This is a genomic window from Fibrobacter sp. UWB7 (genome assembly GCF_900142945.1).
GTDB lineage: Bacteria > Fibrobacterota > Fibrobacteria > Fibrobacterales > Fibrobacteraceae > Fibrobacter.
Genome location: NZ_FRCO01000002.1, coordinates 576,717 through 692,059 on the forward strand (window position 1 = coordinate 576,717; position 115,343 = coordinate 692,059).

Consider the following 115,343-nt stretch of genomic DNA (forward strand, 5'->3'; position numbering starts at 1 on the left):
CAACAGGTTCTTCGAGCAGACGGGCATCCGCATGCAGGAAGGCTACGGACAGACCGAGCTTACGCTTACCACGGGTAACTTTGGCTTTAGCGAACCGCATCCGGGTTCTATCGGCAAACCCTCTCCAGGCTACCAGATGGAAATCATCAATGCCGAAGGTAAACCCTGTGCCGCCGAAGAAGTCGGTGAGCTTATCATCAAGATTGACCAAGGCAAGCCTTTTGGCATGTTCGGCGGTTACTACCGCGATTCAGAACGCACCGAAAAAGTCTTTGAAGGCGGCGTGTATCACACTGGCGATACGGCTTACCGCGACAAGGACGGATTCTTCTGGTTTGTGGGCCGCACCGATGACTTGATCAAGAGTTCTGGCTACCGCATCAGCCCCTTCGAAGTGGAAGAAGTGCTGCACAAGCACCCTGCTGTTTTGGAAGTGGCTGTCACGGGCGTCGAAGACAAGTCTCGCGGTCAGGCGGTCAAGGCAACGGTCGTTTTGCAGAAGGGTTACGAAGCGTCCAAGGAATTGGCAAAAGAAATCCAGCTTTTTGCAAAGAACATTGCAGCAAGCTACAAGAGCCCGCGCATCATTGACTTTGTGACGGAACTGCCAAAGACAATCAGCGGAAAGATTCGCCGCGCGACCATCCGCGATAAGGATACGGCTGAGAATGTGACTGCGCCGGACGAAGCGAATGCGGAAAACGCAGCAAGCGAAACGTCAGACGAGAAATAATGAAAAACGCACCCTTCGGGGTGCGTTTTTTGCGAGATGCGTTCGTTTTAACAAGATGCGCGGACCGCTAGGGTAACGCTTAACGGGATGCGCCGCCGCTACAATTTTTTGAAAACGCGCTTCGCGGCTTCAATGGTACGGTCGATTTCTTCTTCGGTGTGAGCGGCGCTCACGAAGATGGCTTCGAACTGGCTCGGCGCAAAGTAGAATCCTTCGTCGAGCATCCCGAGGAAGTAGCGACGAAAGAGTTCCAAGTCAGACTTTTGCACATCTGCAAAGCATGTAACCGGACCTTCAGTAAAGAAGATGCAGCCCATGGAACCGACCTGGTTTGTCGCAAGCGGAATACCCGCTTCAGTTGCCGCAGTCTTAAGCCCAGCAATCAAGCGTTTCGTCATGGCTTCAGCGTGTACATAGTATTCCGGATGAGTATGCAGTTCACGCATAGTGGCAAGCCCTGCCGCCATCGCGACCGGGTTCCCCGAAAGCGTCCCCGCCTGATAAATTCCACCGAGCGGGGCAATTTGCTGCATCACGTCCAAGCGACCGCCATAAGCGCCCACCGGCATGCCACCGCCGATAATCTTACCGAACGTGGTAAGATCCGGCTTGATACCGTAAAGCCCTTGTGCGCAATGAATACCGACGCGGAAACCGGTCATAACTTCGTCTACAATGAGCAAAACTCCGTGCTTTTTCGTCTCTTCCGAAAGTGTTTGCAAGAACTTAGGCTTCGCAGGCACAACGCCCATGTTGCCCGCCACAGGTTCCACGATGACGCCCGCAATTTCGTCGCCGATTTTATCAAAAAGTTCACGCACGCCAGCCACGTCGTTGTACTGGAGCGTGAGCGTGTACTTTGCCAAATCCGCAGGCACACCCTTGCTGCTCGGCTTGCCCGTCGTGAGCATTCCCGAGCCTGCCTTGATGAGCAAGCTATCGCTATGGCCATGATAGCAGCCTTCGAATTTCACAATCTTATCGCGACCGGTAAAACCGCGAGCCGCACGAATCGCACTCATCGTCGCTTCGGTTCCGCTATTCACCATGCGAATCATCTCGACGCTTGGCACAAGGCTCATCACGAGTTTCGCAAGTTCCGATTCAAGACCGCACGGAGCACCAAAGCTGAGTCCATTCTGAGCCGTATCGGCAACAGCCTTAATCACTGCATCGTGCGCATGCCCCAAAAGCATCGGGCCCCAGCTGCCCACATAATCAATGTAATCGTTGCCATCCACATCGTAAATGTGGCTGCCCTTGGCGCGCTTGATAAACGGAGGAGTCGCCCCCACATTGCTAAACGCACGCACAGGACTGTTCACGCCGCCCGGCATGAGCGTTTTTGCTTCTGCAAACAACTTTTCGCTTAAAGAGTGATTCATATACAAGCCCTGCCTTGCAGATTATTCCTTTACGATATGCACAACGCGCTGCGGGAACGGGATAGAAATACCGACTTCGTCAAAGCGTTCCTTCACAGCCTTCATGTACTTGCAACGCATATCCCAGTAATTTGCGGTCTTGACCCAAATTCTCAAATTGACAGCCACCGAGCTATCTTCAAGCGCAGACACAAAGAATGAAGGGGCAGGACTTTTTAAAACTTCAGGATCGTTATCGACGAGCTGTTTCATTTCGTTCATCGCCTTTTCAGCAGAATCCGCATAATCAATGCCAAAAGCCAAATCAAGGCGGCGGCTCGGATTGCGGCTAAAGTTGACAATCGGAGCGCCCCACAACATGCTGTTCGGTGCAGAAACATAAAGACCATCCAACGAAATAAGAGTCGTGTTGAAAAGACCCACGCCCACAATTTTTCCCTTCAAAGAACCGCATTCGATATAATCCGAAGCGCGGAACGGATGGAGGAACAGCAATAGGATTCCCGACGCAATGTTGCCAAGCGTATCCTTCAAAGCAAGGCCAATGGCAAGAGAAGCGGCACCGATTACAGTCACGATTCCAGCGGTGTTCACACCGAGAATATGCAGAATCATGAGCAAACCGACAATGTACAGCGCATAAGAGAACAGCGAATAAAGTAGCGGTTTTACCGATTCATCAGCGCCCTTCTTAATGGCAAAACTAAGAATAAACTTGATAATCGCCAAGATAACGGCGATAACAATAAGCACTGTCGCAATTTCAACGATGTCCTGAGCAATAGCATTCGTGACACCGATATTTTTCAAGAAAGCTTCGTATTCTTTCATTTTAGCATCCTTTTTTAATTGTCATCCCGGACTCTGTTCCGGGATTGCCTTTTTACAAAATCTTATTTTACAGAATTTTATTTTCCAAAATTTCCTTGGCATGATACGTGATGATGATATCTGCACCAGCACGCTTGAACGCAATCATGTTTTCGCGGATGATCGATTTTTCATCAATCCAGCCCATTTTTGCAGCAGCCTTGACCATCGAATATTCACCACTTACGTTATACACAGCAACCGGCACATTGCTGATTTCAGCCGTCTGGCGAAGCACATCGAGAAATGCGAGGCCAGGCTTTACCATCACGATATCTGCACCTTCTTCAAGATCGAGTTCCACTTCATGGAGCGCTTCGCGACCATTGCGCACGTCCATCTGGTAACTCTTGCGGTTGCCGAAATGCGGAGCGGAATCAGCAGCATCACGGAACGGACCGTAATAAGCGCTAGCGAACTTTGCGCTATAACCCATAATCGGCGTATTTGTAAAGCCCGCATTGTCAAGAGCTTCGCGGAGAGCCGTGATGTGGCCATCCATCATGTCGCTCGGAGCCACCATGTCGGCACCAGCAGCCACCTGAGAAACAGCGGTCTTTGCCAAAAGTTCAAGCGTTGGATCGTTATCCACATCGCCATCCTTAATGATGCCGCAATGACCATGACTCATGTATTCGCAAAGGCACACGTCCGTAATCACGTACAAACTCGGGAACTTCGCCTTGATGGCACGTACTGCACGCTGCACAATGCCATCGTTATCGTATGCAGAAGTTGCCATTTCGTCCTTGTGATCCGGGATACCGAACAGCAAAATGGACTTGATGCCAAGCGCGACACAGCTTTCAAGTTCCTTCAAGATTTCATCAATCGAGAAACGGAACTGGTTCGGCATAGACGGGATTTCTTCTTTGACGCCCGTTCCTTCAACCACGAACATCGGGTAAACGAGGGCATCGGGATTTACAGCAGTTTCTGCAACCATGTTGCGGATAACTTCATTTCTACGTAAACGACGAGGACGAATAATCATAATAACTATTCCTTTTTGAAATCTTTTTCAATTTGCACAAGGTCTTCTGCCCATTCGGTCTGGATTTTCTGCTTGAGCTTTTTCGCGAGCGAAGGAGCGCGGCCCTGCGTAGAGACGGTCACGGCAATGTTTTCGCCAAAATCCATGCGGGCAGGCACAATGAAATCGCCGTCGAGGTAATCGCAAGCGTTATTCACGAGAATGCGACGAGCGCGTGCATCGTTAGAAACTTGGGCATTTACAGCAGGCTGGTCGGTACAAATGAAGACCATGAAAACGCAACGCAAGTCAAGCGGTTCGTACGGGCGCTGTTTTAATGTGATAGAAGACGGCTCGTCAGCCTTGAGCATCTCAAATTCTGGGTCGAATTGCGGTGCGACAACGGTAATATGAGCGCCAGTCGGGATTAGCGTTTTCACCTTGCGCAGAGCAATGCGACCGCCACCCACAACGAGAACGTTACGCCCTTCGAGATTCAATTCGATGGAGAAGAGGTTTGAGCTATGGGCGCGCTCTGAGTGGATCCTATCGCCACATTCGTGGCTCCAGGATGACAAAGGGGCACAAGTACACGCGTTCTGAGCCGAGCGGACACCGGCGACAACCATGCTCGAGAATTCTTTCCAATCGCCAAGGCAAGGCAAAAGCGTAATCGGGATTTGCGGGAATTCCGCCTGCAATTTTGCAACAACACGCGGCACGTCATTCTTTGTATGCTGACCATTCAACAGCAAATACGGCAAAAGCGTCACCGATTCCACATCTTCGCGCAAAAGCGTGCGGAGGTCATTTTCCAAATCCAACAAACTCGTGCTCGCCACACGCGTACCGGGCAAATCATGATGCAAGCGGTCGAGGATTTCTTCGAATCCTTTGTATGCACCCGGCAAAATGCAATGGTGAGCGATGATAAGAATAGCTTTCATTAAGCATTCTCCCCCATCGTGTAATATTCCACGATTTTTTTGACGAGCGAATCCATCGTTGTTTCGTCGGAGGTGACGGTTTCAAAGCCATGCTTTTTCGCGGAAGCTTCAGTCATGCGACCTATGCAGAATGAAAGACGAGAGGCGTTTTCGGAATGTGTGGAAACAATACTGCTAAAATTCTCGACAGCGCTAGAACTGGCGAAGACGACTGCATCAGCAGAGGCAATAGCTTCACGTTTCCAATCCGGGAGTTCAGCAATCGGCAGTGTTTCGTAAACAATCCAACGTGTTGCTTTCGGTAAGAGTTTGAGCAAAGTATCGTCAGCGAGATTTCCCTGCAAAAGAAGAATTCGGGATTCGTCGCCAACCACTTTTTGTAGCAACAGACCTAGTCCTTCACCGGTATGGTCTTCAGGAACATAATCGCAGCGGATGCCGTATTCAAGCAACTTCTTTTCGGTAATCTTTCCGACACTTGCAATTTTCTTGCCGGCAAGCACACGTACGTCATAACCCGCAGCAAACAACTGCTTAAAGAAACATTCAACACCGTTCGTGCTCGTGAAAGCAAGAATGTCAAAATTTTTGAGGTCTTCGAATTCGACAGGCTCAGCAACCTTATTTTCAGAAGAATTGGAGATGCCGGAACGGAGTCCGGCATGACAACAAGGGAAAACATCCCGTGTTTCAATCATCGGGGTTTCGATAACTTCGGCACCGAGGGCTGTCAGTCGAGCTGTAATTCCACTAGATTGTTTTGCGGCACGCGTTACAACCAAACGCTTACCCGAAAGCGGCAAATTCTTTTTCCAAGCAAGAGTTTTGCCCAGTTCAACCACGCCACCCATAATCGTAATTGCGGGTGCCGTCACATTTTCACGGACAATGGTCTCGCCCGCTGATTCAAGCGTTGCCATAACGGTACGCTGGTTCGGGGTTGTTCCTTTTTCGATAAATGCAAGCAGAGTTTTCGGGTCTTTGCCACATTCAATTAATCGATGTGCGATTAAGTCCATATTGGCAATGCCCATCAAAAAGATGAGCGTTCCCTGGCACTTCGCGAGAGTCTCGAAGTCCAGCGAAAGATTGCATTGGATTCTATCGCCTTCGGCTCCAGAATGACAGTCACCCTGGAGTGCAGCGATAGGGTCCACGACGGATTTTTCTTTTTCGTGGCCTGTGATGATATGGAAACTTGTTGCAATTCCACGATGGCTCACGGGAATGCCCGCATAGGCAGGCACAGCAATGGCAGAGGTCACGCCCGGCACAACTTCAAATTCGACGCCTGCAGCGACAAGTTCCAAAGCCTCTTCGCCACCACGACCGAACACAAACGGGTCGCCGCCCTTCAAACGTGCAACGGTCGCACCCGGCATTTCAACGGCAAATTTTACCAGGAGTTTATTAATTTCGGACTGTTTCACCTTGTGGTGCGTCGGCATTTTGCCCACATCCACCATCTTTGCTTTCGGATTACATAACGAGAGCACGCCCGGTGAAACCAAACGATCGTAAACCACAACATCGGCTTTTTCAAGAATTGACTTTCCACGCACGGTCAAAAGCCCAGGATCGCCAGGACCCGCGCCAATCAAATAAACTTTGCCAAAATGATTCGAGTTTTCCATCGAAACCAAATTTAGAAAAACTTCGCCATTAAAATTTTGCCTATATTTTTTAGCATGAATAGTTCTAGAGCAAAGCTTCGCGACGAAGTCTATACGCAGATGATGTGTGCCCAGGCACGCCTTTCCAAAGACCAAAATACCCAAATGGGTGCCGTTCTTGTAAGCGCCGACGGGCGCGTTATCAGCACGGGTTACAACGGAGCTCCCGCCGGATTTGACGACGAAACCGTTCCGTATACGCGCGAAAAGCAACTCCTCGCTTACGATTTGCTAGACGCCGACTCGGGCGAGCTTTTGAGCCACCATGAATTCGAGGCAAACAAGTATCCGTTCATGGTCCACGCCGAAATCAACGCACTCCACTACGCTCGCGGAAAGGTTCCTCCTGGTTCCAAGCTCTACGTGATTGGATTCCCGTGCGAACGTTGCTCTTTGGACATCAGCCTTTCAGGTGTTGCCGAAGTTTTCGTGACCAAGGACGATTATGATCCGAAATCTACGTTGAACAACAACCGCGACACGGCTTACTACATGTTCGCACAGGCAGGAATTATCGTAACACTTTGCGGCAAACGAATCAAGCCCGTTGTGTCGAAACCAGAAAAGAAATAACGTATAAATTGCCACGTCACTCCACGACTCGCAATGACGAAAAGATTTGACTAAACAAAATCATGTCCGCACACAAAAAATGTGCGGATATTTTTTTGCGATACAAGATGGCGATTTCCGAACGGAGTCGGGAATGACAATGTAATTTATAGTTGCTTTTGAATTTCGCGGGCGAGTTCGACGCCCAAATTCTTAGATTGCTGGACAGAGTCCGCAGATTTCAAATCAACGTTTCCGGCGACTTCTGCACGGAGCAGTTTTTCTGATTTTTCGTCCCAGTAAATGCCGCGGATTTTCAAAGTCTGCGCAGTTCTATTAGCATTCTCTTCGAGTGCGCCACAAGCGCCGCGATTTTCAGCACTATTTTCGCAAACAAATTCCGCGAAACTCGCCACCGGGAATTGGCAACCGGCATTGAGCGCCTTTAAATACGCCATTTCAGCAGAAGCGATGCAGAATGTCGCAACATCGTTCACGCGAGCAAGGATCTGCGCAAGGTCGTTACAAATCGCCCTCGATCCTTCGACTTCGCACACAGTGCTTCGCTCAGGATGACGAGTGTCAGAATCGGCAAGAGTTTCAATCGCAAGGATTCCCTGACCACTGGCGGGGAGCATCTGTTCAGTGCTAAAGTATTCCGTTACCTGATCGGCAAGGCCCATACGCTTAAGGCCCGCCGCTGCAAGCACAACACCATCAAGTTCCGCAAGTTTGCCAATGCGAGTCTGGATGTTTCCGCGAATCGGCACATATTCCAAATCCGGGCGGAGCGCCTTCAGCTGCACCACACGGCGAATGCTTCCCGTACCCACACGAGCACCCGCAGGCAAATCCATAAAACGGATTCCAGCAGCTCCACCACGCGAAAGGAACGCATCTCGCGGATCTTCGCGTTTCAAGACTGCAGCAAGTTTGAACTGCGGCAGCACTTCGGCAGGCATATCCTTCAAGCTGTGAATCGCAATATCGGCACGATCTTCGAGGAGTGCAATTTCCAGTTCCTTGATGAACACTCCCTTGCCGCCAAAGCTTGCCAGCGACTTATCCAAACGACGATCGCCTTCGGTTGTCATGGAGACCAGTTCATAAGTCAGAGAATCGCGGGCATTATTAGAATCGGCGGCATTCCCAATAACAGAATTAGCAGCGACAATAGCATCCGCCGCCATCGTCGTCTGGGCCAAAGCTAATGCACTCTTGCGCGTTGCGATACGTAATTTCAATTCACTCACAGCAAATCCCTCTAATTTCTAGGAGATTTCGAATCTAAGCACTTGAGGAACACCTGCACATCTTCAGGCGAATTTTCAGCCTTGACTTTATACAAAAAGTCATTTGCCATTTTCTTCGCAAAGCGTTCGTACATCATCTGGATGCGATGGCGGTCATCTTCCGAAAGTTCCGGCATGGAGCGCAACAACTTTTCAGATTCTTCATTCGCCGTCGTAAGCATTTTCTCGGCATGCAAATGAATTTGCTTGGAGACCTCATCCATACGGTTCCAATGCAAGAATTCATCAAGGCCTTCTTTCAAAATTTTCTGAGCGGCATCAAGTTCAATCATGCGCAACCGACGATTTTCAGAAACAATCTTTTCAAGGTCATCAACGCAAACGTATTCAACGCCCGAAAGTTCACCAATAGAAGCTTCTGCATTGCGCGGGCTACCAAGATCGATAATCAAGCGCTTTGAAGGGTCTGTCACAGCAGACGAACCTTCACAGGATCCTTCGACTTCGCACACCGTGCTTCGCTCAGGATGACACAATGCAATTGTCTTTTCAAACTCATTCTTCGTGACAATCGGTTCCTGACAAGCGCTGCAGAGAATCACGACATCGCACTTGCCAAGGACTTCGTAGCGGTCTTCGAATTTCACAGGCGTAAGCACATCTGCAAATTTTTCGGCATTTGCAAAAGTCTTGCTACTTGCAAAAATCTTGGTCGTATTCTCTTGTACATACTTGAGCATCAGCGAGCCCATCTCACCAAGCCCCACGATGTACACGGTACGATTTTCAAGATCGTCAAAAGTCTTCTGCACTTGCTTCATCGCCAAGAACGGAATATTGCAACTGAGCTTGCTCAAGTTCGTCTCAGTCTTGATACGCTTTGTCGTATGGATCGCGCTCTGGAAAAGCTTGTTCAGCGTATTGCCCGTCGCATTCAGCTGGTGCGCCGTTTCGTACGCACGGCCAATTTGGTGCAAAATTTGATCCTCGCCCATAGCGACAGAATCAAGCCCGGCACACACATTCATCACATGGTGCGCAACATCGTCACCCGACTTAAAATAAAAAAACTTCGCAAAATCATCGTAGTCTTGACGGGCAAGTCCACACACATAACGAACGAGTTCACCATCAGTGATTTCACGGTCACTCGCCACATAGACTTCCGTGCGATTGCACGTTGCCAGAATCAAAAGTTCATCAAACGGAGAATGTGTTAACGCCTCAGTCTTTACATCCATCGGGATATAAAACTTTTCGCGAATTGCGATTTCAGCCACCTTGTGGCTCATGCCTGCCATGTAAATTTTGCGCATAGCCCAAAGATAGAAAAATTACACTCCACCAAATGCAATCTAGGGTATTTCGCCATGACACAAGCATTTTCTTAATCGAAAAATACTTTTTCTTTCAAAAAATTATTATATATAAATTATAGAAACCGAATTAATTGGCTAAGTTATTCAAGGGCATGACAAAAAGATTTTTACTCTGCGCTGTTATTTCTCTATTTTTTGCGGTCCATGCAAACGCTTGGGACATGGGAACGTATGTAGAAAACGCACAAGCTGGCGAAGGAATTATCGACACCAACACCATTTGGAAAAAAGACCAAAAGCAAAAAATCATAGTCGATACAAGCATGGCGAAGGCAAACGGATCCAATCAAAACAAAAAGAGTCAAATCAAACATCATAGTATTGGCTTTGAGTATGACTTTTTAACACTATTTGATTTTGGTGCCGGATTAAGCCACTTATTTGATGATAAATGTGAAAAACTTTTTTCTTGCTCTTATGGAGCTGTATCCATCGATTACGGATACGCATTTGACTACATCGAAACAGGTATTATCCTAAATTTGTTTATATATGATCCTCCTATAACCACGGTTATGGCAAAACTAAAAATCAATGGTAATTTAGGGGGATTCGTCAACCCATTTTTTGAACTTGATGCGGGAATTTCAATTATGTCCGATAGAGTCATTCCCATGGGACACATTTCCCTTTTAGGTTTTGAGATTGGCTACCCCGTTTCCGTTCGATTTCAAGTGCCGTTTTTACTTTGGGGCGCAAAGGGCATTACCAACATCGGTATAGGCTATCGATTCTAGCGATACTACGCAAAAAATCTGAAGCTCGTTTTCTTGAGTTCCTTGAGGGAATGGAGAACGACGTATTCCGGGTTATCAAGCAACGCCACGGATTCCTTGATGTAAGCATCTAATTCTTCAGGCATCTGAGCATGCATCATTGCATACAAGTTGTACGGGAAATTTTCAAAAGACGGACGCTCGTAACAATGCGAAATGTAGTGTTGTTTTGCAAGAGCCAAGATTTTACTGGATTCTTCGTTCCTTCGGTCCTCAGAATGACGAGAGAAGCACACCATCGCATTGCAGGGGAATCCCGCATCTTGATGGCGAAGGATCGCCCCAAAGCGGCGCATGCGTTTTATAGCAAGGTCTTCGCGAAGCTCATCGCAAGAAACACCCCAGTCCTTAAACGGAGTGAGCGTATGCGGGATATCGTCACAAGCAATGTGGATGCGGGTACGGTCAGCTTCTGTTAACGCGTTCTCAGGGGATTGCCGCACGGCGCTCGCAAAGACGATTTTAGAAGGTGCGCCAGCCCCCTTCCCCATCACCGTATTGATTTTATACTTCTTCGTGGCGGTGAGGACATGGACATCGTGCAATTCTGTTTTAGCACACACGCGGTCCACAACCGTCTGGATTGCGGATTCATTTTCGACAATGACCGTAAACCAAACATTGTATTCGTGACTGCGGATGTAATTGTGCGTAATCGCAGGTTCATCCATCACGACGGTCGCAAACGATTCCATCGAAGTCAGCGCATGCGGTTCCTCCGAAAAATCAAGCGACGAAGCAGGTACTTTCCCTGCACAAAGTCTCGAAATAAAGCCGAGTTTTTTGGAATCGTACACGCCACCAATACGGCGAATTACGCCAGAAGCGCGCATTTTCTCAACTTCATCAAAAGCATCTTGTTCTGAAACGTTCAATATTTCCGCAAGCGCCTTATACGGGCGTTCCACTAACGGAAAGCCGTCTTGAATAATCGCGAGAAGTTTTTGGCACAACATTTGCGGCACTTCGCGAAGGGCTTTACAGCCCAATTTCTTCATCGGTCAAATAGCAAGCCGGATCTTCAGCCCAAAAATCGCCAGTAACGGCTTCAGCACGCGTACGGAAATTGCCGTTGCACAAATTCAAGAACTTGCAATTCGGGCAGCGTCCCTTGAGAATCGGCTTACGATTCTTGAGACCCGCCATAATCGGGTTCGATTCATCAGTCCATATGTCGCCAAAGTTGCGTTCGCGAACGTTACCAAGCGTGATATATTGCGTAAACTGGTCCGGATGCACATTACCGATGCTATCGATATTGCCAAATGCCATACCGCTGCGATTTCCGCCATTGCGCTGAATCAAATCCAGAACAATCTTCGCGCGTTCCGGGTCTTCGCGCTTCATACGCTGGTACAGATAAACGGCATCGGCGTGGTTGTCGACCGTCAAAATTTCCTTGTTCACACCGCGCTTCTTAAAGTCCAAAGTGCGATCAATAATCAAGTCCATCACCTTGCGGCTCTCTTCGTGATTCAAGTCATTATCGACCATCGCACTTCCGCGACCGCTATAGACAAGGTGATAGAAACAAACTCTATCAATGTTTTCAGCTTCGAGCAAATCGAAAATAGCGTTCAGGTCTTGATAGTTGTACTTTGTAATCGTGAAGCGGAGTCCAACCTTCTGGCCCGTCGCCACACAATTGCGGATTCCGCGCAAAGCCATCTGGTACGCGCCCTGCTTGCCACGGAACTTGTCGTGAGTTTCTTCGCAACCATCCAAGCTTATGCCCACGTAGCCCACGCCCATCGCCTTGAGCTTCTGAGCCACATCCGGCGTGATGCAAGTGCCGTTCGTCGAAATCGTCGGACGGATGCCCTTACTTGCCGCATAGTTCGCGAGTTCAAAAAAGTCCGGGCGCAAAAGCGGTTCGCCACCGCTGAACAAAATCACCGGCACATGGAAATCTGCAAGCTGATCAATAAGCTTGATTCCCTCTTCGTGTGAAAGTTCGTTCTGGTACTTGATAGCCTCTGAACGGGCATAGCAATGCACGCACTTCAGGTTGCAAGTCTTGGTGCAGTTCCACACCACCACCGGACCACGGCCCGGGCCCACACCGTTCTTGGATTCGTGGGCACGCGGTTCATAACGAAGAGAATCCCCGAAATTCGGGGTATCCATCAAAAGCTTAGTAATACTGATCATCAGGGTCTTCCAAAAACACAAAAACAACGACTACAAAGAATGACCCAAAAATAGAAATATTCTGACAGCAATCCGCCATCCACAAGTATCCATATTTATGTTTTTTGATTCAAAAAAACATTACATGACCCAAATTTCTACCCGATAATCGGAAAGCCCTCACGGTATTCCTTGATAATGTAGGGGTGTATTTTGGCATACTCGTAAATTTTTTCACCAAGACCCGATTTTACGAGATCCACAAGATTTCTACCCGGCGTTGCTCCAATTGTTGGACACGTAGGCGTAAGCGCAATAACAAGTTCACCGTTCTTATCCATGATTCTAAGCGGCCAAATACTGCAATCGAACGGCTTATCATCGCCCTTCAAAATGCAACCTTTTTGCGGATCCAAAAACGTGCAAGGAACTTCTTCTTCGGGATCGTCTGTGCGATAGTTATTTTCAAGCACCAAGCGGCCAAAGCGCACTCCCTGCACCGTTTGAGACATGCGGAACTCGCCCACCACGCCATATTCATTTTCGTGACTTAATTTCTCTGCAATTTCATGTGGGAAAAGAGGTGTTTCCCAAAGGCTCATTCGCCTAAAGGAACAGCAAAACTTGCACGATGCACAAGATGATTTAGAAAGCACTTTGGAGAGCATGGCATTTATCCAAAATAATAAGCGGGTAATACGAAAGTTTTGCCTTGCGGAGTCCTTCGATATTGATATCTTCTTCGCGATTGATAAGTTTTACACCAGTAAGCGTTTCTGCAAACATTTTATTGATAACGGCATAGCCGCCATTATCCGCATACTCGCCAATGACTTTTTCAAAATGGATATCCCAGACTCTAGGGGCTATTTCAGAAGCTATCGTCATGCCAACAGGAGCATTATTCACATAAAGGATTGCGCCTTTCAAGCCAAGCGCATCAAAATTTTTAAGCGCTTCTTCTATTGCACAAAGCTCCGCCATACGCGATTTTTCATCCGTAGACCGTTCTGCCCAAGCAGCTTCTTCGCATTCGCATGTCGGTTCACAAGGCTCTTCGCCCGACATAGAATTTTGCAGCCACTTTTTTTCAACTTCGAGAGCGTCCACATAGTTATCAGCGGTAATTTCGCGCAGTTCATAATGTTCATACGAACGGTTGAATTTCGAAATATGGTTTCGCTTTTTGCGATACGTATTTCCAGCAAGAGTCGCAAGACTTTCCGCAGAATAAATATAATCGCTATCGCCACGGTCATTTACAAACTGGATGGACTTCTTAAAATAATCCCAAAGGATATGCGCACGAGTTTCATCAACCAAGCAGAATTCCAACGGACGGCCCGATTCTTTCGCATCTTGAACAATTGCGTCAAGCGCTTCACGCGGGTCTTCGGCACCAAGCGGAAAAGCGTAACCGCGACGACTCCCCTCGCCTTGATAATAGCGGAAAAGGAAACCATTTTGTAACGCCATCAGTGTGCCATATTTTTTGCGCCACAAGAAAAGGCTTGCAAACGCAGCATCGCTCCCGATATAACCGGATTCTGCCACCGCCCTCGCCACATTTTCTCGATCTGAAAGTTCTGGAATTCGAAATTCTAGCATACTTTCAATTTATAAAAAAATCTACTCAGCGCTCTGCTGCAAAATCTTGATTTGCTCGTCCGCCCAATCTTCAAAAGTATCGTCTGCGATATGGGCTTTCACGGACTTCATTAAGTGGATGTAGAAATGCAAATTGTGAATCGCCGCAAGCGTCCAACCAAGCGGTTCCTTTTCCTTGAAAAGATGGCGGAGGTAAGCGCGGCTATAGTTACGGCAACAATAGCAATCGCAGTTCGGATCGAGCGGCAAATCGTGCTGATGCGCAAATTTCGCACCCTTGTAACGGAGCACTCCTCGGCTCGTATAAACTAATCCGTCCTGCGCATTTTTTGCGGGCAAAATGCAATCGCACATATCCACACCGCGTTTCACAAGCTCCAGCAAATTCCACGGTGTTCCCACACCCATTACATAACGGGCGCGGTCTTCGGGCAACAAGTTTGTACAAAAGTCCGCAATTTCGTACATCGTCTCGACAGGCTCGCCTACAGAAAGCCCGCCCATTGCATAACCATCCGGCTCAATTTCCTTGAGCGCCTCGATAGACTTCTGTCGCAATTCCTTGTGCATGCCGCCTTGCACAATTCCAAAGAAAAATTGCGGATAGCCGTGAATCGGAGGATTTGCCAAAAGCCATTCCTTCGCCTCGCGCGTCCACTTGAGCGTGAGCGCAAGCGATTTTTCCGCCTCTTCGACAGTGCTCGGGTACGGAGTACATTCGTCGAACGCCATGATGATATCCGCACCGATTTCACGTTGCGCATTCATCACGCTTGCGGGTGTGAACAAATGACGAGAACCGTCCAGTAAACTCTTGAACTGGACGCCTTCTTCGGTAATCTTTCGGAACTGCTTTAAACTCCACACCTGGAAACCGCCGCTGTCCGTAAGCATCGGCTTGTTCCAGCTCATGAACTTTTGCACGCCACCCGCCTCTGCAATGAGCTTTGTGCCCGGTCGCAAATAGAGGTGGTACGTATTCGCCAAGATGATTTCTGCATCGAGTTCGCGGATGTCACGGCTCGTAAGCCCCTTGACCGTCGCGGCTGTGCCTACAGGCATAAACACGGGCGTTGTCACGTCTCCGTGCGCCGTATGGATCACGCCAAGACGTGCCTTGGACTTTGCAGATTTCTTTAACAGTTCAAAAGGATTTTCGTTCACGAAACCAAAAATAGAAATCTTCTTGCCGTTACGACTTTTCGAGTTTCGGCTTTCGGTTTCGCGGGGTCAAATGGCGTACTGCGCTTTTCCCCGTATGTGTAGGCAAAACCTTCTGGCTTGCAGAAAGGGTATGCTCAATTTTGTTTTCGCCAAGAGGACGAAACTGTCCCGTTAAGAGATTGTGGTCAATGGCCATAGGAGCTCCTAATGTTTATGATGGTGATAAAAACAATATATTAAAAAATTTTAAAATTTCAAGAACGCCCCCAATCAAGATAAAACATATACACCGGTCTTTTTGCACAAGTGCTGTTGTCAACACAAATTCGATTTAATATAATTGGATGCGGTTACACAAAATTAAAGGATACTATATGAGAAACTCGCTCAAGATCGATGGTCAGGTCAAGACTTACCTCCACGAAGATGAACTCCCGAAGGCATGGTACAACGTCCGTGCCGATATGAAGAAGAAGCCCGCTCCGCTTCTGAATCCGGGAACCGGCAAGCCGGTGACTTTCGAAGACCTGCAGCCGGTTTTCTGCGACGAACTCATCAAGCAGGAACTCGATAACGATACCGCTTACATCGAAATTCCGGAAGACATCCGCACATTCTACAAGATGTACCGTCCGTCCCCGCTCGTTCGCGCTTACTTCCTCGAACAGGCCCTCGGCACTCCGGCACACATCTATTATAAGTTCGAAGGCAACAACACTTCGGGTTCTCACAAGCTCAACTCCGCTATCGCTCAGGCCTACTACGCTAAGAAGCAGGGCCTCAAGGGCGTGACGACCGAAACGGGTGCTGGCCAGTGGGGTACCGCACTTTCGATGTCCAGCGCTTTCTTCGGACTGGACTGCCAGGTTTACATGGTGAAGGTTTCTTACGAACAGAAGCCGTTCCGCCGCGAAGTGATGCGCACCTACGGTGCATCCGTCACCCCGTCCCCGTCCATGACGACCGACATCGGCCGCAAGATCAACGCCGAATTCCCGGGCACCACGGGTAGCCTTGGTTGCGCAATCTCTGAAGCTGTTGAAGCCGCTGTGAAGCAGCCGGGTTACCGCTACGTTCTCGGTTCCGTGCTGAACCAGGTGCTCCTCCACCAGTCCGTCATCGGTCTCGAAACAAAAGCTGCTCTCGACAAGATCGGCGTGAAGGCCGACCTCATCATTGGTTGCGCTGGCGGTGGTTCTAACCTCGGTGGTCTCGTGAGCCCGTTCATCGGCGAAAAGCTCCGTGGCGAAGCCGACTACGATATTCTCGCTGTGGAACCGGCAAGCTGCCCGAGCTTCACTCGCGGTAAGTACGCTTACGACTTCTGCGACACCGGTAAGGTTTGCCCGCTCGCCAAAATGTACACCCTCGGTTCTAGCTTCATCCCGTCTGCAAACCACGCTGGTGGCCTCCGCTACCACGGCATGAGCAGTATCCTCTCTGAACTTTACGATCAGGGTCTCATGCGTGCAACGTCTGTCGAACAAACTAAGGTCTTCGAAGCCGCAAAGCTCTTCGCCCAGACCGAAGGTATCCTCCCGGCTCCGGAATCCAGCCACGCCATCCGCGCAACGATCGACGAAGCTCTCAAGTGCAAGGAATCTGGTCAGGCAAAGAACATCGTGTTCGGTCTCACCGGCACGGGTTACTTCGACATGGTTGCTTACCAGAAGTTCAACGACGGCGAAATGAGCGACTACATCCCGACGGATGAAGACATCGCCAAGAGCCTCGCCCAGCTTCCGAAGATCTAAACGAAACTTGGCAACTTGTTGCCTTAGTTGAGTTATCCCCTTTGGGGAGAAGGCTAATTCGCTTTTGTCATCCTTAAGCAAAAACGTCCAGCGCTCGCTGGACGTTTTTCATTATAACCACAACAATTTTATTGTTTCCGCCCGGTCAAGCGGTAGCGATGTTCCACACCATTTTTCTTGAATCGCACAAACAAACTATGTTCGCGAACATCATAGAACAGCCTCGGCAAATGCGATTCCACAGCACGAGCAACAGCCGAACTGTGAATAGCGTTTGTACTATCCGATGATGTAGAATCACTCCCTGTCGAATCAGAAGGCACGACTTTCGAGGAATCCGTTTTAGATGAATCTTGAGCCGGTTCCTGAGCCTTGAGCAATTCAAGCATCTTTTCCGCATAGCGTTCGCCCAAAGTTTGATAGCCATCGCGAGTGAAATGGAGCGTATAGCTCGGTTCCTTAATCGCAGGGCACCCCTGAGCCGAAATCACATAGCCATTCGGAATCAAGTCAGCCGCCTCTTTCACGGCATCGTTTCGCCAGCCCAAATCGCCCGTAGGCGCAAGTTCACCAAGCAAAATCGGAGTCTTTTCCGGGTCTAGCTCCAGTTCTTCAATGAACTGGTCATAAACCTTCTTGACGCGTTCGGGCCAGTCCTTCATCTGGTAATCCGCTTCGCCCTGATGGAAAAGGAATCCCTTGATGACGCCTTTCTGCTTTGCTATTTTTCCCATTTCAACAATGCGCTTGTGCACATCGCCACCATATTCATTCAGATACTGAATCCACCAAGTATCGTTCTTGTTTTTGGCATTCTGCACATAAGCCGCATTGCGGTCTTTATCGAACAGGTCAATGCTCTGCCCGCCAATCGCCACATTCGCGACCGCCACCGTGATGCTATCCGGGAGTTCCTTAATCATTTTGCGACCAAAGAAATCGACAATGCCGACCTTGGAACCACTATGGCCCATCGGAGGTGCCGCCGGATAAAATTCACCAACTTTCTGGTTGGAATGATTCCCTGCACGTAACACCAAGAAACGCGGATTCGTTTGACGGTCCGTATCCGTAATAGTCGCCTGCCCCGACATATTGGACTGCCCGTAAGCAAGGTAAATATGCAAGTTCGGGTCCTGAGCAAAAGACGCCGCTCCCAAAACAGCAAGCGAAAACAAAAACTTTTTAACCATTTTTACTCCATAAATATCCAACCAATATTATTATAACCAAAAAGAAACCCCATTTCGAGGTTTCTCAAATTTATTTTATTGCCAAAACGACAAGAGGCCGCACATTTTACATCAGAAATGGCGATTTCACCTTACATTCACGCGAATCAAACGATGCGAACGTTTTGCACGAACTAGATACATTCCCGCATTAAATCCTGATGCACGTAGTATCTTTTGCAAAGCTTTATTGCCTAGCGCACTCCATTCAGAGGGTGTTACTTTCGCAAAACCGAGATGTTTTCCATTCAAATCAAACACATCATAAGCTTCATTCACATCACTTAACTGGAGCGCCGCCACCCTAGAAACAATACCCGTTGTATGCCCCGGATCTGTCTGCGTGGAATCATCTGCAATTGTATACCATTTGGCATTTTCAATGCTTGCAGTCGCATCCGTCGGGGGCGTCGTGAGGTTTGCGCCAAAGTTCGCATTGTTCAGCATGTCAGTATTGACCATGCCATAGAAAATTCCCTTCGAGATTTCTTTATCGAAGTTGTTTTCGAGGTCGCCGCGAAGCTGGGCCGTGCCGGAAAGTTTCTTGCCATTTACCGCCCACATCACGCCGTAAACTTGTGCGTTATCCGTCACCGTTGAATTCACAATCAGCGAAAGCGCACCGACTTTAGCCTTGCCACTAATCATTCCGCTTACAAGCCAAGCGTCTTCTTCAAGCATAGCGTCATCGCCAATCGTGCCAGCTGTCACAAGAGCGCGCCCGCGCACCACGGCGTTACCGCTAATCGTTCCGCCATTCACGACAGCAAAATCCTCAATGCGGGCATTCCCAGAAATCGTACCGCCGTTCACGACCGCATCGGGGCCCACATAAGCGGTAGCCGCCACTTTCGCCTTGTTGCTCACAAGACCGCCGCCATTTGCATGCTTAGTATAGCCGCTTGCATTTGCGGGCTTCCAAAAGTCCTTGTTATAGCCTTCAGGCGCGCCGTTCACAACTTCAATCATGTACGGATAGCGATAAATGCTGTAATAGAACTGGTCCCAAAGAATCGTCTGCATTTCCGTCGGAGTCGCCGTCACCGCAAGCCACAAAGCCTTATCATTCGCCTTCGTTTCGATTTCAAGATTGAAGCCCGTTCCGTGTTTCATTTCGCTGTAACGTGGCGTGCCATCTGCACCTTCCGCGACCAAGCCAACCGTCCAACCCGACGCAGGATCCGGCAATTTGTCCGGTGCGTAATTGCACCATTTATAAGTTTTACCCTTGTAATAATCTGTATTGTCGCCAAAGCAAGTGTATCCATTGACCGTCGGCTTTTCCTGCACAATACCACGGAACTTAACCGTTACCTTTCCCGCCGAATTCGGATAAATGCGCACCAGGTTATAACCCCAACGCTGCGGAGCCCAGTAACTCGGCGAAATGTAACGGTCCACGCAATTCTCGGTCGCAACATTCCCATCCGAATTCTCGGAACTTTCGCATTTCATCTTGTTCAGCATGGTCACGCGGGAATGTCTGCGATACAAATCACCCCAGCCATCATGCGTTCGACGAGTCGCAAATTCGTAATCGCCCCAGGACTTTTTGTACAAAGTTTTCTTGGCAGGAGCGTATTCTACCGTTGCATTCTTCATCGCAAACTTGCCAAACTGATCATTCAGCTGTTCCAGCGACCAGCCGTAAACCATCATCATCGCACTAAACGGAGTCTGTTCCATGCGACCATTTTCACCGTCGCGAATCGATTCCATCCAAATGCGATTGACTTCGTGAGCGCCTTTATTGCCGCCACCAAATTCTTCTTTCAAATGTTCCAGGAACTGCCAATTGCAATAGCGGTCGCGCGTGGAACCGTAATACAAATACGGAAAGTTAATCAGATATTCAGAGCAATGAGCATCATTCGGATTGTACTGATGCGCCATCCAGTTCGCATGCGATTCCGCCATCCAACCCGAGTGACTGTTGTTCCCGAGCCAACCCGCCACGCCCTGCAAACCATGCGCAAACTCGTGCGATGTTCCCCAATAATCCTTGAGCGCCCCGACTCCAATCCACATGCCAGGCCCAAACTCGCCATTCAAAGCCTTCACATAATCCTGGCCACCGTACAAGGACGGCAATGTTTCAAACACATAAATATTGCTTTTGAGTTTCCTGTCCGAACTTTTCGGGAACGGCAACATCCAGCCGAGCGAATCGATGTAGAACGAATACACCTTTTCTAGCGACTGGAGCACACCCTCGGCATCAGAAGTCGAGATTGAAACATTATTCGCCGCACCATCGTCGGTCTTTGGCTTTTTGCAAACTTCAAAATGTTCCGAAGAACGGATTAGCGTAAAGCCGTTATCTTCACACTGCGGGACCCACGTCACGTCGGCAAACGACGCCACCGCCATAGCACAGACTATCTGCGTAAATTTCATACCACCACCCATAAACAACCCTAGAACATTCTAGGTATTACTAATATATATTCTCGCCCCCTCAAGCGCAAGAATCAACTAGCAAATTGTTGTCTAGGGACACCCCGTATGAGGTTACTTTCTTCCGAGATTTTTGAAATCAGGCGAAATAAACACGCAATTGGAGTCTTTTGGCGCAGAGCGATAAAGCACTAATTCAACCGTAAAAATGCCCTTGGTTGAGGCACTCACCGACCAGCGGCTACCGGCAGGACAATCCTTGACTTTCTTGTTCAGCGTTGCCGTAAACTTTCCGCCCGTCACGCGATACGTAAAGTAATCAGACACTAAAGAATCCGGCATCTGGAGCGATTTCGGCCCACCCACCTTGTTTGTCTTTGCAAAGAAAGACTTTTGCGCCTGGATATAGTACAAAGTCTGCCCGGTCAAATCTTCGGACACCGCCTGCGATCCACCGAAAACGCTCGGTGTAGAACAACCGCGCACGCCAAAGACGAGCACAAGCACAAACGCAAGCGAACAACCGATAAAAACCCAGTACTTCAGTTGAACTTTTTTCGCCGCAGCCGCAATCTTTCCGCAAAGTTCCTTAAGTTTATCAGAAACGCTAGGTCCCTCTGACGGAGTTCCCGAGAGTTTCATATCCTGCAACACAATTCCGTCTTGCCACTTGAGGAGCTTCGTTGCAACGAGCATGTGACAGAACTGCTTGGGGAAAGCAAGGCCAAACGCAGCAATGATAAAAAGAACAATGCTCAAGATGAAAAGAACGAGCAAAGCGTTATCTGCAGCCGGCAACAAATCCTTCGCCTGACGAAGAACATCCAAAAGCTTTTTGTCATCCGAGAAATTCTCGGCCGCAAAACGACCTGTGAAAGAATTCGAATAACGGTTGAGCCCCATCTGCACGCCATCTTTTGCCATAAGGCAAACCTTCGTGAGCGCGCGCTCGACTGCAAAACAGAACATTCCAAGGATTGCAATCAGCGATGCAACCAAACGCGCAGTACGTACAGGGGTCAAGCTTTTCATTTTTTCTCCTAGTCTTTAGTCATTAGTCAATGGTCATTAGTCATAATAATCGCGGCATAGCCGCCAAACTTTAATCTAATAACTACCAACTAATAACTAGTAACTGCGGCTCCGCCGCTTACTTTTTCTCCACCAGTTCCTTTGCCATCTTCTTTGCGGTCACAAAGTCAGCCTTGCCAGAACCAAGCTTCGGCATCACATCTACGTTAAACGCAGCGGACGGGAGCATGAGAGGCGGCATGCCGCTTGCACGCAATTCCGAGAGCACGTCCTTCGGATCCTTTTCGCCCTGGTACAAAAGAACAATCTTTTCACCCTTGGTCGCATCCGGGATTGCCGTAACAACGTAATCGCAACCCTGCAACACAGGCGTATCCTGAATCTTCTTTTCGACTGCGCCAAGGCTAATCATTTCACCACCGAGCTTAGCAAAGCGGCTGTAACGGTCCACAATCGTAAGGAAGCCGTCTTCATCGAGATAGCCCTTATCACCCGTGCGGTAATAGCGAATGCCATCCTTCTGGACAATCACGCTCTTCGTGCGGTCTTCGTCCTTGAGGTAGCCCTTCATCACCTGGCAACCGCCAATGAGAATCATACCCGCTTCACCAGTCGGGAGCGGTTCGTTTGTTTCAGGGTCGACAATCAAGAACTGCGTACCCGGGAGCGCAGGACCCACCGTACCCGGCTTGTTGTTCACCTGCAACGTGGTATAGTCATCGAACAACGTATTTTCAGTATTGACCGATGCCACCGGAGCCGTTTCCGTGCAGCCGTAACCTTCGTAAATTTCCTTACCGAACTTGAGGCGGAATGCCGTTGCAAGTTCCGGACGGAGAGCCTCGGCACCAGCGATAATAATACGCACAGACTTAAACATCAACGGGTGCACATAGCGGCTCACCGTAAAGGCTCGGAGGAACGTCGGTGTTGCCACCAAGAACGTCACCTGGAATTCCGCACAAACGCGAGACATCGTCTTCACGTCGGTCGGGTCAGCCACAGCTACAATCGGGCAGCCTTCCGTGAGGTTCAAAAGCGTCGTCACCGTAAGACCAAAGCTATGGAACAGCGGGAGTTCCGAGAGCATCACGTCGCCACGGCTCACGTTCAAAATGCAAGCAAGCTGCTGGATGTTGCCCATCAAGTTGCGCTGCGTAAGTTCCACACCCTTCGGCGTACCTTCAGAGCCAGAGCTAAACACAATCACAGCATTGTCGTCCATGTTGCGATGTTTCACAAACACAAGGCGAATAAGCCAGCTCGGCATGAGGATGCAAAGCACAAGGAAAGCAGCAATCTTTGCCTTCGGGATTTCCTTCATGATATCTTCGGCATAGAGCAAGCGCACCTTGTCCGATGCAATCTGCGAGTAATCGTTGCCACGGCCTTTCAGCTTTTGCACAAACTGGCGGCTCGTAATCACGGTCGAGCATTCAGCGCGATCGCAGCAGAACTTCACGTTTTCGACAGAAGACGTGTAGTTCAAGTTCACGTTCGTCTTGCCAATCACCCAGAGAGCGAGGTTCACAATCACGCCCGCAGGGCTCGGTGGGAGCATAATGCCCACGTTCTGTTCATTCTTGCCAAGCGTCTTCTTGAGGTAGCCGCGGAAAGCCATCACAGCGCCCATCAGCTTGTAACCCGAGAAGTGAGCGCCATCCGGGCTATAAATAGCAGGACCATTCTTCACGTACTTCTTGTAAGTGCGGATCCAGCTATCGGCAATCGGGTGCACAAACGAAACAGCGTAGTTCCAAGCGTCAATCGAGATGCGGCGGATAATGGCACGGATTTCATTAGGCGGCGTGTTCGCCGGGAGAGCTTCACCAAAGGCGACCGTCACAGAACGTTCAGCCGAAGCACCGAACATGTTCGAAGAGCTATAGCTATAGTTAGAGCCCCACAAGCCCTGGATGTAGAACGGAATTACCTGAGCCTTCGTGCCATCGACAGCGGAGGAATAGTCAATCGTAAACGGTTCCACGTGCGGAGACTTGGAAACTTCGCCCGACGGGAAAATCACAACAGCCTTACCTGCGAGGAGGGCTGCATGAATCTTGTCCATCGCAATCTTTGGATTGCGGTTATCAATACGGATCATGCCCAAGCGCTTGAGCACGGCGCGCAAGTACCACTTGTCGAAATGGTCCTTGTTGCTAGCAATGCAAAGCGGACGCGGAGAAGCCATCTGCACCATAGCCCAGTCAATAAAGCTGTGGTGGTTACCGACCAAAAGAATCGGACCTTCGTTCGGGATGTTCTGAACGTTCAACACGCGAATTCTATAACGGCTGAACACAAAACGTAAAAGCGTACGCAACATCGCCTGCGGCAAGTTGGAAATCGACCAGACGAACACACCCACAGAAATCACGGCAAGGCCAATGAAGTAGTTCTGCGGACGGACATCGGTGTAGCGGACCATCATCGTGAACACGAACAGGAACGCCACAAGCACCACAGCCTGGATCAAGTTTGCAAGTGCAATCACAGAACCGGAGTTGTTCGGACGCGTGTTATACTGCAAAAGCGCATTCACCGGCACCAAGATGAGACCGCCAAAGAAACCGGTCATGGAATAAAGCACAACGAGTGCAACCGGATGCACAAGGAACGGCACGAGGAACATGCAGATTGAGGCGCCAAACATGCCAAGCGGCACAAAGCCGGATTCAATAAAGTCCTTGGAGAAGTGTGCAGCCACAATCGTACCAACCATGAGGCCCACAATCGCAAACGACATGTAGTCCTGCATCATGTTCACGGTCGAAGAACCGGACACGTCCTGGTAAATCAACACGAACACCTGAGCCAAAGCCCAGAACATCGAAAGGGCGATGATAGACGCACGGAGCGTAGGCACGCGGAAACCGAGACTCAAGTGGCGCTTGACCTTGTCAACGCTCACGTTCAAGTCTTCGAACTTCACGCGTGGAATCATGAAGTTTGCAACCGTACCCAGCACGCTCACTGCCGTCAAAATCCACGGAATCACGACGGACTTTTCCGTAATGCGACGCACTGCTTCGTAAGAAACGAGCTGGTCCAAGTTGATCAGGTTCACGCCGACAATCGCAAGCCAGGATGCCGCGATAATACCGCTGATACTGAATATCTGGAGGAAAGCGTTCGCGTAGCTCAAATTGCGCACGCCAAACATTTCCTTAAGAATCGCGTACTTTGCCGCACTGTGGATGGCAAAACCGCAGCTAAGCCCAATCGAGAGCCAGAATGCGATTCGCGGGTAATCGACCGTCACCAAGACCGACTGCGCTATCACAAATAGCGTCATCATGAGTGACGACCAAGCCATCACCTTGTTCTTCGAGAACTTATTGGTGAAGAACCCCGCAAAGAACACCATCAACACGTATGGCGCGAGGAAGAAAATTTGGAGCATGAAGTTCTGCCAGATGATACCGTCTTTGGCAAAGAACGATCCCGACAGAATTTTCTGGGCGTAAATAAACACACCCGCCTGAACAAAAGCTGTTGCAAGGATAGATAAGAAGAATCTTATAGAACCTTTAACTTTCCACATTTACAAAACCCTTTTTTTGCAAAATGTCCTTTCGTTCAAAGATAGAAAAATCACTTCATGAGAGCCTCAATCTCCTCAACTGTACGCGGAATATGCTCCGAAATATTTTCAAAACCGCTTTTTGTAATAATTAAATCATCTTCGATGCGGATGCCGATACTTTCGCGGTAGCGCTTGCCGTCAATTGTCGCCGTAAAATCGCCGTAAAGTCCTGGCTCACAAGAGATTAACATTCCCGGTTTTAACACCACATCCAAGGAACGGGAACCCGGGTCGCCCTCGTGGATATGTTCCCCAATAAAGTGGCTTACCCCATGCGGCCTCTTATCGTACAGGAGCTTGAAACTCCCCTTCGCGCCCTTTACAAGGCGACGGTCAAGTTCCATCATAATGAACTCCCAGCAAATCATGCCGATTTCCTTGAGAGCAACTCCCGGACGCACCACGCGCTGGTACACCTTCGCAGACTCGAGCACAATTTCGTACAACATTTTTTGGAGCGGGTCAAACGTGCCGTTTACAGGGATTGTACGCGAGATATCGCTGTGGAGCGTCCCGAACCGCACACCAAAGTCAAAGAGCACCAGTTCGCCATCGCGCAATTGCTCGTCATTCTTCACGTAATGCAGGCAGCAGGCATTCTTGCCCCCCGCAATAATCGTTGGGAACGCAAGGTCGCCATCGCCACGGCGCTGCATCTCGTAATTGAGGAACAACGCCACATCACGCTCGGTCTTCATGTTCTTCATCTCGGGCAAAAGTGCGCGGAACGCTTCATCCGTAATCTCTTGCGCCACGCGGGCATCATCGATGCGCTCCGGTTCCAGCACCAGGCGGTCTTCAAAATGCATGTCAGCACAGCTCTTGACGTTCAACTTATAAGGGCGGAGCACCTTCTTCAAATCGTTCTTGAGCTTTTCGTTGTGGTCGCCCTTGAACTTCTCGTAATAGAATGCATAAGCGTGATCCACCGCATTTTTGCCATTCGCATATTTCTTCGCAAGCGACTCGACAAAGTCCCAAAGTTCGTCAATCGGTCGAACATCCTCGACACCCGTCAAGCGAGCAACCACATTTTCGCCATCCACAAAGCCAAGGCGCTTGCCGTTCCAGAATTCCTTGAACGGGTCCTTGCGCGGCACAAAGAGCGTCGAACGCATGGCACGCGGGTCCAGCACCAGATAGCAACCCGCCTGGTTCACGCCGGTCAAATACAGAAACGCCGGGTCCTGCACAAAGCGAGTCCAAGTTTGTACAAAGGCTTCCTCGCCCCCCGGTTCAACTATCATCCCGGCAAAAACGCAAAAAGAGTCTAGCTTTTCCATCAAAGACTTTCGTCTTTTCGCATAAATTTTCTTGGAATCGTAATTTTTGGACGATAAAAAGACCTGAGAATAGGCCTGAACGTCATTTTTACGTGCTTGCATAGTCAATTTTTACCTTTTTTAACATTTTTTCTGCCACAACTATATATATTTTAGCCATCAAAGACTAGAATGGAGCTTAATAATGTCTCTTAAAAAATGGAAATTAGTTCTCGCCTCTGTTTCTGTAGCACTTTTCACAGCTTGCGCAGGTTCTTCTAACTCTAGCAGCAGCAGCGACACAGGCTATACGGGAAGCAACGAATCCACATCTGAATCCTCTTCTTACACGGGTTACAGCGAAAACCAGGCCGAAGCCGCTAAGCCGGCTGTTCAGCCGAAGAAAGAGGCTCCTAAGGAAGTCATCAACGAAAAGACTCTGAAGAAGACTCAGGACGAAGCAGTCGCCGCTAACGAAGACAACCACAAGCTCCGCAAGGAAATCTTCGACGCAAGGACCAAGCTTGGTCTCCCGATTCAGCAACCTTCTACAGATGAAGAGTAGTATAAGGCATTACTCACTGTCTGACAACCTGAAACGCGTTATTTCAGGCGAACGTGAAACGGTTTTCCGATTACTGGAGAGCCGTTTTTGCGCTGAAATACGCACCCGTCTTCCGGGTCTGGACCTAGTTCCCCAGGAAGGAGCCGACTTGTCAGGCCTGCTGGCCGTTCTCGACCAGCTCAAAATTGCCGCACGCAACGGCGAAATTTTAGACGCATCCCAGCTCGAACGCATGCTCGGTCCTAAGGAGACTTCCGAAGCAAGCTACACCGAGCTCATCCCCGACAGCCCTGTCTTTAGGAACAGGTTCGGCATCAGCGTCTCCGCCAAGACGCCCGCACAGGCGGAACTGGTCAAGGCAGTCGAAAAAAACGACATCATTTTTGCAAAAGGCCCTGCAGGTACAGGCAAGACATTCCTTGCGGTAACGCTTGCCGTTGCAAGCCTTGAACGCGGCGAAGCCGAACGCATCTGCCTCGTGCGCCCCGCCGTCGAAGCCGGCGAATCGCTGGGGTATTTGCCCGGTGATCTCAAAGAAAAGATTGCCCCCTACCTCCGTCCGATCCACGACAGCCTCTCCGAGCTTTTGCCCGCCGAGAAGCTCAAGCGTTACGAAGAAACAGGCGCCATCGAAGTCGCTCCGCTCGCCTACATGCGCGGTCGCACGCTTAAACGCGCCTTCATCATCCTCGACGAAGCACAAAACACGACAATCGCCCAGATGAAGATGTTCCTTACCCGACTCGGTCCCCACAGCAAGGCGATTATTACCGGCGACACAAGCCAAATTGACCTCGCCAAAGGCCAAACATCCGGTCTCGAACACGCGATGAAAATTCTCCAGGGGATTCGGGGAATTGCCGAAGTCGAATTTAGCGCTACAGACGTGCTCAGGCACCACCTGGTCAAGGACATTTTGCTAGCTTACGAACAGAACGAGCAAAAAAAATAGAAGAGCATTAAATGAACAAGAAAGAGAAAAAGATTCATTTATTTATTGGCTGGGTTATTTTAATCCTTATCGCCATTCTCTTATTCCCGGACAAGAATATTGCCCTCCGCGCCGAGCGCCCGCACTTGGGCCAGCTCAGTACAAGGACAATTGTTGCCCCGTTCAAGTTCGAAGTCCCGAAGACCGAGCAGGAAATCCAGAACGAAAAGGCTCGAGCCGCAGACAAGATCAACGCCATTTTTGAATTCAACGCCGACGAAACGACTCGACAGCTGCGAGAACTACAGCAGTACCTCAAAAAGCTCGAGCAGTACGGCAAAATGCAAGCGCTCATCAGCAGTAGCAAAGATGACGGCAGCGCCTCCATGCAAGAAAAAATCAAGGAAGCGTCCAGCATCTACGACCAGTTAAAACAGCGCCTTTCCATTACCGCCATCAAGCCGCTCAGCACGAATTCTATCGCCCGCGATTCCTTGATGTCCGTATTCTACCAGATGATGCAGAAGGGCGTTTCGAACACGCTCCTCGCCAAGACGGAAACCGAGGTCAGCCTGTTCTGCAACAGCTACAACATCAAGCAAATCAAGAACATCATTTACAACAAGCCAAACATTTCGCTCATCAAGGATAACGAAGAAAGCACGCTTGAAATCAGCGAAGTCCAGCCGATGCAACGCCGCATCGAAGAAGCCTTTAGCCAACTACAGAACTCGTTCTCCGCCGAACAAGGATTACAGAGTGCCTTCTACGAAGCCCTCTACGTTTTCACAAGCCCGAACGTATTCTATCTCGAAAAAGAAACGGAAGCCCGCAAGCTCGACGCGAGCAACAAGGTCACGCTCATCAAGGGCATGGTTCCCCGCGGCATGGAAATCGTAGCCCAGGGTGCCCCCATTACTAAGGAAATTCTTGAAAAGATTGACGCTCTCCAGCAAGCACAGCAGAACGAAGAAAACTCGAAGATGCTTACCGCCCCGTACGGTAACGTGCTTGTATTCGTCATCATCATTACACTTCTCATCATGTTCTGCCTCTACACGCCTACGCGTACGATGTTCAAGACACCGCGCCAGTTGTGGAGCCTCATATTCCTTACAGTTTTGCAACTCCTTGCGTTCTGGATTATCCACAACCTCTCGGGTTCGCTCAACAGACCGGACAGCATCCTCCCTGACGCCATCGACTTCATGTGGCTGTACCCGGTTACGTTTACACCCGTGATTGCCGTTGTGCTTTACGATGCCCGCATGGGACTTGCATTTGCAACTTTCTCCGCCGGATTCTACGGCATCTTGAACGGCTATGACCTCGCCGCAACGCTCACAAGCTTGGTCGTGAACATCGCCGTGATTGCCCCGCTCTTCCGTATGCGCTACCGTGTGCAGTTCGCCTGGAGCATGATTGCAGGTGTCGTTGCAGCAGCCGCATCTGTAAGCATCATGCTTCTCCTCCGCAACCGCTTCAACTTCGCGACGTTCTACCAGACGCTCATCGCCGCAAGCGCAAACATCATCATCTTTACCGCAGTCGCCTCCGTGCTTTTGATCCACGTTGTCGAAAAGGTCTTCAGCATTACGACCGTGCTTACGCTCATGGAAATGTCGGACTTTAACCGTCCGGCTCTCAAGCGCATTTCGGAACTTGCTCCGGGCACGTTCCACCACAGCATCCAGGTTTCGAACCTCGCCGAAAGCGTTGCCGAAAGCATTGGCGCAAATTCGCTCCTCGTCCGCGTGATGGCTCTTTACCACGACCTCGGCAAGACGATGCGCCCCGAATACTTCACCGAAAACCAGAAGCAAGGCGTGAACCCGCACAACAACCTCGATCCGTACCAGTCCGTCAAGATTTTGACCGGTCACGTTTCGCAGGGCATGCTGCTCGCCAAAGAATACAAGATTCCTGAACTCGTCGCCACCGGCATTCAGGAACACCATGGCACAACGCTTATCCAGTTCTTCCACCACAAGGCAAAAGAACTCGCCAAGGAAACCGGTAAAGAAGTCAAGGAAGAAGATTTCCGCTACAAGGGACCACGTCCGCAGAGCATGGAAACCGCAATTCTCATGCTCGCCGACGTCATCGAGGCTACCAGCCGCTCCATGACAGACACCTCCTCCGAAGCACTCGTATCCATGATCCACAAGACGATTCTTGACAAGTTCATGGATGGGCAGTTCAACGAGAGCAATTTGTCTGTAAAGGAACTTTCCAAGCTCGAAGAAGCGTTCCTCCACAGTCTCGATGGCACGTACCACACCCGCGTCAAATACCCTGGACAGAGATAGACGAAAAAAATTAAAGAAAAACGCCTATATCCCTTGACACACTAATTAATTCTTTTTATATTTGGGTCGTTCGGTTGGAAGACTGAAACAAACCACTGGGGTGGTAGCTCAATTTTGGTTAGAGCACCGGCCTGTCACGCCGGAGGTTGCGAGTTCAAGCCTCGTCTATCCCGCGATAAAGCACTTCTCTTTGAGAAGTGCTTTTCGTTTTTGTACGGTTCTTCTCGCGCCGTCATCCTGACGCCGAAGGCGGAAGCCCCTCCTCCATAAAAATTTCACTTTTTTTCGCGAAAAACACCGTTTCCGGTTGACAAGACTTTTAATATTTGTATATTTGGCTCGTAACTCGAGGTTGTAGAAAATGTTGAACAAAAAGAATCTTATTCTTATCGGTATTGGCATTTTACTACTGGTTATTGGTTTCATCTGCCTCGCCACTGGTCCTGCAGATAATCCGGTTAGCCTCTCGGTTGCACCAATTATCTTGACGATTGCTTACGTTGTGATCATTCCTCTTGGAATTCTCTACAGCGGCAAGGAAAAAGACAAGTAATTATTTGGACGATTAGCTCAGCTGGTTCAGAGCGTCTGCCTTACAAGCAGAATGTCAGCGGTTCGAATCCGTTATCGTCCACTACCGAAGAATCGGAAACGATTTTGGGGTGGTAGCTCAATTTTGGTTAGAGCACCGGCCTGTCACGCCGGAGGTTGCGAGTTCAAGCCTCGTCTATCCCGCGATAAAGTCCTCTCGAAAGAGAGGACTTTTCGTTTTTATTAAGCTACACAAAGACTAAAGCCTTGCATAGCAAGGCTTCTTTCGTCTCTAGTCTGTAGCCACAAAGTGGCGTTCTTTCGTCTATATTTGGAAGCCTATCGCAGCATTCAAGTCGATGACAAGCCCCTTGTCCATCTTAAAGAAGGCGTTCTTGCGATCCGCTTCAAATTTGCTCGTCCAGACATAACCGAACCCAGCATCGGCAAACACGGCAAAACGCCCTAAGAAGCCTTCCCCATCATTCAAAACTTTCTTGATGCCGCCACTAAGCATAAAGCCCCAAAGCCATCCATTAAAATCGCCATGTTCGTCCGTATCGATTTTCAAATGGTTCAGGAGGAATCCCGCCTGGAAATAGCGCCAGCGCTTGCCACCAACGCCATACAAGCGAAAACTTTCTTGCAAGCCGATATCGTAAATCTTGTAGCCATCATCAGAACGGTCCACACGCACGTAATGCGGCATGGACACCAGAGAAATCTTCTCCTGTAGCTTCCATTCAAACGTCAAATTGAATATCGGATAGTCCGTAAAGCCATTCGGAACGTTGATGCCTCCCCAAAAGTGCGAATAAGGCACCATAAAGTTAAACGGATGGATATACAACGTAAACGTAGAGTCTCTGAGCGAATCATCAGCCGCCTGAGTCTCGGGAGATTCAGCATCAACCACTTGCAAAGCACTAGAATCAGCTTCGGCTGTAGTGACTTCGTCCTTTACGACTTCTTGTTTTGCCACAACCTTCGCATTCGATTTCGGCTGCGATTTAGCCGGTTTAGCGACACAAAATACAGACAAAGCAATCAATAAAAGGACGACTTTCTTCATGACTCAAATTTAGCTTTTTCCTCCATCATTTTTTAAGCCATCGCGAAACTTGAACGCAATTCCAGCCTATTGAATTGTGCTTAAAACCTCTAGCATACGAGGCGCCGTAATGCGATCCGCTGAACGAAATTCCTAAGGCTACGGCAAAGTCCGGGAATCGGTAAGACGAGCTTAACTCCACAAATTTCCAACGGAAACTCGCCCCCACATACAGGTAATCGAAATCGAATTCCGCAAACGCCGAAACGGCCTCGTCCGAAATCCAATGTACACCCACCGCAGGCGAAACGCCCTCATCCGTAAAGCCACTCAGCATCCCAGCCAAATAGACTTGATGCCAAATAAAGGAGCCTGCCCACTTGAATCGGTGACGCGTCCAAAGAACCTCGCCAGGATTCCATTCTATACCAAGTCCATAGCTCATCCCGAGTGCAAAATGCAGCCATGTTTTCGCATAAGATACTTCTGAATACAAATTGCGATACAGCGAATCCATCGACTCGTAAGCCACAAAAGTGCCTACGCGGTAAGCATCGTTCCCAAATTCAAGCGACAAGTTCCACGAAGTTTCTTCCACATCGTCCAACCAATAATACGAAACGCCGTACGACGGAATCGCATACCGTGCTGGAGTCGAATGGTAACCGCCAAGCCCAACAGGCGAAAGCCCTCCCGCCAAGAGCGCAGCAAACGAAGCACGCCCCTCTGCAGCCAAAGCTCGTCCCGGAACAATCAACACCCCCCAAAAACAAATCAAACCTATGCAGAGCTGAGCGCACAAACACGTACAAAATCCCTTACGGGCGAACAAGAATACCGACCACATCCTCGTACTCCCCCACAGACAAAGAAACAAAAGCGGCACCAATTCCAAGGTTTTCCTGTACCGGAACTTTCACCCATTCATTCGACATCGCCGAAACTACAGACTTCCAAACACAACGGCCCGCCGAATCCAAAAGCGAAAGCACAACATTGTGTTCAGATTCTACACGCACTCGAAGCGGAGAGCCTTTTTTTGAAACTACACGAGAAGATAGTTTGTATACAACAGGCGCTTTTGCCGCCACTAGACTCGTCGCCACTTGATTAGCTCCGCCCGTCTGAGACACATTCCGAGCATACACTTGCGAACCATGAGGCAAATACCCCGGTGTAAACTCCCGCCGCATCGAGAGCGGATTAAATCCAGACGGGCACGATACAGTTCCCTTGTTCCAATAAACGCTATCAATCACGCTATCCCGGAAACAAAGTCGGAGCATTCCTTCTGTGTTGTTTAAGAACCCCAGCGACACCTGAATCATCCGAATATCGGGAATGTTGAGTGCAGCCCGCAGAGACGCTGTATCCTTGCTTACCAGCAGCGCCTGGTACGGTCGAATCGAATCGCCCACCGTTCCCAAAGCGCCTCCGCGATCGCAAAAGCGGAACGCATCTAAGGGCAAAGAAATCTCGCTTGCATTATAGAGTTCCACCCATTCGGGCATAGGCTCTTCCGGGCAATGATGAACTTCCGTCACGCGCAACTGCGCCATCCCCGTCGACACTTTTTCCATCAATAGAGAATCCGAAGCATCTAGCGACACCGCCTTAGAAGCATCGACAAACTCCCACTTGTCCGTCAGCCCCACACGCTGAATTACCTTCCCTGGTTTAGGATGAGGAACAGTCACAGAATCCATACACGTCCCTGCCCAGACCTTCCACACGGACTCTCGTGAATTCGGCAGCGAGATTTTCCCAAGCGAACCACACGCAGTCCCCGCCTGCGACGCATGTTGAGCAGCCTCCCGAGCAGGGCATTGCGCCGAGTCATGCACGAGCACAAAGCGCTCCGCCTCCGGCCAAGCAAAAGCCATTACCGCCTTGGATTCAAATTGCACATAAAGCGATTCCGCCCGAAAATCGTCCATGCGAATTTCGACGTACTCGCCCTCCTGGTCCGAAACATCTTTCGGGTCCGGATAGAATTCAGTAAACACCGGGCATGATAATGCCCACGAAAAAAGCGCCAAGCTCACCGCCGGCACGACACCATAATTTTTCATTGCACCCTCCCCAGGGCGCGCCCACCACGCGTAAAAAAGCTAGCGGGAATTAGTCGACTTCATAGTCGTTAGGGAGAATATAAGGAAGAGGGTTTACCGGGACACCGTTTCTCCAGACCTCATAATGGAGGTGCGGACCGACAGAACGTCCTGTATTTCCCATATAACCAAGAATCTGATAACGATGTACAAACTCGCCCGGAGTCACGGCGGACATCTGCATGTGCCCATAACGGGTCTTGAGACCATTGCCATGATTCAGGACTACAAAATTCCCAAAAGAGGAACTCAGCTGGGAAATCTCAACTACGCCATCCGCCGGAGCATAAATCGGAGTCCAACGGTCGTTGGAAATATCAATGCCCTGGTGCATTTTGCCGACTTCACCCGTCACCGGATGGATACGCGGACCAAAGGCAGATGCATAGCGGCCATTCGTCGGCGATATCGACGGGATATAGCGTAAAACAGAACGGCTCTGATCAATGTACTTGGTCAGAGAATTAAAGGATTCTTCGTTGTTCTGGATCTGTCCAAAGATACGCCAGACATCTTCGTGCATCTTGGCGGTACGTTCAAACACCGGGGAACTCTTGCGCAAAAGCTGAACATTCGGCTCAATATGGCCACCTGTCGAAAGCTTGCGAGAAGCTTCATCCGGCAGCGGGAGTCCAAGCTTAGCATGGAGCATCTTTTCGGCCTTGAAAAAATCCTTGGACGTACTGGAAATGTAATCCACCGTATTCTGGATTTGCGAAAGTTCCTTGTTCAGCTTCTGGCGGCTAGAAAAAGCATGCTTCAACACACCGTCATAAACGGAGGTCGAAAGCACTTGTACAAGGAAAAGGATGAATCCGATAACAACAACAATTCGAATAAAAAGCGAACCGCGGAGAATAAAAGAAGGCACCTTCACGGTCAAAGCCCGTGACGACTTCTGAAAGTGTATGGATGCCTTCACAAAATTCATCAGACGATAATGTAAATAAATGGCACTAAAAATTCAAAGGATTTATCCGTATTTTTTTATTACAAGCCATATATAGAAAATTGTGCCATTTTTGTAATAAGCCTATAGCCATTTAGCACCATCACAAGCCATTTCTAATAAAAGTTTACATGAGACTTGTGATGCGAAACCCACTTAAATCGGGTTATCCAAATCGATGAATTTAGATGGAATGCTAAGTTCAGCCTGGATTTTAGAAGCAAGGGCACTGACCCCAAAAATCTCGGTTCTATGGTGCCCGCAAGAGACAAGGTTCACCCCGTTTTCCTGACAGAATATGGGAACTTCTTCCTTGATGCTACCCGTAATATAAGCATCGCAGTTCATTTCCATAGCTTCCCTGATGTCAGACACACTGCAACTACCACTGCAAATAGCAACACGCCTGATTTCTTCAGGACCATAGAAAAACTGGTTCTGCACGCCATGAGCAAAAGTAGTATTCAGGCAATCCAAAAACTCTTCGCGAGTCGCAGGCGTATTCCATTCAGCAATCACGCCAATAGCGCGCAAGCCCGTATGCACAAATTCATGAACCGGATTCAAACCGAGAAGCTTTGCGATGACGGCATTGTTTCCGATTTCACGATGGCCATCGAGCGGCAAATGGAACCCGAACACGGAAATTCCATTGTTCATCAACTTACGAAGGCGTTCAGCAAATTTGCCAACCGGGAGCTGGGACTCGCCCTTCCAGAAACCATTGGGATGGTGCACGATGATGCAATCCGCTTTTTCGGCAATGGCGGCATCAATCAACTGGTCACGCAGGCTCACGCCCGTCACGATTTTAGTCACCTTATCACTAGCCTCGACACAAAGGCCATTTACACAGTAATCATTAAAGGATTTCGGGTCAAGCAGGTCATCAAACCATGCGGTCATAAAAGACAGATCCATAAATTCTCCTTGTTGAACAAAACATCCTGACACCATGCCAGAATCAACTCTCCACCATCCAACTCTTATCGTTAGCTATAGATAATATAGATACATAATTTTTATTTACAACTATAAAACGCGATTTAGGGCACAAAAAAGCCTTTTGGATTATTTTTTCGTTGTCAAAATCTATGCATTTAACTAAATTTACGCATAGAAAGAAAAATGAAAGAATTATTATAGGAGCCCCAAATGGCACATTATCTTTTTACCTCTGAATCCGTTTCTAAAGGCCACCCGGACAAGGTCGCCGACCAGATCTCCGACTCCATCCTCGACGCCTGCCTCGCCCAGGACCCGAACAGCCGTGTCGCTTGCGAAACTCTCGTGAACACCGGTCTCGTCGTCATCAGCGGCGAAATTACCACCAAGGCAGTTATCGATTTCCAGGAAGTTGCTCGCAACACCATCAAGAACATCGGCTACGTGAACCCGGACCTCCAGTTCGACTACAAGGGCTGCGCCGTGCTCGTCGCTATGGACAAGCAGTCTCCCGATATCGCCCAGGGCGTTGACGCCAAGGCTGCCGTCGGTAAGAAAGACGACCAGCAGGGTGCTGGCGACCAGGGTATGATGTTCGGCTACGCCGTCAAGGAAACCAAGGAACTCATGCCGCTCCCGATCAGCCTCGCTCACAAGCTCATGGAAGAAATCCAGAACCTCCGCGAAAAGGGCAAGATTAAGTGGCTCCGTCCGGATGCTAAGTCCCAAGTCACCGTCGAATATGACGAAAACGACAAGCCGGTCCGCGTTGACACCGTCGTCATCTCTACCCAGCACGACGACAAGGTGAACGGCAAGGAACTCAAGCACTCCGTGATCGAAAAGGAAATCATCGAAAAGCTTATCAAGAAGGTTATTCCTGCCAAGCTTTTGGACAAGAAGACCCGTTACCTCGTGAACCCGACCGGCAAGTTTGTTGTCGGTGGTCCGCACGGAGACTGCGGCCTCACAGGTCGTAAGATTATCGTCGACACCTACGGTGGCATGGGCCGTCATGGTGGTGGCGCATTCAGCGGTAAGGACCCGTCCAAGGTCGACCGCAGCGCAGCATACGCCGCACGCTATGTCGCTAAGAACATTGTCGCAGCAGGCCTCGCCTACCGTTGCGAAGTGCAGCTTGCCTACGCTATCGGCTACTCCAAGCCGGTTTCCGTGCTCGTGAACACGTTTGGCACAGGCAAGATCGACGACCGCAAGATCGAAGAAATTGTCGCACAGAACTTCGACCTTTCTCCGGCAGGCATCGAAAAGATGCTCGACCTTCGCAAGCCGGGTTATGTCGCCACCGCCGCTCTCGGTCACTTCGGCCGTACCGGTGAACGATTCACTTGGGAAAAGACCGACAAGGCTGAAGATTTGAAAAAAGCAGCAGAAATTATTGCTGAATACGACGTCTAAAAAAGCCACTGCTGAACTTTAACAACGTCGACAAGACCGTTTAGTTCAAACAAATTAAATAAAAGCGATTCGCAATAAAATGCGGATCGTTTTTTATTTTTCGCGCCTTTGTCGCACAATTTCCTCTATTTCCAGGCTCCGTTTTGCTATCTTTACATCGTTCAAATTTAAACAAGGATTAACAATGAGCAAGAATTACAAGATTGCAGTGCTCCCGGGCGATGGTATCGGTCCGGAAGTGATGAAAGAAGCTGTCCGCGTGTTGGACGTCGTTTCCAAGAAGTTCGGTTTCGACGTAAACGCCGAATGGGCAAATGTCGGTGGTGCCGCATACGACGAAAGCGGTTCTCCGCTTCCGGAAAGCACCCTCAAGCTCGGTGAAGCTTCTGACTGTATTCTTTTCGGTTCCGTGGGTGGCCCGAAGTGGGAACACCTTCCGCCGAACCTCCAGCCGGAACGCGGCGCTCTCCTCCCGCTCCGCAAGCACTTCAAGCTTTTCTGCAACCTCCGCCCGGCCCGCGTTTACAAGGAACTCGCAGGCGCATGCCCGCTCCGCGCTGACATCGTGGGTGACGGTTTCAACATCCTCACGGTCCGCGAACTGACGGGTGACGTTTACTTTGGCCAGCCGAAGGGCCGCGAAGGCGTTCCGGGCTCCAAGGAAGAAATCGGTTTCGATACCATGAAGTACAGCCGCTACGAAGTTGAACGCATTGCTCGTTTCGCTTTCGACGCCGCTATGCTCCGCAACAAGAAGGTCGCTTCTATCGATAAGGCCAACGTGCTCACCACGAGCGTACTCTGGCGCGAAGTCGTGAACGAAGTCATCAAGGACTATCCGGAACTGACTCTCGAACACCTCTATGTGGATAACGCAGCCATGCAGCTCCTCAAGCGCCCGCGTGAATTCGACGTGCTCCTCTGCCCGAACCTCTTCGGCGACATCCTCACCGACGAATGCGCAATGCTCACTGGTTCCATGGGTCTCCTCCCGTCCGCTTCTATCGCCGAAGGTTCCTTCGGTCTCTACGAACCGGCCGGTGGTTCTGCTCCGGACATCGCAGGCAAGGGTATTGCCAACCCGCTCGCACAGATCCTCTCCGTGGCCCTCATGCTCCGCTACACCTTCAAGGAAGAAGAAGCTGCAAAGGCTATCGAAGCTGCTTGCGAAAAGGTCATCGCTCAGGGCTACCGCACTGGCGACATCTACCAGGAAGGCTGCACCAAGGTCGGCACGACTGGTATGGGTGATGCTATTATAGCCGCACTTGCCTAAGTGTAACTAAGAACCTACGACAGGCAAGTGCTCTCACCTCCACGACTCGTTAATACGAGTCGCTTGAGGCTCACAGATTAAAGCACTCGCTTAATTTTTGCGACACAACGCAAAAAGCGACCGGATTTCTCCGGTCGCCTTTTTTTGTATGATGGGAAATCAAACCCTTGTGAGGCTGACTACGCTTATTACTTAGCGCAACCCGTGCCGAGCGTACCTTCCAAAACAGATTCGCACTGAGCCGTCATCGCAATGGCTTCATCGCTACCTGCCGGGAATTCAAGGCATTCGCCCAAGACACCCGGGATATCGCAAGAGACCATGTCACCTGCCGGCGTTTCACCAGTTTCCTTGTTTTCCGGTTCTTCAGTCGTGTTAGATTCTGCCGGCAAAAATTCCTTGCAAGCCTTCTGTTCAATTTCAAAAAGCGTCGCCTTATCAAAGGACGTGCTAGAAGATGCAATATTGAAATAGGCATCAGCAGAACAATAGTGGATGCCGCTGAAATCGGCAAAGTTCTTGGAAACGCATTCAAGATGAGGCATCGGATAAATCGAGTAGTTCATATTGACATAACGACCATCTTCCGGATCAAGGAACACAAGCTTCTTCTTGGGAACCGTATCACCCTTCAAGTCTTCGTCCTTATAGAAGTAGCTCCATTCAGCATCATCCATGGTAAAGTCACACTTGGTCTCAGGCACAATTGTGATCTTAGCATAGCGTGCCTCGCCAATAGCGGCCTTGCAATCATTCCGCACAGCTTTGAAGGCATCTTCGCGAGTTCTATTTGCAAAGTACCCCTTTTCAGTCGTGCTAGAAACATAGATAACCGTGTTGCCATCTTCATCACAAGAACGTTCACCCACAAACGCTCCATCAGAAGACTTGTTGGATGAAGTCGGGTCAATGTTGCACATCATGCTGGTCATGCTACCTGTATAGCGAATGGAATCACGAATGACAAGGTCTTCGCCCTTGATTTCATACGTTGTCGTAATATTAGCATTATTCTTGCCATCACTCCCCTTGTACGAAATCGTCCAAACATCGTCCGTAGCCGCAAAGCCACAGGGATCAGCTTCTTTTACAGAAGAGCTAGACGGTTCTTCAGCAGCACTCGAAGAACTAGCGACATCGGAACTAGAATTCGGAGACGATTCAACAGAGCTAGAAGAGACCTGCTTATCAGGCGTATCGGAAGCCGCAATCGGAGACGAAGAATCGTCACCACACGCCATAAAGCCCATAGCCATAGAAAGAGAAAGGCCCACGCCAATCTTTTTGTAATTCATATATAACACTCCTTTTTTATTTTAATCGTAACGCCAAATATACAAAGTTTATACATAAAAAACAAACTTTTTCAAATAAAAAAAAGCGACCAGATTTCTCTAGCCGCCTTTTGGTTCTCTCTCCTATGATTTTTTATTTTCTTTGTCCTTGAAGGGCTGCTATAAACCCATTTATAAAAACAATTGCGCTATCGCCTTCTGGCTTTTGTTCTTTCCACGCATTTAGCTCATTGATAAAAAAATCTCTAATAAGATTATTCGTAGAAAGCGAGCCCGTGTAGCCAAAGGAATTTGCAATTTGCAATGGCGATAGATCGACAGACCACTCAAGAATCAAATCCTCTAACAGATTATTGACAATCAAGTGGCCCGGATTATGAGCAAATTCTCGTTTATCAAAATCGAATGTTTCGCCCGGAAGCCCAACGGCACTCATGATTTCTTTATCGGCATGTTCTTTAGCTTCAGCCAAACTATAGTCTAAGTAAACTAAACGATGCAAACGAAATGTTTCCAAAAATGTCATCACGTTTATGTCGACGGTTCTCGATTTTCTCAAATCGACAATCACTCCATACGATGCCACAAAACGGTCTTTTTTCTGATCAAACATATCAAAGGACCAGTCGCCATTCCATTGCCATGATTCACTTTCCGCATATGGAGCGAGTTCAATTTTCACATACGGGCTGTTCAGTGAGACATGGTCAAACGAAAACTCACCTGTAGAACCATCGCAGCGGCTATAGAACACCACTCCCGTTGTATCCAAGGTAACAGAATCAAGTTCAGCCATCCTTACCATGGTACCCGCTTCGGCAACACGTCGCAACGTCATCGAATTTGTAGCAGCGGATGCAGATAGATGCGAGGCATGGCCTTCGACCGTGATATTGTCAAGAGCTACGCGATTATCTTGTTCACTCAGGGCAGGATCCATCACCGAATCACCGACATCCGAGCAAGCTGTCAACGCAGCAGCCATCAACATGGCATAAGCAATTTTAGAAACCTTCATTTTCACCCCAACTCGTTTTTATGATTCAATTACAAATCATTCATTCAAAGACATGCAATAGTTATAGACGGAAACTGCAGATTTAATCATTTCTTCTTCAAGCGGTTTTTCAATCTTATCCATATATTCCCCGTATTTTTCATAAAACTCGATCGTGGTACTACGAGATCCATTGGCGCACACAAACGACAAAGGATGAGGATTGTCACAAGGTAGATGACCAAATGCATAACTCCGTCTTATCTCACGTAAACTATCCAAGCTATCAAGGGCATTATTTAAACATTCTTTCGTTAAATCAGAAAGGACATTATCATTTTCAGCATTATTTTTCCATCTCTCGAGTTGGGATCTTGCCTCAGTCGTAGCCACGTCAAGAGCTCTGTCTTCCGTAGTAAACTCGCAATCACAGTAAGATGCATCCACGTAAATCGGTTCACATGTTTCATCATAAGGATGAGCATCCGTCATTGGAATTTTAGTTATATCATACCAATCAATACTTATAATATCAAAGTCTGTATTTTCTTCATTATAGTTGAATATGATGCGAATACCCTTTAAATGAGCGAGCACCTCCTTCATTGGCACAACTTTAGACCAATCCATTTCACCAGATGTGTAAATTTCAAATCCCCCAAAAACATTACACGTCTTTTTACTTTTTGACAGAAGATTTTCAGGATTTAACGAATTTGTACGGAGCCCATGAGTAGATATTTTATTTAAATTAGTAATAGAATCACTAGGTATAAGTTCCACGGAAATATCTCCCGAATATTCCACACAAATTCCATGCATAGCGCGGGCATCGATTTCTCCGATATTTCCCAAAGAATCTTTCCCCGCAAAATAGAATTCCACAGAAGCACGTCTGTCAAACACATCTTCAGCATCGGAATCAGGTTTATCTCCATTCAGTTCATATATAACCTTACCACACAAGCTCCCCCCACATTTGTCTATAACATCGGCAAGAGACATCGAATCAAATTCGTCCGTAGCCACTCCCGGCCATTCAAATCGAACATTGCCACCATCGCCCGGCTCTACATGCCAAGTCCAAATACCTGAAGTATTTGTTCCATTATCGTAACCGGTGCGAACGCGGTATCCCGATGTGCGGTTCCACAATGTAGGCGACCATATACACCCTTTTTCCACGGCTTCTAGGGAGTCCGTCACGCCCATCACGCTGCACAGCACAGGTGATTTCGGCATTAAATTATTTTCCATATTCGGGACACTCGTCGAGCCCGAAACCGGCAATGCATTTTCGGAACATGCGACAAATAAAAGAGCACCGAGAGCAAACAAACTATAAAGCTTTTTCATACTAAGCCACCTCATCTTTATTTAATTTCCATGTTAGCGGGAACAGCTGCATATTCAAATGATAGATTTGATCGGCATCTTCTGTTTCCGATGCCATTGCGGCAATCTTTTTGCGGAACGCATCAATTTCTTGAGCAATGCGTTCGTAACATTCGCGGTTGACCGTAAGAGTCACGCTCGACACGCTACGGTCTTGCGGTTCAAAGCGTTCAATAGATTCACTGGCAAGTTGCAACATTTTGTGCTGCATCGCATGTACTGCATAGGCCAAGCCTTCCTTTGACGCAGTCACGTTCTTTTCGGTTTGACGGTACGAGCCGTCCGCACCTTTTTTAAGGAATCCCGCTTTTGTCAAGAACTCAAGCGACTTGCTGACTTCGGCTGCAGATATTTCATTGCAGCACGTTTTCGCCATCTGCCCTGGGGTGGCCCCATTCATCATCGGTGCAAGTTCGCGAACGACCTGATTTTTCCAGCCATCGAAATATTCAACAGCCTCCTTATCGACGACGCGTACTTTAAATTCAAGCGCAATCTGGCGCATTTCTTTCCAATACGGCTTTTTGGCTTCGTCATCCTTGGCATTGCAAAAATTGACAAGCGCCTTGAAGTAGTTTGCTTCAAAGCCAGCCAGCCCCATTGCCGAAATCATGCGGTTCATCGACACTCGGCTCAAATTGCTCTTGCCTTCGCTCACAAGTCGCAAGTAAGTCGGTGAAGAAAACCCCGCGAGTTTCGCGAATTCCCGCCAGGAGAAATACGAAGTCCGCTTTTGATCTTCGTAGAAATCCTTGATCAAGGGATGGTAATCTTTGTATTCTGTTATCGGTTTCATGTTACCAAATATACCCTATTTACAGGTTTCTATGACACAAAACATGCATTTTTAGTTAAAAATCAACATTAAAAATAAAGATTTTTTCTATATGACACAGTCTTGAGTTTTTTCGACACAAGAAGGCGATTCCGGAATAAATCCGGAATGACATGCTAAAGTCGGGCATAACAGCACAAAAAAAACACCCTGCCGCGGGGCAAGGTGCATTCTGAATAAATTTCAGCGAACGAATTAAGCGTTCTTCGTGAAGTCCACGTATGCCTTAAGCACGTCGAGGAAGACTTCGTCCGGAGTGTTGTCGCCAACGATGTGGCTGATGATCTTCGGATCGTACTTTTCGAGAACCTTAGCGGTGGATTCCTTATAAACATTGAGGCGGTTCTTGATGACGTTCACGTCAGCGTCGTCCTTACGGCCTTCAATCTTAGCGCGGTTGAGGAGGCGAGCAACGATGGTTTCTTCGTCCTTGATGTCGAGAACGAAGATGTGTTTCACGTCAACGATCGGCTTGATGAGATCGACCTGAGCAACCGTGCGAGGAATACCGTCGAGGAGGAGGGTATCCTTTTCCGGGTTGAGCTTGTTCGTGTTCACGAGACCTTCAACAAAGCGGCCGAAGATTTCAACGGTTGCTTCATCCGGAACGAGGAGGCCCTTGCTGGAGTAAGAAGCAAGGAGCTTGCCGGATTCGCTAGACGGAGCGATGCCACGGAAGATGTCGCCCGTGGAGAGGTGCTTGAGAGCGGTCGTAGCGGCGAGCTTTGCGCCCACAGTGCCCTTGCCAGAACCCGGTGCACCGAAGATAAGAACTGCAGAAATCTGAGACATTTATAACCTCATAGGTTGATTGTTAATTTTCGCGACAAATATAGCAAAAAAGATGACCCCGGCACACTGACCGGGGTAACAAAGCACTACGACTTAATCTTTTCGCACTTGAACGAGAGTTTACCGTCTTCGACGCCCACGTAAATCGTGGAAAAGTCCGTCATCGTCCCGAGCAAAAGCCCTTCGGCGATTTCGTCTTCCACCAGATTCTGGATGGAGCGGCGAATCGGGCGTGCACCCAGCGAAGCATCGTAATTGTGGTTTACGACAAATTCCTTTGCTTCCTGGCTCATTTCCAAGAGGATACCGCGGTCGGAAAGGTTCTTCTGCAAGAATCCCATCTGGATGTCCACGACAGAAACGAGGTCCTTCTTCGAGAGGGCTCGGAACACAATCTGTTCGTCCACGCGGTTCAAAAATTCCGGAGAAAACACGCGCTTGACTTCTTCACGAATAGCAGTTTCCATGCGTTCGTAATCGTCCGTCTCGCCCATCTTGGTAAAGCCCATGCCACTGCTATGGCGGACTTCACGGGCACCGGCGTTACTCGTCATGATGATAATCGTATTCTTGAAGTTGATCTTGCGGCCATAGCTATCCGTCAAAATGCCATCGTCCAAAATCTGGAGGAGCAAGTTGTAAATGTCCGGATGCGCCTTTTCAATTTCGTCGAGCAACACCACAGAATACGGATGTTTGCGAACCTTTTCGCTCAGCTGACCACCACCATCTTCAAAGCCCACATATCCCGGAGGAGCGCCAATCAAGCGGCTTACGCTATGCTTTTCCATGTATTCGCTCATGTCGATACGCACAAGCGAATCTTCGCTACCGAAAAGTTCCTTGCAAAGCACCTTCGCGAGTTCCGTCTTACCCACACCAGTCGGGCCCAAGAAGAGGAAGCTTCCCATCGGGCGTTTGTTGTTGCGGATGCCAGCACGGCTACGGCGGATGGACTTCACAATCGCATCGACAGCCTGATCCTGACCAATCACGCGCTGCTTGATTTCATCGCCGAGGTGGATGAGCTTTTGCGCTTCTTCGCCACCGAGTCTGCGGACCGGGATGCCCGTCATCTTGCTGATGACGTCACGGATAACGTTGTCATCGACAATCGGCGTTTCAGATTCTTCGCTCTGCAACTGCTTTTTGCGTTCAGCAATGCTGTTCTGCAATTCTTCTTCGCGAGCGCGGAGTGCTGCAGCCGAAGTGTAATCCTGGTTGGCGACAGCTTCTTCCTTTTTATGGAGGCATTCGCCAAGCTCGTCTTCCATGTTCTGCAAGTCCTGCGGGATCTTGATGGAGTTCAAGCGCACACGAGCGCCCGCTTCATCGAGCACGTCAATCGCCTTGTCCGGCAAGAAGCGTTCGCTAATATAGCGTTCACCAAGTTCAACAGCGGCACGCACGGCATCCGGAGTGTAATGAACATTATGATGTTGTTCATACTTCGGGCGGAGACCTTCGAGAATCTGGATAGAATCTTCGACCGTCGGCGGATTCACAATAATCGTCTGGAAGCGACGTTCAAGAGCCGGATCCTTCTCGATGTACTTGCGGTATTCATCAAAAGTCGTAGCGCCAATGCACTGGAGTTCGCCACGAGCAAGAGCGGGCTTAAAGATGTTCGATGCATCAAGGCTGCCTTCGGAGCCGCCAGCCCCCACAATCGTGTGGAGTTCATCAATAAAGAGTATCACGGAATTGCCCACGCGCTGGAGTTCCATGATGAGCCCCTTCACGCGTTCTTCAAACTGGCCACGGTACTTTGTACCTGCCACCATGGCGGCAACGTCAAGCGTCACAACGCGCTTGTTCGCAAGCAAATCCGGAATCTTGCGTTGCACAATCTTGAGAGCCAGGCCTTCGATAATCGCAGTCTTACCTACACCCGGTTCGCCAATGAGCGCCGGGTTGTTCTTTTTACGACGGCAAAGAATCTGGATCAAACGTTCAATTTCAGCTTCACGACCGATAATCGGATCAAGCTTGCCTGCGCGAGCCATCGCCGTGAGGTCACGGCCGAAGTGTTCGAGAATCGGAGTCTTGGAACGGGACTGCGGATTCGCCTGACGAGTTTGCGTATAACGTTCACGCGGTTCATCGTCGGACTGACCATCATCCATCGGCTGTCCATCGGCCTGACGCTTGATTTGCATCAGCATTTCCTGGTAGTTTTCAAACGTCACATTGTACGTCGAAAGTGTCGCTGCCGCCGGGGAATCGGTCTGCTGCAAAATGGCAAGCATCAAATGTTCCGGGCCAATGAACTGGACGCCCTCTTCCTTAGCAATCTTCGCGGCATTGTAAAGCACCGCCTTGCACTGCCCCGTAAATGTCAAAAGACCGCCATGAGAATCGCCACCGACCGTCATGAGGCCACCGTTCGTGCTCAGCGCACGCTGAATCGTCTCGCTGAGTTCCGTCAGGTTGACTTTCAAAGCCTTGAGCGTTTCCGAGGCAACACCAGAATCCTCGCGAACAAGACCAAACAAAAGGTGTTCTACCGTTACGCAGTCGCTCCCTAAATTGCGGGCCGCAATACGTGCCGCCTGCAGCGCTGCTTTTGCCTTAGCTGAAAAAATACCGTTAATATCTGCCATAAATTTCCTTCCACCTACTCTGCATTCTGAATAACACCATTATGCATAATCACACGGCGTTTTGCAAACTGCGCAAGCTTTTCATCGTGCGTCACAATCAAGAACGCCTGATGGAACTTTTCATTGAGTTCGCCAAAGAGTTCGTTCAACTTCGCCGAATTCGCTTCGTCCAAGTTGCCGCTCGGTTCATCCGCAAACACGAGAGACGGATTGTTCATGAGCGCACGCGCAATTGCAATTCGCTGGCGTTCGCCGCCCGAAAGTTCACGCGGCAAGTGCTTGAGGCGTTCCTTGAGGCCCACCGTTTCCAAAAGCATTTCAGCACGTTCACGGCATTCCTTTTCGGGAGTTCCGAGAATGCGGCCCGGCACACAGACGTTTTCAAGTGCCGTAAATTCCGTCAACAAATGATGGAACTGGAAAACGAACCCAACATGCTTCCGATGGTACATGTCACGTTCTTCGCTATTGAACTTGCTGAGCGGTTTCCCGTTGAACAAAATCTCGCCCGAAGTCGGCGTATCGAGCATCCCGACCAAGTTCAAAAACGTTGATTTGCCGGAGCCCGACGAACCCGTGAGCGCCACAAGCTCGCCCGCTTCCATCGAAAAATTCACGCCCTTGAGGATTTCAAGTTTTTCACCCGTCTCGGAGAAAACTCTGCGAAGGTCGACTGTTTGCAATAAACTACTCATGTCTAATCGCCCCCACAGGATCCAAACGGCTTGCTTTCCATGCCGGCAAAAGCGTCGCGGACACGCACAAAACAATACCAATCACAAAAATCAAAATCACGTCAATCGCATGCACCGAGATTGGGAAATACGGAATCACGTACACATCGCCCGGCAACTTAATGAAGTGGTAAGCCTCTTGCAGTTTGCACAAGATAAGCCCAATCGAGCCACCCACAACGGTACCGCCCACGCCAATGAAACTACCCATCAGCATGAACACGCGCATCACGCCCGCCTTGCTAAAGCCCATGCTACGCAAGATGCCGATTTCCTTTGTCTTATCAATCACCACCATGATAAGCGAGCTAATGATGTTGAATGCAGCGACCAAGATAATCAAACAAATCACCGCCGCCACAATGAACTTTTCGTAATTCATCCACTTGAGGAGCGTGATATTCTTGGACTTCCAATCCATCCCGTAGTACGGATAAGAGAGCCAAGTCGCCATGCTATCGACCGCCTCGCCCGCTTTCCAGTGATCCTTGATGCGGAACTGGATTCCGGTCACGGTGTTTCCCATGCCGAGCAACTTCTGCAAATCCGAGATGCCGACATACGCAAGGTTTCCATCATATTCATAAGTGCCCGTTTCGAAGATGCCGCTCACCACGCACATCATCATCTTCGGGCCACCAGCACTCATCGCCTCGTCCGGACTCTGGAACGTCTGCAACACGAGTTTGTCCCCAACGACAACGCGCAGGCGCGCCGCAAGCCCAGTCCCTAGAATAATTCCCGGACGGAGTTTGCCCCCCATGTCCTGCAAACTATCGACAGAGTACTCTCCCCACTTGATGTACTTGTGGATGTCGGTCACGCCCTTGGCTGTCGCCGGATCAATGCCGTAAATGACAATACCATCGTTCACCTTCTTGGAGCTGATGCCCACCTTGTAAACGATAAACGGCGACGAAGCGACTACGTCAGGCACGCGTTTTTGCACTTCCTGCGTGAGGCTATCGTACGGCCCAATCGGATTGCCATTGTACGCCATCAGTTCAAAGTGAGCGTCCTTCCCAATCATCTGGGCAGTGACCTCTTCTTCGAAACCGTTGACCGCCGCAAGCGCCACCACCAGCGCAAACACGCCAATGGAAACGCCGAGCATACTGAAAATACCAATAAGCGAAACAAAGAGACTCTTGCGTTGAGCCCCCAAGTAACGCCAAGCAATGAGGAGTTCGAGTTTGTTCATCTTAGGCGAGAAATAAACGAGATGCTACACTTCCGGCTTCATGAGCGGGAAGAGCTGCACGTCGCGGATGGTCTGCTGGTTCGTGAGGAGCATGACCATGCGGTCGATGCCAAAGCCCACGCCGCCCGTCGGCGGAAGACCGCTTTCCACAGCATGCATGAAGTTTTCGTCCATCGGGTGGGTTTCACCTTCACCACCACGGCCACGACGCACCTGGTCTTCCAAGAGTTCGCGCTGACGGATCGGGTCGTTAAGTTCGGTATAAGCGTTACCGAGTTCCCAGCCGTTGGCATACGGTTCGAACTGTTCGATGAGGCCTGCAATCGTGCGGTGCTTCTTGCAGAGCGGCGTGCTTTCGGTCGGCATATCCTTGATGATCGTCGGCTGGATGAGCTTGCCTTCCACCGTGAGGTCGAAGAGTTCCAAGATGCCACGGCCACGAGTAAATTCACCATCGAGGTGACCGCCGAGTTCTTCCATCTTAGCCTTGATTTCGTCGTCGCTCATGTCGTTGACCTTGATGCCACCGAACTTTTCAATGGCTTCGATCATGCTGTAGCGCGGCCACGGAGCCTTGAAGTCGATTTCCTTGCCCTGGTAGTTGATCTTGGTCGTACCGTTAGCGGCAATGCAAGCGCGTTCGTAAATGTTTTCGAAGTGGACCATCATGTCGTTGTAGTCGGCATAAGCTTCGTAGAATTCGAGGCCGGTGAATTCCGGGCTATGCGTACGGTCCATACCTTCGTTGCGGAAGTTCTTGCAGAACTCGAACACCTTTTCCATACCGCCGATGATGCAGCGCTTGAGGTAAAGTTCCGGAGCTACGCGCAAGTAGAGCGTCATGTCGCAAGCATTGTGGTGCGTCGTAAACGGACGAGCGTTAGCACCACCGTAAATCGGCTGGAGCGTCGGGGTTTCGACTTCGATGAATCCCTTTTCGATGAGGTATTCGCGGATAGCCTGCATGATCTTGGAACGCTTGATGAAGACTTCCTTCACGTCGTCGTTCAAAGCCATGTCGATATAGCGCTGGCGGTAGCGAGTGTCCACGTCGGCAAATTCGTTGAACACGACCTTGTTGCCGTTTTCGTCGACCTTTTCCTTAGCGACCGGGAGCGGGCGCACAGCCTTCGAAAGCATCGTGACCTTTTCAGCACGCACAGAGTATTCACCGCTCTGCGTTTCGAACATTGTACCGTTCACACCGATGAAGTCACCGAGGTCGGTCATCTTCACAATTTCGTAGTTTTCCTCACCCACTTCGTCACGGGCAACCACAACCTGCAAGCGACCATAGCGGTCCTTGAGGTGCATAAAGCACATCTTGCCCTTGCGATTGAAACGCACCACACGGCCGGCAAATGCAACCGGTTCCTTAGAAGCCATCAAAGCTTCCTTGTTATCCTTCAAAACCTTGGAATCATGGGTCCTGTTAAACTTGTGCGGATAAGCATCCACACCCATTTCCTTGAACTTGTCGAGCTTAGCCAAGCGAGCCATCACCTGGTCATTCATATCTTGCATTGCCATATTGTATTACCTCGTGAATATATCACGTCTTAAATTTGAACGGGGTAAATTTAGAAAAATAGAAGGCGGCTATTTACGCTTCTTCGTAAAATACCACGCAATCAAACCCGATATACTTAAAGTATGCGGGACACTAAGCCAAAGTTCGTTCAATGGCGCAGTACGCATCGGAATTTTCGATCCCAAATGCAGCGATAAAAGTAAGCACACGGTAATAATAATCGTAAAAACAAGCCACTCGATAAAAACCGAAGTTGACCTTTTGGACATACAAAGTAACAAAGAAGCGAAGGCAACTAAAAAAGACGATTCAAAGCCCAGCCTTACATTCCAAGCAAAGCTTGTTACAATAAAAAATAGAATACAAATTAACAGAGTTCAAAAGAACCACTTCATACTTTTCAATATACAAAAAACGACAACTTCGTTAGAAGTTGCCGTAAAAATGTCACTGGATCCTTCGACTTCGCTTACGCTTCGCTCAGGATGACACGACGCCAAATTACCCCTGAGAGGTTTCGGCGAAGCTTAGGCGTTCGTAGTTCTTGAGCGCAAGGTTCAGACGGTATTCATTCGGGAAGAGGCACACGAGATTGCGTTCCTTGTCCATCATGCAGTCGCCGGCGTATTCTTCGGCGAACTTGCCCACGTCAGCTTCGGGGCCTTTCACCCAGCGGATGCAATGAGCAGGCACGCGGTCGAGCTGCACGTCGGCGCCGTATTCACTCTGCAAACGGAACTTAAGCACGTCGAACTGGAGTTCACCCACAACGCCCACGACAGGCACAGCGGACTTGAGCGGTTCATAGAGCTGCGTTGCACCTTCTTCCGAAAGTTCGGCAAGGCCCTTCGCCATCTGCTTGGACTTGAGTGGGTTCAAGAGCGTCACGCGGGCAAAGTGTTCCGGCGCAAAGTCCGGGATGCCCGTGAAGTTCATCTTTTCGCCATCCGTGAGCGTATCGCCAATGCGGAAAAGTCCCGGGTCGTTGATACCCACGATATCGCCTGCCCAGGCGTGGTCAATGACTTCCTTGTCCTTCGCGAGGAACGCGGTCGGAGCAGCCAAGCGGATGTCACGGCCCGTACGCACGTGAAACACCTTTTCGCCACGGGTAAAGCTACCCGAGCAAATGCGGAGGAATGCCGTGCGGTCGCGGTGTTTCGGGTCCATGTTGGCCTGAATCTTGAAGACAAATGCGCTGAAAGCGTCTTCGTCCGGCTTGACCGGGCGCTTGTCGGTGTCGCGGATCATCGGCGGCGGAGCGAGTTTTGCAAAAGCGTTCAAAAGTTGGCGCACACCGAAGTTGTTCACGGCAGAACCGAAGAACACCGGGCACATTTCGCCCTTGAGGAACTTTTCGTGGTCGAACGGGTCCATACCACCCGTGACCATTTCGTATTCTTCCTTGAACTGATTCACCCAGTTTTCACCGCAGAGTTCAACGAGGCGCGGATCATCCGGTCCTTCCATCTGGATAATTTCTTGCTTGCCATCATCCGGGTTGAACGTGTGGAACGTATTTTCGGCGATGGAATAGACGCCCTTGAAAAGCTTACCGACGCCAATCGGGAGCGTAAACGGAGCGGTCTTAATCTGCAAAACGCTTTCAATCTGGTCGAGCAAGTCGAGCACATGGCGGCCATCCAAGTCCATCTTGTTGATGAACGTGATAATCGGCGTATGGCGCATGCGGCAAACATTCATCAAGCGAATCGTCTGCTTTTCAACACCGTTCACGCTATCAATAAGCACCAAAGCAGCGTCCACGGCGGTGAGCGCACGGTATGTGTCTTCGCAGAAGTCCTGATGCCCCGGGGTATCGACGAGGTTGAACATGCAACCTTCGAACGGGAAGTTCAACACGGAACTCGAAACAGAAATACCACGCTGCTGTTCAATCTTCATCCAGTCACTAACAGTATAGCTCTTGTTGGCCTTCGCGCGCACGTGACCAGCCTCGCGAATCACATTCCCGTACCACAGGAATTTTTCGGTGATGGTGGTTTTACCGGCGTCAGGGTGGCTGACGATAGCGAAAGTGCGGCGTTTTTCAATTTCTGGATTCATGGCGCCAAATATAGTAACTTTAGGGGGGTAGTTCAATGTTCAAAGCTAGTCTTTAGTCAATGGTCATTAGTCATTAGCAGAATCTTTCTAATTTTCTTATAGCATGGCAACAAAGAAATCGCAAACTAGAACCGCAAAGAATATGAGGACTCGGGTAACGCATGAGTTTCCCGCACTTTTCGACGATAACTCGGAAGTTCTTTTGCTCGGTTCCATCCCCTCGCCCAAATCGCGCGAACAGGGGTTTTATTATGGGCACCCGCAAAACCGATTCTGGAAAGTTCTTGCAAGCGTCTTGAGCGAGCCGCTCCCCGCAACCATCGATGAGAAAAAAACAATGCTTTTAAAGCACCACATCGCCCTTTGGGACGTTCTCGACAGTTGCACCATCATCGGAGCAAGTGATACAAGCATAGAAGACGTCGTCCCCAACGACATCGCCTCGCTCCTCGCGAAAACAAAAATTAAGCGTATCTTTTGCACAGGCGCCACCGCCCACAAGCTCTACGAAAAATACTGCGAAGCAGCAACCGGTATCAAGGCTGTAAAACTCCCCTCCACCTCCCCCGCCAACTGCGCCGTCAAATTCGAGAAACTCGTAGAAGCGTATAAAGCCATACAATCCGTTTAACACAAGAATGGCGACCCCCGAACAAGTCGGGGGTGACAAATGCAAAAAAAACGCCCCGCGGCTTTAACCACGAGGCGCTCTTTATTTTACAAGGAAATCCTTATTTCTTTTTCTTGTTGTTTGCGCTATTGCTGCGGATATCCTTCGGCTTAAACTGGACGCTGATTTCCACGTTCGTCACCTTGGAACCGAGTCCAGACGGGTCAAACACCTTGTACGTAAATTCGTCGATTCCAGAGAAGCCCTTGTTCGGGGTATATTCGAAGGAACCGTTCTTTTCGTTCAAGACAATTCGACCATTGCGCGGCTTCATCACGGTCTTCACAGATTCGAGCTTGTCGCCGTCCGGGTCCTTCGCAGCAGACATAAGGCCTGTAGATGCCGGAACCTTGAGCACTTCGCCTTCGCGAGTCTGGTAAGAGAGCGGCTTCGTTTCCGGAGCGTTGTTCACGGCAATCACCGTAAACGTTGCAGTCTTATGAGCCGTTGCGCCTTCCGGGTCGGTGACCGTGAACGTAATGCGTTCCGGCTTGCCCTTCCAGTGAGAGTACGGCTGAGCCACAATCACAGTCTTCTTAGACTTGTCGTAAGTCACCTGCAACTGCTTGTTACCCGTGAATTTCCACTTGAGGTCTTCAAAGTTGTGGTCCTTATCGCGAGCATACTGGTCAAGCTTAATCGTTGCAATCACGCCTTCATTCTGATTTTCCCTGATGGTAAAGTCAGGAATATCGCGCATCACCGGAGCGGCATTCACATGCTTCACGATGAACTTCACGACAGACTTGTCAGAAGCGCCAGCCGGGTCAGTAGCCGTAAAGATGATGGTTTCATCACCGAACCAGTTGTCTCTTCTCGGCTTGATTTCAGCAACACGGTTGGCGTTGATTCTCACGTCGAGGTTCTTAGCGCCAGAGACCTTCCAGCGGATTTCGTTCTTCTTGTGGTCCGGATCTGTAACGAAGTCATCCAAATTGATAGACTTGAATGCCTTGCCTTCGAGAGTCGTCTGACCCGGGATTTCCTTTACAACCGGAGCATCGTTCACGGACTTCACCGTAAAGCGAACTTCAACAGAAGCCTTTTCCTTGCTCGGGTCATACACGTTGATGGTCACCGATTCACTACCGTTCCAGTACTTGTTCGGGATTTCAACAGTGAGAATACCCTTATCACTGATGTTGTACTTCAGTTCATGCTTGCCAAAAGTCGGAGCCGGAGCTTCTTCTTCGTGCTTCTTAGCCTTCTTTTTCTTCTTATCCTTCTTGTTGTGCTTAGCCTTTGCAGGAGCTGCAGAAGCAAACGGATTTTCGCCATCGATAGACCACTTGAGTTCATCGATGCTGTTATCCGGGTCAACAACATACTGAGCCAAGTTGATAGCCGGGAAGGTCTTCTTTTCTTCGATGACCTGCGGCGGAATCGGCTTAAACTTCGGCGGATCGTTCACCGGAATGACTTCGAACGTAGCCTTGGTAGACTGCTTGTCGCCAGCCGGGTCCATTACCGTGAACACGAGCGTTTCCTTGCCGTTCCAGTTCGGGTTCGGCGTCGTGATGCTTGCACGGCCGTTCTTGATATCTACAAGGAGATCCTTGTTTCCAGAAACAGTCCACTTGAGTTCATTCGGCTTGTTATCCGGGTCATTCACGATCTTAGCAAGATCCACCGGAGCGAATCTTTCCTTTTCCTTGATCTTCTGGTCGCCAAGATGCTTGATAATCGTCGGCGGGTCGTTCACCGGAGTCACATTAAATTCAATCTGCTGAGATGCTCTTGCGCCTTCAGGGTCAGTCACATCGAGACGAATCTTTTCAGAACCGTTCCAGTACTTGTCCGGAGTCGTCACCACGAGCTGCTTCTTTGCATTGATCGTAGCCTTGAGAGCGCGTGTTGGAGCCACTTCGAACTTCAAAGAGCTTGTCGGATGATCCGGGTCAGAAACAAACTTGGTCAAATCAATCGGTTCAAAGTGTTCCTTTTCCATGATCGTCTGGGCAAGAATCGGTCTGATCACCGGAGCGTCATTCACAGATTCCACAACAAAGTTAACGGTCTTGGAATCAGTTGCACCATCCGGGTCCTTCACGGTGAACACCACGTTGCGTTCGCCATGCCAATGCGGGTCGGCAATGTTGATATGAGCGAGACCGCCCTTATAAATCACAACGCTAAATGCATCCTTGACGACTTCTTCTTCCTCGTCGTCATCATTCTTGCCCTTCTTACCCTTCTTGCTCTTCTTGGCAGGTTCGCCAACCTTCTGGACCTTGACACCCCAGGAGAGCTGCTCCATGGTGTTATCCGGGTCACGGACAAACTTGCTCAAGTCGATATCCTTGAACTGGCCCTTTTCGCGAATCTTCTGCGGCGGGATATCTCTCAAGACCGGAGGATCGTTCACGGACACAATTTCAAACGTGATGGTCTGAGAAGTCTTTGCACCATCCGGGTCGCTCACTTCGAGCATCATCATTTCAGGAGCGCACCAGAAATCCTTGTTCGGAGCAGTCACCGTAAGCACGCGGCTTGCAGAGATTTCAGCCTTGAGCTGCTTTGCGCCTGTAATTCTCCAGCGGAGTTCATTCGGCTTGTTGTCCGGGTCCTTCACGAATTCATCGAGCTTAATCTGCTTGAAGGTTTCCTTTTCCTTGATCTTCTGATCCGGAATTCTCTTCACGAATGCAGGAGGATCGTTCACGCGAGTCACTTCAAAGAGCATCTTATGGCGAGCATAAGCGCCTTCCGGGTCCGTCACGGAGAACGTGAGGTTTTCCTTGCCGCTCCACTGCTTATCCGGAACAGAGACAATCACAGTGTTGTCCTTGCGGATATCCACCTTAAGGTCACGATTGCCAGTAACTTCCCACTTCAAGGAAGATGCCGGATGGTCCGGGTCTTCGGCAAGAGATGAGAGGAGGATAGTCTTAAAGCGGCCACCTTCGAGAATAGTTTCACCCATCGGAGCGTCCTTGGCAATGACCGGAGCGTCGTTGACGGAGCGCACTTCAAAGCGAGCCGTCTTGCTTGCAGAAGCACCTTCCGGGTCAGTAGCCGTAAACGTGATATTTGCAGCACCATGCCAGTACTTGTTCGGGATAATGATATTTGCCACCTGGTCAGCGCCCACCTGAACGCGGAGCGTTTCACCAGCAGGTTCATCGTTGCCCTTCTTCTTCGAAGAGCCCTGGCTAATCGGGCTAACCTTGAAAGTCCACTTGAGTTCGCTAATCTTGTGGTCCGGATCCTTCACGAAGTCAGCAAGCTTGATCGGCTGGAACTGCTTCTTTTCGTCAATCGACTGGTCGCGGAGATCGCGCACAAATTCCGGAGCGTCGTTCACAGATTCAACCGTGAAAGTCACTTCCTTGCTATCCGAGGCGCCATCCGGGTCCGTTACCGTGAAGCGGAGCTTTTCAGAACCATTCCAGCTAGCATTCGGCGGAGTCACCGTTACCTTGTGAGTTGCATCCATAGCAACGCGGAGTTCCTTGTTGCCTTCAATCTTCCACTTGAGGCGATTCTTGGCGTGGTCAAGGTCTTCAACGTAGTTGTCAAGTTCGATCGGCTTGAAGGAGCCCTTTTCCTTGATGGTCTGGCTTGCAATTTCCTTCATAACCGGCGGGTCATTCACAGACACAACCGTAAATGTTGCAGTCGTACGAGCCTTGGCACCAGACGGATCCGTCACCGTGAACGTCACCTTTTCAGAACCGTTCCACATCTTGTTCGGAGTCTTGACCGTCACAATACCGGCCTTGGACATATCGACCTTGAGGTCCTTATTGCCCATAAAGTCAATCTTCAAGCTTTCAAAGCGGTCATCCGGGTCAGACACGAGTTCAGACACGTTGAACGGAGTGAATTCACCCTTTTCCTGAATGGTCTGGTCTGCCACCTGCTTGATTTCCGGGAGGTCATTCACAGATTCGACAGTAAAGAGAGCCGTAGAAGAAGCCTTGGCGCCTTCCGGGTCCGTTACTGTAAACGTGATTTCTTCAGCACCGTTCCAGAACTTGTTCGGAATGACAATCGTTGCAACCTTGTTTGCATCGATATTGACCTTGAGTTCAGATTCTCTCTTCTTGGAACCGGCAGCCGGCTTGCTAGAAACAGAGAACGAGAGGTCAGAAAGCTTGTTATCCAAGTCCTTCACCATATCTGCAAGCTTAATCGGCTGGAACTGACCCTTTTCACGGATCGTCTGCGGCATGACCTGCTTGACAAACATCGGAACGTCATTCACGGATTCCACTGTGAAGTTTGCCGTGCGTTCATCACAAGCGTTATCCGGGTCGCAAACCTTGAACGTCAAAGCTTCGGCACCATGCCACTGCGGAGACGGCGGCGTAATACGGACAACGCGAGCACCATCCATAGCCACCTTGAGTTCCTTATTACCCGTAATCGTCCACTTGAGGCGATTCTTGGCGTGGTCAAGGTCTTCAACAAAGTTGTCGAGTTCGATCGGCTGGAATTCGCCCTTTTCCTTAATGGTCTGTTCGCGGATATCCTTCATGACCGGAGGATCGTTAATAGCCTTGACCGTAAACTTGGCAGAGGTCGTTGCACGAGCGCCTTCCGGGTCAGTAGCCGTAAACATCAATGTTTCCGTACCGTTCCACTGGTCGTGCGGAATCTTCACAGAAACTTCATGAGATCTGTTATCGATATTGACCTTAAGATCGCGATTGCCAGTGACTTCAACTTTGAGCTTGGAGAAATCGTGGTCAGCATCGCTCAAGTAGTCATCCAAGATAAACGAAGAAAATTCGTTCTTTTCTTCAACAGACTGGTCCGGAATCTTCTTGAATACCGGAGGATCGTTCACAGAACGCACGTTAAGGGCGACATCCTGCTTTGCAGAACCACCTTCCGGGTCCATCACAGTGAACGTAGCGACCGTATTGCCAAACCAGCTCGGGTCCGGGATTTCAACAGTAGCCACATGCTGGTCATCAATCGTTACGTTGAGCGTACCCGTTTCCGGCATCGGGCCCTGGTGCTTGACTTCGACATCCCAGGAGAGTTCGGAATTCTTGTGGTCTTCATCCTTGACAAAGTCATCAAGCTTGATCTTGGTGAACTGTTGCTTTTCGTTGATGTTCTGGTTCGGAATCGGGCGAATGAACTTCGGCAAGTCATTCACGGAATTGACCGTGAACATGGCTTCGCATTCAGCAGAAGCGCCATCCGGGTCCGTGGCCTTGAACTTGATGGATTCAGAGCCATTCCACATTTTGTTCGGAATGCGGATTGTAGCCACACCGCCAGAAACAGAAACCTTCAGGTCCTTAGCACCTGCAACAGCCCACTTGAGCATTTCGATGCGGTGGTCCGGATCCTTGACATACTGCCCCAACTGAATCGGAGCAAATTCCTGCTTTTCATCAATCGTCTGGTCAGGAATATTTTGGACAAACTCCGGAGGGTCGTTAATGGAGCTTACTTTGAACAAAACGTCCTGCTTTGCAGAAGCACCGGCAGCGTCAGTCACCGTAAACGTCACGCGTTCCTGACCGTTCCAGTTTTCGTTCGGGAGCGTCACAATGGCAGAACCGTACTTGTCGACTTCAATCTTCAAGTCCTTATTACCCGTCACAGTCCAATTGAGCTTCATCGGATCGTCATCCGGGTCAGTGACATAGTCCGCAAGGGAAATCATGTCGAACTGGTTCTTTTCTTCAATGACCTGGTCAGGAATCTTCTTCGTGAACGTCGGAGGGTCGTTCACAGGCTGGACCGTAAATGCAGCGGTCTTATTATCGCTACCGTAATCCGGGTCATTTGCAATAAACTTGATTCTTGCAGCACCATACCAGTGCTTGTCAGGAACCACAATCGTTGCAACGCGACCAGCGTCAATTGTTACAGACAAATCGCCGTCGGCCTGTGCGCCACCAGCCGGAACAACTTCGGTATCCCATGTAATCAGGTCTTTCTTGTGGTCCGGGTCATTAACAAAGTCATCCAAGCGAATCTTCGTGAACTGCTGGCCTTCCGTAATCACCTGGCTTGGGATTTGAGATACGACCGGCGGATTGTTCACGGATTCGACAGAGAAGTTCACCGTTTCAGAAGAACTAGCACCTCTGGAGTCCGTTGCCGTAAAGGTCAAGTCTTCGGAGCCGTTCCAAAGCGGACTTGGAGTTGCAATTTCAACCGTATGGTCCGGAGTAATCGTCACCTTTAAGTTCTTGTTGCCGCTGACCTTCCAACGGATCTGCGAGGGCTGGTCCGTGTCGTCCGAGACAAAGTTGTCGAGTTTAATCTTCGAAAATGTACCGCCTTCCATAATGGATTCGCCAGGAATGCCGCTAACCTGGGGAGCATCATTGGCAACCGCCGGTGCGGGTTCGGGAGCGGGTTCATTTACAGGGGCTGCAGCAGGTGCCGCTTGTGGAGCAGGTGCTGGATTTTGCGCAAACGATGATGTTGCTATAACACTAGCAGAAGCTATCAAGGTCGCCATGGACCTTTTCAGTTTATTCATTTTCGATCTCCGATACCATACACGCAATCAAAATTTCACAGTGAAATTTATCACACGTCCTTAAAAACGTTTCTAAATATAATGCTTTTCCACAAAAACTTTTCATATTTCGAAAATGTTTTTCCGTAACAAAAATTGAAAGATTTGTCTATTCCGTTAAAGAATTTCACGTAAGTATTTGAGTATCAACGACTTACAGCAAAACCGCACTCCAAAAGCCTCTCTTTTGCCATTTTCAGAAAAAATCCCCTTTTTTACGAAAAAAACGGGTTATAGCCAATTTCTATTGTAAATTTTTTGTAAAACTGAAACTTTTTTGGCTTTCGCCCGCCGCCAAACGGCTCCAAAATATGACAAAATGCTCCAGAAATAACTAATTTTGAATTAAACCATTAAATCTAACCAGGAAAAACAATGAAATTCGTATTCCTCTGCGACGCCAACTATCTCAAGGGCGACATGGTAAACTTCCAGAACAACTTCCCCACCAATCACGAACTCGTGACGATGACCTCTGAAGACCTTCTCCAGAGCAAGTCCATCATCGAAGGGACCTTCGCTATCTTGGCAGAACGCACCACTTGGCAGAAGAACTTCAGCCTTTTCCGCTACTTCGGTCTCCTCCCGCTCCTTGAAGTGCTCCCGCTCGGCATCGTTAGCCGTGGCCGCCGCAACGAACCCATCAAGGGCCGCAGCCAGAACCGCAACCAGGAAATTTTCTTCAACCCGGCAGCATCCGCTGAAGAACTCTACCTCCAGGTCGACAAGTTCGTCGCCGCACCTCCTTCTGGCTACTCCTACCCGCGCGGTGCCGCCAAGTAAGGCATGCAAAGAAAGGTCCTAGAAAACCTTTACAACCAAGGCGGGTTCACGCTTTTCGCCATTTCAGACGAAGAAGCGTTGCCCACAGAAGCCTTGCAAAAATTCGCACTGGCACTTAACGCCGGTGCGCGTTTTGTTGTAATTGACTTTACCGGGAAGCGCCCCCTTGAAGGGAACGCCCCCATCCAAGCCGGAGACCTTTCAAAAAAAATCCTTACCGCCGAAGATATTAACCACATTTCGTCTTCGGACACAAATATCACTATCACGGGCACCAACGCTCTCCCCACTTCTGATAGTGAATTCCGCACGCTCTACCACAACATCAAGAGTCTCGAAAAGATAGCCCCGCAAGTCATCGGCATCATTTCGACAGAACAGGTAGAAAACGTCGGACTCCTCGTCTCTATGGCGCGCCTTTTGATGATGCATGTGACGCCAATGTCCATGAAATCGGCAGCGTCATTCATAGAAGACGTCAAAGAAGCTCAAAAAATCGAGATTTTGTGGCTTTCCAAGGAACGCCCCGCCCGCAGAGCATACCCCAAGGCAAGCAAGGCTATCCGCCGTAACGCAAAAGCCACCAAGGAAGCTTTCGCCCTCGACTTCCAGAAAAATCCGGAAGAACTCGCCAAAGTCGTCAAGAAACTCCATAAAGTTTCCATTCTCGTCAAAAATCCACTCGACGGATTCCCGAGAATCATCCGCAACCTGTTCCCGCTCTTGCTCATCGCGGTCATCATCGCCCCGTTCCTCTTTGTCACGGACATCGACAGGAGCGATTCCAACCTCCGCGACCGCATCCAGGAAAGAAACCAGCTTTCCGTAGCCCCGTCGTTCGAATACACCTTCGACGGAGTGGAAAACATACAGCGCATAGCCCGTTACGCCATCGGACGATTCGACGCCATCATCACAAACGACAAGATGATCAAGAATTACGTGGCAAAGACGCTTGAAGACAACGGATTCGGCGTGACCGCCTGGGAAAAAGGCAGCCTGAACATCCCGCCCAAGGGAACAACGCTGCGTTTCTCGCGTCCAGACGAAATCAAGCGCCCGGCATCTGCAGATACCATCGGCGCCGCCTGGAAATACTGGACATCCGTCATTTCGGATAGCATCGCCTACATTACGGAATTTTATCACGAAACCGCCACCGCAACACAGAGAAAGCACAACGGCATAGACGTCGCCAGCCGCCAGGGAGCCCGCATTTTAGCCCCGTATGGCGCCAAAGCCTGGACCAGCCGCGATGAACGTGGAGGCGTGATTATTGCACTCGTCCGTAAGCAAGACGTTATCTTGTTTATGCACTGCGACAAGCTCCTTTATTTGAACGGTCAGGAAGTCATGCCAGGCGACCCCATTGCGACCGTCGGCACCACAGGGCACACCACCGGACCGCACGCCCATATCGTTACAGGGCTTGTGAGCAAGAAGGGAAAAAAGAGAATCGGGAACGTCCGCTACGATGTAATCGACCCAATAAAGTGGTTTTACAAGTTCAAGCCGACTTCCAAATAAAAAAATTGGTGTTTTACGTCACACGGAACGTAAAAATACGCCAAAAAAGCCCTTTCGTAACAGTAAATTTACACCCATACTATCGCAAATTAATCCACAATTAAGTAACTTTGGTACACGGGATTGATGTAGCAAAAAAACAATGTCAAACAAAAGGATTAGGACATGAAAAATTCCATCATTTGGGCATCCCTCGCACTCGTCGCAGCATTCTTCTCTGCATGCTCTGGAGTCGTGACCCCAAAGGCCGAACTCGCCTCTCACAACGACTCGGTTCACAACATTCCCGCCATTGACAGCCTCATCGTCAGCATGAAGCAAGACTACATCAAGCAGTGCTATATGCCGGTTGCAAGCCACTTGCCGCCTGAAAACTCCTGCCAGTCCGACTTGTTCCAGATGGTCGAACGCCGTTACCACATGGACTTCAACCAGAACCACGTCGCAGCAGCTAGCAACGAACTCTTCTTCAAGGACGTCGTTCCGGAAATCAACAAGAAGGTCAAGAGAGAACCGGCCCTCCGCGATCCGCTGCGCCGCGCATTCTCCAACAGCAACGAAATGCTTGCCTACTACAAGGACAAGTATAAGTTCAACACCCAGATTGAACAGTTCTAATTTAAGTTTTTCTTGTTAAGACTACATTGAACACGGCTACTCCGCCGTGTTTTTTTCATGTCATCCCGGACTCCGTTCTCTTTGACAACTTGCAGCTATGCTGCTTAGTAGTCATGATCCGCGAATGGGGACGGGATCTCCAGACACAATTCTAATAGCAATCTAAATTCAATACCGACCTTTTAAGTATTTTCAAAAAATTCTATATTTACGCCGCAATAAAACAAACCTAAAAGAGACAAATCTATGGGAAAATCACTCTATCAGAAAATTTTCGAAAGCCACACGGTAGCTAAGCTCCCGAGCGGCCAGTGCCAGCTCTTTATTGGGCTCCACCTCTGCCACGAAGTCACGAGCCCGCAGGCATTTGCGCAGCTCCGCGAAGAAGGTCAGAAGGTGCTGTTCCCGGAACGCACTTTTGCAACGGTCGACCACATTATCCCGACCACTTTCCCGGAACGCAACCGCCCGCTCCAGGACGGCATTTCCGAAGAGATGTTCTCCCATATCGAAAACAACACCAAGAATAACGGCATCAAGTTCTTTGGCCCCGCTACTGCAGAACAGGGCGTTATCCACATCGTTGGCCCGGAAGAAGGCGTGACGCAGCCGGGCATGACCGTTGCTTGCGGTGACTCCCACACGGCAACGCACGGTGCTTTCGGTGCTATCGCATTCGGTATCGGCACAAGCCAGGTGGCCGACGTTCTCGCCACCCAGACGCTCGCCATGAGCCCCTTGAAGACTCGCCGCATCAAGTTCACCGGCAAGCTCAAGCCGGGTGTGACCGCCAAGGACGTTGCCCTTGCTTACATCGCTAAGCTCGGTGTGAACGGTGGCGTTGGCTATGCTTACGAATTTGCCGGTCCGGTCATCGAAGAAATGGGCATGGAAGGCCGTATGACGGTCTGCAACATGGCTATCGAAGGTGGCGCCCGCGTCGGTTACTGCAACCCCGACGAAAAGACTTTTGAATACCTCAAGGGCCGTCCGTACGCCCCGAAGGCAGACAAGTGGGACGAAGCCGTTGCTTACTGGAAGTCTGTGGCTACCGACGCCGACGCTCAGTTTGACGACGAAGTCGAAATCAACTGCGACAACCTCGAACCGATGGTCACCTGGGGTATCACTCCGGCTCAGGCCATCCCGCTCAACGGCAACATGCCGAAGATCGACGAATTCGAAGGCAGCGAAAAGAAGGTCATTTCCGAAGCTTATGAATACATGGGCTGGGAAGAAGGCAGCCAGATGATTGGCCGCCCGATCGACATCGCCTTCGTGGGTAGCTGCACCAACGGCCGCCTCTCCGACTTGCAGGCCGCCGCCGAAATCATCAAGGGCCACAAGGTCGCCCCGACCGTCAAGATGTGGGTTGTTCCGGGCTCCATGAAGATCAAGGTGGAAGCCGAACAGCTCGGTCTCGACAAGATCTTTAAGGAAGCCGGTGCCGAATGGCGCGAAGCAGGTTGCTCGCTCTGCCTCGCCATGAACCCGGATAAGCTCAAGGGTCGCCAGGTCAGCGCAAGCTCCAGCAACCGTAACTTCAAGGGTCGCCAGGGCAGCCCGACGGGCCGCACCATCCTCATGAGCCCCGCCATGGTGGCAGCAGCCGCCATCGAAGGCAAGATCACCGACGTCCGCAAGTACATCAAGTAACGCAAGGAGATTTAAAAAATGAATTCTATCGACATTGTTAAAGGTTCCGGCGTTCCTGTACGCGGCAACGACATCGACACAGACCGTATCATCCCGGCACGTTTCCTCAAGTGCGTGACTTTCGAAGGCCTCGGCGCAAACGCCTTTGCCGACGATATCGCTGGCCTCGCTGCTCAGGGCAAGGTCCACCCGTTCCGCGATCCGGCCTACAAGAACGGTTCCATCCTCGTTTCGAACCAGAACTTCGGTTGCGGTTCCAGCCGCGAACACGCTCCGCAGGCACTCAAGCGCTGGGGCATCCGCGCCATCATCGCCGAAAGCTACTCCGAAATCTTCTTCGGCAACTGCGTCGCTATTGGCGTTCCCTGCTACAAGGTAAGCCACGAAGTGGCTGACAAGATTCTCGCCTGGATCGAAGCACACCCGAGCGAAGAACTCGTCACCAGCACCGAAAGCCGCACGCTCAAGATGGGTGACGAAACCATCGAGCTCACGCTTGCTGAAGGTCCGCGCGGTCAGTTCCTCGACGGTTCTTGGCACGCACGTTCCGCCCTCATGGCCAACGCCGACAAGGTGCAGGAACTCGCCAGCAAGCTGCCGTATATGAACTTCTTAAAGTAATCACAGGATGTCATGCCCGCCTCCGAGCGGGCACCTCCCTTTCAAAAACGTCCAGGTCTATCCCTGGACGTTTTTATTTTATATATTCTAACTTGTGTGTCTAGGAGAAAATAAACTAATGAAACGGAAAGCATTAACTATCAGCGCATTGCTTCTTTGCAGTTGGGCATGCTGCGGATTTTTCTGTACAACCGAGTACGATATGTCCTGGCCATGCGGCTTAACGATTTACATGACCCCACCGAAAAATGTGGATTCCGTCCATGTATCCATATACAACGACGAAGAAGTATACTTCAAGCTCCGAGATGAGTTCATTCGTCCCAACTCCGACTCATCCAAATGGATTCGCCTAGACAAGGACCCCGCCGATTTCAAGAACATCCGCAACTGGAAATTCGGCAAGTATTTCATGGCAGAAACTGTTTTTTGCGGAAACAAGAAAACGATATTCCCCATAGTTACATTCAACGTACGGAAAGGAAGGGCATCCACCCTTATCGAAGCTGGTTACAAAGACAGCCTTCCGTCACAATCGCCAAACTATGATTTTGCCTCTATAGAAAAAGATTCTACATACTATATAACACAGCGATTCATTCCGCTTGAAAACGGTTGTGGCGTAGACTCAACTTACTACATTGAAATCGACTATACAGACTACTGTCACGAACGAAGCGACAATTATCTGTTTGAATAATGACTTTATTTGACGTTCTTATTTAAATTCAAGTAAAGCACAGGATCGGTACCGAAAACTTCAGCAAGCTTCAGAGACATCTTTTTTGACACCGGACGGATGTTCCGTTCGATTTCCGAAAGGTTTTGTACTGAAATACCAAGTTTTCCGGCAAGCACCTTCTGCGTCCATCCACGAAGACCTCGGTCTGCCTTGACCGCATCGCCAGAAGTCATAGATGCAGAGAGTTCCTTATACCAATCCGTTTCCTCGAACGGAACCGCATCATCTGCGGAATCAGCAACTTCAACCTTCAAAGCTTTCTTGAACGCAGATTCCAAGAACATTATTACAAATTTTGGGACATCACCCTCAATTCGGAACGAGGCCGCCTCAGTGTTTCGCGTACGGGGCCGATTCACGACTGCCTGCATAATATACCTCGATTGTTAAGGTTCCTTTTTCGTTTTTCCAACACGCCACCCAATGTAAAGAGAGATGGCAATGATATTTACCCTCACCAAGCTTAGAATAGTTCATAAAAGATGGTTGCACGGGCCCAGATTTCTTCAGTGCGACCATAAGCTGCGCAAGCTTCATCTGTTCCGGCAAGGGCATCTTCTTTGCGGACTTTTCTGCACTTTTCTTGAGTGTCACTATATATTCACTCATAATATAGCCTTTTTTTGGCTATAAGTCAATAAAATATCATAAACAGACATTGCATAGCCTCCATTTTCGGTCACCTTCGTAACCATTCAATTTTTCGAGGCGTTATCGCAATAATACGAAAACGCACCTCGCCTTAAATTAACGAGATGCGTTCGGGATGCAGTAATTGTACCTATCTTTCGAAATGTTGGCAAGGGGCACGAAAAAATTTTACAAACATCACATAAAGAGTCAACCTCAACCATTGCAACACCATTCCAAATGTTTTATTTTTCAAATCATCATGGATTACGCAGCAAAAATTGAAAAAGACAAAGATATGGGATACGTGGTTTCGTTCCCAGACCTACCGAACGTAAATGCATTTGGCAAAACTCGCGAAGAAGCTATTAAGCAGGCAAAAGACGCTCTCGATGGAGCTATGGAATGCGACCTTGATATGGGCTATTCGTTCGTATATCCAAAGACAATGCCTGATGCAAACAAAGACCTTGTCGCCATTCAGTTATCCCCAAGAATTGAAGTTGCGTACAAAATTTTTGAAGCCCGTCGAGGCAAAACAAAAGCAGAAGTAGCAAAAGCAGCCGGATTCACACCACAAGCGTACCAGCGTTTTGAGACACCGAAAGGCACACCTACAGTAGAAACGCTCTACAAAATCGCAGCGGCACTAGGGAAAAAATTGGAAATCAAGTTCGCATAAAACGCACAATCTTCGCTGCTTACAATCCATTAAACATTTTGTATATTACAAAATGTTTAACATACAACATTTTAACCCATGTTTACTTCACCCATCGACAACATTCTCGTAGAAAAGGCGAACCGCAAAATGTATTTGCGCAACGGTGATAACATTGCCAAAACGTACAGAATTTCATTGGGTAAGAATCCAGTCGGAGCAAAAGTCAAATCCGGCGACAACAAGACGCCCGAAGGCAATTATACCATCGAGAAACACAATCCCAAAAGCATTTTTCATTTATCGCTGAAGATTTCGTACCCGAGCGCGGAGCAGATCAAGGCAGCGAAAGAGGGCAATTACGAGCCCGGTGGTGACATCATGATCCACGGCTATCCGAACAAAATTCCTGCATTCCTCTTTAAATTTTGGCACAAGTGGAAAGACTGGACTGCCGGCTGCATCGCAGTCACGAACGACGAAATCGAAGAAATCTACGACGCCGTCAAAGACGGAACGCCTATAACAATTCTACCTTAGCAAAATATGAATTTCATTAAAAAGTCTTTAATTTTACTGGCAGCAGCAACAGCTTTTTCCTGTAGCGACAACGACGCAGACTCCAAGGCCATAGAAAAAATCCAGACATTCTACAGCAAGCATATTTTCGGAAATGAGTTCGCAAACGATTCCGTCATTGCGACGTATTGCACAAAGAATCTCGCTCAGGAGCTTTCAAAAGCGTACGATGACGAGTTCAGCGATGGTGGCGGCTACGCCGTCTGGAAATTCCGCAGCAACGCCCAAGATGGAGAGGACATTCATGAAGTCGAAAAAATCGAACCTCTCGGTAACGGCAAATACCTCGTCCATTACAACGACATGGGCAACAAAGGCACGCACACCATCACCATCGTCCAGCAAGACGGCGAGATTTTCTTTGACAAGCTAGATTAATCGTCCTTGACGCAGCGGAGCGAAAGGGCATCTCCGCGTTCCATACCGCCACAAATCAACTTACCGGCAGGATTTTCATCAGAAAATTCCACATAGCACTCACCTTGCCCGATGACTTCCGTCGAGGACCAGAAATACGCCTTCTCTTCGATAAGGCTATAAGTTCCATCCGTCTTGCGGAAGCCCGCCGATAACGGCTTGAACACGCGAACGTAATCCTGGTGGCGATTCAGGTACTTCAACAACTTTTCGTATTCATCCTTGCTGGGCACATGCCAACCGTTTTTACAAATATGGAAAATCGTTGACTTGCTGTAGAGTTTCCCGTACTTGGTGCAGTTGGAGTCTTTATCATCGTAGCAGTGGCTACCGACCATGTAGTAATTCATGTTCTGGGCGGTCCACACCATGCTATCGATTTCCACGGTCCTGTAAACTTGTCCGTCACGCAGATCACAGAATGCTTCATCGGAAACGTCCTTGCATTTCACAGAATCGCCGGCAGGTTCCTCCGAATTTGTCCCCGATCCTGAATCAGAATCTGTACAAGCGGAAAGCGCAAAGGCAAGCGCAGCAGAAGCGATAACGGAACGATAAAAATTACAGGTAAAAAAAGACATACCCATTCTCCTTCTATCAGTTAATATAATATATTCTAGCTACATAGTGTTACAAGAGATTAACAGGAAAACATGGATATCAAAGTTCTCCGAGCGACAGAAGAGTGGCAACGCGCAGGTGCGTACAGCGTGCGCATCCAAGCAATGAATCGGGCATATCACATTTCGCTCCGTGATGAATTCGACGAACACGATTGCGACGGCACAAAGTTTATCGTTTTACTGGATGATGAATACCCCGTAGCAACGTGCAGATTCTACGAGATTGATGCAGAAACGGCAACAATCGGGCGTGTAGTCGTGATGCCTGAATATCGCGGTCAAAAGCTCGGTGCCATGGCCGTCCGCGAAGCTGAAAAATGGATTGCAGAATGCGGTTACAAAAAGATTGTCATCGACAGCCGTTTGGAAGCCACCGGTTTTTACGAAAAGATTGGGTACAAACTCATCGGAGATCAACCGCACCGCTGGGGCATCTTTGATTGCACCCGCATGGAAAAAACGCTCTAGCTATCCGCGATACTTTGTATTGTATCCGTGGTTTTCGCGAGGGCGCAAATCGTTCGGGTACATGACATCAGCGTACACATCTTGCTGGAGCTTTTTCACGATGTTGTAGACTTCGATGTAATTGGAAATACTATCGATAGAAATACCCGCATTCGTAGAAGTCATTCTTCCGTTCCGCGTTACAGGATTTGCCTGGGCAGACGTCGTGATAACATCCCCCACACCAAACCACTGGTCAAAAATGCCGCGATGCAAATCCACGTGCGAAAGTTCCGCAAACGGTTTTGTATTGTAGCGCTTGCTGAAAACACCACCAGACGCATAGATAGCCTTATCCGTGATGATATAGTTTGTATTTTGGTAGCGCCTAAACGACAACAGCGCACCAGCCAAGTAAATCCAGACCGGCATCATGTGGAGCAACATGAACGGGACCAAGAAAAAGCCGATGTGTTCATCTTTGGACGAGAGCGAAGCGCCGATAACGCCAAAGTCAATGATACCCCAAATCAACGCAAACGGGAGCAACGGATTAAAAATGCTTTCGAAGATAAAGCACTTTTTGTTGGGCTTCCCTGCATAAATGATTTTTTCGTCTTTGCCAATTAAAAGTTTAAGTTCATTATCCATAAAACGCTCCAGGATGGCGGACCATAATAAATTACAATATTTATTGGAATTTCGATAAATTACGTTTGTTTTTGTTTACAGTTTTGCAAGAAAGATGATATATTATAGGTACTCTCTTTAAGGAGAACGGAGAAAATCAATTTTTTAGGGTATGGAGATTAAAATGGAAGAACAGAACATCCATTCGGCAGAAATGCAAAAGCAAATGAGAAAGGTGGGACTGAAAATTGCATTTATCATGGCGCTTTTGATGAGCTTCGGGCTTTCGCTTACCGGTCAGCTGATGGCGGAACACCCGCCCGAGATGCCGACAATCGCAATTGTCATCGGATTCTTGAAATGTTTCGCCTTGAGCTTTGTCATTAGCTTTGCGATTGGCTTTTTCGTGCCAATTCCCAAGGTGAATGCAGCCCTCGCCCGCAAGTTCCACCTGCAGCCGCGTACCCCAAAGGCACATTTCGTGGAATCGCTCGCTTCGAACTTGATTTACACGCCACTAATCACGACGGCAATGGTCTGCTTTGTGTACTTCACGATGATGCCAGAAGGTCACAAGCCGCCGTTCCTTGCGATGTTCATCTTCTCGCAAGTCGTTTGCCTTGTCGTAGCGCAAGTTCTGATTATGGTGTTCGTGCCGATTATCATGAAGCTTGTGCTGCCGAAAATGCCACCGCGACAATAACTAACAGAAATGCGTACGCCGATCCCGCCCCGGAATAAATCCAGGGTGACAAAATGGTAAAGATGACAAAGCAATAAGAGCGATTATGAAAAACGCACGGGATGACCCGTGCGATTTTTGTTGTTGAGAAATGCTTTTAGCCGAGGCGTTCGTTTACAACATCCCAGTTGACGATACTCCACAGCGACTTCAGGTAATCCGGACGACGATTACGGTAGTCTATGTAGTAGGCGTGTTCCCACACATCGAACGTGAGGAGCGGCTTGAGTCCCTTGGTGATCGGGTTCTGGGCGTTGCCCTCCTGCGTAATCACAAGCTTGCCCGTATCCAAAGCCGAAAGCCAGACCCAACCAGAGCCAAAAAGCCCCGCACCCTTCGTCTGAAATTCTTCCTGGAACCGATCAAACGAACCAAAATCATTTGCAATGGCTTTAGCAATTCTTCCCGTCGGTACATTGTTCATCGTCGGAGCCCTGAACTGCAAAAAGTACATAGCATGGTTCAAAATCTGCCCCGCATTATTGAACACGCCACCTTCGGACGTCTTTACGATTTCTTCAAGAGACTTGCCTTCGAAAGCACTCCCAGGAAGCGCCGCATTCAAATTGTTCACGTAAGTCTGCAAGTGTTTGCCAAAATGAAACAGCATTGCTTCTTGGCTTAGCGCAGGTGCAAGATCCGCCATCCCATATGGGAGTGACGGCATTTCAAATTTTCCATTGACAGGTTCAAACATGGAGAATCCTCCTTTTTTGATAGTTTTTTATCATTGCCCATGGTAAATATATACTTGTTTAGCACGACATCGTATCAAAAAAGTAAGAAACTATTATTCCATATTAAACAGGAGATGCCCGCTCGAGGGCGGGCATGACAAGGGCTGTATAAAAAGGCGATGCCCGCCGATGGCGGGCATAACTCGGGGATGACAAGGTTGGGCGCAGCTAGGCGTTATTCTTCAGCGCCTTCTTCGTCGGAACCTTCATCGCTAGCAGCTGCTGCGGCGGCATAATTGCCGAGCAAGATGCTCACGTCCACAGACTGGAGGTCTGCAAGGCTCTTCACGCCCGTTTTCTTGTCTTCTTCGACCTTGGCGAAGTTAGCGACAATGACGTTTGCGGAGCTGGCTTCAAAGCGGCGAGTCTTGTTAGAGAGGCTCATGTTGCCCTTTGTTGCCGGGAAGAACTTGGCTTCGAGCCTTGCCATGTCCTGAGAAGTTCTCACGGTCTGGAGAGCGCCGCAAGCGATTGCCCAAGTGGACTTGTTCATTTCGATGCCGTTGTTCACCAAATCAAGCACCATGGAATTACCCTTGAAGGACTTATTTGTCGTGGCTTCGTAATGTTCTCTAGCCTGGTTGACATAGTTACCCTTCTGCATGAAGAGCATGGCGATAACGCCAAAGACGAGAACGGTAAGAGCAATGGAAATATTCTTTAAATTCATGACGTTCTCCCTTATTCGAAATGGTATTCAGCCGGTTTTTCAATCTTGAGGCTGTTTGCAAGGTTGTACTGGACCAAAGCGCTATAATCGACGTTCTTGAGCTTGCCCTTGGCATAGCTGAACTTCACAACGCAATTCTTACCGCAAGCAACTTCCTTTGTACCCTTTTCGTTCTTGAGGAGGATCGTACCTTCGGCAAGACCAGCCTTCTGATAAATGCCGTTCTGCACAGCGTCGTTAATACCAGCGCCCGTGTAAAGGTGAGAAATCTGCTTGAAGCGAGCATCCTTGTCAGATTCGATAGCGGCAAGAGCGCTCTTGAAAGCAGCTTCGCTCTTAGCACCGGAAAGCACGGTGTAAACAAGTTTCCAAGCCATGCTGTACTGGTCCACAGAACGCCACTGTTCCACGAGAACCTGCGTATTCTTTTCCAAATATGCCGATTCCTGTTCGTTTGCGGTACGCTTTGCCTGTTCCTCATAGCCGCCCTTGAGCGTCATCAGGATAATGATGAGAGCGACGAGGATGACAACGTCAGCCACGACGAGGATCTTCATTTTCTTTTTATCCATAGTATTCCTTTAGAAAAAGTCGTTTCAGAAACAATCTAAACTTTAATTTAAAAAAATCAAGCAAATTTAAAGTAAAAATAGAGAACTTACGCGCCTATTTTTTATATTCTTCTCGTATGAGCGAAGATATTTCCAAATTACCCTCCCAGATTATCTACAATAACCTCAAAGAGATGATGCGCGCCAAAAATACCGCGCACGAATCCATTTTCAAGTTCCACTGGAAAAAGATGTGGCCGTTCAGCCTTATTTGGCCGCAGGTGGATTTTGTCCGTATTGTAAGGCTCATGGACGAACTGCGCAAGAACGTCATTTCGCAAAAGGCGCTCGTGAAAGAAGCCAAGAAGAAAGCCAAGCCGTACGAAAAGACGTTTCTCGACACCGTGCCAGCTTATTTAGACAACTTTGACACCTCTTGCAAGTGCCTCGCCGATGTCGCCCAGTGGAAGCAAGACATGCTCGAAAAGAAGCTCCATCACGATGTGAAGATGATGCGTGACGTTTCGGAATACAACAACATTCTCAAGGCTTACGAGAAAGCCCAAAACGATCTCGTCAAGGCGGGTGAATTTGTCAGACTGGGCTGGGTGGAAATGCTCAAGGGTTACGTCAACGAAGTCGAAGGCAAATAATGCCAGCCGTAAGCGTCATAATCCCCATGTACAACACCGAGGCGTTCATCAAGGATTGTCTCGACAGTCTCGTTGCACAGACTTTTACGGATTTTGAAGCTATCATTATCAACGACGGTTCGACCGATGAAAGTGCGCGAATTGCCGCCAGCTACGCCTCATCCGATGCCAGGTTCAGGCTTATCGGACAACCGAACAAAGGTCCGTCCGAAGCCCGCAATACGGGGCTCAAGATTATGCGAGGGGAATACGTTACGTTTATCGATAGCGATGACTGCGTAGCACCGAACTATCTTGAAGCGCTCATTTCCATAGTAAAGGAACACGAAGCAGACATCGCATGCTGTAACCAGCAACAAGTCGATGAATCGTTCAAAGTCGACAGCACAACAGTCGAGGTTGCAAGTTCTGCAAGCATCACCGCTGAAGACGCCACTAGAACAGCCTTGTACCAAGACAAAGTTCCTGACTATTCCGCATGGAACAAGCTGTACAAATCAAGTCTCTGGAAAAACAAGTTTTTCCCAGCCGGAACGATCTACGAAGATTTCGCCGTCGTTCCCGAAATTTTGCTAGCCGCCAATAAGGTCGCCATTACAAAATCAAAGCTGTACTTTTACCGCAAGCGCGCCGGAAGCGAACTTGCCACGCAGATAGACCGTCAAAAAATCGTCCTTTTGCTCGACATTGCCGAAAACGTTTTTGAAACAATGAAGCCAAAGTCGAAGGCTCTTTACAAGGCAGCCCGCAGCATGCTCGTGAGCGCGAGTTTTAGCGTCTTGATGCGCACGCAGGACACCGAAGAAGTTGCGGAATACCGCCAAAGAGCTCTTGCGCAGATTCGCAAGTACCGTTTTGGCACGTTCTTTGATTTGAACATCCGCATGCGCAACCGCATGGCAATTTTGATTTCATACCTTCCCCGCTTTTTGTTTTTCAAGCTTTTGAAGAAAGGTCTTTCGTGATTCCACTCTCGCCCAAAGAAATCATTATTCGCATGGCGCGGTGCGTTCTCGGAGAGGAGCGCGTTCACGACCATTTGATTGAGCGAGGGATTCAGTTAAGGCATTTGCGCGATGGGTACACAGAAAATGGCGAAAGTCGCGACGATGGCGAAAGTCGCCAGACGCTCATATTCATGGCAGACGGCAAATGGATGCACGGCGGACTTACGGACCGGTTGCGCGGAATGGCTAGTGCATACAAATTCGCCACCGAGCATAATCTCGATTTCAAGATTTATCACACATCGCCGTTTGAACTGCAAGAGATATTGCAACCAAACAAAGTAAATTGGGTTATTGGAGAAAAAGAAATTAGCCACAATTGTGAAGTGGCGAAGCCCGTATTGCTTTACCGAATAGACTTTAAAAACGATTCTGCGCTAGAACGCCAACTCGATTCGAGCCACAAGCAGTTCCATCTCTATTCGTGCGTAGATACTGTTGGCGAAGAATTCTCTAAATACTTCAACGAGCTTTTCAAGCCTTCGCCCATTTTAGAACAAGAGCTTTCGCATTACGGTGAACTGCTAGGCGAAAATTACACGTCGATTTCGTTCCGCTTCCAGAATAAGCTTGGGGATTTCAAGGAATTCACGTTTAAGGAATTGCCAGAGAAAGGCAAGCGCAAGCTGATGATTGCAGCGATGAATGTTTTGAGGAAGGAGATGCCCCATCATCACCCTCTCGTCAATGAAACAAGTAAAATACTTGTGACGGCGGATAGCCCGACATTCCTTGCGGAAGTGGAAAAGTTGCCGAACGTCGTGACAGTCAAGGGCAAGAGCATCCACATCGATTTCAACAGTTCCAAGAACGCTACAGATTACATGAAAGCGTTCACGGAATTTTTCCTCATTTCAAAAGCTTCGAAAGCGAAGCTCTACCGCAATCGCAAATACAAGACGTATCCGTCGAATTTCCCGAAGTACGCTGCACTGCTCGGACACGTGCCGTTCGAGATTGTGGAAGAATAAGCAAAAACCGCTCGGTGAAACCGAGCGGCTTTTTGCTGTTATAAAGCTTGTGTTGCTAAGCTTGTGTTACTTCACAAGAATGCGCTGCGATTGCTGCTGAGAGCCGACGCGAACGCGGAGGATGTAAACGCCCTGCTTAGGCAATTTCATCGACACAGCATTCGTGCCAAAGACAGCCTTTGCAGATTCCGTAGCCCAAAGTTTACCCTTCACATCCAAGAGTTCGACCTTGGTGCGTTCACCCGCAAGGCTTTCCGGAGCATCGAACGATACATGCAACTGGTTACCCACCTGAGACGAACGGAGCCCCTTGATGACATTCTTAGCCATAACTCTTGCAGAGCGAGCTACTCGAACCGTAGCCTTCTTTGAGCTAGAGTTGAGCGACACCTGCAACTTCTTGCCTTCTTGCATTTCGGTTGTAACGCCATCGATGGTCACATACACATGGTAACCGAGAGATTTGACACCGTCAACGCCTTCAAGCGTGAGATAGCCTTCGCGAGCATCCGAAGCAGAGAGTTCAAGCGTCCATTCCGTTTCGTCGCTAGCACTCTTGATAGACTTGGCAAGAGAGCGCTTGCCTTCGACAATCGAGAGGTTCACGTGATCACCCATACTTGTAGGCGGTTCATCAGCCACGAACGGATTGTTGCCGACACCCAGAATATTCCAAGAGTCACGCTTGCCATTCTTATCCGAGAGGATAGCCTGCAAAGTCCAGCGGTCCGAAGTCGAAGCCTTTGCAAGAGCACTCTTTGCATTAGATTTACCCGAATTATTAGCATTTTCATCCGGTTTCTGATAATCTAAACGCACCGTATCAATTTTAGAAGCATCGACAGAATGGATCACATATACCGGTTCTGCAGAAACTTTCCACTTCGTCTTCTTAGAAACCTTCACCCAAGCAGCTTCATAAGGTGCCAGGTAACGAGTTTCCTTGTATTCACCCTTTTCGCTGTCGTATTGCCAGAAGGTGATTTCGGATTCTTCGTCCACATTCTTGCGAGCCGATTCGTTCATGCTGAACAAATCAACATACCAGCCATGCGGATTGGCAACAAGGTTCCAGCCCGTCGTTACACTATCGAGATTCCAGGCAATATCCTTGCCATCATCTTCGAAATCGGTACGCATCATGAGAGAGCCTTCATGCTTAGAGCTGACCCAGACACCGCGAGAAGCGTCAATTTCATCGCCTTGCTTATATGCATGATACTGCCAGAAATCACCAACGCGGGTTTCATCCCACCAGTAGAAGGAAATGCCTTCATTCCACTGGATCAAAGACGTATCCACCGCCGTGAGTGAAACCATCTGCCAGCGTTCTGCCTTAAGCGAAGCCACCTGAGAATCGACCGTAAATTCCTGACTGTATTCGTCCGTTTCCTTTTCGTCGCCAATCACAACGCGAACCTTGTACTTGCCCGGCTGCAACATACGCAACGTGATTTCATCCGAGAACGCCATCGCTGCAGAATCGGTAAGCACAGTATCCACCACAACAGCATCCTTAGCCACATCGATAAGTTCGACCTTGGCAGAAACACCGCGCGTCACTTCGAATTCGCTAGCCTTGATGTTCACACAGATTGTGTTACCGCTCTGAGAGAAGTGCTTGTTCACAATTTCGACAGGCGTCTTGTTTGCCTTACCGAAGTAAGCCTTCAACGTAGCGTTTTTCATGATCTTCGGCAACTTGTCGCCATCATAAAGCACAGTATCGACCTTCTTACCGTTCATCACGACAAGAGAATCAAGCGTGTAGCTAGAATCCGGGATTGCCTTCAACGTCCAGTTCTTGCCATCAAGTTCAGCAGGCAACATCATCGTGCCATTCTTATTGAACTTATGCACAAGCGTGGACTTGTCCTTCTTTTCGACAAGCTGCACATCGCCATGTTCCATTTCGACAGTTGCCTTCGTGATGTTACCCGCGCATTCTTCCACATTGGTCGTCCAGCGGGCGTACAACTTGATATTCGACAAGTCGTTCATCGTCGGGTAAACCTTATAAAGCGAATCCACCAAGCGTTCGTTCAAGTCAGTCCAGGCAGAACCGGATTCAGACTGGATGCTCCAACCGGCAAGGCAGCGATCCGTATCGTAGACAAGCGTCGGGAACGAAAGCTTACCATCATCCGAATCAAAGTCACCTTGTTTGCTCCAGTCGTCACCATAGAACAAGCCCTTATCCGACGGGATGTCGAACACAAGATGAATTTCCTTGAACGTTGCAAGAGCGGTAATCTTGACATCGCCAGTAATCGGCCTGGTCACATCATTTGCAGTCGATTCCTTCTTACCCTTGGCATTCGTCCAGACTAACGGCAAGCCTTCATCGAGCGTCCAGGAATTAATCACATCAAAATGGGCTGTGACTTCAATATCGTCCGTTGCAGGGACCTTCAAGCCGGTCTTCGGGACAACGATTGAGAACACCGTATCGCCAACATTCTGCGTAAACGTGAGCGTACCCTTGTTTGCGCTATCGGCAGTCACCGTGTAAGTTTTCATAGACTTCTTTTTCCACACGGCATAGAGAGTATCCGTACCGAACGATGCGCCATACTGCATCACAAACTTTTCATATTCTTCGATAAAGCGATCATTAATAGATTGCCATACAAAGTCGTTTTCTCCCACATCAGACTTGAATGCCCATCCCACCAATTCAGCATCGGCGCGATAGAGGTCCATCGGCAATTCCTGATTATAAGCGTAGAACATTCCCGGAACCTGATGTGCAAATTCAGTTCCCGCAAATACGTTAGCATCGCCTACATTGGCATTGAACACAAAGGCAAATTCCGTCGGGATCGCACCCGTCGACAACTGAACATCCGACTGAGCGTCCGACACCGTAAAGAAGCCACCATTGTCAATGCTAAAGAGCAAGTTGCCGGCAATATCACGACCTGCTATAACATTGTCAAACTGGTAAGCATTCGAGCCTGCAAACGAGACTTCAACTTCAACACCAGCAACCGCAGGAATTTCAACGCCATCTTCAGTCACTTCAAAGCTGTACGTCTTGTCTTCGTACCTGTAAGATATTGTGAATACGCCTTCTTCGGCACTCCAACCTGAGGCGACCTTGAACGTCTTAGGAGTGCAAGCATCACCCTTTTCTTTCCAGACGGCATACAACGTTTCCGTAGACTTGCGAGCCTTTTCGAAAGCATCGAGCGTGCGGAGAGCATCGAGATTAAACGCTTCTAGCATATTTTCGCCATTAGCATCCAAAGCCCAGCCGACAAGGCAAGCATCCGTACGACCCAAAACATCGAGAGACTGGAGGTCCTTAGATTCCGTTGAGCGATTAAGCTCATAAGATTCGTGCTCCTTTATTGCCGGGTTTACAAAGACCATCGCATCTTCAGGAGCGTTCATATCGTAAACGAATTCATAAGAACTCTTGAGGAGCGAAAGTCTAATGGCTTCCATATCCGGTTTAATAGTCAAGAGACTACCCGTCCAATCGCTCCATTCCGAGCCCGTGCGATAACCAATACCAGCCGAGGCATCGAGAACAACACCTGCCCCGCTCTTGATTGTGAACGAAACTCCCGTAAACGAGATATCGCCCATTTCGGAAGGCACGAACATCTTGTCAGAGTCGAACGTGTAAGAACGCTCAGCTTCTTCGCCTTCGCCCAAATCAAACTTTCTGGTAAACGTGTAAGAGCCCTTGTCAGCATCAGCAAGTTCCACTTCCACGCCAGGAGTCTGGCACTGAGACCAATTGGCATACAGCTTTACCGGTTTCTTCAAATCCTTGCCAAGTTCTTTAAACTTTTCTATGAAAGGTTCATTCAGTTCAGTATACACGCCGTTCGCATCGTCATCGACATCGAACGTATAACCATTCATGCAAAGACCTTTACGATAGAGCGCAAACGGGAATTCCGTATTGGCGCTTTCAACATTGTAATTAACCGACACATTCCAGTTCTTCGTGTCTTCATCTTCTGCAAACGATTCCTTTGTCATGAGCGGAGTCCAGGAATCACCGAAGTAAGCTTCGCCCGACGAGTTATCGTTAAAGACGAGTTTGTATTCATCCTTTGTCACCTTAGCCGTGAACGAATACACCGTCGTCTGCGGCAGAGTTTCCGGTTTCAAGCGCCATGCACCTTCACTCGGAGTAACTTCGACAGATTCAGAGGTTGCCGGATCCACATAAGAGACCTTGAAGCTCGTATTATCCAAGCTATATCCAGCCTCAGCCTTTGTACGGACATCATCCACATAGAAATCAAATGCTATGCCAGCAAGGGCAACACTCTCATCCGTAATCACATGGCGCAAAGAATCTTTACCAAACGGCTGATAAACGACAAGCGTTGCGTGTTCCAAGCCACTCTTAAGAGCAATCGCTCTCATCGGAAGCGTAATCGGACATTCACGCCAAATGGCGTAAAGCGCTGTTGGATTATCCAGGTCTTTGCTAAAGTCAGCATAATTAGACGAATTCAGAGAAACCCAAAGCGGGTCGGTATCCGTAAATACGTCTGCCTTCACATTGGACCAACCAGCAAAGCACTTATCCGTACGATACGGGCTCCACATCTCAATTTCATCTTCTGCTTTTTCCATCTCAAGAGTTGCTGTTGAAGAAGCGTCAACCGGCAAATAAGTTTTTGCAGAATCCGCCGCAGAAGTCAAAGACAAATCGTAAGTGACATAGACCGGTACAAGCTCAATGAACTCAACTTTCATTTTCAAATTCGATTTCATATCGATATTTTCGCCTTCAAGCAACGGTACAAAGTTCGCTGCTACGCCAGTCATATCATCATATAACAAGGACTTGAACAAATTGCCGTCCTTAGCATTCGCTTTAAACGAAAGCTTGATACCGAGTTCACTACCATCAGCATCACGCGCAACAGGCACATCGAGATAATATTTATCATTAGCATCTTTCTTAAACGAATGCTTAAGGACAATCGTATCGATAGCCCCCTGAGTTGTTGCCGAAGGATAAGGCAGTTTCTGCACCGCAAAAAGGTCTCCATCACCATCACGATTTAATTGAATCGTATGCTTGTCTACCGTGACGTTTGCAGACGGGCAAGCAGGATTATCGATATCCGGAACAAGCGTATTCACAGCAAGGCTATTTTCTTCCTTGGAGGTCAAGTACTGCAATTCTTGCTGAATATCGAGAGTCTCGTGCGTTAGGCTAGAGCTTTCAAGTTTCCAGTTAATGCGACAGCCATCAGAATTGAGAAGTTTCGGAGCCTTGACATTTTCAGCAGTGACATCGTCCAGTTTATCAAACCAATCCAGTTCTAACTTATTCGTCGATTTATTTTTCTTGTTAGACACATAAATATCAGCATCACGCATATCTTCTGGGATAGCGAAAACAAGGTCGTAATGAAGCTGCGTAACCGTCGGCATAATCACCATTTTCAAATAAGATAGATTATTCGCAAGACTCGTAGTGGAAATTGCCGTAACAATGGAATCCATGTAAACAGAATCATTTACCGTCAGCGGCTTTCCAGACGCCCCAGTGACCATCCATGATTTAGTATAACCATTTTTATAGAAGTCTTCTGCAGATGTGATATAATCATTTTCAGTAGAAATGACATCATGAATACCACTAAATACAGAACCCAAGCCAAACTCAGCATTCCATTCAAGACTATAACCTAAATCAGTCGGTGCAACCGTTGTGCGCATAAATGGAACATTTACAGTTTCGTTGGCATCAATTACGGTTTCATAAACCTGTTTACGCCCCATACCATTAGCATTTTCCAAGAAGCTCTTAACCACGACAGGAGAGGTTCCCTTATTCTCTACTGGGAATTTATATTCAGGGGCTGTGTTACCGAACACATAATACAAATGAATGGTATCGTTATATACAGTTCCAGACTCCAAATCGCTCTTTTCATTGTCAGTCAAACCATCAAGCAGTTCTTCAAAATTGTACAGAACAGCCTTATGGATTGAGCTTTGTGTCGCGTTTTTAGAGTTAATTTGATAAAAATCAGGAGAACGGAGCATATACAAATGAGAACTAAAATCGCTCATCACCAACGTTGGATAACCACCTCCCATATAATTGAAGGTGTATTCTGTCATAGGAACACCATTGAAATCGATAGAATAGCCATTCCAAGTAGCACCCTCTTTAGGAACTAATACTTCGGAACCATCAAGACAGCCGCTATTACCATTGTCTGAGCACACATGGACGGCAACATTCATCACGAGAGCCTTTTTATACGTATAAACAGTAGGAATATATGCAATATTATAGCTATACACTTGATCCGCATCAAGTTTTGGATAGGACGCATCATACCACAGTCCGTCTTCACCCATAAGCGACTTCACAAAAGCAACATCATCAGGATCGAGCCTACCATCTACATCTGTGAAAAGGACGATACCGCCATCGGGATATAGAGGAATGTATTCCAAAACACGCGAGCCATCCTCAATGGCATCGTTCAAAATCTTTTTAGACGTTTCATCTGCAAAGGTATTGAATGTTGCATAATCAAAGCTTATGGCATAAACAGGTTTCGATGCTGCACTAGTAGAGCCCTTAATTATTGGCAATCCATCGTTTTCTTCATCCACCAAAGTCCAATACAAAGACGTAGCGCCCATGTTTAAGACGGCTGCCATACGGCGACTCTTCATCTGTTCCGAAGGAATAACACCGTTAGAATACGATTCCGTGGCAGTGTAAACCGGCTTAATAGCATAACGCAAATCGCCATCCGCTTCAAGATTATCCACAGCATTGCGGAAATTGTAAGAAAAGACGCTACCATCAGCATAAGCACTTGCATCAAAATTCTTCCAATCTTGTACCAGAGTTTGACCCAATTTTCCAAAAGGAGCTGTAACGTCTTGTTCACTATAATGGTAGTTATCCTTCACTTTGAAGAGGTATTGATTATTGTAATCATCGTCCCAATAAACTTCAGCAATCAAGAAGCCACCAACATTAGAAAACTTGACATCACCAATAACATAATTTTGCCACACACTAAGTGCAGTTCCATCTTGCCCACTATAATCTTCTATCAAACCAACAAGCCCACCCGCTTTGTATCCTTCTACAGAACCATCAAAAGCATTATAAGCCAACTCAGCGCCGGCTCTTCCAATCGAAATCTTACCAATAAGACCACCAGCAAAGTCATCATTTCTAGAAACTACTGTAACATCATACGCTAACAAACCACCAACATACAAATCAAACGAATTGTATTGCGCATAAATCCAACCAAAGGCACCACCAGCCGTTTTTTCAGAAATTACTGTATCTTTTACCAATATCACATTTCGAATGTTTCGCACACCTTCTGCAAAACCAGCAATTGCACCAGCAAATTCACTGCCGATAAATTTGGAATTTTTCACGATAATATCTGTAATATCGCCTTCGTCCGCCGACGTAAGGTCCACCAAAATCAAGCCTGCTCTTTTACCATTAAAGAAGACTTTGTCAAAAGAAACATTGGTTAACACGCCTTTTTGATTTGCCATTTTGACAAAACCAACATCATCAGCAGCATCAACATGGCAAAGTTCCGATATCGTATGGCGTTCATTATCTGCACTTTTGAAATAATCATATTCGCCCAATTCTAAATATTTACCCTTGAACGCATTAGGAGCATCATTACAGACGCCATCGGTATTCCCCGCAAAGTCGATATTCGACGTCAGAGTAATCGTTTTCTGACCAGACCCTAACCAATACTGAGCTTCATTGTATGCATCAGGGAATATATGATCAGTTGGATAGTTTGCGGTATTTACCTCATTCTGACTATTCTCTTTGTACCAATATTCATAACAATATTCGCCTGAAGGCGTTTCGCTAGCAACAACAGAAACCTGATGGAAAAACACGTTGTAAGTATTATCAGGATCATTTGCAAAGCAGAAATATTTGACCTTACGTATTGTTTCATAATTATACGTCACATGGTCTGTATATTGCTCAGTAGTACTTATTTTCTTTTGAGTGACTTCGCCACAGGATTTCGTTACATTTGCATTTCGCCAGCTAAATAGTGTAGTTGAGTTATAAACATTCCAAGAACTGCAATCATCCAAAAGACTATTTACAAAATCAACATCACCTTGATCGAGATATCCCTTACTGTTCGTATAAAGGTTTATACTAGAATTATTATCCCAACGACCTTCATAAAAACGCAAACCGGCATCTATAGAATCCAACAATATTTTTTTATGAGCAGAATCAGCCAGATCAAGGAACCAATTAAACATACTGAAAGAAACCCTCTTAATTGGATCACTATTGCTTACGCTGCCCGCAAAAATCGGCAAACCATGATTTACCCCATCTACTTGGCTCCAGGCATCGCCCAAAATAGCTGCCATACGGCGAGATTTCATCTGTTCATCTAAAACAGCACCATTCTGAATCCTTGAGAGTGCGCCATTAGAACTAGCTGTACTAAAAGGATAATTCCAATCCGTTAAAGTTCCTGCAGCATTAATTTTTCCATCGATAGCATTGCGGAAATTACGCCGGATTACACCATTGTATATCGTTGGAACTGTACTAGCAGAAGGATATGCCCATACACCGCTAGAAAATGTTCCTATACCCAATTTTACCGATTCATCATCCGTTCCATAGTGGTAGTTATTTTGGATATCAAATTCAAAAATATCATGTTGATTAAAGGCGCCAATCAAATAACCAAGCGTTGCGTCCGGAGATACGCCTGTAACGGTTCCTATTGAATAAGTATTTTCAATTTTTATAGAACGACTCGTAGTATATTCAAGATTGGCTAAATAACCAATAAGCGCACCTGCATAAATAGGGCTCGTACCAGAAACTTCGACATCAGCTTCAACTTTCGCAAGTTCAATTTGCACATTTTGCTTAAACGTATTGTTCCAATACCCAATAAGACCACCGGCATACTTTTCACCATTAACTTTGACGTCTTCGACAACAACGTTCGTCAATTCACCGCCACCGCGACCAAATACGGCACCTGCAGCAAGTCCGTAGAATTCAGAATTAGTCACCTTGATAGAGGCTGAACCAAATCCAGACGCAATTATACCAGCTCCAGTGTGATCATTCGACTTAGTAGTTTTAAAATAGGCATTGTCAAAAGCAAGTTTGCTCATATCGCCTTCAAAGCGTCTGAAAAAGCCCGCACTAGTGTCATCATCAGTAACATAGCAAAGTCCCGAAATCACTCTATAACCGTCATCAGATGCACCAACACCCTGAATGGTATAATCGCCCTTTGTATAAGAATAATTGCTCTGATAATGACGAGAGAAAGTCAGTAACTGATTAAACTCATTCTTCGCTGTTTTACAAGTTCCATCAACATTGCGACCGGCAAAATGGAGGTCACTTTCCACAACAACATGTGCAGTTTTTTTATCATTACGAGAATCCAGCCAATACTGAATTCGGGAGGATGCATCGTCAAAAATCCCGGCAGCAATCTGGTCATGTTGACCACTGCGATCAAACCAATAATCATAGCAGGTATAACCTTCAGGCGCAGTTTCGCTACTGCTAATTTGTTTCAAATACAGATACTCATTATCCGCAGAAATTTTAACACAGAACAAGTATTCTTCGCTCGAACCCGTATTATTCTGATACTGATTCAATACCACAGTTTCAAGAATACCATTTGCATATTTATTAGAAGTCGTTGCATCTTCGATATAATAGCCATCGCTACCACTTTTTAAAGAACCATCGGCAACAAGAGAAGTTTGTGCAGATTCGCCATTAACTTCATTACGGAAGTTTCGCTTGACAACTAAGCCTGTTCCAGTAGCATTTATAGGAGCCGGAGGATTCAACCAATCTTTCGGATCAATAGAACCAATTCCCTTTGCAGCAACATAGTCATTATCACCATAGTGCGTATTATCTGTAATTTGTTTTAATTTGATCTTTGTAGAGACCACCTCGCCCACAAGGTAGCCCATCTTATAACTGTCAGAACCACCAATGACATCGCCCTCCGTAATCGTGTTGTAAATAGACAAATTGCAATTTTCATTTGATGAACTATTCATTAAATTGCCGATGATACCACCAGCCGAAATATTATTTTCATTATCAATGCGGACTTCTATTTTATTATCAACATTGTAAATTTCAATATCAGCACCATCTGTGTTGTTGGCATTATTACCCACATCACAATAGCCAATAAGTCCACCGGCACGAAGCCCCGCCTTTATAAATCCGTTTTCATCGCCACTACCACCTACAATTGGAAAGGAACCGTGTTCGATAGAAACATCATGAATCAAAAGCTTATGCTCTACAGCTGCCGAACCTAAAGAAGCATCATCACTACCATCGTAAAAGACTTGTCCAAACAGACCTCCAGCATAGGAGGATCCATATATTCTAAGCCCTTTAATTGAAATGTCATGATATTCCTGTTGAACATTAAGCTTAATGGAGCCCGCGATACCGCCAACATAAGACTGCTGCCCCGTAACAATGGTGCCAGATATATCCACGTTCTCCAGCACAAAAGGTCCAGCCGACTTTCCATTATTTTTAGCATTTGAACAAGGATGAATGACCCCTTGATCCGCATGCAAACAACGAATCGTATTATCACCGACAATACCGCCTACATAAGAATTTCCGTTAGTATTACCAGCGATTTTGACATTATGGAGTTCAGCACTAGAGATATCGGTATTGCCCTTACCCATAATGGCGCCGACATTAGACCCTTGAAAATCAGAATTGCTGACCTTGACATCATGGATATAACCGTTAAAGATTCTTGAACCATCTATACCAGTCACACCTTCTGCAATGATACCTGCACTAGAATTTGTCGCCGTAGCCTTTAAATAGGCGTCATCAAAATTCATATTGTACATAGTACCACTAAACTTTTCAATAAATGCCACTTTTTCAATAATCCCAAAGTGACAAAGTCCAGAAATGACATAGGGCTCATTCGTTTGGGGATCAATCTGAGAATACAAAGTCTGAAATGAATACAGAGTAATCATCTTGCCTTCAAAGGCGTTATTACCTTCTGCACAGCCAATGGTACTGCGACCTGCAAACTTAATATTCGATGTTACGCGCACAAAAGCAAGATCATCGTATTTCTGAGAAAGCCAATTATTCAAGTAGGTGCTGGCATCAGCCGGTTCGGAACCGGTCGGGTTCGCCTCATACCATTTATCAAAGCAGACTTCAGTTGCCGCCCGAGTGTCATTTTCCTTTTTTTGGCTAAAGTTCAACCGAGGATAATCGAGATTACCTTCTTTATCTTCATAAAAGCAGAATTGCAAGCCTTCGCCAGAGTCAGCCGCATAGGCAGAAGAAGCTCCAACAGAGGCACTCACAAAGAGGAATGCCGAAAGTACGAATAAAAACGGATTTTTAGACATAAAAAACCTATCTATATTATTACAAAAATAAATATAGCTATCTTACGAAAAGTTTACGGAACGTTTTGTGCCGATTGTGACGGAATGCACGATGTACTCGCGGGCATTCTAGAACTTCAGGAGATTTTTAGGGATAAAGAGCTTGGGCAAGCGGAGCCAAAAACGCGGAGATAGCGAGATGACCTGCGGAATCAGGCGGAAAGCCGCTAAAGAGCTTTGGGCTGCGACAGCAGAAAACCAGTTTGCCTTCCAAGCGCGTACTGCCTTTTTGTACAGAGGATGTAAACTATAGTTGTCACGCAAAATTCGCAAAATTTCTCGGTAAATGCGATCATGGAACACATGCATGTTGTCGCCATGCTCACGGTAATAGCAACACACGAAATCTTTGGATACAGGCTGCGGACCGTACTCATAAAGGATTTTCAGATAAAGCGGATAGTCCTCGAAATAGTAACGCGAGTCATAGCCGCCGAACGCCACAATTTTTTCGCGCACGAACATTTCGGCACAGCCATGCAAAGCCTTTTTGCCCAGAAAAGATTCTTCAAAAGTCACCTGGGGCACGCTTCGCAAATAGCGCACATCCATCTCGCCCAACGAACCATCGTCGTACAGCGGGACAATCTGCCCAAAGCATGCGACGGCATCAGGATGAGCTTCCAGAAAATCGCTCTGTTTTTTGAGCCTGTCCGGAGGCATGATGTCATCCGACGAGAACGAGCAAACGTAGCGCCCACAAGTGAGCGCGAGCAATTCATTTAGCGTAGCGACAACGCCTTTGTTCGGGCGATGGATATACTTGAAGCCGAGTTCTTCGGAAAGGCGCTTTAATATTTCGGGAGAACGGTCCTTGCTCCCGTCATCAATGACAATGAGCTCAAAATCGACACCGGTCTGCCCCATCACGGAACGCACGGCAGCTTCGACATACTGTTCGTGGTTATAGCTAGGCAGGATTACGGAAACTTTCGGAGTCATTTATTACCCCATTTCAGGCTGTTGACGAGAATAAACGAGGCGACAAGCGTCAAAAAGTTTTCGAGAGCATACGCCATCATCGGACCATTAAACTCATAGAGTTTTACAAATGCGTAGGTCGAACACGCAAGGACCAATTCCGAACAAATTTCAAGTACCAAGAATTTTTTCGTTTCGCGGCGGGCAATCAGCACAAGCCCAAGCGCCCACCCCCCAACGCGGAAGAAGTCACCCAGCAGTTGCATCATCATGTAATCGGCAGCACCGGCATACGATGACGAAAGCATAATAGCAACCAAAAGCGAACGCCCAAAATAAAAGATTGTAACCGCCACAAGTGCGAGAGCCATGGACTTTACAAGAATCGGGCGGAACATTCCCCAAAACTCGGACTTTGACATGTTTGCAGAAACTTTCGGCAGAATAATCACACCGAGAATCGCCGAGAAAAACGCCGTCATAAAATCCGAAATTTTCCAGATACCCTGCCAAATGCCAGCCGCATCCCAGCCAAGTTCCGTGCCAATCGTAGAGCGCATGAACGTGAGCACCACAGGCGAAAGCACCATCGGCACAATCCCCATCAGCGCATAGGACAACCACGGAGCACGGATATCAAGAGCTGTCTTACGGATTTCACTTAAGCTAAAGCCCGCACGGGCTGCAATTTGAGCGGCAAAGATACCCGCCACCACAGACTGCGTCGCCACAATCGAGAGAATGCTAAGCCGTTCCGTGTAAAGGAAGAACGCCACCCAGAACATTTGCCACAACGACGAGACCATGTTGATGAGCGCCCAGCGACGGTAATGCCCAAGCCCGTTCATCACGGACGCCGAAATTGTAATCACGTTTGTCGCCAAAACTCCAGGTAACGCAAAGATAACCGCCGCCTGCACAAGACGCGGGTGAATCCCCGGAAAGAAATTTTCAAGCGGAACCGTAAAACAGAGAACGAGAGCTATAGCAAAGGTGGCAATACTTGCAAAAGTCGTCAGGCGAAAACCGCCGCGCCACACGCCACGCAACTGTTCCAGATTGTCCTTATTCTGTGCCGAGAGGCTTACCCAGCCGTTCTGGAGCGCCAACGAAGAGGTCGCCTGCCCCATCGTCATAAAGTTCATGAACTGCCCGACACATGCAAACGCTGCTGGCGGGAGAAACACCGCCAAAAGCTTGTTCACGACAAAAACACGCACCGCGTTCAGGAATGTCACCATTCCCGAACCCATAAACGCTTTCCAAAAATTCACGGGCTGATGATTTGTCTTGTTTTCCCTAGAACTCATTAATTGCACCAATCACTTCGGAGACTTCGTCGTCGGTCATCACAGGACTCATGGGAATGCTGAGAATCGTCTTTGCCATGGACTCTGCAATCGGATACTCGCCGCTGAATTCGTGCGCATAAGCCTCTTGCTCATGCGGAGGAATCGGGTAATGAATCAGCGTCTCGATGCCACGCGCACTCAAGAACTTTTGCAGTTCGTTGCGGGATTCTTCGCTCTTGAGGCGAATCACGAACACATGATAGACATGCTCCGATGGCGTTGCAGGCATCTCGGGCAAAATGACTTTCGCATTCTTGATTTCTGAGCAATAGCGAGTCGCAATTTCACGACGGCGTTCGTTAGAAGCGTCCAAATACGGGAGCTTTGCAAGCAAAAGCGCCGCCTGCATTTCGTCTAGGCGGGAATTGACGCCTTTAAACTTGTTCACATACTTGCGTTCGGAACCGTAATTCCCGAGAGCGCGTACCATGTTTGCGATATCGGCATCATTCGTAAGCACAATGCCCGCATCGCCAAGCGCGCCCAGGTTCTTGGTCGGATAAAAGCTAAACGCAGCCGCCGAACCAAAAGTACCAGCAGAACGACCATCGCTGAGCCGCGCCCCATGAGCTTGTGCGCAGTCTTCGAAAAGGAGCAAGTTATGAGCGTCTGCAAATTCACAAATTTCATCCATCGCACAAAGGCGCCCGTACAAATGAACAACGAGAATAGCGCGGGTCCGTGCGCCACAAACATCCTTCAAGCGCTTCGGATCGATGTCATAGCTATTTTCGGCAGGTTCCACAAGTACAGGCTTGAGCCCCACAGCACTTATTGCAAGGACTGTCGCAATAAACGTGTTCGAAGGCACCAAAATCTCATCGCCTACACTCAAACGCCCCATTTCCATCGAGGCTCGCAACATGAGCGAAAGCGCATCAAGCCCGTTCCCTACCCCCACAGCGTATTTCACGCCGCAATATTCAGCAAACGCACGTTCAAATTGTTCGCCATAATGCCCTCGAATGTACCAGCCAGATTCTACAACAGAACACGCAGCACTCTTCAAGGCATCCATGTACGGGGCATTTAAACTTTTGAGGTCGAGAAAGGGAACTTTAGCCATAGCAATTCACAAAAACAAACTTTTGTCCTAATATACAAAAAAAATCGGCTCCGATGAACGGAACCGATTACTGAGCTACGAAGGGCTCGAACCTTCGACCCACGCCTTAAAAGGGCGTTGCTCTACCAACTGAGCTAGTAGCCCGAGCAAGGGCAAATATATAAAAAGATTTTTGAATTGTAAAGGCTTCGGCACAGCGAATAAACAAAAAAAATCATCCATTCTTCATTTTTTCACAAATCATTCGCTCGACTTTTTATAAATTTACACCATGGATTTATTGAAAAAACTATCAGCAATTGCGGCTATCGCTATCGCATGTCCGGCATCCGATTTTGGCTATTTTTCTAAGCACGATGCAGGGCAAGAAGTTTTTTCATTCCTCTCTACTTTTGACAGTCCGCGCAATGCGGCTCTTGAAAAGTCTGCATCAGCTCTCCCTACAACAGATCCGTCTATTGTGCAGTTGAACCCTGCAGCAGTTACGATAACCGAAGGCAAGAAACGCGTTGTCGAAGCCCACTGGCAAACTGGCGAAATGGCAAGCAACGTTGGAACGCTTTCTTACACAACGCAGTACCAGAAGTTTATCCTACAGTACTCGTACAACTGGCAATCGTACGGCACCATCACCGGCTATGACGAATACGGTGAAGAAAACGGCAGCGAATACAAACCGTTCAGCCAACTTGTAACAGCCACAGTCGCCTACCCGATGAAGCATATCCGCGTAGGCGCCACTATCAAGTTTGCATCGGACAAGCTGACCGGCGATAACGAAGACCAGACGGCAATGGCTGCCGCTTTTGACTGGGGTTTGACCTGGATGTCCGATTCCAAAAACTACGGCTTTTCGTTTGTTGCAAGAGACTTCGGTGCCATGCTCCGCGGCTATGTCAAAGAAAGCGCCGATGACACGTACCCGCTTTCGCAGACTTTCGCCGTTGGCGGATTCCTCAAGCCCCGCAGTGTCCCGCGTTTGACCTTGTTTGGCGAAACAGACTTTCCGCGCTACGCAGAACCGGACTTGCACCTTGGCGCAGAATATGCGCTCGGCGAATACTTCCGCATCCGCGCCGGTTTCACGCGCACTTGGCTCGACATTTCACGAGATTTCAAGGAATTGGCAAATTCGTCTAGCAGACCTGACGAAACAAACAGCGCACGCTTGTTCAGCCTTGGTCTTGGCTACACTTCAAGCTTGTTCGCCTTTGATTACGCCTTCTCCTACCTCGCTTCGAGCTTAGGCTACGAACATAGGCTCGGTCTCCGCTTGGATTTCTAAAGGTTCAAGACATGCGGCAGTTCGACGTTTTTGTTTTTAGCGAAAACTTTGACGAAACGCAAGGAACACTCCCCCAACCACCATTCACGGACCCAGAACTCGGCTGGTTCTTTACCAACGACTGGAATAAGCACCTCGATGAGATTGAAGGGGAATGGGTTGTTTTTGCCCACCCATGCATCAAGATAGACCGCCAGTTTTTGAACAACGTTGCAGAAGTGACGGACGGGTTTCCGATGGTGGATGCGTTCGCACCAAGAATCCGTACAGACAAAGGAAAATTTTTAGGCGGTTATTTATTAAAGCCTACCGCTAAAGGATCCGGCTTTGTAGAGATCGACGAGAATGCCCCATTGCGTTACGTCGCCGCTCCGCACCCTTTCCTCGCCGTGTTTTCTCGGCGCATTATCCAGCGTACCGGCGGGTTTGACACGACACTCCCAGAATACGCAAGGCTTGCAGACTTCACGCTCCGCATGATGCATGCCGGTGGCAAGATGTTCTCCGTGCCGTACCTCGTCGCACAAGCAACAAGCGATGAAGCTGAGGCAGTTGCGGGAATGCGCGACCTCAAATCCATCGCAATTATTTTGTCGAAAGCATTCGGTGCAGAAGCATCCGTGCCATTCGCACTCCACCACCCAAGCGTTATTTGGACGCTATTCCGCAATCGCAAAATACGCAAAGAAAAGCGCAAAGCGGCAACACTCCTTTCCAAGCTCAAAGCGGATTTTCTGAAAGAAGTGACATTGTGATCCAGTAAAGTCGAGAAATAACTGGATCCTTCGACTCCACTACGTTCCGCTCAGGATGACGGACTGCTGATTCTCAGAAAATGGCGACCCCGTCCCCATTCGCGGATCATGACCACATAAGCGCTTAAGCGCAAGTGGTCAAAGAAAATAAATCCGGGGTGACAATGCAAAAAAAGAACCCCGCCGGGTGGCGAGGTCCAAAAGCTTTTTTTAGCGGAGGTGTGGGAAACAATTTGCTTTTAAGCGGTTACGCCCACACCACTAACACTAGTTAAACTTTAATTAGCCCTTGTAGTTGGTGATAACGCGAGCCATTTCGCAAACCTTGTTGCTGTAGCCCCATTCGTTATCGTACCAAGAGCAAACCTTCACGAAGGTCGGGTCGAGCTGGATACCGGCCTTAGCGTCGAAGATAGAAGTGCAGGAGTTGTTGCGGAAGTCGGTAGAAACAACAGCGTCTTCAGTGTAACCGAGGATGCCCTTGAGTTCGCCTTCAGAAGCTTCCTTCATAGCAGCGCAGATTGCTGCGTATGCTGCGTCCTTGTCAGCAGCCGGAGCGTTCTTGAGTTCAGCAGTGAGGTCAACGAAGGAAACGTCGGAAGTCGGCACGCGGAGAGACATACCAGTGAGCTTGCCGTTGAGTTCCGGAAGAACCTTACCCACAGCCTTAGCAGCACCCGTAGAAGACGGGATGATGTTTTCGAGGATGCCACGGCCACCGCGCCAGTCCTTCTTGGACGGGCCGTCAACGGTCTTCTGAGTAGCAGTTGCAGCGTGAACGGTGGTCATGAGGCCACGGACGATGCCGAACTTTTCGTTGAGGACCTTGGAGATCGGAGCGAGGCAGTTGGTGGTGCAGGAAGCGTTGGAGATGATCTTCTGACCAGCATAGGTCTTGTCGTTAACGCCGTACACGAACATCGGAGTGGAGTCCTTAGACGGAGCAGACATGATGACCTTCTTAGCACCAGCCTTGAGGTGGGCTTCAGCAAGTTCTGCAGTGAGGAAGAAACCAGTGGATTCAACAACGACGTCTACATCGAGAGCGCCCCAAGTGATGTTGGTCGGATCCTTTTCAGCGAAGATCTGGATCTTGTTGCCGTCGACGATGAGGAAGTTGCCTTCGACTTTGATGTCGTGGTTGAACTGACCGTGGACGGAGTCATACTTCAGCATGTATGCGAGGTAGTCAGCGTCGAGGAGGTCGTTGATACCGACAACCTGGATGTCATTTGCGAAGTTTTCCACAGCAGCGCGGAACACCATACGGCCGATACGACCGAAACCATTAATACCGAGTTTGAGAGCCATTATTGGATCCTTTTTTTATTGTTGAAATTGCTACCCACCTAGTGGTGGAGCTTTGCTGGCTGGAAAGATACAAAAAATCAAACTTTTTGTGTAGTAATAATCAAAAAAAAAGAGTTTTCTGGACCTGTTTTAGGGGGCATAAGCCGTCCAAACGGGTTACGACTACCATGTGCGGTTAGCCTAACCTAATGTAAACATTAGGAAAGGATAATAAGATTATTCTTGTTTGTATCGCAAAGCGCTACTTTGTCCTACCCTATTTTTCTAAAATTAGGGTGTTAAACAATTTATCCCGAGATTATTATGCGTTACTCGTTTGTAAAAAAAGAGAATTTGCTTGCCCGCCTGACTGTTGCTTTCGGGCTTTTTTTCTTGTTTTCTTGCGCGGGAAACACTCCCGATGTAAACACCTCCCCCGCAACAGAAGTTTCGGGTTCCGCAGAAGATAATTCGTACGACGAAGAATCCTCCAAAGTCGATTACGTTACCGAAGAAGCTCCCGCCACAGTCGCCACCGGCGGCACCATCGAAACGAGCGGTTACACATTTACCGCCCCCGACAACGGCTGGACAATTATCGGCGGTGAAGACAACGCCCCCTACGAATTTTATAATCCGAAGACCGGACGCCGCGCCGTCCTCGTGGAAGTTACCCTCCCCGAAGGCGAACCGCTCCGCCTCATGGAACGCGCTCAAATCGAAATGCAGTCGTTCGAATCGAGCGGCAAAAAGGCAACACTCGCCGAGACCTACCCGGAAGAAGCTTTTGGCACGACCGGCGCGTTCTTTGACGTGGCAGGCAAGCGTTACGACACGCCTTACGAAGCCGTCGGTCTCGTGATTGGCGCCGGGAATCGCATCTTTACACTTACGCTCGCCGCAACAGACACACAACTCTCCGAAGGCGCCCTCAAGCAAGAATGGAAAGACTTTTATGCCACATTCAAGCTGAAAGACGTCGTCAAGGAAGAAGTCTCGGAACTCTCAGCCGAACGCATCATGCAGCATTCTAGCGCAGACCTCGGCTATTCTTGGAGCACCACCGACACGCTTTGGCACAACTGGACAGGCGTCGTCCGCCAGAACGAAGACCCGGACTTGGTTCTCAGCAACAAGAAAGAAGACATCTCGCTTTTTGTGTACGGAGCGATTGTCCCGGGCGACGAAGTCAGTCAGCAAGACATGTTCAAGGTGCTTTTAAGCCGTCTTGGACTTTCCATGAACGAAGCAAGCTTTGAAGTCCAGCGCGTCAAAGTCGGTGACCGCTACGCCCAGGAATTCACCCTCACCCACATCGTCAATAAATACGACTTCTATTATACAGGTAGATATTTCTACGACAACGGACGCGGCATCTTGATTGCCACCTGGACGCAGGGCATCAACAAGAAGAAATACGCGTCTGTGATGAAGAACGCCATTAGCGGGCTCAAAGTCGGTGCCATGCCCAAGACCGCAAGTGACGAAGAATCCCGCAAAAAGCAGAACAAGTTCAACGCCGCCGTCATGAGCCAGGTCGGTATTCTCCGCTTGCTCGAAGACCAGCCGTTTGTCGCCCTCAGCTACTTTGAACGCGCGAACAAGATGGATCCGGAAGAACCGCTCTATTTAATTAACTGTGGTTTCGTGTACCAGATGAAGGAACTTTACGGCCCAGGTATCAGCTATTTCACAAGCCAAATGGATCTCGTGCGTAAAAACGGCAAGCTGCTCTCCATTCTCGGCGAAATGTACGAAGCCCTCTTCGACTACGGTCACGCCCGTGAATGCGCCGAAGCGGCCCTCCGCTACACACCAAACAATCCGGAATACGTCATCAACTTGAGCGATGCCCTCTGGGGCTTGGGACAGCGCCACCAGTCCCTCATCGTGGTGCAGAGACTTTTCGATACACAGCCGAGCTCCCGCCTGGGCGTTTACCTCGCTAAGACTTACATGGGACTTGACCAGTACGCCGAAGCAGTCGACATCTTGTACGGCATTCGCGGTCGCTTTGGCATGAGCAAGGAACTTGGCGAAACGCTCATGGACGCATTGATGTTCCTCGGACGCTACGAAGAAGCCCGCGCCATCAGCGACGAAACGCTCGCCAAGGCAAAGAACGATTATAAAGTATGGACGATGCACGGCAAGATTTTGTTCTACAGCCGCAATTACCGCGATGCCGAAAAGGCTCTTACCAAGGCACTCGCCCTCAAGCCGGATAACGAAGACGCGAAGAGTTTCCTCTCCGCTACGAAGGCTTACCTCGGCAAGGCAGACAACCGTACGCTCCAAAAGCCGATTACACCTGTTGAAGAACGCACTGCCGACCTGAAGACGCTCCTCAGCCCGCAAGCCAAAAAGACAGCCACGGAAGGAGACTTCCCAGCCGTAATCCATTACCAGAAGGAATCTCTCAAGGCAGAAAAGAACGCCAACTGGGTCCGCAGCGAAGAAATGCTCCTCGAAGTTTTGGACCAGCGCGGTGCCGCCATTTATCGTGAATTCACGTTTGACTTTTTACCGGGCTATGACCGCATCTTCTTGAACGCGCTCGAAGTTTACGACAGCAACTGGAAGCTCAAGCAGAAGGCAACACTCAACGGAGCCTATATTACATACGCAACTGAAATTGGCGGTGGTAACGAAAGCCAGACGGCACACTTCCCGCTTTCGGAACTTGCTCCGGGTGACTTTATCTACATGCAGTTCAGCCGCACGAATCTCGAAAACAAGGGCATGATTCCGTACACGAACTACGAAAGCAGCCGCGATGTGCCTGTCGGACAATCCATTTTCCGCATTTATGCCGACACGACTCGCTTTGTCACGGAAGAATACGGTCCGCTCCAGAAGACCGCCATCAAGGGTGGTATCGAATGGAAGATTGAAAACCCGGTCATTGTCCGCAAGGAACTTTACATGCCGGTGTACCGCGACTTCGGTGCAGGCCTCATGCTCACAGGTAAGCAGGAATGGCGCGATGTCGGTGACGATTACCAGAACCTCATCAGCCACCAGTTCAAGAAGGCAGTCAAGGTTCGCGAACAGGCATTTGAAGTGCGCGGCAATAAGATTGGCGATGAAGCAGTCAAGGCAATTATCAACTTTGTCCGTCAAGACATCCGCTACCGCGACGTACGATTCGGCGGTCACAGTCTGATTCCGCAAACCGCAGAAGTGACGCTCAAGGAACACCGCGGCGATTGCAAGGACATGGCACTTTTGCTCAAGGATATGCTCGAAGCGATTGGCGTGAAGAGCTACCTCACCGCCATCCACCTCACGGAAGAAGGTTTCTCGCACTTGCCAACCATCCAGCAGTTCAACCACATGATCCTCTACATCCCGAAGCAAGGGAAGATTAGCGAACGCTGGGTTGATGCGACCGACAAGACGGGCAACGATCGCCCGGTTCCGCTCGACATGGAAGGCAAGGTCGCTCTCGTAATTGACGGCGACCAGAGCCACGTGGTCACAACTCCGATTCTCGAAGACAATCAGGAACACCAGATTGCAATCCAGCACGACTTGTTCATCGGCGCTAACGGCGAATGCGAATTCCGCGATTCCGTGCAGCTCCAGGGCAAGTTCGCCAGTGCCATCCGTAACAAGTTCTTTGGCCGCGATGTCAAGGATCAGGAAAAGCTCTTGGAACAGTTCCTCGCCTCTGGCGTGCCGGACGTGAGCATCGGCAACATCCGCATCCAGAATCTCGACCAGTTCAATAAGCCGCTCATTATCGTGAACACTTACCTTTCCAAGGGTTACTTTGGTCAGGGCGGTTCCGAACTCAAGGGCCGCTTCCCGAACGTGTGGGAACGTAGCCTCTTCAAGCTTCCGAAGGTCGCCAAGCGCCACCACCCCATCCGTATGCCGCACGAAACGCAGTTCAGCTTCAAGCTGAACATCAAGACGGCTAGCGGACACTCGGTATCGCTCACCGAAGCAAAGCCGCTCAACCGCGCCCCGGATTACGTGAGCTTTGAAAAGCAGCCGAAGTCCAAGACCTCTAGCGGCATCAAGTGGACCACGTTTGCGCTCTATGCCGATCCGACCGAATACGACAAAATTCGTGAAGAATGGAATTATTTGTTGAGCGAAACCAGCCCGATGATTACGGTAAAGTAGGAGTCACAATGCGCGCATTAATTCTCTCCGATATTCATGGTTCTGCCTTGGCAGCAAGGCAAGCGCTCTCGTTCTTTGAAAAGTTCAACTGCGACAAGATTTTCTTGCTGGGCGATACGCTCTATCATGGTCCGCGAAACCCGCTCCCGGCAGGGCACGGCCCCATGCAAGTCGTCGAAGCGCTTGCCCCGTACAAAGACCGCATTGTCGCCGTCCGTGGCAACTGCGATGCCGATGTCGACTTGATGATGCTCGACTTCCCTATCGAAAACGAATACAAGGTTGTCGAAGATTGCGGACTCCACTTGTTCATGAGCCATGGGCACATCTTTATGCCGGAATGTTTCCCGAGGGATGCGCTAAACGCCATTGAATCTACGGGAGCGACGCAGTCCACAGCGCAGGATCAAACCGATGCTCCGCAAAAACCGCAAATAGACGTGTATCTGTACGGTCACACGCACATTTGGATGCTCGAAAAGAACTTCCGCAATGTGCTTCTCGTGAATCCGGGTTCCACGAGCCTCCCGAAAGGCGGGAACCCGCCGACATTCGGGCTGTACGAAAGTACGCCCGCCAATGGAAGCGAGCCTGCCCATGCCAAGTTCAGCATACACATGCTGGAGAATGGCAAGGAAATTAAGGCAGTGAGAATATAGGGAACGGCGCACCACCTGCTATTTTTTTCTTACATTTGAGCCATGGTTTTAAATGTAATTTGGCTCGTGTTTTTCTTCGGTGCATTTATCGCATGCATCGTCCAATGGCTTGCTTTCGGCGATACCGGCATTTTTAACAAGGCTATTCTCGGGGCATTCGACATGTCCAAGACGGCGTTCGAAATTGCTCTTGGTCTCACAGGCATTTTGAGCTTGTGGCTCGGCATCCTGAAAATCGGAGAAAAAGCAGGCGCCGTCCAGATTTTGGCAAAAATCGTGCAGCCGCTTTTCTCAAGGCTTTTCCCCGAAATCCCGAAGGGGCACCCGGTTGTGGGCACCATGCTCATGAACATCAGCGCGAACATGCTCGGGCTCGACAATGCTGCAACCCCGATGGGCCTCAAGGCAATGAAACAGCTCCAAGACCTGAACCCGAACGATGACAAGACTGTCGCAAGCGATTCGCAAATCATGTTCCTCGTCTTGAACGCAAGCGGACTAACGTTAATTCCTGTTAGCATCATGACTTACCGCGCACAGCTCGGCGCCGCAAACCCAAGTGACGTGTTCCTCCCGCTTCTCCTCTCGACTTTCTTCAGCACTATCGCAGGCATTTTTGCACTCAGCTTTTTCCAGAAAATCAAGCTCAAGGACCCTGTAACCGTGATGTGGCTTGGCGGCATTAGCGCCTGCGTTATCGCCGTGATGTTCTACTTTAGCCACCTTACCGCCGAAGCACTCGGCACGACAAGCCTTTTTATTAGCGGTCTTGTGCTGTTTGGCGTCATCGTTGCATTCCTCGGACTTGCCTGCTACAAGAAAGTCCAGGCATACGAAGCATTTGTCGAAGGCGCCAAGGAAGGATTCAACACCGCCGTAATGATTATCCCGAACCTTGTCGCGATTCTCGTGGGTGTCGCCGTGTTCCGCGCAAGCGGTGCGATGGACCTTGTCATGAATGGCATCTCGGCTTTGCTTGGACTTATTGGAGTCGGGAATGACGTTGTTCCGGCCCTCCCCACTGCCCTTATGAAGCCCCTCAGCGGTAGCGGCGCTCGTGGCATGATGATCGACGCCATGAAGAATCTCGGTCCGGATAGCTTTGCAGGCCGCCTCAGTTGCATGTTCCAAGGTGCAGCCGATACAACATTCTATATCATTGCCGTGTATTTCGGTTCCGTGGGCGTTAAAAAGACCCGCCACGCAGTCACTTGCGCCTTGATTGCGGATGCCGTCGGAGTCATTGCCGCCATCATTATCGCCTACATATTCTTCCCACCAATCCACTAGCTTTGTAATCCAAATCACGCGCTCTAAAATGGACTAAAAAAAATGTGTTATATTAACTTTTTTTTACCCTTTCCAAAAAATTTTATTTACATTTAGAGCACTCAATTGGTGTATAAAGTGTGGACTTTAAGGGGCGAAAATGGACTACGTCATTTTCAGTAGTGTTTATAAAGATTTTAGGGATGCGATTTTAGATAATATTCCAGATATGGTCGCAATGAGCAAGCGCGTCAGTGCTGCCATTCCTCCAATCTGCAATATTCTAAGCATCGGTTTTATCAAACTTAAACTTATAGCCCCTAGTTCCATCATTGCAAGAAACGGTTTAAATGAAGAAAGAATAATTTACGAAGACCCCAATGGTCGCGAATCCATGCCGCTCATCCAGACTTACCGGACGGGAGAAAATGGCATGGCAACCGTCGAAATCCACGCAAAAAAAGGACACAAGTTTACCAATCCTGAGTTACAGGCTGTAAAGCTTATCAGCGATGACATGTTCATCATTCTCGGTCGCTCTCGCCTCATGAGCGCTGTCCACTACGCAAGCCAAACCGATACAATGACGGGTGCCCCAAACACCGCCAAACTAGTCCACCACAGTATCGAGCTCAAGGCGAAAAACAAGCTACACAATTTCAGCGGCCTTTTTATCAACCTTAAGAACTACAAGTACATCAACCAGTCCAAGACCCCCGCCGTTGGCGATATGGGCATTGCCACCTTTACGCACGTTGTCATGGCAATGTGCCACGATGACGAAATGATTGCAAGACTCGGTGGCGACAACTTCTTTGTGCTTGTCAAAAAAGAAAACAGGGACATGTTCGTCAAGAACCTCGCTATGGTAAAGGTGACCGTCCCTACACCGCAAGGTCAGCAGATTCCACTGACAATACAGAGCCGCATTGGCGTTTACGATATCCAGCCTCAGGACACCATGAACGAAATCATGCATTGCAGTTCTGTAGCGCTGAACGAATCCCGAATTCATCCGGGAAACGATATCGTTTACTTTACCAAGAAGATGCTCGAAGACGCCTACCACGAAAAAGAGATTTCCTCTCTTTTCCGCGAGGCTTTACGCCGCAAGGAATTTATCGTCTACTACCAGCCCAAGGTTTCTGTCAAGGACCAGAAGCTCTGCGGTTGTGAAGCACTTGTACGTTGGTACCGCAACGGGCAGATCATTCCGCCCAACGAATTTTTGCCGATTCTCGAAAAAGAGGCATCCATCTGCCTTCTCGATTTTTACGTATTCCGCAAGGTCTGCGAAGACATCCGCAATTGGCTCGACACCGGTATTGAACCGGTCCGCGTGTCTTCGAACTTTTCAAGACACCATCTGAGCAACCCGCACTTGACTGAAGATATCCTTGCCATCATGAAGGAATACAATATCGATAGCAAGTTTATCGAAATTGAGCTCACGGAATCCTCCAATTTTGAAGATAAAATTGCGATGCAGAAGTTCGTGAACGGACTTCGCCAGCATGGCATTTCCGTCTCCATAGACGACTTTGGAACAGGCTACTCCACATTTGCCGCCATCAAGGACTTGAATGTCAACGTCATCAAACTGGACAAGTCGCTCCTCGACCATATCGGTGACGAAAAGTACCATGATGAAGTTGTCATCAAGAACATGGTGAACATGATCAACGAGCTCAATCTCGAAGTCGTTGCGGAAGGTGTCGAAAATTCGAAGCAGCTCGATTTCTTGCAGAACGCCAAGTGCTCGATTATTCAGGGATTCCTATTCGACAAGCCGCTGACTAAGGAAGATTTCGAAAAGCGACTTTCGAACGAAGTCACTTATACGCACATCTCTTAAAAGAACATCCAGACAGCCATCCACAGGACGATGAGTCCAAACTCGATTTCTCTTGAAATTCGAGCCATAAAGCAGCAACCAAGAGCAATCTCGGCAATTGCGGCTAATCGTATCCAGGGAGCTTCTTCGCCGCCCTGATAAAGCGAAATATTTCCGAGAAGTTCCACCCAGAGCCAGAATGTCTGAGCCAGCACCATAAAGCGCCTGCGGTTATCGCGAAGCCCCGTCGTGAAAACGCAGAAGGTGAGCGCGACCATGCGGAACGGGTAATTTTCCAGCATCGGATTGGCGAGATTCCCTGCAAAGGCTGTGTAAAGGCAGCTCGTCATGACAATCAGGAACATCACGAATGTAATGCGGTACATGCCCTTTATTTTCCAAAGGAACGCCGCAAAAACAAGGCACAACAAGCATGCCACGGCATTTGCAAACATGCTCATTTGCGACCCCTCCTACGCTTTCTAGAAAATCCAAGATGCACAAACGGTTGCAGACAGACTAATATACAACTCACATACGCGCCAAACGGTCCTGCCAAATTGACCCAGTCCGAAGTGAAATAGCCATACGCCACCGCCGTGAGAACGCCACACAGCACCGGCAAGCGCACCACCTTGAATTCGGGGGCAGAAAACGGCGAAAGATATTTCTGTTGTTTATCTTCCTGAACTTCACCATCGGAGCTATCGCTCTCCTCGCCCATCAGGATTTCATCGTTTTCAAAGAAGCGCGACAACAAGAAACGCACCCCAAAGAAAATAGCGACAAAAAACGCACCACACGCAAACATCAAGCCCGCATTTACAAACGTTGCATTCGAGAAGAAATGGAAATCGTTGAGGTTTACAACAAAGTCGCACTTGAGTATAATACCAAACAGAACAAAACAAACCACCAGCAATCGTCCCCAGAGACTTTCGCGAACTGGCTCAAAGAATAGTAATTGCGGTACAACACACGCAAATGCAAAAGCGGTATAACTCCCCTCGCCTTTCACAAGGATAATCCAGAGGAACAGCAAAGAAATAAACCAGCTGCAAAGCAGGACAAAGCGTTCTATCAAGCGGTTATAATAGTTTTCGAATGAGAGGAGCGCAATCGAACTTGCAAGCCCCATATAAAAGACAATCGAGACCACGTACAACGGAAAGAACGCGCCACGCCACACGGGATTTTCGAGTCGGGCAAAATCGAGTGCAAATTCGGAAATAACCCAAAATACCGTCGGAAGGATAATCCATGCAAGCGGTCGCCTAATTTTGGCAAGTTCCTTGCAAAGCGTCATATCTTCGGCGCTATCCGCAGCCACAAGATGCGTCACGAAAAACAGGAGCGACATAAAGCCAACGATGCCAATGCCATAAACATCGCTATGGACGGCGCTATTCATTTGGATGGAATGAGAGTAAACAAATGACAGAACAATAGCCAAGACGAGACTGCAAAGTGAACTGAGTTCTAGCAAAAGCGATGTGCGGCGGTGGATTTTTACCTTCATGATAAGCAGGAAAGCCGATAGAAGAACGCCCGCCTGGGACATGCCAATCCAGAAGATAAATAGCGTCTTGGGAAATTTCCAGTTCCCGCTATCGTGCAAAAGAACGTCAAAGGAGCCATCCCAAAACGAGCCCCCAACAGACAGCAGGAGCAACAAGCACAACCCAATAAAAACTATAGTAACGACTTTGTTGTTCATAAATAGTCACTAGTTATCAGTCACTAGTTATTAGTTTAAAACTTGGCGGCTTTGCCGCAATTAATCGCTAAAGACTAATGACCATTGACTAAGAACTAAATTATTATACAATATATTTTTTATTTTTGGGCGCGTCATGAGTACTCTTGAAATTATCATTATCGCGATTGTCGAAGCGATGGACTGCTTTGCGGTCGCTATTTCGACCGGGCTTTGCAAATCGTGCATCAAGCGTTCGCGCGCAGTGCTCCAGGCTGTTTCGTTTGGCGTTTTTCAGGGAGGCATGACGCTTCTCGGGTATTTCTTGGGCAGCTTTGCCGAGCGTTGGTTTAATGCAGTGGGCACGCCAATTGCCTGTGCGATTCTCTGCATTCTGGGCGCACGCATGATCTGGGGCGCCATTCGGGGCGGTGAAGCGACAGCCTCTTGTGCGCACCTGAGCCTCATGAACATTCTGCTTTTGTCGGTTGCCACAAGCATTGATGCATTTGCGGTCGGCATTTCGTTTGCGTTCTTGAATGCAAACATGGTTTTTGCGACCACAGCCATTGCGATTGCAAGCTTTGCGATGGGCGTTATCGGTTTTGAAATCGGGCGACACACCTCCAAGCGGTTCAAGACAAAAATCCCGGAGATTATTGCGGGGATTATTCTCATTGCCATTGGCGTGAAGATGTTTGTGTAGCGCCTTCGGTGCGACCACCTCAAACTCTTTCTATATTGCGTTACATGAGTGAGCAGAAAGATATTGACCATACCCGCTATTTTGAATTAAAGAAACAACTGGAAGAAGCTAGCCGTCTTTATTACAAGGACGGGGTCTCCCCTATGAGCGACCAGGATTTTGACTTTGGGCTCAAGGAGATGGAAGCGCTTGAGGCGAAGTATCCGGAATTGCGCGGGAAGGGTTCGCTCACGCAGAAGGTCGGTAGCGACCTCACGAATGATTTTGCGAAGGTGGCGCATGCGGTGCCGATGCTCAGCATTGCAAACGTGTACAGCGAAGAAGAAATGCGCGAGTTTGTGAAAGCAGCGGAAGAAGGGATTGCAGCTTTAGGCGAACGCGCGACGTGGATTTGCGAGAGGAAGATCGACGGGGTTAGCCTTTCGGTGGTTTACGAGAATGGTCGTTTGAAGCAGGCGGCGACTCGTGGCGATGGCGCCCAGGGCGATGACGTGACATTGAATGCGCTCACAATTGCGGATATTCCTGAATACTTTGATGCGAAGAAATTGAAGATTGACCCGAGCGAGATTCCGCAGGGTACGTTCGAAGTCCGCGGTGAAGTCTACATGGAACGCGAAGCTTTTGAACGATTGAACGAACAGTTCATCTTGGAAAACAAGAAGACTTTCCAGAACTGCCGCAATACGGTTTCGGGCTCGCTCAAGCTCAAGAGCGTCGCCGAATGCAAGACGCGCCCGATGCGCTTTTTTGCGTACCACATTCCGCAGAGCAACAACAAGACTCACGAAGAGAACTTGAAACAGCTCAAACGCCTCGGATTCCATACGAACGATTACTGGACCGCCGATACGGTCGATGAAATCATGGCGATTTCCGAGAAGATTGGCGCAAGCCGCGATAGCCTCCCGTTCGACATTGACGGCATGGTCGTGAAGCTGAACGATTTGCAGCAGCAGCGAGAACTCGGCAGCACAAGCAAGAGCCCGCGCTGGGCAATCGCCTACAAGTTCAAGGCGGAACGCGCTTACACACCGCTTTTATCTGTAGAATTCCAGGTCGGTCGCACCGGTGCCGTGACGCCAGTGGCAAATCTTGCACCCGTGCGCCTCGCCGGCACAACCGTAAAGCGCGCCACCCTCCACAACTTCGACGAAGTGGCAAGGCTTGACTTGCACTACGGCGACACAGTCGGCGTAGAGAAGGGTGGCGAGATCATCCCGAAAATCACCGATGTCAAGCGCGAGCTGCGCCCCGCCGGGGCATCCCCCGTCGTGGCTCCGGAGAAATGCCCGGAATGCGGTGAGCCACTCACGCACATCGATGGCGAAGTAATTTTGCGATGTGAAAACCTGCACTGCAAAGCGCAAGTGCAATGTCTGTTTGAGCATTTCGTAAGCCGTGAAGCGATGAACATCGAAAATCTCGGACCCGCACTTATCGCAAGCCTCCTCTCGACAGGGAAAATCAAGCGCATTCCGGACCTTTACCGCCTTACGCTCGAAGACCTGGAATCGCAGGAACGCATGGCAAAGAAGAGCGCTAAGAACGTGTTCGATGCTATTGAAGCTTCGAAACAGAAGAGCCTCGAAAACCTGTTGCACGGCCTCGGCATCCGCTTTGTAGGCCGCACCAGCGCCCGTAACATCGCCAAGCATTTCCGCACGCTCGAAAAAATTCGCACAGCTACGGTCGAGGAACTGCAAAACGTGACGGACGTTGGAGAACGCATCGGAAAATCCGTCTACGAATTCTTCCACACGCCGCTTTACACGAATGAAATTGACGAACTCGTGGCGCTTGGACTCCCGACGGAATTCAAGGGCGTTGTCAAAACTTTGTTCCAAGGGCAAACGGCGGTCATCACGGGAACGCTCCCGAACATGGACCGCGACGAAGCGCGCAAGCTCATCGAAGAGAATGGCGGCAAGGTCTCCGGTTCCGTCAGTAAAAAGACTAGCTGGGTTTTGGCAGGCGAAGCGGCAGGTTCCAAGCTCACCAAGGCAAACGAGCTCGGAATTCCCGTGCACGACGAAGCATGGCTTATGGCTCAGATCGCGAATGGTGATGAAAGCGAGGATGGCGCAAACGCCAGCGAAGACCGCGCGCCCGCTGATGCGAGCAGCGCAACAAAGCCCGCTGAAGATCAAATGTCGCTGGATCTATAGTTTTTCGCAATACAAGAAGGTGATGCCGTCCCCATTCGCGGATCATGACTACTAAGCAGCAAAGCTGCAAGTAGTCAAAGAGAACGAAGTCCGGCATGACATATAAGAAAGGCGCCCCGAAGGACGCCCAGAACTGTTTTGATTAAAGATTTAGCACAGCGAAGCTACAATCTGCCACCTTCAAGGAAAGGTAGAAAACCAAAGCAGCTCGTTTCGGAACAAAACTCGGCTCAAAAGCCCTCGCTTCAATCCCTAAAAACAAATGTATTAAAATTTTAAGAAAACGGCAAGATGTTTGATAGTACAATTTGGAATGGCCCTAGAACCTGTAATCCGTGTCACATTGCCTAAAATTCCATTTTTTAGTAAATTTTAGCGCATGAAATCAGTACCTATAACGCTCCTGACCGGTTACCTGGGAGCCGGCAAAACAACTCTCCTCAACTACGTTCTCAACAATCAGCAGGGCTACCACGTCGCCGTCATCGTAAATGACATTGGCGAAGTGAACATCGACCAAACTTTAATTGAAAAGGGCGGAAACATCACGAAGGAAGATTCGGGCAAGGTTGTCCCGCTTTCGAATGGTTGTATCTGCTGCTCACTCAAGACCGACTTGATCGAACAAATCGCCGAACTTTTGGAAATGGGCAAGTTCGACTACATTCTCATCGAAGCTAGCGGTATCTGCGAGCCGATTCCTATAGCCCAAACCATCAGCTTTGCGGGTAGCCAGCTCCGTAGCAAGGACGGCAGACCTCTCCCCTGCCATTTGGACAACATCGTCGCCGTTGTGGACGTGCTCCGCCTCGCAGACGAATTTGCCGGTGGCGAAAAGCTCCTCGACGAAGATCTCGAAGAAGAAGACATCGCAAACTTGCTCATCCAGCAGATTGAATTCTGCAACACGATTATCATGAACAAGGTCGATGCTCTCAGCAAGCATGACTTGGAACACGTGAAGGCAGTCGTGAAGGCTTTGCAGCCGACCGCCAAGATGATCGAGACGAACTACGGCAAGGTCGACATGAAGGACATTCTCGACACGAAGCAGTTCGACTTCAACAAGGTCGCTGAATCGAGCACTTGGGCTATCAAGCTCAACGAAGAAGGTCACGACAACCACGATGACGATGATGATGACGATCATGACGAACATGAACATCACCACCACGATCATGACGATGACCACGATGAGCACGAGCACCATCATCACGACCATGATGAACACGATCATGACCACGATGATGAAGACCACAGCCATTGCGACCATGAACATGGTGTTTGCCACTGCGGCCACCACCACGACAAGGACCATCCGCATGGCGACGAATACGGCATCAGCACATTCGTGTTCGAAGACCATCGTCCGCTGAACCGCGAAAAGTTCGAAGCATTCCTCGATGACTATCCGACGAGCATTATCCGCACGAAAGGTCTCCTCTGGTTCAGCGACGAGCGCAGCGAAAGCTACTTGTTCGAACAGGCTGGCAAGCAGGCATCCGCCCAGAATTTTGGACGTTGGTTTGCCGCCGAAAGCAAGGCCGAACAGAAGCGCATCCTCGAAGAAAATCCTCAGCTCCAGAAAATCTGGGACGAAAAGTACGGCGACCGCATCATCCGCCTGGTGTTCATAGGCCAGCACATGGACAAGAAGAAGATCATCCAAGTGATGAACGACTGCTTGGACGACTAATTATTGGTCAATAGTCATTGGTCATTAGTTATTAGAATGTAAGACGAGAATCCCCGCGACCGAAGTCGCAGGGATTTTTTTGCAAATACTTTACATTTTTGCTATTACTTACGATATATTAAAGTATATAACTGCATTTTTTTGATTAAAACAAACCTAAATTCAACCTTTTGGGGAAAAATATGGCAAAAGAATACAAAGTTGAACTAATTCAGGATCATTTTATCATCAATGACAACGGCACCCGTGCATTGATTGACACAGGATGTCCGTTCACAATTAACGAAAGCAACAAAAAACAGATTCCTGGGGGAGCGCAACACCTTGAAAGCGTTCGTCAAATGGTCGATGCCAACATCGAAGAATTCCGTGGATTGGAATACTTTAAGCAGCACAAAGTTCTTTTTGACTACAAGAATGCAAAAGTTATCGTAGCAAACGCAAACGAAGAACTTTCCGTAGACAATCCAGTTGCAAAATTTTCCCTAATCAACAGTGCCGGACTCCCCAGAATCATCATTTCAATGAATATTGAGGGAGTTAACCGCAATCTGATTTTCGATACAGGAGCATCAATTGCAAACTACATGACGGAATCCATCGCCAAAACAGGCAAACCTGCGGGAACTGTAATCGATTTCCACCCACAATTGGGTAAATACAAAGTCAAGCTTTACGATCTTTCCATTGATATCGGTGGTGAAAAAGTCAGCATTCCATTCGGCATTCAGCCAGACGAAGTAGATCGCGACGTTCAAAGTTCCAACGCTGTTGGCGTTATTGGCGTCGGATTGTACAAGAATTATCAGGTTCTTGTAGATATTCCAGGAAACAAATTGGTTCTTGGAAAGTAATACCTAGCCAACATTTTAAAGGCTACAAAAATCCCGCCTCAGTTCACAAACAAGGCGTGATTCTTTTTATCGGTCCAAATAAAACTACTTTCTCATTTTATTGCCAAGCCAAGCATAAAATTTCAGCATAGACTTTGTCAACGGAATGGCATATCCTTTCATATTGAAGAGTCCCGTCGAAATATTGAAGTAAACCAGAACGCAGTACAGAATAACTGCAAGAATTTTTTCTACAAAACTACCACAAGTAACAATTCCAAAAGCAACAACAGCACACACAAGCGTCCAAAAAGCAAATGTAAGCCAGCATCCGCCTTTCACTCCGAAACGACTAAACAAAGATCGTCCCAAAGGATTCATTTCCGTATAAACACTTACTCGTGCGATTGTAGAAAAGACATCAATAAGCTTTGTCAATGAGGCTAGCGCAGCTGCAACAATCACTACAATATCAATCGTTTCCATTTATACGTTTCCTTATACTTTATCAATTTTTTCAGGTTCAGAAACATCTTCAACAGTCTGCATTTCAATAGCATCAACGTCTGGCGGGAGCGGATTTTTGGAGTCTTGTTTTGCACCAAGACGTTCCAGCTTGCGGCAGGATTGCACTATGCTAGCCCCCTTATCATCGAGTTTTGCCATTCCCTTATTGTAAGCATCCTGAGCTTTACCGAGGGCGCTGCCAATATCTTCCATATTTTTCACGAACATGCCCACGCGCTTGAGCACTTCGTTCGCAAGTTCAAAGACCTTTTGCTGGTTTTGAGCCTGTTGCACTTGGCGCCAGGTCAACTTAACGATACGGAGTGCGGCAAATAGCGTCTGTTCATCGGCAATATACACTCCACGATCCATGGAATCACGCCAAAGAGAGGGTTCTTCGGAAAGTGCAGTCCAGAGAGCGGCTGAACGCGGAACGAACATGATTACAAAATCAACGGTTTCTCTCGGAGCCTTCACGTATGCCGAATACTTTTTCCTGGCAAGTTCATCCACGTGCTTCTTGAGGCTTTCAATATGACGTTTCAAAAGGGACTTTCGCTGTTCTACATCTTCGCAGGCGACGTAGTCCATAAAAGCTTTCATGGAAACCTTAGAATCGACAATGACATCCTTTTTCGTATCCAGATGGACAATGACGTCTGGGCGCATCATGCATCCGGTCTCTTCGGCACGGAGCACATAGCCACTTTCATCGCGCAGCGTTGATTGCGTTTCAAAATGAATTCCCTTTTGGAGCCCGAGCGACTGCAGAAGTTCTTCGAGGACGCATTCGCCCCAGTCGCCCTGAATCTTGCTATCGTGCTTGAAAGCGCGAATCAAGTCATCGGCGGTTTGCTTTGTCGCCTTGTTGGAATTGATGGACTGTTGCAGGACTTCCTTAAGCGAGGTATTCGCCGCAGTCTGCTGTAACGTCGTGTCGTTCATGGTCTTTTCCATCTTGGCGATGGTTTCCTTGAGCGGGCTTACAAGCTGTTCCATGGTCGCATGACCGGATTCCGAGATCTGCTTTTCGCGCTGTTTAAGCATTTCTTCGGTAGAGTTCTTTGCTTGGGCATATAAGCGCTGCGACATTTCCGTAAAACGAGCATTTTGCTCATTTAGCGAAGACTGATGCACCCGTTCCATATCCAACTTCATACTTTCTAGGCGCTTGGCACTCGCCTCTTTTTCATCGGCAAGAGTCTTAGCTGCAGCAGCCCGTTCGTCAGCAAGCATTTTCGAGGCTTCGGCTTTTACCATTTCAAGCTGTTTTTCGATATTTTCCTTAAGTTCTGCATTTTTAGCAGTTTCTGTCGCGAGTTGGCTACGCAGCACGGCGACTTCCTTTTCCATCTCGACATTCGCCTGACGCGCGGCGGCTTCGCGCTGCGAATTTCCATTACGAGCAAACAAGATGCCGATTACAATTCCGAGGACAGCGCAAATAATGGCTACGGCTATGGTCATGAAGATACTCCTTTTAACGTTCTATCAATATATCGCTATTTAAATGAAAAATGTCAAATGTTTTTCGAGAAATAATGGTTCCTACGCTCAGCTTGCGAGATCCTTGACCTTGTCCCAGAGCTTGGCGCCGGCGTTTTTGACGGATTTGAGACTTTTGCGAGCCTTTCCGAAAAAACTGTAATTATCAAGTTCGTCTTGCGCGGATTCATTGCCGACGTTTTCAGCGACATTCACAGGCTTATCGCCTTCGTTGTTCTCAACGGACGGATCAGCGCCGGCATCAACAAGCATTTTGACGATACGACCATTCGCATAACGCGCCGCAATATGGAGCGGACGGTTTCCATAAGCATCAACTCGGTTGACATTCGCATTTTTCTTGATCAAGAAAGCCACCAAATCCGTTCTATTCCGCTGGATGGCGTAAGCAAGCGGCGTTTCGCCCGCATTGTCCATCGCATCGACTTTTGCTCCATGCGAAAGGAGAACGTTCATCCACATCGTTCCATTCTGCATGCTCAAGGCACGATGCATCAGCGTTTTTCCGTTCGCAAAGACTCGAGTCGCAGAGCCCACATCGTTTGCAAGCAAGAACTGCAACGATTCCTTTTTCTGACCCATAAGCGCCTTTTCAACAGGCGCCATGCTTTTATACGGCAGCATCATATTGGCGCCCTTTGACTTCAGGAATTTCAGAGAAGACACATCATTATTTTCTACAGCATAATGAATTGCCGCACAACCAGTGTATTTTGACACATAATTGATATTCGCGCCCAACTGCAAATAGGACTTTGCCTGGTCCAAATTACGATGTTTTACAGCAGCCACAAAAAGGCTATCCCTATAGGTATAGTCAAACAGATATTTCGAGGTTTTGTTGTGGACAAAGGTCATGGGATTCTGCGCAGAAGAGTTCTTATCATACACGGAAAGCCCAAGCGACATCAGCTTTTGAGCGATCGCAAGATCGTTCTTCTTGACAGCCACGAAAAGTGCTGTTTCGCCCAAACGGTTCCTGGCGTGAATATCCGCACCCAATTTCTGCAATTCCGTAAACATCGTAAGATTGCGTGCAACCGCATAATGAATAAGCGGGACGCCATTTTCGTCCTTATCATTGACGCTTGCGCCATACCCAACAACTTCTTTCAGCAAATCAATATTACCCTTCTTGACGGCATCAAAAATCAGCTGATTTTTGAGCCTGTAATGGTTCAAGAACTTTTTGTTCACCGCATTCTTCGTCAATTTTTCAGCAAGCACACCTGCATTATCCGGAGTATTCACGTCAAGACCTAGTGCAATGAGATGCTTAAGGACTGGCACATTACCGTTCACAGCGGCATAATGGAGCAAAGTATTGCCTTTTTCATCCGTGTAATGCAAGTCTGCGCCATTTCTATACGCAAGCTTTGCATCAAGCGCAGCAATATTCCCCGCCTTGATGGCGTTCTGAATTTGCTCCACCTTGGTATACGCATCGTGAAGTACAAGCAAACTCTGCTGTGTCTTAGCATAATTCTTCAAATGCTCAAAGTTTTCCTGGATCCATTCATGCGGACGCGCCTGGACAAAAGGTTTCGCATAATAAGAGCATCCCGATTCAAGCGCAAGCTCTAGTGGAGTTCGCCCCATATTATCGGTCAAGCGCTCATCAGCGCCATGATGCAACAGCGTATCAATCAGCTCCGCAGAGCCAATCCTTACTGCATAATGCAAAGGCGCATCACCAACTGAGTCCTTGCTATTGACAAAGACTCCGTTATTCAACAAATCCGCAACGTACTTGGCATCGCCCACGGCACAAGCGGAGAATAGCTTTTCCATTTTACGCTTAGGGTCTTTCGGAATGTAGCCGTTATCGTACAAGACAAAATAAGCCACAGAAATCAAAAGCGTAGCACCAATCAACGTAAAAAGCAAGCCCCAAAGTCTTACTCGACGGGCTTTTACCAAAGCCACCTGCGAATACATCGCTGTTTCACGCGCTCTCTGTTGCGTAGAATCGCGCTCACGCTGCAGAGTTGTAATCTGCTGAGTCAACCCGACAAGAGTCCCCTCCAAAGTCGGCACAACGACATTCTTGACAAGCCCCAATGCATACGCATACGAGTCAATCACATAATCGCTCATCACGCGATCGAGCTTGGAATTCTCGGCAAAAGACTGTTTCTGCTTGCGAATGCAGAGGTTCAGGTCACTACGATTGCTTGCAAAACCGAGCATAGAACTCCCCACGCCCAGCTGCTCCGCAAGCACTATTGACGAACGGTATTCATAAAACGACTCACCGAGTTCATCGGCAAGCAACCCCCGCAATCTATGATCGCAGACAATGTCGTTACCATAAGTATCGACAAGCTGACGCATGATAATATGTAAGGGGCGCTTATTCATTTACTGTTCGTTTCCTTTTTTGTTGATGATCCCGGCAAGGCTCATGTCGTCCTTGCTGCCGTGCAAGCTCATATCGCTGAAACCTTCGTCCATACGGGCGACCGCCTGCTCTTTACCGATATCCAGATACATTTGCAAAAGCCGCATATAGAACCGGTTCAGACATTCAGGAGCCAAATCGTAATCGCCTACAGAATCCTCGATTCCATCGCTACACGCAAACACCGCAAACGGGAAATGCCCTGTACCGTCAAATGCGTAGCGGAACGAGTCCGCGGGATTCTTATCGCAAAGCGATGTCGTGTAGTTCAAGAAACACGTTGAATCCCACGGCACTGGCGGAGTCCAGTTTTCGTAAGGCTCGGCACTATCGTTCAGGCAAAGCAGTCTGCCATCGCCCACGTGAATCGCAAGCCAGCCCCACCGCGTCTGTACATAAGCCATCAGCGTTGAGCCATAAGCCTTCACCAAGTCGTTTTTGCCCAGGAGTTCCTTCTCAGCATCGGTCAGCGGGTTTTCTTGTGCGTCCTGCCGGATGGCGGCAACCCACTTTTCGCAAATTCGACGGCACACGTCGCGGATTAGCTTTTCTTGCGGCTGGATATTCCCAATCTGTTGCTGATACAGCATAGCTTGCTCTTCGCGAAGCTTCGCTGTTTCGGATTTTTCCTCCGATTTTTCAGACCAACAGGAATCCCCCACATCCGTGCGGGCTGTCACCGCCCCCGTCCGATTTCCAAGGAACTTGCGAGCATCTTCGGATTGCATGAACTGCATCAGTTCATCCTTTGCAATCCCAGCCGCAAGCCTTGCCCCAACATCACTCCGGACGTAAGACGGTGAACCATGCCCATCGCATACCACGATCAACTGGATTTCGCCATCATTATATTCTAGCGAGAAATCCTGGCACGGGATATTTGCAGGCAAATGCTTCGCCCCGACTTTGCTCACCGCAAACGTTTCAGCATTTTGCATACACACCTCAGACTCCCTAGTTCCAGCCCGACCAGTCATCGGAACCGGAATTCGCCTTGCTTGAACCCACATCGACTCCAGAAAGCGAGGCGTCATTAGCAACCGTATTCGAAATCGACTGCGCGACAAGCTGGTTCTGCGTTACCATTTCGGCACCAACAGATGCACTTTGGCTCGCCACTGTCGTTGCAGACACGCTGACCGTATGAATCATCTTCTTGAGCTGATCCACATTGTGAACCGTGATGACCGATTCCGAACTGCCCGTAAATTCCTGGAGCACACCATTGTTGGCGTCGTCACCGATAGCGATTGCCACTTTCACGCCCGCCTTGAACCAGCGATTTCCCTTGAGCTTTTCCAGCTTACGGACATATCCATCCGTCGGAGCGCCATCCGAAAGGAGGATAATGGCAGGTGCGCGGCACCCCGTCTTTTCGTCCATAAAACCATTGGACCTGGAAAGTTTAGCGTCCAGTTCCGCACAGGCGCTGCCAAACGCTGTCGTACCACTTGCGCTCAAATCCTGCCACTGGAACTTTTCGGCTTCAAGCGGCTGTTCATACATCCAGTTGACAGCGCTACTGAACTCGAGCACGGCAATCTTGATTTGCGAATCGCCGCAATTCTTGGAGATGTCGCCCACATCGTCAAGAGCGTCACGAACTGCCGTATTGAGCGAAGCAATCTTTGAACCGGACATACTGCCCGACGTATCCACCATAAAAATCAGATGCGTGACACGACGCGGGATCGGTTCCAACGCAAACGGGTCTTTTGTAGCCATATTCTATTCTCCTTTTATTCAATAACGGCAGTTTCGCCTTGATTTCCAAACTTGATCTTGTAACCTTTGCGGGCAGGCATGCCCTGACCATCCGCAACGACTCGCTGAGTGCCGTCCAAACACGTCACCGTCCAGGATTCGCCAGAATTATTGCAAAGCCCCACCTCATTGTTCTTGACGACGGTTCTGCCAACGACCTTGTCGTAATCGGTCGAGCCGTGGACTAGACATTCATGGAGCTTCTGTTCCATCATCAGCGGAATTTTAAACTTACCTACGCGCAACATTCTATAATCTCCAAAGGACTTATCGCAGTAAGCACACTTTTTGTCAACACAATCCGGGTCTGCAAATGAAAATTTTCCGCATTTCGGGCATTTGACAAAATCCGCACGCACCTGCAGCAAGATATCGCGCCATTCCTTATCCTTCACGCGGAGGTCTCCGTTTTGCAGAGCCTCCTTACTGAACGTCTTGCAGAATGCATCGCGCAATACCTTCGGATAGATATCCCAACGGCGCATCACATTCTTATGCAGACTCGGATCCGGCGCATTGCTCTTGTCGTTTGGATCCATAATAAATACGGCGTTATACCCCAAAAGTTGCCTTGCCATTTCCGGGTCGTTATCGCACGGACAAGAGAGATAACGCCTCCCCTCAAACGGACGGTTCATATAAATCAAGATGAACAGACAAACCGCAAGTGAATGGTAATCCGTCACTTTGCGCGGTCGGGACTGTCCTTCGACAATTTCGGGAGCCATATACCCCGCCTTGCCAAGAATGCCGAGGTCGTCGGTGCCATCGGGAGCCACGTTGTCGTTATCGCAAATCAGCACGTCACCCGTTTTAGGGTTAATAAAGAAGTTGCCATCGTTCATGTCCTGGTAGCTATAACCGTCGCGATGCAGGTCCAAAAAAGCCTTCACGAGTTGCATACAGGCGTTCAGCTGGGCATTCACATCGGCAAAACGGGCGGTCACCAAGATGAACTTGCTCATATCCACATAGCCTGCGGGGCGGATTTTCATCAAATAGCCAAAATCACCATTGGGGTCTTCGGCGACAGCCATCGGCCAAATAAAATGTTCGTTCGGCGTCTGGCGATTCGCATTGCGCTTCAGATTTTCACGGAAACGCTCACTCACCTTTTGCGTGTACCATTTTAACGCATACTCACTACCATTATAATTGACAGCGTAAACGATTCCCTGACCGCCGCGCCCCAATTCACGGACAACTTGACAAGTGTCACCGCCAGCGAGCGCGACCACATCCCCTTTTTTCAATTCGGACATAAAGCCTCCCAAAAATTTTTTCTTCATACTTATCGACTTGAGGGGGCAAAATGTCAAGTGTTTTTCAAGAAATCATAGGTCCTTCCGCCTTCG

General features: G+C 48.8%; 88 protein-coding genes and 4 tRNA genes (1 of these 92 only partly in view). 38 read left to right on the top strand and 54 right to left on the bottom strand.

Annotation, left to right across the window (positions count from 1 at the left end):
* On the top strand, window positions 1-733 hold the end of the coding sequence (locus tag BUC30_RS07900) for an AMP-binding protein (protein ID WP_073424328.1). The gene continues 995 nt to the left of window position 1, outside the view; the window shows 733 of its 1,728 coding nt (coding positions 996-1,728); the start codon falls outside the window, past its left edge; its stop codon occupies window positions 731-733.
* Window positions 734-831: 98 nt separating this feature from the next.
* On the opposite strand, the gene hemL is transcribed toward BUC30_RS07900, so the two are convergent.
* The 5 genes from hemL to cobA form a co-directional block, all read right to left on the bottom strand.
* On the bottom strand, window positions 832-2,118 hold the full coding sequence (gene hemL, locus BUC30_RS07905; RefSeq protein WP_073424329.1) for a glutamate-1-semialdehyde 2,1-aminomutase: 1,287 nt from the start codon (window positions 2,116-2,118) through the stop codon (window positions 832-834).
* Window positions 2,119-2,139: 21 nt separating this feature from the next.
* A complete protein-coding gene (locus BUC30_RS07910) occupies window positions 2,140-2,949 on the bottom strand; it encodes a mechanosensitive ion channel family protein (protein ID WP_073424330.1) in 810 nt (269 codons plus the stop codon).
* A 67-nt stretch (window positions 2,950-3,016) separates the two neighbouring features.
* Entirely contained in the window at window positions 3,017-3,982 is a 966-nt protein-coding gene (hemB, locus tag BUC30_RS07915; protein ID WP_073424331.1) for a porphobilinogen synthase, read from the bottom strand.
* Window positions 3,983-3,987: 5 nt separating this feature from the next.
* Window positions 3,988-4,908 (bottom strand): NAD(P)-dependent oxidoreductase, encoded by a 921-nt coding sequence (locus BUC30_RS07920; protein WP_073424332.1) that lies wholly within the window; start codon window positions 4,906-4,908, stop codon window positions 3,988-3,990.
* Window positions 4,908-6,542, bottom strand: a complete 1,635-nt coding sequence (cobA, locus tag BUC30_RS07925) for a uroporphyrinogen-III C-methyltransferase (protein ID WP_073424333.1) — start codon at window positions 6,540-6,542, stop codon at window positions 4,908-4,910. The genes BUC30_RS07920 and cobA overlap by 1 nt, the downstream gene beginning before the upstream one ends.
* Before the next feature lie 54 nt (window positions 6,543-6,596).
* Between cobA and BUC30_RS07930 the strand changes: the two genes are divergently transcribed.
* Window positions 6,597-7,154, top strand: coding sequence for a deoxycytidylate deaminase (locus BUC30_RS07930; RefSeq protein ID WP_014545136.1), 558 nt, complete (start codon window positions 6,597-6,599; stop codon window positions 7,152-7,154).
* Between the two features lie 146 nt (window positions 7,155-7,300).
* On the opposite strand, the gene hemC is transcribed toward BUC30_RS07930, so the two are convergent.
* Window positions 7,301-8,386, bottom strand: coding sequence for a hydroxymethylbilane synthase (gene hemC / locus BUC30_RS07935; protein ID WP_073424334.1), 1,086 nt, complete (start codon window positions 8,384-8,386; stop codon window positions 7,301-7,303).
* 11 nt (window positions 8,387-8,397) lie between these two features.
* Window positions 8,398-9,702 (bottom strand): glutamyl-tRNA reductase, encoded by a 1,305-nt coding sequence (hemA, locus tag BUC30_RS07940; RefSeq protein ID WP_073424335.1) that lies wholly within the window; start codon window positions 9,700-9,702, stop codon window positions 8,398-8,400.
* Between the two features lie 134 nt (window positions 9,703-9,836).
* On the opposite strand from hemA, the gene BUC30_RS07945 reads away from it, so the two are divergent.
* On the top strand, window positions 9,837-10,502 hold the full coding sequence (locus BUC30_RS07945; RefSeq protein WP_073424336.1) for a hypothetical protein: 666 nt from the start codon (window positions 9,837-9,839) through the stop codon (window positions 10,500-10,502).
* Window positions 10,503-10,507: 5 nt separating this feature from the next.
* Here BUC30_RS07945 and BUC30_RS07950 read toward each other — a convergent pair whose 3' ends face one another.
* The 5 genes from BUC30_RS07950 to tgt form a co-directional block, all read right to left on the bottom strand.
* Complete coding sequence (locus tag BUC30_RS07950) at window positions 10,508-11,497, bottom strand: Lrp/AsnC family transcriptional regulator (RefSeq protein ID WP_170861519.1); 990 nt, start codon at window positions 11,495-11,497, stop codon at window positions 10,508-10,510.
* A 22-nt stretch (window positions 11,498-11,519) separates the two neighbouring features.
* Complete coding sequence (gene nirJ1, locus BUC30_RS07955) at window positions 11,520-12,692, bottom strand: putative heme d1 biosynthesis radical SAM protein NirJ1 (RefSeq protein ID WP_073424338.1); 1,173 nt, start codon at window positions 12,690-12,692, stop codon at window positions 11,520-11,522.
* A 137-nt stretch (window positions 12,693-12,829) separates the two neighbouring features.
* The gene (locus BUC30_RS07960) at window positions 12,830-13,273 is read right to left on the bottom strand and encodes a hypothetical protein (RefSeq protein ID WP_083555640.1); all 444 of its coding nucleotides are present in this window, start codon (window positions 13,271-13,273) and stop codon (window positions 12,830-12,832) included.
* 43 nt (window positions 13,274-13,316) lie between these two features.
* Window positions 13,317-14,279: a DUF2156 domain-containing protein gene (locus BUC30_RS07965; RefSeq protein ID WP_083555643.1), complete on the bottom strand. Its 963-nt coding sequence runs from the start codon at window positions 14,277-14,279 to the stop codon at window positions 13,317-13,319.
* 21 nt (window positions 14,280-14,300) lie between these two features.
* The gene (tgt, locus tag BUC30_RS07970; RefSeq protein WP_073424341.1) at window positions 14,301-15,443 is read right to left on the bottom strand and encodes a tRNA guanosine(34) transglycosylase Tgt; all 1,143 of its coding nucleotides are present in this window, start codon (window positions 15,441-15,443) and stop codon (window positions 14,301-14,303) included.
* 374 nt (window positions 15,444-15,817) lie between these two features.
* On the opposite strand from tgt, the gene BUC30_RS07975 reads away from it, so the two are divergent.
* Window positions 15,818-17,197 (top strand): TrpB-like pyridoxal phosphate-dependent enzyme, encoded by a 1,380-nt coding sequence (locus BUC30_RS07975; RefSeq protein WP_073424342.1) that lies wholly within the window; start codon window positions 15,818-15,820, stop codon window positions 17,195-17,197.
* Window positions 17,198-17,325: 128 nt separating this feature from the next.
* Here BUC30_RS07975 and BUC30_RS07980 read toward each other — a convergent pair whose 3' ends face one another.
* The 5 genes from BUC30_RS07980 to BUC30_RS08000 all read right to left on the bottom strand — a co-directional run bounded on the left by BUC30_RS07980 (window position 17,326) and on the right by BUC30_RS08000 (window position 26,829).
* Window positions 17,326-18,390: a sialate O-acetylesterase gene (locus BUC30_RS07980; protein WP_073424343.1), complete on the bottom strand. Its 1,065-nt coding sequence runs from the start codon at window positions 18,388-18,390 to the stop codon at window positions 17,326-17,328.
* 126 nt (window positions 18,391-18,516) lie between these two features.
* Window positions 18,517-20,826, bottom strand: a complete 2,310-nt coding sequence (locus tag BUC30_RS07985; RefSeq protein WP_244536552.1) for a DUF6055 domain-containing protein — start codon at window positions 20,824-20,826, stop codon at window positions 18,517-18,519.
* Window positions 20,827-20,940: 114 nt separating this feature from the next.
* A complete protein-coding gene (locus BUC30_RS07990; RefSeq protein ID WP_073424345.1) occupies window positions 20,941-21,858 on the bottom strand; it encodes a hypothetical protein in 918 nt (305 codons plus the stop codon).
* A gap of 118 nt (window positions 21,859-21,976) precedes the next feature.
* Window positions 21,977-25,402, bottom strand: a complete 3,426-nt coding sequence (locus BUC30_RS07995) for an MFS transporter (RefSeq protein ID WP_073424346.1) — start codon at window positions 25,400-25,402, stop codon at window positions 21,977-21,979.
* Between the two features lie 50 nt (window positions 25,403-25,452).
* A complete protein-coding gene (locus BUC30_RS08000) occupies window positions 25,453-26,829 on the bottom strand; it encodes a M24 family metallopeptidase (RefSeq protein WP_083555647.1) in 1,377 nt (458 codons plus the stop codon).
* Between the two features lie 82 nt (window positions 26,830-26,911).
* Here BUC30_RS08000 and BUC30_RS08005 point away from each other — a divergent pair, with 82 nt between their 5' ends.
* From BUC30_RS08005 to BUC30_RS08035, 7 genes are all read left to right on the top strand, one after another.
* A complete protein-coding gene (locus BUC30_RS08005; RefSeq protein WP_073424347.1) occupies window positions 26,912-27,271 on the top strand; it encodes a hypothetical protein in 360 nt (119 codons plus the stop codon).
* Window positions 27,261-28,223: a PhoH family protein gene (locus tag BUC30_RS08010; RefSeq protein ID WP_073424348.1), complete on the top strand. Its 963-nt coding sequence runs from the start codon at window positions 27,261-27,263 to the stop codon at window positions 28,221-28,223. Before BUC30_RS08005 ends, BUC30_RS08010 begins: the two co-directional genes overlap by 11 nt.
* An 11-nt stretch (window positions 28,224-28,234) precedes the next feature.
* Window positions 28,235-30,511, top strand: a complete 2,277-nt coding sequence (locus tag BUC30_RS08015; protein WP_073424349.1) for an HD family phosphohydrolase — start codon at window positions 28,235-28,237, stop codon at window positions 30,509-30,511.
* A gap of 97 nt (window positions 30,512-30,608) precedes the next feature.
* Window positions 30,609-30,684 (top strand) — tRNA-Asp (locus tag BUC30_RS08020).
* 188 nt (window positions 30,685-30,872) lie between these two features.
* On the top strand, window positions 30,873-31,064 hold the full coding sequence (locus BUC30_RS08025; RefSeq protein ID WP_073424350.1) for a hypothetical protein: 192 nt from the start codon (window positions 30,873-30,875) through the stop codon (window positions 31,062-31,064).
* A gap of 6 nt (window positions 31,065-31,070) precedes the next feature.
* A tRNA-Val gene (locus tag BUC30_RS08030) sits at window positions 31,071-31,145 on the top strand.
* Between the two features lie 25 nt (window positions 31,146-31,170).
* Window positions 31,171-31,246: transfer RNA gene (locus BUC30_RS08035), tRNA-Asp, on the top strand.
* Between the two features lie 121 nt (window positions 31,247-31,367).
* Here the strand turns inward: BUC30_RS08035 and BUC30_RS08040 are convergent.
* The 5 genes from BUC30_RS08040 to BUC30_RS08060 form a co-directional block, all read right to left on the bottom strand.
* Window positions 31,368-32,114 carry a hypothetical protein gene (locus tag BUC30_RS08040; protein ID WP_139260812.1) on the bottom strand — a complete coding sequence of 249 codons (747 nt, stop codon included), beginning with the start codon at window positions 32,112-32,114 and terminating at the stop codon, window positions 31,368-31,370.
* Between the two features lie 25 nt (window positions 32,115-32,139).
* Window positions 32,140-32,853 (bottom strand): hypothetical protein, encoded by a 714-nt coding sequence (locus BUC30_RS08045; protein WP_244536554.1) that lies wholly within the window; start codon window positions 32,851-32,853, stop codon window positions 32,140-32,142.
* A gap of 58 nt (window positions 32,854-32,911) precedes the next feature.
* Complete coding sequence (locus BUC30_RS08050; protein ID WP_073424352.1) at window positions 32,912-34,165, bottom strand: hypothetical protein; 1,254 nt, start codon at window positions 34,163-34,165, stop codon at window positions 32,912-32,914.
* A 49-nt stretch (window positions 34,166-34,214) separates the two neighbouring features.
* Window positions 34,215-35,135: a M23 family metallopeptidase gene (locus BUC30_RS08055; protein ID WP_073424353.1), complete on the bottom strand. Its 921-nt coding sequence runs from the start codon at window positions 35,133-35,135 to the stop codon at window positions 34,215-34,217.
* A gap of 174 nt (window positions 35,136-35,309) precedes the next feature.
* Complete coding sequence (locus BUC30_RS08060) at window positions 35,310-36,074, bottom strand: Nif3-like dinuclear metal center hexameric protein (protein ID WP_073424354.1); 765 nt, start codon at window positions 36,072-36,074, stop codon at window positions 35,310-35,312.
* A 234-nt stretch (window positions 36,075-36,308) separates the two neighbouring features.
* Here BUC30_RS08060 and metK point away from each other — a divergent pair, with 234 nt between their 5' ends.
* The gene (metK, locus tag BUC30_RS08065; RefSeq protein WP_073424355.1) at window positions 36,309-37,517 is read left to right on the top strand and encodes a methionine adenosyltransferase; all 1,209 of its coding nucleotides are present in this window, start codon (window positions 36,309-36,311) and stop codon (window positions 37,515-37,517) included.
* Between the two features lie 184 nt (window positions 37,518-37,701).
* Window positions 37,702-38,793 (top strand): 3-isopropylmalate dehydrogenase, encoded by a 1,092-nt coding sequence (leuB, locus tag BUC30_RS08070; protein WP_073424356.1) that lies wholly within the window; start codon window positions 37,702-37,704, stop codon window positions 38,791-38,793.
* A 188-nt stretch (window positions 38,794-38,981) separates the two neighbouring features.
* Here leuB and BUC30_RS08075 read toward each other — a convergent pair whose 3' ends face one another.
* The 10 genes from BUC30_RS08075 to BUC30_RS08125 form a co-directional block, all read right to left on the bottom strand.
* The gene (locus tag BUC30_RS08075; RefSeq protein WP_073424357.1) at window positions 38,982-40,088 is read right to left on the bottom strand and encodes a hypothetical protein; all 1,107 of its coding nucleotides are present in this window, start codon (window positions 40,086-40,088) and stop codon (window positions 38,982-38,984) included.
* A gap of 133 nt (window positions 40,089-40,221) precedes the next feature.
* A complete protein-coding gene (locus BUC30_RS08080; RefSeq protein WP_073424358.1) occupies window positions 40,222-41,106 on the bottom strand; it encodes a hypothetical protein in 885 nt (294 codons plus the stop codon).
* Between the two features lie 36 nt (window positions 41,107-41,142).
* Window positions 41,143-42,441, bottom strand: a complete 1,299-nt coding sequence (locus tag BUC30_RS08085; protein WP_073424359.1) for a hypothetical protein — start codon at window positions 42,439-42,441, stop codon at window positions 41,143-41,145.
* A 1-nt stretch (window position 42,442) separates the two neighbouring features.
* Entirely contained in the window at window positions 42,443-43,276 is an 834-nt protein-coding gene (locus BUC30_RS08090) for a TIGR02147 family protein (RefSeq protein WP_073424360.1), read from the bottom strand.
* Window positions 43,277-43,510: 234 nt separating this feature from the next.
* Window positions 43,511-44,107: an adenylate kinase family protein gene (locus BUC30_RS08095; protein ID WP_073424361.1), complete on the bottom strand. Its 597-nt coding sequence runs from the start codon at window positions 44,105-44,107 to the stop codon at window positions 43,511-43,513.
* Between the two features lie 86 nt (window positions 44,108-44,193).
* Window positions 44,194-46,710, bottom strand: a complete 2,517-nt coding sequence (locus BUC30_RS08100; RefSeq protein WP_073424362.1) for an ATP-dependent Clp protease ATP-binding subunit — start codon at window positions 46,708-46,710, stop codon at window positions 44,194-44,196.
* A 14-nt stretch (window positions 46,711-46,724) separates the two neighbouring features.
* Window positions 46,725-47,405, bottom strand: coding sequence for an ABC transporter ATP-binding protein (locus BUC30_RS08105; protein ID WP_073424363.1), 681 nt, complete (start codon window positions 47,403-47,405; stop codon window positions 46,725-46,727).
* On the bottom strand, window positions 47,398-48,645 hold the full coding sequence (locus BUC30_RS08110; protein ID WP_073424364.1) for an FtsX-like permease family protein: 1,248 nt from the start codon (window positions 48,643-48,645) through the stop codon (window positions 47,398-47,400). Before BUC30_RS08110 ends, BUC30_RS08105 begins: the two co-directional genes overlap by 8 nt.
* A gap of 24 nt (window positions 48,646-48,669) precedes the next feature.
* The gene (gene lysS, locus BUC30_RS08115) at window positions 48,670-50,175 is read right to left on the bottom strand and encodes a lysine--tRNA ligase (RefSeq protein ID WP_073424365.1); all 1,506 of its coding nucleotides are present in this window, start codon (window positions 50,173-50,175) and stop codon (window positions 48,670-48,672) included.
* A 502-nt stretch (window positions 50,176-50,677) separates the two neighbouring features.
* Complete coding sequence (locus tag BUC30_RS08125; RefSeq protein ID WP_014547303.1) at window positions 50,678-52,243, bottom strand: peptide chain release factor 3; 1,566 nt, start codon at window positions 52,241-52,243, stop codon at window positions 50,678-50,680.
* A 103-nt stretch (window positions 52,244-52,346) separates the two neighbouring features.
* On the opposite strand from BUC30_RS08125, the gene BUC30_RS08130 reads away from it, so the two are divergent.
* Window positions 52,347-52,874: a DNA-deoxyinosine glycosylase gene (locus tag BUC30_RS08130; RefSeq protein ID WP_073424367.1), complete on the top strand. Its 528-nt coding sequence runs from the start codon at window positions 52,347-52,349 to the stop codon at window positions 52,872-52,874.
* Window positions 52,875-52,974: 100 nt separating this feature from the next.
* Here the strand turns inward: BUC30_RS08130 and BUC30_RS08135 are convergent, their stop codons facing one another.
* On the bottom strand, window positions 52,975-59,367 hold the full coding sequence (locus BUC30_RS08135) for an Ig-like domain-containing protein (RefSeq protein WP_073424368.1): 6,393 nt from the start codon (window positions 59,365-59,367) through the stop codon (window positions 52,975-52,977).
* Window positions 59,368-59,781: 414 nt separating this feature from the next.
* Here BUC30_RS08135 and BUC30_RS08140 point away from each other — a divergent pair, with 414 nt between their 5' ends.
* The 6 genes from BUC30_RS08140 (at window position 59,782) to BUC30_RS08165 (ending at window position 65,311) form a co-directional block, all read left to right on the top strand.
* Window positions 59,782-60,189: a hypothetical protein gene (locus tag BUC30_RS08140; protein WP_072828146.1), complete on the top strand. Its 408-nt coding sequence runs from the start codon at window positions 59,782-59,784 to the stop codon at window positions 60,187-60,189.
* A gap of 3 nt (window positions 60,190-60,192) precedes the next feature.
* On the top strand, window positions 60,193-61,716 hold the full coding sequence (locus tag BUC30_RS08145) for a M23 family metallopeptidase (RefSeq protein ID WP_073424369.1): 1,524 nt from the start codon (window positions 60,193-60,195) through the stop codon (window positions 61,714-61,716).
* 165 nt (window positions 61,717-61,881) lie between these two features.
* Complete coding sequence (locus BUC30_RS08150; protein WP_073424370.1) at window positions 61,882-62,334, top strand: hypothetical protein; 453 nt, start codon at window positions 61,882-61,884, stop codon at window positions 62,332-62,334.
* 246 nt (window positions 62,335-62,580) lie between these two features.
* Entirely contained in the window at window positions 62,581-63,990 is a 1,410-nt protein-coding gene (gene leuC, locus BUC30_RS08155; RefSeq protein ID WP_073424371.1) for a 3-isopropylmalate dehydratase large subunit, read from the top strand.
* An 18-nt stretch (window positions 63,991-64,008) separates the two neighbouring features.
* Window positions 64,009-64,611: a 3-isopropylmalate dehydratase small subunit gene (locus tag BUC30_RS08160; RefSeq protein ID WP_073424372.1), complete on the top strand. Its 603-nt coding sequence runs from the start codon at window positions 64,009-64,011 to the stop codon at window positions 64,609-64,611.
* 118 nt (window positions 64,612-64,729) lie between these two features.
* Complete coding sequence (locus BUC30_RS08165) at window positions 64,730-65,311, top strand: hypothetical protein (RefSeq protein WP_139260813.1); 582 nt, start codon at window positions 64,730-64,732, stop codon at window positions 65,309-65,311.
* Window positions 65,312-65,316: 5 nt separating this feature from the next.
* On the opposite strand, the gene BUC30_RS08170 is transcribed toward BUC30_RS08165, so the two are convergent.
* Window positions 65,317-65,637 (bottom strand): helix-turn-helix transcriptional regulator, encoded by a 321-nt coding sequence (locus tag BUC30_RS08170; protein ID WP_244536555.1) that lies wholly within the window; start codon window positions 65,635-65,637, stop codon window positions 65,317-65,319.
* A gap of 46 nt (window positions 65,638-65,683) precedes the next feature.
* Window positions 65,684-65,962, bottom strand: a complete 279-nt coding sequence (locus BUC30_RS08175) for a hypothetical protein (RefSeq protein WP_073424375.1) — start codon at window positions 65,960-65,962, stop codon at window positions 65,684-65,686.
* Between the two features lie 283 nt (window positions 65,963-66,245).
* Here BUC30_RS08175 and BUC30_RS08180 point away from each other — a divergent pair, with 283 nt between their 5' ends.
* From BUC30_RS08180 to BUC30_RS08190, 3 genes are all read left to right on the top strand, one after another.
* On the top strand, window positions 66,246-66,665 hold the full coding sequence (locus BUC30_RS08180) for a type II toxin-antitoxin system HicB family antitoxin (RefSeq protein ID WP_170861520.1): 420 nt from the start codon (window positions 66,246-66,248) through the stop codon (window positions 66,663-66,665).
* Window positions 66,666-66,743: 78 nt separating this feature from the next.
* Window positions 66,744-67,184, top strand: a complete 441-nt coding sequence (locus BUC30_RS08185) for a L,D-transpeptidase family protein (RefSeq protein ID WP_073424377.1) — start codon at window positions 66,744-66,746, stop codon at window positions 67,182-67,184.
* A gap of 6 nt (window positions 67,185-67,190) precedes the next feature.
* Window positions 67,191-67,601, top strand: a complete 411-nt coding sequence (locus tag BUC30_RS08190; RefSeq protein ID WP_073424378.1) for a hypothetical protein — start codon at window positions 67,191-67,193, stop codon at window positions 67,599-67,601.
* On the opposite strand, the gene BUC30_RS08195 is transcribed toward BUC30_RS08190, so the two are convergent.
* On the bottom strand, window positions 67,598-68,221 hold the full coding sequence (locus tag BUC30_RS08195) for an FISUMP domain-containing protein (protein WP_073424379.1): 624 nt from the start codon (window positions 68,219-68,221) through the stop codon (window positions 67,598-67,600). The genes BUC30_RS08190 and BUC30_RS08195 overlap by 4 nt on opposite strands.
* Window positions 68,222-68,293: 72 nt before the next feature.
* Here BUC30_RS08195 and BUC30_RS08200 point away from each other — a divergent pair, with 72 nt between their 5' ends.
* Window positions 68,294-68,731, top strand: a complete 438-nt coding sequence (locus BUC30_RS08200) for a GNAT family N-acetyltransferase (protein WP_073424380.1) — start codon at window positions 68,294-68,296, stop codon at window positions 68,729-68,731.
* On the opposite strand, the gene BUC30_RS08205 is transcribed toward BUC30_RS08200, so the two are convergent.
* A complete protein-coding gene (locus tag BUC30_RS08205) occupies window positions 68,732-69,361 on the bottom strand; it encodes a PH domain-containing protein (protein ID WP_073424381.1) in 630 nt (209 codons plus the stop codon).
* Between the two features lie 163 nt (window positions 69,362-69,524).
* Between BUC30_RS08205 and BUC30_RS08210 the strand changes: the two genes are divergently transcribed.
* The gene (locus tag BUC30_RS08210; RefSeq protein WP_073424382.1) at window positions 69,525-70,043 is read left to right on the top strand and encodes a hypothetical protein; all 519 of its coding nucleotides are present in this window, start codon (window positions 69,525-69,527) and stop codon (window positions 70,041-70,043) included.
* A gap of 136 nt (window positions 70,044-70,179) precedes the next feature.
* Here BUC30_RS08210 and BUC30_RS08215 read toward each other — a convergent pair whose 3' ends face one another.
* The 3 genes from BUC30_RS08215 to BUC30_RS08225 all read right to left on the bottom strand — a co-directional run bounded on the left by BUC30_RS08215 (window position 70,180) and on the right by BUC30_RS08225 (window position 72,061).
* Window positions 70,180-70,779 (bottom strand): superoxide dismutase, encoded by a 600-nt coding sequence (locus BUC30_RS08215; protein WP_073424383.1) that lies wholly within the window; start codon window positions 70,777-70,779, stop codon window positions 70,180-70,182.
* 215 nt (window positions 70,780-70,994) lie between these two features.
* Complete coding sequence (locus tag BUC30_RS08220) at window positions 70,995-71,489, bottom strand: hypothetical protein (RefSeq protein ID WP_073424384.1); 495 nt, start codon at window positions 71,487-71,489, stop codon at window positions 70,995-70,997.
* 11 nt (window positions 71,490-71,500) lie between these two features.
* Window positions 71,501-72,061, bottom strand: a complete 561-nt coding sequence (locus BUC30_RS08225) for a hypothetical protein (protein WP_073424385.1) — start codon at window positions 72,059-72,061, stop codon at window positions 71,501-71,503.
* Window positions 72,062-72,177: 116 nt separating this feature from the next.
* On the opposite strand from BUC30_RS08225, the gene BUC30_RS08230 reads away from it, so the two are divergent.
* The 3 genes from BUC30_RS08230 to BUC30_RS08240 are packed head-to-tail and all read left to right on the top strand — an operon-like array spanning window position 72,178 to window position 74,671.
* Window positions 72,178-72,693, top strand: a complete 516-nt coding sequence (locus BUC30_RS08230) for a hypothetical protein (RefSeq protein ID WP_073424386.1) — start codon at window positions 72,178-72,180, stop codon at window positions 72,691-72,693.
* Window positions 72,693-73,658 (top strand): glycosyltransferase family 2 protein, encoded by a 966-nt coding sequence (locus BUC30_RS08235; RefSeq protein ID WP_083555657.1) that lies wholly within the window; start codon window positions 72,693-72,695, stop codon window positions 73,656-73,658. The genes BUC30_RS08230 and BUC30_RS08235 overlap by 1 nt, the downstream gene beginning before the upstream one ends.
* Before the next feature lie 32 nt (window positions 73,659-73,690).
* Window positions 73,691-74,671, top strand: a complete 981-nt coding sequence (locus tag BUC30_RS08240) for an O-fucosyltransferase family protein (RefSeq protein WP_244536556.1) — start codon at window positions 73,691-73,693, stop codon at window positions 74,669-74,671.
* A gap of 66 nt (window positions 74,672-74,737) precedes the next feature.
* Here BUC30_RS08240 and BUC30_RS08245 read toward each other — a convergent pair whose 3' ends face one another.
* The 5 genes from BUC30_RS08245 to BUC30_RS08265 all read right to left on the bottom strand — a co-directional run bounded on the left by BUC30_RS08245 (window position 74,738) and on the right by BUC30_RS08265 (window position 89,629).
* The gene (locus BUC30_RS08245) at window positions 74,738-86,107 is read right to left on the bottom strand and encodes a T9SS type A sorting domain-containing protein (RefSeq protein WP_073424389.1); all 11,370 of its coding nucleotides are present in this window, start codon (window positions 86,105-86,107) and stop codon (window positions 74,738-74,740) included.
* Between the two features lie 108 nt (window positions 86,108-86,215).
* Window positions 86,216-87,088, bottom strand: coding sequence for a glycosyltransferase family 2 protein (locus BUC30_RS08250; protein ID WP_073424390.1), 873 nt, complete (start codon window positions 87,086-87,088; stop codon window positions 86,216-86,218).
* Window positions 87,085-88,377 (bottom strand): O-antigen translocase, encoded by a 1,293-nt coding sequence (locus BUC30_RS08255; protein ID WP_073424391.1) that lies wholly within the window; start codon window positions 88,375-88,377, stop codon window positions 87,085-87,087. Before BUC30_RS08255 ends, BUC30_RS08250 begins: the two co-directional genes overlap by 4 nt.
* Window positions 88,367-89,485, bottom strand: coding sequence for a DegT/DnrJ/EryC1/StrS family aminotransferase (locus tag BUC30_RS08260; RefSeq protein ID WP_073424392.1), 1,119 nt, complete (start codon window positions 89,483-89,485; stop codon window positions 88,367-88,369). The genes BUC30_RS08255 and BUC30_RS08260 overlap by 11 nt, the downstream gene beginning before the upstream one ends.
* Before the next feature lie 71 nt (window positions 89,486-89,556).
* Window positions 89,557-89,629 (bottom strand) — tRNA-Lys (locus BUC30_RS08265).
* A 127-nt stretch (window positions 89,630-89,756) separates the two neighbouring features.
* On the opposite strand from BUC30_RS08265, the gene BUC30_RS08270 reads away from it, so the two are divergent.
* Together BUC30_RS08270 and BUC30_RS08275 are read left to right on the top strand one after the other, a co-directional pair.
* Window positions 89,757-90,770 (top strand): PorV/PorQ family protein, encoded by a 1,014-nt coding sequence (locus BUC30_RS08270; RefSeq protein ID WP_073424393.1) that lies wholly within the window; start codon window positions 89,757-89,759, stop codon window positions 90,768-90,770.
* An 11-nt stretch (window positions 90,771-90,781) separates the two neighbouring features.
* Window positions 90,782-91,525 carry a hypothetical protein gene (locus BUC30_RS08275; RefSeq protein ID WP_073424394.1) on the top strand — a complete coding sequence of 248 codons (744 nt, stop codon included), beginning with the start codon at window positions 90,782-90,784 and terminating at the stop codon, window positions 91,523-91,525.
* Window positions 91,526-91,807: 282 nt separating this feature from the next.
* Here BUC30_RS08275 and gap read toward each other — a convergent pair whose 3' ends face one another.
* Window positions 91,808-92,836 carry a type I glyceraldehyde-3-phosphate dehydrogenase gene (gene gap / locus BUC30_RS08280; RefSeq protein WP_073424395.1) on the bottom strand — a complete coding sequence of 343 codons (1,029 nt, stop codon included), beginning with the start codon at window positions 92,834-92,836 and terminating at the stop codon, window positions 91,808-91,810.
* A 303-nt stretch (window positions 92,837-93,139) separates the two neighbouring features.
* On the opposite strand from gap, the gene BUC30_RS08285 reads away from it, so the two are divergent.
* The 4 genes from BUC30_RS08285 to BUC30_RS08300 all read left to right on the top strand — a co-directional run bounded on the left by BUC30_RS08285 (window position 93,140) and on the right by BUC30_RS08300 (window position 100,732).
* Complete coding sequence (locus BUC30_RS08285) at window positions 93,140-96,949, top strand: transglutaminase domain-containing protein (RefSeq protein WP_073424396.1); 3,810 nt, start codon at window positions 93,140-93,142, stop codon at window positions 96,947-96,949.
* Window positions 96,950-96,957: 8 nt separating this feature from the next.
* Window positions 96,958-97,608, top strand: coding sequence for a phosphodiesterase (yfcE, locus tag BUC30_RS08290; protein ID WP_073424397.1), 651 nt, complete (start codon window positions 96,958-96,960; stop codon window positions 97,606-97,608).
* 42 nt (window positions 97,609-97,650) lie between these two features.
* Window positions 97,651-98,898: a nucleoside recognition domain-containing protein gene (locus tag BUC30_RS08295; RefSeq protein WP_073424398.1), complete on the top strand. Its 1,248-nt coding sequence runs from the start codon at window positions 97,651-97,653 to the stop codon at window positions 98,896-98,898.
* 139 nt (window positions 98,899-99,037) lie between these two features.
* Complete coding sequence (locus BUC30_RS08300; RefSeq protein WP_073424399.1) at window positions 99,038-100,732, top strand: putative bifunctional diguanylate cyclase/phosphodiesterase; 1,695 nt, start codon at window positions 99,038-99,040, stop codon at window positions 100,730-100,732.
* Here the strand turns inward: BUC30_RS08300 and BUC30_RS08305 are convergent.
* A complete protein-coding gene (locus tag BUC30_RS08305) occupies window positions 100,729-101,172 on the bottom strand; it encodes a hypothetical protein (protein WP_073424400.1) in 444 nt (147 codons plus the stop codon). The genes BUC30_RS08300 and BUC30_RS08305 overlap by 4 nt on opposite strands.
* Window positions 101,169-102,428, bottom strand: a complete 1,260-nt coding sequence (locus BUC30_RS08310; RefSeq protein ID WP_139260814.1) for a hypothetical protein — start codon at window positions 102,426-102,428, stop codon at window positions 101,169-101,171. Before BUC30_RS08310 ends, BUC30_RS08305 begins: the two co-directional genes overlap by 4 nt.
* Before the next feature lie 136 nt (window positions 102,429-102,564).
* On the opposite strand from BUC30_RS08310, the gene BUC30_RS08315 reads away from it, so the two are divergent.
* The 4 genes from BUC30_RS08315 to BUC30_RS08330 all read left to right on the top strand — a co-directional run bounded on the left by BUC30_RS08315 (window position 102,565) and on the right by BUC30_RS08330 (window position 107,831).
* A complete protein-coding gene (locus BUC30_RS08315; protein ID WP_073424402.1) occupies window positions 102,565-103,113 on the top strand; it encodes a manganese efflux pump MntP in 549 nt (182 codons plus the stop codon).
* A gap of 44 nt (window positions 103,114-103,157) precedes the next feature.
* Window positions 103,158-105,281 (top strand): NAD-dependent DNA ligase LigA, encoded by a 2,124-nt coding sequence (gene ligA, locus BUC30_RS08320; protein WP_073424403.1) that lies wholly within the window; start codon window positions 103,158-103,160, stop codon window positions 105,279-105,281.
* A 379-nt stretch (window positions 105,282-105,660) separates the two neighbouring features.
* Window positions 105,661-106,977, top strand: a complete 1,317-nt coding sequence (locus tag BUC30_RS08325) for a CobW family GTP-binding protein (protein ID WP_073424404.1) — start codon at window positions 105,661-105,663, stop codon at window positions 106,975-106,977.
* A 182-nt stretch (window positions 106,978-107,159) separates the two neighbouring features.
* Window positions 107,160-107,831, top strand: coding sequence for a hypothetical protein (locus tag BUC30_RS08330; protein ID WP_073424405.1), 672 nt, complete (start codon window positions 107,160-107,162; stop codon window positions 107,829-107,831).
* 84 nt (window positions 107,832-107,915) lie between these two features.
* Here BUC30_RS08330 and BUC30_RS08335 read toward each other — a convergent pair whose 3' ends face one another.
* From BUC30_RS08335 to BUC30_RS08360, 6 genes are all read right to left on the bottom strand, one after another.
* The gene (locus BUC30_RS08335; protein ID WP_073424406.1) at window positions 107,916-108,296 is read right to left on the bottom strand and encodes a hypothetical protein; all 381 of its coding nucleotides are present in this window, start codon (window positions 108,294-108,296) and stop codon (window positions 107,916-107,918) included.
* A 12-nt stretch (window positions 108,297-108,308) separates the two neighbouring features.
* Entirely contained in the window at window positions 108,309-109,784 is a 1,476-nt protein-coding gene (rmuC, locus tag BUC30_RS08340; protein ID WP_073424407.1) for a DNA recombination protein RmuC, read from the bottom strand.
* Between the two features lie 87 nt (window positions 109,785-109,871).
* Window positions 109,872-112,184 (bottom strand): ankyrin repeat domain-containing protein, encoded by a 2,313-nt coding sequence (locus tag BUC30_RS08345; RefSeq protein WP_073424408.1) that lies wholly within the window; start codon window positions 112,182-112,184, stop codon window positions 109,872-109,874.
* Entirely contained in the window at window positions 112,185-113,162 is a 978-nt protein-coding gene (locus BUC30_RS08350; RefSeq protein ID WP_073424409.1) for a protein phosphatase 2C domain-containing protein, read from the bottom strand.
* Window positions 113,163-113,178: 16 nt separating this feature from the next.
* Window positions 113,179-113,949 carry a vWA domain-containing protein gene (locus BUC30_RS08355; protein ID WP_073424410.1) on the bottom strand — a complete coding sequence of 257 codons (771 nt, stop codon included), beginning with the start codon at window positions 113,947-113,949 and terminating at the stop codon, window positions 113,179-113,181.
* 14 nt (window positions 113,950-113,963) lie between these two features.
* On the bottom strand, window positions 113,964-115,250 hold the full coding sequence (locus BUC30_RS08360) for a protein kinase domain-containing protein (RefSeq protein WP_073424411.1): 1,287 nt from the start codon (window positions 115,248-115,250) through the stop codon (window positions 113,964-113,966).
* Between the last annotated feature and the right edge of the window lie 93 nt (window positions 115,251-115,343).

What these genes read in the sequence shown, in the direction of transcription:
- hemL (WP_073424329.1), bottom strand. Translation starts at nt 2,118, where the DNA reads ATGAATCACTCTTTAAGCGAAAAGTTGTTTGCAGAAGCAAAAACGCTC.
- BUC30_RS07910 (WP_073424330.1), bottom strand. Translation starts at nt 2,949, where the DNA reads ATGAAAGAATACGAAGCTTTCTTGAAAAATATCGGTGTCACGAATGCT.
- hemB (WP_073424331.1), bottom strand. Translation starts at nt 3,982, where the DNA reads ATGATTATTCGTCCTCGTCGTTTACGTAGAAATGAAGTTATCCGCAAC.
- BUC30_RS07920 (WP_073424332.1), bottom strand. Translation starts at nt 4,908, where the DNA reads ATGAAAGCTATTCTTATCATCGCTCACCATTGCATTTTGCCGGGTGCA.
- cobA (WP_073424333.1), bottom strand. Translation starts at nt 6,542, where the DNA reads ATGGAAAACTCGAATCATTTTGGCAAAGTTTATTTGATTGGCGCGGGT.
- BUC30_RS07930 (WP_014545136.1), top strand. Translation starts at nt 6,597, where the DNA reads ATGAATAGTTCTAGAGCAAAGCTTCGCGACGAAGTCTATACGCAGATG.
- hemA (WP_073424335.1), bottom strand. Translation starts at nt 9,702, where the DNA reads ATGCGCAAAATTTACATGGCAGGCATGAGCCACAAGGTGGCTGAAATC.
- BUC30_RS07950 (WP_170861519.1), bottom strand. Translation starts at nt 11,497, where the DNA reads ATGTTGTGCCAAAAACTTCTCGCGATTATTCAAGACGGCTTTCCGTTA.
- nirJ1 (WP_073424338.1), bottom strand. Translation starts at nt 12,692, where the DNA reads ATGATCAGTATTACTAAGCTTTTGATGGATACCCCGAATTTCGGGGAT.
- BUC30_RS07960 (WP_083555640.1), bottom strand. Translation starts at nt 13,273, where the DNA reads ATGAGCCTTTGGGAAACACCTCTTTTCCCACATGAAATTGCAGAGAAA.
- BUC30_RS07965 (WP_083555643.1), bottom strand. Translation starts at nt 14,279, where the DNA reads ATGCTAGAATTTCGAATTCCAGAACTTTCAGATCGAGAAAATGTGGCG.
- BUC30_RS07975 (WP_073424342.1), top strand. Translation starts at nt 15,818, where the DNA reads ATGAGAAACTCGCTCAAGATCGATGGTCAGGTCAAGACTTACCTCCAC.
- BUC30_RS07980 (WP_073424343.1), bottom strand. Translation starts at nt 18,390, where the DNA reads ATGGTTAAAAAGTTTTTGTTTTCGCTTGCTGTTTTGGGAGCGGCGTCT.
- BUC30_RS07985 (WP_244536552.1), bottom strand. Translation starts at nt 20,826, where the DNA reads ATGAAATTTACGCAGATAGTCTGTGCTATGGCGGTGGCGTCGTTTGCC.
- BUC30_RS07990 (WP_073424345.1), bottom strand. Translation starts at nt 21,858, where the DNA reads ATGAAAAGCTTGACCCCTGTACGTACTGCGCGTTTGGTTGCATCGCTG.
- BUC30_RS07995 (WP_073424346.1), bottom strand. Translation starts at nt 25,402, where the DNA reads ATGTGGAAAGTTAAAGGTTCTATAAGATTCTTCTTATCTATCCTTGCA.
- BUC30_RS08000 (WP_083555647.1), bottom strand. Translation starts at nt 26,829, where the DNA reads ATGCAAGCACGTAAAAATGACGTTCAGGCCTATTCTCAGGTCTTTTTA.
- BUC30_RS08005 (WP_073424347.1), top strand. Translation starts at nt 26,912, where the DNA reads ATGTCTCTTAAAAAATGGAAATTAGTTCTCGCCTCTGTTTCTGTAGCA.
- BUC30_RS08010 (WP_073424348.1), top strand. Translation starts at nt 27,261, where the DNA reads ATGAAGAGTAGTATAAGGCATTACTCACTGTCTGACAACCTGAAACGC.
- BUC30_RS08015 (WP_073424349.1), top strand. Translation starts at nt 28,235, where the DNA reads ATGAACAAGAAAGAGAAAAAGATTCATTTATTTATTGGCTGGGTTATT.
- BUC30_RS08025 (WP_073424350.1), top strand. Translation starts at nt 30,873, where the DNA reads ATGTTGAACAAAAAGAATCTTATTCTTATCGGTATTGGCATTTTACTA.
- BUC30_RS08040 (WP_139260812.1), bottom strand. Translation starts at nt 32,114, where the DNA reads ATGAAGAAAGTCGTCCTTTTATTGATTGCTTTGTCTGTATTTTGTGTC.
- BUC30_RS08050 (WP_073424352.1), bottom strand. Translation starts at nt 34,165, where the DNA reads ATGAAAAATTATGGTGTCGTGCCGGCGGTGAGCTTGGCGCTTTTTTCG.
- BUC30_RS08055 (WP_073424353.1), bottom strand. Translation starts at nt 35,135, where the DNA reads ATGAATTTTGTGAAGGCATCCATACACTTTCAGAAGTCGTCACGGGCT.
- BUC30_RS08060 (WP_073424354.1), bottom strand. Translation starts at nt 36,074, where the DNA reads ATGGATCTGTCTTTTATGACCGCATGGTTTGATGACCTGCTTGACCCG.
- metK (WP_073424355.1), top strand. Translation starts at nt 36,309, where the DNA reads ATGGCACATTATCTTTTTACCTCTGAATCCGTTTCTAAAGGCCACCCG.
- leuB (WP_073424356.1), top strand. Translation starts at nt 37,702, where the DNA reads ATGAGCAAGAATTACAAGATTGCAGTGCTCCCGGGCGATGGTATCGGT.
- BUC30_RS08075 (WP_073424357.1), bottom strand. Translation starts at nt 40,088, where the DNA reads ATGAATTACAAAAAGATTGGCGTGGGCCTTTCTCTTTCTATGGCTATG.
- BUC30_RS08080 (WP_073424358.1), bottom strand. Translation starts at nt 41,106, where the DNA reads ATGAAGGTTTCTAAAATTGCTTATGCCATGTTGATGGCTGCTGCGTTG.
- BUC30_RS08085 (WP_073424359.1), bottom strand. Translation starts at nt 42,441, where the DNA reads ATGAAAAAGCTTTATAGTTTGTTTGCTCTCGGTGCTCTTTTATTTGTC.
- BUC30_RS08090 (WP_073424360.1), bottom strand. Translation starts at nt 43,276, where the DNA reads ATGAAACCGATAACAGAATACAAAGATTACCATCCCTTGATCAAGGAT.
- BUC30_RS08095 (WP_073424361.1), bottom strand. Translation starts at nt 44,107, where the DNA reads ATGTCTCAGATTTCTGCAGTTCTTATCTTCGGTGCACCGGGTTCTGGC.
- BUC30_RS08100 (WP_073424362.1), bottom strand. Translation starts at nt 46,710, where the DNA reads ATGGCAGATATTAACGGTATTTTTTCAGCTAAGGCAAAAGCAGCGCTG.
- BUC30_RS08105 (WP_073424363.1), bottom strand. Translation starts at nt 47,405, where the DNA reads ATGAGTAGTTTATTGCAAACAGTCGACCTTCGCAGAGTTTTCTCCGAG.
- BUC30_RS08110 (WP_073424364.1), bottom strand. Translation starts at nt 48,645, where the DNA reads ATGAACAAACTCGAACTCCTCATTGCTTGGCGTTACTTGGGGGCTCAA.
- lysS (WP_073424365.1), bottom strand. Translation starts at nt 50,175, where the DNA reads ATGGCAATGCAAGATATGAATGACCAGGTGATGGCTCGCTTGGCTAAG.
- BUC30_RS08125 (WP_014547303.1), bottom strand. Translation starts at nt 52,243, where the DNA reads ATGAATCCAGAAATTGAAAAACGCCGCACTTTCGCTATCGTCAGCCAC.
- BUC30_RS08130 (WP_073424367.1), top strand. Translation starts at nt 52,347, where the DNA reads ATGGCAACAAAGAAATCGCAAACTAGAACCGCAAAGAATATGAGGACT.
- BUC30_RS08135 (WP_073424368.1), bottom strand. Translation starts at nt 59,367, where the DNA reads ATGAATAAACTGAAAAGGTCCATGGCGACCTTGATAGCTTCTGCTAGT.
- BUC30_RS08140 (WP_072828146.1), top strand. Translation starts at nt 59,782, where the DNA reads ATGAAATTCGTATTCCTCTGCGACGCCAACTATCTCAAGGGCGACATG.
- BUC30_RS08145 (WP_073424369.1), top strand. Translation starts at nt 60,193, where the DNA reads ATGCAAAGAAAGGTCCTAGAAAACCTTTACAACCAAGGCGGGTTCACG.
- BUC30_RS08150 (WP_073424370.1), top strand. Translation starts at nt 61,882, where the DNA reads ATGAAAAATTCCATCATTTGGGCATCCCTCGCACTCGTCGCAGCATTC.
- leuC (WP_073424371.1), top strand. Translation starts at nt 62,581, where the DNA reads ATGGGAAAATCACTCTATCAGAAAATTTTCGAAAGCCACACGGTAGCT.
- BUC30_RS08160 (WP_073424372.1), top strand. Translation starts at nt 64,009, where the DNA reads ATGAATTCTATCGACATTGTTAAAGGTTCCGGCGTTCCTGTACGCGGC.
- BUC30_RS08165 (WP_139260813.1), top strand. Translation starts at nt 64,730, where the DNA reads ATGAAACGGAAAGCATTAACTATCAGCGCATTGCTTCTTTGCAGTTGG.
- BUC30_RS08170 (WP_244536555.1), bottom strand. Translation starts at nt 65,637, where the DNA reads ATGTTCTTGGAATCTGCGTTCAAGAAAGCTTTGAAGGTTGAAGTTGCT.
- BUC30_RS08175 (WP_073424375.1), bottom strand. Translation starts at nt 65,962, where the DNA reads ATGAGTGAATATATAGTGACACTCAAGAAAAGTGCAGAAAAGTCCGCA.
- BUC30_RS08180 (WP_170861520.1), top strand. Translation starts at nt 66,246, where the DNA reads ATGGATTACGCAGCAAAAATTGAAAAAGACAAAGATATGGGATACGTG.
- BUC30_RS08185 (WP_073424377.1), top strand. Translation starts at nt 66,744, where the DNA reads ATGTTTACTTCACCCATCGACAACATTCTCGTAGAAAAGGCGAACCGC.
- BUC30_RS08190 (WP_073424378.1), top strand. Translation starts at nt 67,191, where the DNA reads ATGAATTTCATTAAAAAGTCTTTAATTTTACTGGCAGCAGCAACAGCT.
- BUC30_RS08195 (WP_073424379.1), bottom strand. Translation starts at nt 68,221, where the DNA reads ATGTCTTTTTTTACCTGTAATTTTTATCGTTCCGTTATCGCTTCTGCT.
- BUC30_RS08200 (WP_073424380.1), top strand. Translation starts at nt 68,294, where the DNA reads ATGGATATCAAAGTTCTCCGAGCGACAGAAGAGTGGCAACGCGCAGGT.
- BUC30_RS08205 (WP_073424381.1), bottom strand. Translation starts at nt 69,361, where the DNA reads ATGGATAATGAACTTAAACTTTTAATTGGCAAAGACGAAAAAATCATT.
- BUC30_RS08210 (WP_073424382.1), top strand. Translation starts at nt 69,525, where the DNA reads ATGGAAGAACAGAACATCCATTCGGCAGAAATGCAAAAGCAAATGAGA.
- BUC30_RS08215 (WP_073424383.1), bottom strand. Translation starts at nt 70,779, where the DNA reads ATGTTTGAACCTGTCAATGGAAAATTTGAAATGCCGTCACTCCCATAT.
- BUC30_RS08220 (WP_073424384.1), bottom strand. Translation starts at nt 71,489, where the DNA reads ATGAATTTAAAGAATATTTCCATTGCTCTTACCGTTCTCGTCTTTGGC.
- BUC30_RS08225 (WP_073424385.1), bottom strand. Translation starts at nt 72,061, where the DNA reads ATGGATAAAAAGAAAATGAAGATCCTCGTCGTGGCTGACGTTGTCATC.
- BUC30_RS08230 (WP_073424386.1), top strand. Translation starts at nt 72,178, where the DNA reads ATGAGCGAAGATATTTCCAAATTACCCTCCCAGATTATCTACAATAAC.
- BUC30_RS08235 (WP_083555657.1), top strand. Translation starts at nt 72,693, where the DNA reads ATGCCAGCCGTAAGCGTCATAATCCCCATGTACAACACCGAGGCGTTC.
- BUC30_RS08240 (WP_244536556.1), top strand. Translation starts at nt 73,691, where the DNA reads ATGGCGCGGTGCGTTCTCGGAGAGGAGCGCGTTCACGACCATTTGATT.
- BUC30_RS08245 (WP_073424389.1), bottom strand. Translation starts at nt 86,107, where the DNA reads ATGTCTAAAAATCCGTTTTTATTCGTACTTTCGGCATTCCTCTTTGTG.
- BUC30_RS08250 (WP_073424390.1), bottom strand. Translation starts at nt 87,088, where the DNA reads ATGACTCCGAAAGTTTCCGTAATCCTGCCTAGCTATAACCACGAACAG.
- BUC30_RS08255 (WP_073424391.1), bottom strand. Translation starts at nt 88,377, where the DNA reads ATGAGTTCTAGGGAAAACAAGACAAATCATCAGCCCGTGAATTTTTGG.
- BUC30_RS08260 (WP_073424392.1), bottom strand. Translation starts at nt 89,485, where the DNA reads ATGGCTAAAGTTCCCTTTCTCGACCTCAAAAGTTTAAATGCCCCGTAC.
- BUC30_RS08270 (WP_073424393.1), top strand. Translation starts at nt 89,757, where the DNA reads ATGGATTTATTGAAAAAACTATCAGCAATTGCGGCTATCGCTATCGCA.
- BUC30_RS08275 (WP_073424394.1), top strand. Translation starts at nt 90,782, where the DNA reads ATGCGGCAGTTCGACGTTTTTGTTTTTAGCGAAAACTTTGACGAAACG.
- gap (WP_073424395.1), bottom strand. Translation starts at nt 92,836, where the DNA reads ATGGCTCTCAAACTCGGTATTAATGGTTTCGGTCGTATCGGCCGTATG.
- BUC30_RS08285 (WP_073424396.1), top strand. Translation starts at nt 93,140, where the DNA reads ATGCGTTACTCGTTTGTAAAAAAAGAGAATTTGCTTGCCCGCCTGACT.
- yfcE (WP_073424397.1), top strand. Translation starts at nt 96,958, where the DNA reads ATGCGCGCATTAATTCTCTCCGATATTCATGGTTCTGCCTTGGCAGCA.
- BUC30_RS08295 (WP_073424398.1), top strand. Translation starts at nt 97,651, where the DNA reads ATGGTTTTAAATGTAATTTGGCTCGTGTTTTTCTTCGGTGCATTTATC.
- BUC30_RS08300 (WP_073424399.1), top strand. Translation starts at nt 99,038, where the DNA reads ATGGACTACGTCATTTTCAGTAGTGTTTATAAAGATTTTAGGGATGCG.
- BUC30_RS08305 (WP_073424400.1), bottom strand. Translation starts at nt 101,172, where the DNA reads ATGAGCATGTTTGCAAATGCCGTGGCATGCTTGTTGTGCCTTGTTTTT.
- BUC30_RS08310 (WP_139260814.1), bottom strand. Translation starts at nt 102,428, where the DNA reads ATGAACAACAAAGTCGTTACTATAGTTTTTATTGGGTTGTGCTTGTTG.
- BUC30_RS08315 (WP_073424402.1), top strand. Translation starts at nt 102,565, where the DNA reads ATGAGTACTCTTGAAATTATCATTATCGCGATTGTCGAAGCGATGGAC.
- ligA (WP_073424403.1), top strand. Translation starts at nt 103,158, where the DNA reads ATGAGTGAGCAGAAAGATATTGACCATACCCGCTATTTTGAATTAAAG.
- BUC30_RS08325 (WP_073424404.1), top strand. Translation starts at nt 105,661, where the DNA reads ATGAAATCAGTACCTATAACGCTCCTGACCGGTTACCTGGGAGCCGGC.
- BUC30_RS08330 (WP_073424405.1), top strand. Translation starts at nt 107,160, where the DNA reads ATGGCAAAAGAATACAAAGTTGAACTAATTCAGGATCATTTTATCATC.
- BUC30_RS08335 (WP_073424406.1), bottom strand. Translation starts at nt 108,296, where the DNA reads ATGGAAACGATTGATATTGTAGTGATTGTTGCAGCTGCGCTAGCCTCA.
- rmuC (WP_073424407.1), bottom strand. Translation starts at nt 109,784, where the DNA reads ATGACCATAGCCGTAGCCATTATTTGCGCTGTCCTCGGAATTGTAATC.
- BUC30_RS08345 (WP_073424408.1), bottom strand. Translation starts at nt 112,184, where the DNA reads ATGAATAAGCGCCCCTTACATATTATCATGCGTCAGCTTGTCGATACT.
- BUC30_RS08350 (WP_073424409.1), bottom strand. Translation starts at nt 113,162, where the DNA reads ATGCAAAATGCTGAAACGTTTGCGGTGAGCAAAGTCGGGGCGAAGCAT.
- BUC30_RS08355 (WP_073424410.1), bottom strand. Translation starts at nt 113,949, where the DNA reads ATGGCTACAAAAGACCCGTTTGCGTTGGAACCGATCCCGCGTCGTGTC.
- BUC30_RS08360 (WP_073424411.1), bottom strand. Translation starts at nt 115,250, where the DNA reads ATGTCCGAATTGAAAAAAGGGGATGTGGTCGCGCTCGCTGGCGGTGAC.